Below are 115343 nucleotides of genomic sequence, written 5' to 3' on the forward strand. Positions count from 1 at the left end.
GCCACACCCAGCACATCGCCCTTTTTGGCCGTGCCGCTGGCGATCAGTGCCAGGGTGTCGGGCTGCATGCGGATCTCGCCCGCCGCCACCGCCACACGATGGGTCTCGGCCTTGGCCGACACGTCCACCATATGGGCCTGGCCCTGGGCGTCGAAGTGGGTCAGCGCGGTTGTCATGGCAGTAGCGCCCGTCCGCCCTTAGCTGCTGACGCGGCCCCGCGGGTGGCAGTTCGCAGCGCGAGCGTGGGGGTTGTCATTTCAGGAAACAAATACGAAACCGAGTTGCAGGCATCATAGACAGCCGGCTATCGCCGGCCGGAGTTCCTGTTCGATGAAGAAGTCTCTCGCCTCCCGCACCCTGCTGACCCTGGTCGCGGCCGCCTGTCTCATCACCACCGCCCCCATCCAGGCCCAGGTCAATCTGCCGGCGTTGGGCGACTCGGTCTCGCAAGATCTCGACGTCGGCGCCGAGCGCCGCCTGGGCGACCAGGTCATGCGCCAGATCCGCATCGACCCCGACTACGTCCAGGATCCGCTGCTGCAGGAGTACCTGGAAAGCATCTGGGACCCGCTCGTGAAAGCCGCGCGCAAGCTGGGCCAGATCGGCGACGAGACGCAGGCCCGCTTCGCCTGGGAGCCCTTCCTGGTGCGCGACCGCAGCGTCAACGCCTTCGCGCTGCCGGGTGGCTTCGTCGGCACGCACCTCGGCCTGATCCAGATGACGGTGTCGCGCGACGAACTCGCCTCCGTGCTCGCCCACGAGCTGTCCCACATCACCCAGCGCCACATCGCCCGCCGCATCGCCGGCGACTCCAAGAACAGCATGGTCGCCATCGCCGGTCTGCTGCTCGGCGTGCTGGCCGCCTCGCGCGGCAATATCGACATGGCCCAGGCCGGCATCGTCGGCGGCCAGGCCGCGGCGACGCAGCTGTCGCTGAACTTCTCGCGCGACATGGAACGCGAGGCCGACCGCGTCGGCTTCAACGTGATGACCGAGGCCGGCTTCGCGCCCAGCGGCATGGTCAGCATGTTCGAGCGCATGGAGCAGGCCTACCACCTGATGGACAACGGCGCCTACCCGTATCTGCGCTCCCACCCGCTGACGAGCGAGCGCATCGGCGACGCCCGCACCAAGCTCGCGCTGCTGCCGTTCGAGCGCCCGCGCGGCCTGGCCGAGCACGCGCTGATGGCGGCTCGCTCGCGCGTGCTGATGGACCCGCGCGTGGACGCCTGGAAGGTGCTGGAGAACTACGACGCCGGCGCGCGCAACATCAAGGAAAGCGGCGGATACGAACAGCTCGGTGCCCGCTATGCGGCGGCGCTCGCGTCCATCAAGCTGCGCAACTTCGACCGCGCCGAGGCCACGCTGCGCAGCGCCGAGGTGACGCTGCACCTGATCAAGCCCAGTCCCACCGAGACCGCGGCCGCCACCCGGCAGCTGACCTATCTGCGCGCGGAACTGGCCGAGGCGCGCGGCCGGCCACTGGACGGTATTGCCGCGCTGGACTCGCTGCAGGGCGAGCGGTCACGCCCGATGCTGATGCAGCGCGTGGCCCTGGCCCTCGCTTCCGGTCCGGCGTCCACGTCGGCACCCGCCTTGCGCGAGGCCGCCGATGCGCTGCAAACCCACGTCAGCCTGGAGCCCCACGACGCGCTGGCCTGGCATGAACTCTCCCTGGTCTGGGAAAAGCTCGGCCAGCCCCTGCGCGCCGTGCGCGCCCAGGCCGAAACCCGGGCAGCCGCGGGCGACCTCAACGGCGCCATCGACCGCCTGCGCTCCGGCCTGCGCCAGTCGCGCGGCCCCGACGCCGACCAGGTCGAGGCCTCGGTCATCGACGCCCGCCTGCGCACTCTGGTCTACGAGCGCCAGTCCATCCTGGGCGAGATGTTCCGCGGCCGCTACATCCCGCCCGACGTCGAGCTGCCCAACTGAGTCAGGCGGCGCGCAGGCGCTGCTCCTCCTGGTACAGCGCAAACTCCTCGCGCAACGCACGCGCCACGGCCTCGCGCTGGTTGATGCGGCGGTGATAGGCCTTGACCGCAGGCCAGGCTTCCAGGTCCACGCCCGCATAGGGCGCCCAGTTCAGCACGACGGCGAGGTAGATGTCGGCGATGCCATAGCTGCCTTCGAGGTGCTCATGCCGCTGCAGATGCGCCTCCAGCGTGCCCAGGCGCAACGCGGCCTTGTCCATCGAATAGGCCTTCACATCGGCACTGGCCTTGGGATCCAGCAGCGGCACGAAAACGGCCTTGTGCAGTTCGGTGCCGATGAAGCCCAGCCACTGGCGCACGCGGGCGCGCGCCTGGGCGTCGGCAGGCAACAGGCCCGCTTCGGGCCAGGCCTCGGCCAGGTACTGCAGCACGGCCGGGTTCTCGGTCAGCACCCAGCCATCGTTCGTGCGCAGCGCCGGCACTTGCCCCATGGGGTTGATCTGCCAGTAGTCGCGGCCATCCAGCGTGCGCTTGGCCTTGCCGTCGACTTGCGTGAAGCGCGCCTCGGCGCCGACTTCGTACAGCACGCTGCGGCTCGCCAGCGAACAGGCCATGGGGGAAAAGAACAACTCCATCTCGGTCTCCAACAGTGTTTTTGTACTGTATTGAATAGAATTCACTGTCGTCAATGAATTTCATTCATCGTGGTACAAAAATCTGAAGACAAAGCCAAACCCGCTCCGCGCCCCCGCGGTCGGCCGCGCAGCTTCGATACCGAGGCGACGCTGGCCCAGGCGACACTGGCCTTCTGGCGCCAGGGCTATGCGCCGACGTCGATGGACGATCTCAGCGCCGCCACCGGCCTGAACCGGCCCAGCCTGTATGGCGCCTTCGGCGACAAGCACGCCCTGTATCTGCAGGCGCTGCGCCTGTACACCGAGCAGTCCGACGCCGGCATCGCCGCGGCGTTTGCGGACTGCTCGCTGCGCGACGGCCTGCTGCGCGTCTACGACTTGGCCCTGCAGCTCTACTACCCGGCCGGCGAAGCCGCACGCGGCTGCCTACTGATCGGCACCGCGGCCACCGAGGCACCGCGCGATGAGGCGATCCGAAAGCAGCTCGGTGATTCCCTGCGCGGTTTCAACGCCGCCTTCGAGCAACGCCTGAGAGAGGCCGTGAAGACAGGCGAATTGCCGGCCCGCACCGACGTCGCGATCCGTGCCCAGCTGGCCTCGGCGGTGCTGCATTCGATCGCGCTGCGCGCCCGCGCGGGCGACGCGCGCCAGGAACTGGCCGCCCTGGCAAGGGCCGGCGTCGAGATGGTCTGCGCCTAGTCGGCCGGGAATACGCGTTCCATGACGACGTCGATGACCATGCCGCACAGGCTGTAGATCAGCGAACCGATCAGCGCGGCGGCGAAGCCGGTCACGGCCAGACCGTCCAGCACGGTGGCGGCCATCCAGAACATCAGCGCATTGATGATGAAAAGGAAAAGGCCCAGGCTGAGGACCGTCACCGGCAGCGTCAGCAGCACCAAGATGGGACGCAGCAGCGTGTTCAGCAGGCCCAGCACGAAGGCCGCGATCAGCGCCGACGTGAAGCTCTTGACGATGACGCCGGGATAAAGGTGGGCCACCAGCAGCAGAGCACCGGCAAGCAGCAGCCAACGAACGAGGACCTTGGTCATGGCCGCCAGCATATCGGCCGTGAGCCGCGACGGTGTCGCATCACTGCCTCATCGCGGCCACTCCGCAAATAGGAATTGTTCGCATTCGTGTTAACATTTTTCAATCGAATCTGGCACTGACCTGTCTGTGAAGCCCGCCCTCGCCTTTGTTGCTCCCAATTCGGCCGCTGCCGCGCCCGCCGCCGTGCCCTCGCGCCCGGCCGTGGTGGTGCCGCCGCAGCTGAAGGAGCCGCGGCCGAGCTTTGCCGAACTGTCGCGTCCGTCCGGCACGCGCCGCCTGGTGATGGTGGGCATCGTCGGGCTGCATCTGCTAGGCCTGTGGGGCCTGAGCCAGGTGCAGGACCTGCGCGCCAAGGTCGCCCGCGTGGTCCCCATCGTCGTGCGTCTGGTGGCGCCGGCCGAGCCGCCCAAGCCGCTGCCGCCCCCGCCCATCGCGATGCCGCAGCTGAAGGTGCCGGCGCTGACCATGGTGGACCCGCCGCTGATCGCCGTGGCCACCGCGCCCGCGCCGTCGCCCGTCTTTGCCGCCATTCCCACGCCGCCGCCGGCCCCCGTCCCGGCGCAGACCTCGCCGACGCCCGTGCTCCCGGTCGTCCAGCCGCCCGCGCCGCAGATCAAGCAGATCCCGGCCAGCGCCGTGCGCTATCTGAAAGAGCCGCGTATGACGGTGCCGCTGATGTCCAAGCGGCTGCGCGAGTCCGGCGTCGTGCATCTGCGCGTCATCGTCGATGTGCACGGCCAGCCGCGCGAGATCACGCTGGCCAAGACTTCGGGCTTCGCCCGCCTGGACGAGCAGGCACTGCTGGACATGCGCAGCGCCCGCTTCGCGCCGTACACAGAAAACGGTCAGCCCGTCGAGTGGGAGGTCATCGCACCGATGTCCTACGAAGTCGACCGCTGATCCCTTCCCCCTCCCCCTGAGTAGCCATGCCGTGGGCGGCGCTTTGCGCCGTCGTGGGCAAAGCCATGCCCATTCACCACGATCCCCCGGAGAAATCCATGTCCCGCAAGAACAAATCGAACAAGGCCCCGGCACTGCTGCCCCTGGGCGCACTCGCCGCCGGCTTCGGCCTGGCCACGGCTGCCCTGGCCCAGACCGCCGCCCCCACGCCCAAGACGCCCGCCAAGGAAGAAAGCGTGCTGCCGACGGTGCGCGCCAAGGCCAGCGCCGAGCCGCAGGGCAAGGACGGCTACCAGGCCACCGAGACCCGCATCGGCAAGGGCAAGCAGGACCTCCGCGACATTCCCCAATCGCTGACCATCGTCACCGAGAAGCTCATCGACGACCGCAACCTCGACAACGTCAAGGAAGTGCTGAAGAACACCGCCGGCATCACCTTCCAGGCCGCCGAGGGTGGCGAGGAAGACATCAAGATCCACGGCATCTCGCTGCAGAGCACCGGTGACATCTTCATCGACGGCATGCGCGACCCGGCCTTCTACGACCGCGACACCTTCTTCCTCGACAAGATCGAGCTGCTGCGCGGCTCCGGCGCGCTGATGTTCGGCCGCGGCTCCAGCGGCGGTGCCGTCAACCAGGTCACCAAGCAGGCCCTGCTGGCCGACCAGAACGAGATCAACATCACCGCCGGCAGCCACTCGCAGCTGCGCGCCGTGGGCGACTTCAACCGCCGCACCGGCGAGACGACGGCCTGGCGCGTCGGCACCATGGTCAACCGCGGCGACAACGACGGCGCCGGCAACATGATCAACAAGGTCGGCCTGGCGGGCTCGGTGCGCACCGGCATCGGCGAGGACGACGAGTTCGCCGTCACCCTCTATGCACTGGAGAACGAGAACGGCATGAACTACGGCATGCCGTGGATCAAGCCCTCGCTGACCGCCCCGACGAGCGCGACGACGCTGCTGCCGATCGACCCCACCGCCTACTACGGCATGGACAGCGATCGCAACAAGGGCACGGCCCGCTATGTGATGGGCCAGCACACCCATCGCTTCACGCCCGACATCGAGCTGGTCACCAAGGCCCGCTACGCCAGCTACACGCGTGACCAGCGCGCCGGCACGGTGCGCTTTGCCGCCGCGGCCCAGCAGCCCACCAAGGTCGGCGTGGCCCTGGACACCTTCGGCCCCAACACCGTCATCAACCGCGGCACCCAGCTCAAGGTGCAGGACATGCAGACCGTCACCGTGCAGAGCGACCTGAGCGCCAAGTTCAAGGCCGCCGGCATGGACCACAACCTGCAGACCGGCCTGGACTTCTCGCAGGAGAAGAAACAGGTCTACGCCGCCTACTCAGCCGCCCAGGGTGGCGTGGTGCCCACCAAGCCGACGACGACCATCGGCCGCCCCGATGACGGCGCCACCATCAACGAAGACCTGCGCAGCTTCCGCACCAACAACGACTACGTCTCCAAGGGCTACGGCGCCTATCTGCAGGACATGGTGACCATCGCCCCGATGTGGAAGGTGCTGGCCGGCCTGCGCTACGACAAGCTCGACGGCGACTACAACGTCTACAGCATTCCCAACAATGCCCAGTCGCCGACGACGACCCAGCCCTATGCGATGCGCATCTCCGAATGGAGCAAGCGCGCCGCCGTGCTGTTCCAGCCGAGCGCCCAGCTGTCCTTCCACCTGATGGGCGCGACGTCGTTCAACACCTCGGGCGACACCTACTCGCTGAGCGCCGCCAACGCGGACGTCCCGCCCGAGAAGTCCGTCAACATCGAACTCGGCGGCCAGTACGACAGCGCCGACGGCAAGCTGACGACGCGCTTCGGCATCTTCCGCGCCACCAAGCTGCACGAGCGCAACACCGACCCGCTGAGCAACCTGACCGTGCTGTCCGGCAAGCGCCACGCCCAGGGCATCGACGTCGACATCACCGGCCGCATCACGCCCGAGTGGGAAATCTTCGGCACCTTCACCTGGATGCCGACGGCCAACATCGACATCGGCGCCGAAGGCGCGGAAGGCCAGGGCACGCGTCCGTCACTGACGCCGCGCTACTCCGGCAGCCTGTGGACGACCTACAAGATCACGCCGCAATGGCGTGTCGGCGGCGGCTTCAACGCCCGCAGCGGCCAGCAGCCCAACCGCAACCCGGGCTTCTACGCGCCCAAGTTCATCGTCGGCAACCTGATGGCCGAATACACGGTCATCGAAGACGAGCTGCTGTTCCGCCTCAACGTCGACAATGTGACCAACAAGCTCTACGCCGACACCCTCTACACGGGCCACTACGTGCCGGGCAAGGGCCGCATCGTCGCGCTGACGGGCACCTACAAGTTCTGACCGAGAAAGGCCCGCGCCACGCCATGCTGCTGAAGATCCCCCAGATCCTCGATGCTGCCGGCGTGGCCCGGGCCCGCGAACTGCTGGCCATCGCCCCCTGGGCCGACGGCCGCTCGACCGCCGGCCGCCAGGCTGCGCAGGTCAAGAACAACGAACAACTGCAACCCGGCAGCGAACAGCACCGCGAGCTGCAGGCCCTGGTGCTGCAGGCGCTGGAGAAGCACCCGCCGTTCTTCTCGGCGACGCTCCCGAAGCGCGTGCTGCCGCCGCTGTTCAACCGTTACAGCGGCGCCGCCAACGCCTACGGCAGCCATGTCGACCAGGCCGTGCGCTACCTGCCCGGCGGCGTGCAGCGCGTGCGCACCGACATCTCCTGCACCCTTTTCCTGAGCGAGCCGGCCGACTATGACGGCGGCGACCTCGTCATCGCCGACACCTTCGGCGAGCAGCGCGTCAAGCTCGCGGCCGGCGACCTCGTCGTCTACCCCGGCAGCAGCGTGCACCGCGTCGAGCCCGTCATCCGCGGCACCCGCCTGGCCAGCTTCTTCTGGATCGAGAGCATGGTGCGCTCGGACGAGCAACGCCGTCTGCTGTACGAGATGGACATGAGCCTGATGCAGCTGCGCGGCGAACTCGGCGAAACGCCCGAACTCGTTCAGCTGACGGGCACGTATCACAACCTCCTGCGCATGTGGGCCGACACGTGAGCGCGCCGGCCATCGAGGCCCTTCCCGACGGCCTGGCCAATCTGGCCGACTTCGAAGCGCCCGCCAAGGCGCGCGTGACCGAAGCCGCCTGGGCCTACCTGAATGGCGGTGCCGCCGACGAATTGACGCTGCGCGCCAACCGCGAGGCCTGGGATGCCATCCGGCTGCAGCCCCGCGTGCTGCGCGACCTCGCCGGCGGCCATACCCGCGTGACCCTGATCGGCCGCGAGCTGCGCCACCCCATCCTGCTGGCTCCCATCGCCTACCAGCGTCTCTTCCATGCCGACGGCGAGCTGGCCATCGCCCACGCCGCGGCGGCCCAGGAGGCCGGCCTCGTCCTCAGCGCGCAGGCCAGCGTCGACATGGAAGCCGTTGCAGCGCCCATGCTCACCGACGCCGCGGCCGGCCCGCTGTGGTTCCAACTCTACTGGCGCGACGACCGCGATTTCATGCGTGCGCTGCTGAAGCGCATAGCGGCCGCCGGCTACCAGGCCCTGGTGCTGACCGTCGACGCGCCCGTGCATGGCGCGCGGGATCGCGAGCGCCGCATCGGCTTCAAGCTGCCCGACGACATCCGCGCGGTCAACCTCGGCGGCGTCAAGAAGCCGCTGGACCTGCAGCCCGGCCAGAGCGCCCTCTTCGACGGCCTGATGCCGCGCGCCGCCACCTGGCGCGAGATCGACTGGCTGCGTTCTGAGAGCAAGCTGCCGCTGCTGCTCAAGGGCGTCACCCATGCCGACGACGCGCGTGAGGCTCTGGCCCGCGGCGTCAGCGGCTTCATCGTCACCAACCATGGTGGCCGCGCGCTGGACACGCTGCCCGCCACCGCCGAGCTGCTGCCACCGCTGCGCGCCGCGCTCGGCCCCGATGTGCCCCTGCTCGTCGATGGCGGCATCCGCCGCGGCACCGACGTGCTCAAGGCCATGGCCCTGGGCGCCAACGCCGTGCTGCTCGGCCGCCCCTACGTGCACGCCCTCGCCGCCAGCGGCGCCCTGGGCGTAGCCCACGCGCTGCGCCTGCTGCGCGACGAACTCGAGATCGCGATGGCGCTTTCGGGCTGCAAGACCCTCGCCGACGCCGGCCCGGCGCTGCTCTGGCCCGGCACCTCTTCTTTCGCCCCCCGTTGAAGGACTCATCATGAAATTCCTCGCCCCCCTCCTCCTCGCTTTCACCGCCTCCGCCGCCTTCGCCCACGGCAACGTCTCCTGCCCCGTGGTGCCCAAGGAAGAGAAGAAGCCGCAGATGGAGCTGCAGAAGAAGCTCGAAGGCGAAGGCTGGAAGGTCCGCAAGGTCCAGAACTACAACGGCTGCTACGAGGTCTACGGCTTCGACGACAAGGGTGCCAAGGCCGAGGCCTTCTTCCACCCCAAGACCTTCGAGCGCGTCTACCCCGAAGGCGAGCAGCCGGCCGACAAGAAGTAAGCCGGCATGCGCATCCGCGTCTGGGACGGCCTCGTCCGCCTGCTGCACTGGACGCTGGCCGCCGCGGTCGCCACCTGCTGGATCAGCGGCCACTGGCCGCCCAGCCACTTCGATGCCTGGCACCACACCGCGGGCTATGTGGCCGGCGCCGCGGTGGTGCTGCGACTGATCTGGGGCGTCGCCGGCGGCCGCTATGCGCGCCTCGCGCAGTTCGTGCGCGGCCCGCGTGCCGTGCTCGCCTACGCCCGCACCATGCGCGCCGGCCATGAGCCTCGCTACATCGGCCATAACCCGCTGGGCGGTTGGATGGTGCTGGCGCTGTGGTCCACGGCCGCGGCGCTGTCGCTGACCGGATGGCTCTACACCACCGATTGGCTGTGGGGCTACGAGTGGCTGTCCGACCTGCATGCCTGGCTGGCCTGGGGCATCGCGACCCTTGTCATCGGCCATCTCGGCGGCGTTGTCGTGACGAGTTGGCGGCATCGCGAGAACCTCGTCGGCGCGATGCTCAGCGGCATGAAGCGCGCTCCCGAAGGCGACGATGTGGGCTGAGCGCAGTGCCGGGCCGCCCCAAACAAGCTCGCTCCCGCCTGGCGGGACAGGCCGCAGGCCGAAGGGTGCACCAGCGATTGCAAGCCTCGCGAAGGCCCAAGTGATGCGGCCTCGCGACAAGCAGGGCCTCAAAGGCCCGATTTCATGGGCCTCTGCGGGTCATCCCCTCTATGAAAAGCTTCTCTTCCCCTGGGGAGCGCAGTACCATCGCCGCCGCAGGGTGCTAGAGAGTATTGAAGGCTTACGCGGCCTTCACCCGGACCCGGCACATCAACAACCTTTGATGGAGTGAATCGACATGGCAACTGCGAAGAAGGCCGCGCCCGCGAAGAAGGCGGCGGCACCGGCAAAGAAGGCTGCACCGGCGAAGAAGGCAGCGCCCGCGAAGGCGCCTGCTGCAAAGAAGGCAGCTCCGGCCAAGAAGGCCGCTGCTCCTGCGAAGAAGGCAGCTCCGGCCAAGAAGGCCGCGGCACCCGCCAAGAAGCGCACGCCGAACGCCGCCTTCATGAAGGCACTGACCCCCAGCGCGGCTCTGGCCGCCATCGTCGGCGCAGCCCCGCTGCCCCGCACCGACGTGACCAAGAAGGTCTGGGAATACATCAAGAAGAACAAGCTGCAGGATGAGCTGCAGAAGCGCGTCATCAACGCCGACGCCAAGCTGAAGGAAATCTTCGGCAAGGCCAAGGCCGACATGTTCGAGATGACCAAGCTGATCAACAGCCACCTGAAGTGAAGCGACGCCGCGCTTGCCGCGGCCTCGTCAACGCAAGCCCGGTTCTGCCGGGCTTTTTTTCGTCCGTAGCTCAGAGTCGCGAACCGAGCGCCGGGCCGCTCCCTAGCCGACCCGCGTTCAGCAGGCCGGAATGGGCGAGGGGCTCACAGCTCAGCCGAGCAGCTTGCGCAGCCCGGCCTCCAGCACCGGCACGTCGATGGGCTTGAGCCAGTAGTCGTCAAAGCCCGCGGCGCGAGCGGCGCGCACGACGGCGCCCGGGTTGTCGGCCGACAGCGCGACCCAGCGCGTGTCCGAAAGCGCGGCAGCCAGGCCGGCATCGGCGGCCACGCGCTCGCGCAGTTCCAGGCCCGTCATGTCGGGCAGATGCATGTCCACCAGCACCAGGGCCGGTGGCCGCTCCGCCAGGGCCTGCAGCGCCTCGGCCCCCGTTTCGGCCATGCGCAGCTCCCAACCCGACAGCAGCCGGAACACCTCCTCCATCAGGATCAGGTGGATGCGGTCGTCTTCGACGTAAAGCACCAGCGGCGCGGCGCGGTCAGTCATGGCGGATGGGGGCTGCAGGAAGCGGTGGGCACGATAGCAGCAATGGCGCCTCTGGCCGGCCAAGCGTCGTTGGCAATCGTTTTCACCGTTTTGCGTGACTTATCGCACTGGGCTCACACCTCATCTCCGGGGGTCTTCAACGCGGAAAAACCCTTGGAATCCCTAGTATGTAGGTCATGCGCCCTGATTCGGGCGCGACCCTTTTCTGGGCCCTGAAATGTCCCTGATCGCTACCCTCGCACTCGCCGTTTCCGCCGGCTCCACGCTGCCCCAGTGCAGTTGGGACCGCCCCGGCGTCAACCCGTTCATGGGTGACGTGGTCGCGGCCGTCGACCGCTATCAGGACATCCCGGCGGCCACACGCGAAAAGCTCAAGGCCCGCATGAAGGCTCGCAGCTATGACGACATCGCCGTCATCGAGCGCGACGGCATCACCGGCAAGGCGACCTACGCCCCCGAGATCCGCGACATGCACTTCGGTCCCGGCGCCGTCTGCCGCACCGTCACGCGCACCAAGTGGACGGCCACGACGCAGGAGCGTGGCCTGGTCTATTGCGAGGACGGCCAGTGCATCCTGGTGCCCACCGTCTGCCGCAACGTCAGCCGCATCCGCCGCCTGGACAAGCCGACGGCCGTGGCGCCGGCCCGCGCCGCCAACGTCGCCTCGTCGACCCGCGAGGGCGAGGAAGCCATGCCGCTGGAATTCGAAGCCCCGGCCGCCGGCCCGACCGCTGCTGCAGCGGCGCCCGACAGCTTTGCCAGCACATCCGGCGTGCCGACGCTGGCCAGCCTGCCCAGCCCGAGCGGCGGCAGCCGCGGCCCCAGCCTCATCGGGGGCGGCCTGCCCAACCTGCCGCCCGGCACGGTGCCCAGGCCCGGCGGCGGCCCTTCGGGCGATCTGCCCGGCCCCACGCCGGCCGTTCCCGAACCCGGCACCTGGGCCATGATCGCCCTGGGCCTGCTCGTGGTGATCTTCCGCGCCCGTCAAAAACGCTGAGCCCCTCGCCCATTCCTGCGCCGGCTGAACGCCGGCAAGCCTGGTCGGTCCCCCGAGGGGACGGCGATGCTTGCCGGTTCGACCGGCAAGCACATCGCCATGGGCGGGCCGGCTAGGGAGCGGCCCGGCGCTCGGCCCGCAGATACCTCAAGCCCATCAGCGCTTGCGCAGCAAGGGCGCCAGATAGCGCCCCGTGTGGCTGGCCTCGCAGGCCGCCACGTCCTCGGGCGTGCCAGCCACCAGCAGGGTGCCGCCGCCCGCGCCGCCTTCCGGCCCCATGTCGATGAGCCAGTCGGCCGTCTTGATGACGTCCAGGTTGTGCTCGATGACGACGATGGTGTTGCCGGCGTCGCGCAGCTGGTGCAGCACCTTCATCAACAGGGCGATGTCGGCGAAGTGCAGGCCGGTGGTCGGCTCATCCAGGATGTAGAGCGTCCGGCCGGTGTCGCGCTTGGATAGCTCCAGCGCCAGCTTGACGCGCTGGGCCTCGCCGCCAGACAGCGTCGTTGCGCTCTGGCCCAGCTTCACATAGCCCAGGCCCACGTCCAGCAGCGTCTGCAGCTTGCGGGCCAGCGTCGGCACGGCGTTGAACAGCTCGAAGGCGTCCTCCACCGTCATGTTCAGCACCTGGGTGATGTTCTTGCCCTTGTAGAGCACCTCCAGCGTCTCGCGGTTGTAGCGCCGGCCCTGGCAGACGTCGCAGGGCACATAGACGTCGGGCAGGAAGTGCATCTCCACCTTCAGCACGCCGTCGCCCTGGCAGGCCTCGCAGCGGCCACCGGCGACGTTGAAGCTGAAGCGGCCGGCACCGTAGCCGCGCTCGCGAGCCGTCGGCATTTCGGCGAACAGCTCGCGGATGGGCGTGAACAGGCCGGTGTAGGTGGCCGGGTTGGAGCGCGGCGTGCGCCCGATGGGCGACTGGTCGACGTTGATGACCTTGTCGAAGGCGTCCAGGCCCTCGATGGTGTCGTGCTCCGCCGGGTCGGCATGGCTCTGGTAGAGCTTCTTGGCGACGGCCGTGTACAGCGTGTCGTTGACCAGGGTGCTCTTGCCCGAGCCGGACACGCCGGTCACGCAGGTGAAGAGGCCCACCGGGATCTCGACCGTCACGCCCTTGAGGTTGTTGCCGCGCGCATTGACGATGCGCATGGGCTCGGCCGTCGGCTTGTGACGCTCGGCGGGCACCTCGATGCGGGCCGCGCCGCTGAGGTACTGGCCCGTCAATGAATTCGGATTGGCCGCCACCTCGTCGGGCGTGCCCTGCGCCATGACCTGGCCGCCATGCGCGCCGGCGCCGGGGCCGAGGTCCAGCACCCAATCGGCGGCACGGATGGCGTCCTCGTCGTGCTCCACCACCAACACCGAATTGCCGAGGTCGCGCAGCCGGCGCAGCGTCGCGATCAGGCGGTCGTTGTCGCGCTGGTGCAGGCCGATGCTGGGCTCGTCCAGCACATACATGACGCCGGTCAGGCCGGAGCCGATCTGGGAAGCCAGCCGGATGCGCTGGGCCTCGCCGCCGGACAGGGTCTCGGCACTGCGGTCCAGGCTCAGGTAGTTCAGGCCGACGTCGTTCAGGAAGCGCAGCCGCGAGGCGATCTCGCGGATGACCTTGTCGCCGATCTCGGCCTTGTTGCCCTTGAGCTTCAGCCCTTCGAAATAGTCCAGGCACTCGCGCAGCGTCGAATGCTCGACCTCGAAGATGGGCCGCCCGCGCACGCCCGCGGGCGCATCGGCCGGCTGCAGCACCACGTTGCGGGCCTCGCGCCGCAGCCGTGAGCCCTCGCAGCTGGGGCAGGGCTTGGCCGCCATGTAGCGGGCCAGGTCCTCACGCACCGCGGCCGAATCGGTCTCCTTGTAGCGCCGCTGCAGATTGGGCAGGATGCCCTCGAAGGGATGCTGGCGCTTCACCGAGCGTTTCTTGCCCGAAGCCGTCTCGGCCTGGTAGACGAAGCTGATGTCCTCGGCGCCTGAGCCGCGCAGCAGCACCTCCTGCGCCGTCGGCGGCAGGTTCTCCCACGGGGTCTCAACGTCGAATTTGTAGTGGGCCGCCACCGACTCCAGCAGCGAGAAGGTGTAGGGGTTGCGGCGGTCCCAGCCCTTCACCGCGCCGCTGGCCAGCGACAGCGTCGGGAAGGCGACGACACGGTCGGCGTCAAACACCGTCACCTGGCCCAGGCCCTCGCAGCTGGGGCAGGCGCCCACCGGCGAGTTGAAGGAGAACAGCCGCGGCTCCAGCTCGGGCAGCGAGTAGGAGCAGACCGGGCAGGCGAACTTGCTGGAGAAGAGCGTGGTCTCGTTCGAGTCCATGTTCATCACCAGCGCCCGCCCGTCGGCCAGGCGCAGCGCCGCCTCGAAGCTCTCGGCCAGGCGCTGGCGCAGGCTGTCGGCAGCGTCGTGGCGCAGCTTGATGCGGTCGATGACGACGTCGATGTCGTGCTTCTCGGCCTTCTTCAGCGCCGGGACGTCGGGCGCCTCCACCGTCGCGCCGTCGACACGGAAGCGCACATAGCCCTGGGCCTGCAGGTCCTGGAAGAGCTCGACGAACTCGCCCTTGCGGTCGCGCACGACCGGCGCCAGCAGCATCAGCTTGGATTCGTCGGCCATGGCCAGCACCGCGTCCACCATCTGGCTGACCGACTGCGCCTCCAGCGGCAGGTCATGGTCGGGGCAGAAGGGCGTGCCGGCGCGGGCGTAGAGCAGGCGCAGATAGTCATGGATCTCGGTGACGGTGCCGACCGTGGAGCGCGGGTTGTGCGACGTTGCCTTCTGTTCGATGGAAATCGCGGGCGACAGGCCCTCGATGATGTCCACATCGGGCTTGTCCATCAGCTGCAGGAACTGCCGCGCGTAGCTGGACAGGCTCTCCACATAACGCCGCTGGCCCTCGGCGTACAGGGTGTCGAAGGCGAGCGACGACTTGCCCGAGCCGGACAGCCCCGTGATGACGACCAGCGCGTGCCGCGGCAGGTCGACGTCGATGTTCTTCAGGTTGTGGGTGCGCGCGCCGCGCACGCGGATGAATTTCGACTCAGGGGACGACATGGGGAGTTTTCACGAGCGAACCGGCCATGATAGGTCGCCACAATGCGACGCGTCCAAACACCGACAGGGAGGTCCCGATGAGGACATTGATCGGAACGTTCGCCATCGCCCTCGGCGTCGTCCTGGCTGCCATGCCGGCGGCGGCCGAACCGCCGCCCATCTCGGCTTTCTTCAAGCGCCCGGCGGCCCGGGCGCCCAAGCTCAGCCCCAGCGGCCGCTATCTCGCCATTCAGGCCGCTGGCAAGGACGACCGCATCTGGCTGGCGGTGCTGGACCTGCAGAACCTGCAGGCGCCGAAGTTCATCGCGGGTTTCAACGATGCCGACATCTCGACGCACCACTGGATCGGCGAAGACCGCCTGGTGTTCGACATTTCCGACTCGCCAGACGGCACCACGCGCGTCTATGGGCAGGGGCTGTGGGGCGTGGACCGGGACGGCAGCAATCTGCGCCCGCTGATCAGGACCGGCAGCCGCCTCCTCACCAATGCCACGCTGATCAACGACCGCCGGCTGGACGCTAACTGGGTGCTGCACAGCGTACCGCCGACGCTGGACGGCACCGAGGTGATCGTGCTGCGCCGGCGCCGATACGGGGAGCGCGAGGCCACGGGCGTACAGCTGGCGCGCCTGGACACCAAGACCGGCCTCAGCCGCACGCTCAGCGAAGGCATTCCCGACCACACGATCCACTGGCTGCTCGACTGGCGCGGCCAGCCGCGCATCCTCGAAACCCAGAACCAGGGCCGCAGCCGGCTGTTCCGCCGCGATGAGGCCGGTCGCTGGCAGTTCTGGTACGACGACGACCCCGAGGCCCGCAAGCGTCCCTTTCCGACCTGGCTCGGCCCGGACGGCCTGATGCTGGGGGAGCAGGGCTACGGCGGCTACGACACCGTCTTCCGCCTCGACCCCGATAGCGGTCGCGCCGATGGCGAACCGCTGATCTCCACACCGGGCTACGACTTCACCGGTCGTGTCATTACCGAACCCGGCAGTGGGCGCCTGCTGGGCGTACGTTTCGAGACCGACGCGCCCGGCACGGTATGGCTGGACAAGACCATGCAGGCCCGCCAGGCTGACATCGACGCCCGCCTGCCCGGCAGCGTCAACCTCATCGAGTGCCTGCGTTGCCTGGAGGCCAGCCATCTGGTCGTCACCGCGCTGTCCGACAAGCGTCCGCCGCTGTACTACCTGTACAAGCCGGCCGACAAGGAATTGCAGCCCCTGGCCGGCACGCGTGCCGATCTGCCGCCCGCCGCCATGGGCCAGCGCGACTACCACCGCATCCGGGCCCGCGACGGGCTGGAACTGCCCGTGCTCGTCACCCAGCCTGCCGGCGGCGTGAAGGCGGCCACGCCCACCGTCGTGCTCGTGCATGGGGGGCCCTATGTGCGCGGCACTCACTGGGCATGGTCTTCCCATGCACAGTTCCTCGCCAGCCGCGGCTACCTGGTGCTGGAACCGGAGTTCCGCGGCAGCACCGGCTATGGTTTCAAGCATTTCCAGGCCGGCTGGAAGCAATGGGGTCTGGCGATGCAGGACGACATCGCCGATACCCTGGCCTGGGCCGTCAAGCAAGGCTGGGCCGACCCCAAGCGCGCCTGCATCATGGGCGCCAGCTATGGTGGCTACGCGGCCCTGATGGGCGCCGTCACGCAGGGCGACCTGTTCAAGTGCGCCATCAACTGGGTCGGCGTAACCGACATCGGCCTGTTGAGCAGCATCAACTGGAGCGACATGTCCGACGAGTGGAAGGACTACGGGATGAAGCGCCTGGTGGCCGACCCCGACACCGACGCCGCCCAGATGCGCAAGACCTCGCCCCTGGCCCGCGCCAGCGAGATCCGAATCCCGCTGCTGATGGCATACGGCGGCGAGGACTACCGCGTACCCCTGAAGCACGGCACCGACATGAAGGCCGCGCTGCGCGCCGACCAGCCCCTGGAATGGGTCGTCTACGCGGACGAAGGCCACGGCTGGTTCAACCTCAAGACCAACGAAGACTTCTGGGGCCGCGTCGAGCGCTTCCTGGGGCGCCACATCGGCAACGCCAAACCCTGAGGACGCCACGGGCGGAGGACGGCGAGGGACGCGAGCCGCTGCTTGTCGACCCGGGTAACCCATGAGCGGCCCTGGCAGTTTTCACGGGCGGGCGGGCCGCGACCCGCCACCACAATCCGGCCGCCGTCACCGGCATCAGGGAGAAACAATGATCCAGTACCTCCGAGCCGCTCTCGCGGCCGTCCTGCTGTGCGCGGCCTCGGCGCAGGCTGCGCTGCCGCCCATCGCGGCCTTCTTCAAGACGCCGGCCCTCACGGCGCCCAAGCTCAGCCCCAGCGGCCGCTATCTGGCGGTCCAGGTGGTGGGCAAGGAGGACCGGTTGTGGCTGGCCGTCATCGACCTGCAGAACCTGAGCTCGCACAAGGTCGTGGCCGGCTTCGGCAATGCCGACATCTACAGCCACGCCTGGATCAATGACGACCGCCTGGTCTTCCAGGTCTCCACCTCCCAGGACGGCAACACCCGCGTAGCGGCACCGGGTCTGTGGGCCGTGGACCGCGACGGCAGCAACCAGCGCCAGCTGATCCAGGCCGCCTGGGACTCCAACAACACCGCCAGCCGCATCACGGACCGGCGCCTGGAGCTGAACTGGCGCTTCGCCGGCACGTTCGACGACCAAGGCGATGACGTGCTGGTGGCCCGCCTGCCGTGGTCCGAAGAGAAGGAATCCACCGGCATCCAGTTCGCCCGCGTGAATTCGCGCACCGGTGAGAAGCGCAGCCTCAGCTACGGCCAACCGGATGGCGTGAAGAACTGGCGCCTCGATGCCCGCGGCGAACTGCGCAGCGTCGAGACCTGGCTGCAAGGGCGCCACAAGACCTGGCTGCGCGAAGGCGAGAACTGGCGCCTCTGGCAGGACCAGCCCGCCTACGGCGACGACCAGACCATAGAGCCCGAATGGTTCGGGCCCGACGGGCAGATCCTCGTCGTGGACAGCCTGCGGGGCTTCCGGGCCGTGTTCAAGCTCGATCCGGTCACGCTGAAACGGGAAGACAAGCCTTTGGTCAGCTTCGCCGGCTTCGATTTCAACGGCCACGTCGAGTACGACTCGGCCACCCGCCGCCTGCTGGGCATCCACTACCAGACCGACGCGCCCGGCACGGTGTGGTTCGACTCCGCGATGAAAGCCCACCAGGCCGACATCGACGCCAAGCTGCCGGGCTCGGTCAATCGCATCTCCTGCGGCCGCTGCTCCACCTCGCAATACCTGCTGGTCACGGCCTACTCCGACCAGCGCCCGCCGGTCTACCTGATCTACAAGCCCGCCGACAAGCAGCTGCAGATGCTGTCCGCGCAGCGCCCCGAGATCAAACCCGCGGAGATGGGGCAGCGCGACTACCACCGCGTCAAGATGCGCGACGGCCTGGAGATCCCGGTCCTCGTCACCCAACCCGCGGGCGGCAATGTCGCCCAACGCGCCACCGTCGTGCTGGTGCATGGCGGCCCCTTTGTGCGCGGCACGCATTGGCAATGGGAAGCCAATGCCCAGTTCCTGGCCAGCCGCGGCTATCTGGTGCTGGAACCGGAATACCGCGGCAGCACCGGCTACGGCTTCGCCCTCTTCAAGGCCGGCTGGAAGCAATGGGGTCTGTCCATGCAGGACGACCTCGCCGACACCCTGGCCTGGGCGGCCAAGCAGGGCTGGGCCGATCCCAAGCGCGCCTGCATCGCCGGCGCCAGCTACGGCGGCTACGCGGCACTGATGGCCGCCATGAAGCAGGCCAGCAGCTTCAAGTGCGCGATCGACTGGGTGGGCGTGACCGATATCGGCCTGATGTCCAGCATCCACTGGAGCGACTTCTCCGAGGAGTGGAAGCGCTATGGCATGGCCCAGCTCGTCGCCGACCCTGCCACAGATGCCGAGCAGATGGCTGCGACGTCGCCGCTGGCACGGGCCAAAGAGATCAAGCTGCCGCTGCTGATGGCCTATGGCACCGACGACGTCCGCGTGCCGCTCAAGCATGGCCGTGACCTGAAGGCGGCGCTGCGCGATGACCAGCCCGTCGAATGGGTCGTCTATGCCGACGAGGGCCATGGCTGGCACCTGCTCAAGACCAACGAAGACTTCTGGGGCCGGGTCGAGCGCTTCCTGGCCACGCATCTGGCGCCCAAGGACTGACCGTCCATCGCGGCCGCATGCAGCTCGCGGCCCGCGTCTGGCGATTCATCGCAGCGGCGTGGCGGCGCGGCGGTCCGATGACGAAACTGCTTCCATCGACACAGCAATCCCGCTGTGCAGAACCCGAAAGGAAGCATCATGAAGACCACCGCCACCGTCCTGATCCAAGCCGCCGCCGTTGCCGCCTTCGCCTTCACCGCCTTCGCCGCCAGCGCCGCTCCCCAAGAAATCCAGAAGCTGCCCCGCGTCGTCATCACCGGCAAGGCCACGCAGGAAGTCGCCCCTCAAGTTGCTCAATTGCCGCGCGTCGTCGTCACCGGTTACGCCGTCCGTGAAGTCGCCCAAGTGCAACAACTGCCCCGCGTGACCGTCACCGCCCGTCGCGCCTGAGGTCTTCGCATGACGATGGGAATGACCACAAACACCCGAGCCGAGTCGCCGGCGCAGCAGGCCGGCGGCCTGTGCTGCGCCGACGAGTCGGCTTGGCGTCAACATTTATTCGCACTCTGAAAGACAATCCGGGCTTCTGACTGGAGCCCGCTTTGAAAGAAGAGCTGCGCAAACGCCGGTCCTGGCTGGATGGCTTCATGGCTTATCCGGCGCCGGCCGGCCTGAGCGAAACCGCACTGCGCGAGAACATCATCCTGCTCGACCAGGCCCTCTACACGCTGTGGAGCCTGGGCGACAACCTCATCTACGCCTGGACGCCCGAGCCGCGCGGCCTGCGCGTGCTGGTCGCGCCGCACCAGATGCTGACCGAGTACACCCTGGGCGACGGCACCTCGCCGCCGACCGAGGTGACGCGGCGCACGCGGCTGCTGGACAAGCTGCTGTCCAACCCGGAGCACCTGGACAAAGAGGCCTTCGACAGCGTGTCGGCCGCCCTCGGCGTCACGCCCAAGGTCATCGACCTGCCCTTCAACCCGGACCGGGGCCTGGGCCTGCCGCTGATCGCCGCCATCGCGGCGCGCTACGGCATCCGCCTCGTCGAGGACCGTGCCGTCATCCTGTTCGATGCGGTCGGCTTCTCGCTGCTGACGCCGCTGCAGCAGGTCGTGCAGCTCAACAGCCTGTCCTGCTCGGTCAACGCGGCCTATGCCAAGCTGCTGGACCAGGAAATCAACATCAACTTCGCCCGCACGACGACGGGCGACGGCTTCTACATCTGGAACCGCATGCGCGGCGTCGAGGCCAATGTCGAGCTGTACCAGCTGATGCAGTTCATCCTGGCCGACAACGCCCTGGCCCGCGAGCGCGCCACGCGGCCCGAGTCGGTGCCCAAGCTGCGCGCCTGCTTCCACGTCGGTTCGCACTACGAGTTCTACCAATCCGAGGGCCTGAACCCGACGTCGTTCAGCTATTTGGTCGGCCAGGTCACCATCGAGCTGGCGCGCATGATCGAGCGTGCCGAACCGGGCCAGATCCTGGTGGGCAAGTTCAACACGCTGATGCACGACGAGGCCAGCGGCGAGGACGTGCGCATCGACAGCCTGGACTTCGTCGAGCGCACGCGCGCGCCGCTGCGCAGCTTGAACGGCCTCAAGCTGGCCGGCTCCGAGGTCGACGAGATCGCCTGCTACCTGACCGGCCGCCGCGACAACACCGGCCTGTGGGGCATCAGCGAGTACCAGATGGCCGACAAGCACGGCCTGATCCACCGCGTCTACAACGCCAAGATCAACATCCACCGTCGCAACGGCGAGCCCATCTACCTCGGCCTGCGCGAGGAAGACCTGCCGCAGGACGCGCCGCGCACCGTGGCGGACACCGATTTCGTACCGCTGCAAGGTTGACGACGGTTCAGAGGTTACAAAAGCACTAGAGGCCTGACCCCAAAACGGGCTCTCCATGCGGTTTCGCCCAGGGTGCAGCGGCTAGGATCGACGCCGCCGTGACCGAGTCCACCGCTCCCATCGCTGCAAAACCTGCCCCCGTCGGCCAGCGCAGGCTGCTGACCCTGCTCTTCGTCGACCTCAGCGGCTCGACCGCCATGGCCGAGTGGATGGAGGCCGAGCATTACGCGGCCATGCTGGCCGGCCTGCGCGCGCTGTACGAGCGCGTCGTGCCCCACCATGGCGGCACTATCGCCCGCATCCAGGGCGACGGCATGCTGGCCGTCTTCGGCCACCCCGAGGTGCGCGAGGACGACGGCCGCCGCGCGACCGAGGCCGCGCTGGAACTGCACACCGCCGTGCGCGAGCTGCAGCCGCCCGGCCCCCGTCCCGCCGACTTCCCTGGTCTGGCCCTGCACAGCGGCATCCACGCAGGCATCGTCCTCGTCAACGAGGGCGACCAGATGCGTGGCCGCTTCGAACTGCTGGGCAACGCGCCCAACATCGCCGCGCGCCTGTCCGAGGCCGCCAAGCGCGACGAGATCATCGCCAGCGAGGAGAGCCTGGGCTTGCAGAGCCAGTTCTTCGACACCGGCCCGCGTTTCTCGCTGCAGCTGCGCGGCCGCGCCACGCCGCTGGCCGCCTACCGCGTGTTCGGCCGCGCCCCCGTGAGCCGGCGCTTCGAGGCGAGCATGCGCCGCGGCTTGGCCCCCTTCGTCGGCCGCGGCAGCGAGCTGGCCTCGCTGGACACCGCGCTCGCGCGCACCCTGCACGATCGCAGCACGCTGTGGCTGGGCATACGCGCCGGCGCCGGCGTGGGCAAGACCCGGCTCACCGAGGAATTCCTGCGCCGGGCGGCCGATCAGCATTGCCAGATCCACCGCGGCTACTGCGAGAGCTATCTCAGCGCCGAGCCCTTGCAGCCCTTCCTGCAGATGTTGCGCGGCCTGGACGGCCTGCACGACGCCCCGCCCGAGCTCTTCGCCGCCCAGCACAGCCAGGCAGGCCAGCGCGCGGACGCCCTGCTGACGTTGCTGTTGGCTCTGGCGCGGCGCACGCCCCAGCTCGTCTTCATCGACGACCTGCAATGGGCCGACGATGCCTCGCTGCGCCTGCTGCACCGCCTGCGCGCCGGCGCCGAGCGCGAGGGCCTGCCGCTGATGCTGCTGACGGCCAGCCGGCCGCTGCCCAGCACGGCCGCCCTGCCCGCCGCCAACGACGGCGATGCCGACCTCATCGAGTTGCCGCCGCTGACCGAGACCGAGGCCGCCCGCGCCGTGCAGCAGCTGCTGCCGCAGATCGACCCTTTCATCGCCGCCGAGGTGCAGCGCCACGCCGGCGGCAACCCCCTCTTCATCGAGGAGCTCTGCCACGCCGCGGCCGACACCGGCGAAGGCCTGGTGGCCGGCCAGAGCAGCTCGGCCTGGCTGGCGGCCCTGGTCGAGTCCCGCGTCGGCCGCCTGCCGCCCGAGCAGGCCCAGCTGGTGCGTCTGGCCGCCGTCATCGGCAACGTCATCCCGGTCTGGCTGCTGCAGGCCCTGGCGGGCCGCGGCGAGCAGCACCCCGATGTGCAGGCGCTGGCAGCGCAGGACTTCATCTTCCCGGACCAGCGCCCCGGCCATCTGCGCTTCAAGCACGGCATCACGCGCGACGTCGTCTACGAAGCCACCGGCCTGCATGAGCGCCAGGCCCTGCACCGACGCATCAGCATCGAGCTGGCGGCCCACGGCGGCAACGAGCTGCACGAGCAGCTGGCCTATCACGGCGCGGCCGCCAACGACTGGCCCGCCGCCGCCGCCCACGCCGAGGCCGCCGGCGACCAGGCCCTGGCCGCCTCGGCCCTGGACCGCGCCAAGAAGCAGTTCCGCGCCGCCTTGGCGGCCCTCGAATTCCTGCCCGATGACGCCGAGCGCCGCCGCCGCTGGGTGGCCATCGCCCAGCGCCTGGGCATGGCCTGCGTGTTCGATGCCTCCCAGGACGACCTGCGCGTGCTGCGGCACGCCGCCGCCCTCGCCAGGGCCGAGCGCGAACCCACGCTCATCGCCCGCACCGAGTACTGGCTCTCCTATGTGGGCTATGCGCTGGGCGAGACGCGCGACAGCCTGCGCCACGCCCGCGCTGCCGTCGAGATGGCCCAGGACTGTGGCGACAACGCCCTGCTGGCCCAGCTGCCCGGCACCGTCGGCCAGCTGCAGGCCGCCGCGGCCGACTACGCCAACGCCCTGCCCATGCTGGACCTGGCCATCGCCCGCCAGCGCGCCCGCGCCAGCAAAAGCGCGGTGAACCAGATCGGCCTGTCCTTCTCGCTGTGCTGCCGCGCCTATGTGCTGGGCGACCAGGGCCATTTCGACCAGGCCCACGCGATCTTTGCCGAGGCCCTGGCCCCCTTCAGCGGCAGCGGCCATGCTGTCGAAGCCAGCATGCAGGGCTGGCGCGCCGCCGTGCTGCTGTGGCAGGGCCGCTGGGCCGAGGCGCGCGAGGCCGCCCTCGTGGCCCACCGTGTCGGCGCCCAGGTGCGCAGCATGTTCACCTGCGCCATGGGCCACGCCGCCGGGGCCTACGGCGCCTGGATGCAGGAGGCCGACCCGACCGCCCGCCAGCACATCCTGGACGCCACCGCCTGGCTGGCACCGCGCGGCGGCGGCCTGTACAGCAGCTTCCAGCATGGCTGGCTGGCCGACATCCTGTCCACCCAGGGCGATGCCGGCGCGGCCCGCCACCACGTCGCCCTGGCCCTGAAGCGCGGCCGACAGCATGACTGGATCGGCGGCGCCATGGCCTACCGCGCGGCGGCCCGGCTGGCGGCAAGGCTGGGCGATACCGAACGGGCCAAGCGCTACCTCGGCCTGGCCCGCGGCGCCGGCGAGCAGCGCAACTCCCTGCACGAGGCCGCCGTCACGGCCCTGCTGGAAGCCGAACTGCGCCTGGACGACCACTGGCAGGCCGCCCGCGACCGCGCCGGCCGCGAGTTCGAGCGCCTGGGCATGACGGGCTTTCTGGAACGGGCTTTGCAACTCTGAGGGCAGGGTGTAACCGCGGTGCTCTCGTAACTCCCGCGCCGCTACGATGGAGCGCAATGCCGCCGTCGCCCGCCACCTCATCACCCGCCCTCGCTGCCCTGCGCGCAGCCACGGCCGCCCAGCACGCCCAGCTGGATGCCGGCCTGCCGCTGTCGCGTGAAGGCGCCACGGCGGCCGACTACCGCGAGCATCTGCAGGTGTTGCGTTGCTGGCTGCAGGCCTGCCGGCCGGCGTTGGAGGCCACCTGCCCCGGCGATGCGGCCCTGCTGCTGGGCTGGATGGCGGCCGACATCGGCCCCGACGACGCCCCCGCCGCGACCGGCCGCGCCGACTGGGCCCAGCCGCCCGCCGCCTGGGGCGTGGCCTATGTGGTGCAGGGCTCGCAGCTGGGCGGCCAGGTGCTGGCGCGGCGGCTGACCCCGTCGCTGGCACCGCAGTCCACCCACTATCTGCAAGGCCGTGGCCGGGAGACCGGCGCCCATTGGCAGGGCTTTCTGCGCGAGCTGCACGCCGCGCTCGGCGATGACGCGGCCGCCATCGCGATCGCCTGCCGCGCCGCCGCGCAGGCCTTCGAGCAGTTGCAACAGGCCTTCGACGCCCGCCTCAGCGAGGCCGCATCGTGACGATGCCGAGCGAGCCCACCGTCACGCTGGACAACTGCGACCGCGAGCCCATCCACACGCCCGGGGCCATCCAGTCCCACGGCGTGCTGCTGGCTTTCGACGCCACCGGCGTGCTGCGCCAGGCCAGCGCCAATGCGGCAGCGCTGCTGGCGCCGTGCACCTTGCCGGCTCTCGGTGCGGCCCTCGAGAGCGGGCACTTCGGCTCCGATGAAGCCCTGCAAGCGCTGCTCGCCGAGTCGCTGGCCACGCTGGCACAGCCCGATGCCCTGATGCCGCTGGCCCAGGAGCTGCGCGTGGGCGAGCAGCTCTTCGACGTCGTGCCGCATCGCAGCGCCGAAGGCCTGCTCATCGTCGAATTCGAGCTGCAGCCCATGTCGGCCGGCCAGCTCACCAGCTTCTCGCTGATGGCCCACCGGGCCATGGACAAGCTCAAGCGCCTGAACAGCATCGACGGGTTGCTGGCCGCCACCGTCACCGAGGTGCGCCAGCTGACCGGCTTCGATCGCGTCATGGGCTATCGCTTCCGGCATGACGACTCCGGCGACGTCGTCGCCGAGGCGCGCACCGAGGCACTGGAGCCCTTCCTGGGCCGCCGCTACCCGGCCAGCGACATCCCCGCCCAGGCGCGCCGTCTCTATGTCGTCAACACCCTGCGCCTGATTGCCGACGTGACGACGACGCCCGTGCCGGTGCAGGCCCTGTCGCCGGACCTGCTGGACATGAGCGGCGCCATCCTGCGCGCGGTCTCGCCCATCCACATCGAATACCTGCGCAACATGGGCGTGGCGGCGTCCATGAGCATCTCCATCGTCGTCGACGGGCGGCTGTGGGGCCTGCTGGCCTGCCACCACTACACGCCACGCCGCGTGCCCTATGCGCTGCGCATGGCCTGCGACGTCATTGGCCAGCTGCTGGCCTCGCGGGTGCAGTCGCTGCTCGCCGGCCAGCGCGCCGACGAGCTGCGCACCGCGTCCGTGCTGTCCACCCGCATCGCCGAGCAGGTGCTGCAGGCCGATGACACCTTGAGCGCCCTGGCCGCCGAGGCGCCGGCCCTGTGCCAGCTGCTGCACGCCGGTGCCGTCGTCATCGGCGAGAGCGGCAAGCTGCGCGCGCATGGCGTGGACGGCGCCGCCGCCGAAGCCCTGCTGCGCTGGTTGTCGGACCGCAGCACCACCGCGTCGCTGCAGGCCGCCCGCGGCGACGTGCTGCACGGCCACGACGCGGCCCAGATGCCCGCGGCCCTGCGGGCACGGCTCGCCCCCCTGTGCGGTGTGCTGGCCCTGCGCTTCGACGCCGCGGCCGATGGCTGGGTGGTGCTGCTGCGGCCCGAGCAGATCGAGACCATCCACTGGGGCGGCAAGCCGATCAAGGAATACACGCCCGGCCCGCTGGGCCCGCGCCTGACGCCGCGCGGCTCCTTCGAGCTCTGGAAGGAGACGGTGCGCGGCCAGGCCGTGCCCTGGACCCTGCTGGAGCTGGACCTGGCCACCCAATTGCTGGACGGCCTGGTGCGCGCCCACGCCGCCAAGCTGGCCGAGAGCATCCGCCTGCGCACCGAGCTGCTGGCCATGCTGGGCCACGACCTGCGCGACCCGCTGCAAAGCATCACCATGGCCGCCCATGTGCTGCAGCGGTCACCGTCGGGCGACGGCCGTGGCGGCGAGCTGGGCACGCGCATCCGCAACAGCAGCGGCCGCATGCAGCGCCTCATCACCCAGGTGCTGGACCTGTCGCGGGTGAAAAGCGGCTCGGGCCTGCAGCTGGATCGCCGACCGACCGACCTCGTCGCGCTGGCGCGTGACCTCATCGCCGAGATGCGCCTGGCCCACCCGGCCCGCATCGTCGACTTCGATGCGCCGCCCCTGCTGATGGCCGACGTCGATGCCGACCGCCTGGCCCAGGTCATCAGCAACCTGCTCAGCAACGCCCGCCACCATGGCGACCAGGCCCAGCCCATCGCCGTGCGGCTGTACAACGACAGCGATGCGCTGCGACTGCGCGTCGCCAACGCCGCCCAGCCCATCGATCCGGCCTTCGTGCCCATGCTGTTCGACCCCTTCAAGCGCGCCGCCAACCGCGAGCGCAACCGTTCCGGCCTGGGCCTGGGCCTCTACCTCGCCCAGCAGATGACCCAGGGCCATGGCGGCACGCTGGCCTATGCCTACGAAGACGGCTTGGTGGTGTTCACGGTGGTGCTGCCCAAGCCCAAGGGATGAGCCCGCGCGGCCGGCCGGCAGGCGCCGTGCCCGGCGCCGCGCCTTTGCGTCACTGCCGCCGGCTTCGTGAAACCACGTATCCAAATTATCGGAACAACGTTCCATAGTTGATTCTCGATGTGCGGCGCTGCCGCACCGACCTGCAGTCGCCACGCCGATGCGCGTGGATCGACCGGTAGCGACCTGACGTCGGCGCCGGTTGTTTTCTCCCATGCCCTGACAGCCTTCGCGGCGGCCACTCCCGGCCGGCGTGACGGTCCGCTGCGCGCATCCGGACGGACACCGCGCTGCCCACACAACGACCCCGGAGACAAAGCCATGATCACCAAGAAGCTGACACCCCCGCCCCTGCCCGTCGTCCGCACCGCCGGCACAGCCCTCACTCTCGTGCTGGCCGCCTCGGCCGCACAAGCCGTCGACTGGCCCTCGGGCTATTCCAAATGCGCCGACGAAGGCGAGACCTGCAAGGTCGGCACCAGCACCCGTTCGGTGTCCTACGGCATCAAGGACAAATGGGTCGTCAAGAGCCTCAAGGGCGACATCGCCTGCACGACAGCCACCTTCGGCTCCGACCCCAACCCCGGCATCACCAAGAAATGCGCCGTTGGCCCGGCGGCATCACCGGCGCCTACGCCGGCACCCACACCTGCGCCGACCCCAGCACCCACACCGGCCCCCACACCCGCACCTTCCCCCGCCCCAACGCCCGCGCCCGCCCCGGCCGGCGCCAGCGGCGGCTATGCGGGCACGGTGACGGGCGGCGGCAGCAAGACCGCCGTGACGGTCAGCACCGCCGCGGCCATGCAGGCCGCCATCAACGCCTATGACGGCAGCTCGGGCCTGGTGCTGCGCTACACCGGCACCTTCGACTTCGGCACCATCCCCGACGCCTGCACGCAGTGGCAAAAGCCCGCCGGCGCCATCGTCGAGATCAAGAACAAGGACAACATCACCATCGAAGGCGCCAACGGCTCCGCAGCCAACTTCGGCCTGGCCGTCAAGGCCGATTCGCAGAACGTCATCATCCGCAACATGACCATCGGCCTGCTGCCCGGCAGCATCGACGCCATCGGCATCGAGGGCCAGAGCGGCAAGTATCCCGGCTACATCTGGGTCGACCACAACACCCTGTTCAGCAGCCTGAAGGAGTGCAGCGGCGCGGGTGACCTGGAGTTCGACGGCCTGGTCGACAACAAGGCCGGCGCCCACCACATCACCTACTCGTACAACTACATCCACGACCACCACAAGGTCGGCCTGATCGGCTCCAGCGACAGCGACGCCAGCGACCGCTTCATCACCTTCCACCACAACCACTACAAGAACGTCGGCTCCCGCCTGCCGCTGCAGCGCGCTGGCTACACCCATCTGTACAACAACCTGTACACGGGCGTGCTGACCTCGGGCGCCAACATCCGCATGGGCGGCTACTCGCTCATCGAGGGCAACTGGTTCGAGAACTCGCAGAACCCGGTGACCTCGCGCGACAGCTCGGCCATCGGCTACTGGCAGCTGCGCAACAACAACATCACCAGCCCGGCCGACTTTGCGACCTATGGCATCACCTGGGTCGCCAGCGGCTCTTCACCGTCGCGGGATGCGACGGACTGGGTGACGACGGCCAACTTCCCGCTGGGGATTCCCTACAGCTACTCGCTGCAGGCGCCGTCGTGTGTGAAGCAGAAGTTGCCGGCGGCGGCGGGAGCGGGGACGGGGCTGGCGAAGGTCAGTTGCTGACGAGATAGCGCATGCCGCCGGCACTGCTCGAGCGCGCCGCCGGCGGCATGGTTGAACGCCCTAGTTGGTTTGCCAAAAACCTGCGCTAGCCCTCGCAAGCTGAGATTCCAGACTCTCCCATGCAAATCCAGCATTCCGAATCAGCATGCCCAACTCTTCCACAAGCGACTGCATCAGGTCGACGATCCGCTTCAAATCAGCCCACTTGATGCCAAGCTGGCCAATGTCGACGAATTGGTACTTGTCAGCGACTAGATGGACCTCTGTGTGAGCAGAGACCCTGTCTCTGATAGTTAAGAAGCCCAGCAGCGCGGCGTCGGATTCGAGCGCTAAAAATTTCGCATTGGCACTGGCAAGAATCTCGTCAAACTGAGCTCGACGCTCGGCTTGCTCGCGCAGCTCCATCCGCCGGAGAGCTTCGCGGATCTCTGGATCGGCCTCTTCTTCGACAGAAGGGACTACCCAAATTGCAAACCGCTCTCGTAGTTCCGCTTGCAAATGTTCATCCTGCAAAGCGCCTACGAGCCTTCTGATACTCGGCGTCCTATCGTCCTTGTCGAGGGAAAGCTTTGCAATGTCCTGAGCGCAAGAAAGAAAAAGCGAGTGCCGTAGGGTCTTGAATCCTCGTGCTCGTTTCTCTGAACCATGATGCTTCACTACATCGGCATCAAACAGCATCGGGTGCAGCAACGCGTAGCGCTCTTTGAGACCGAGAAAAGCATCGAGAAGGTGGCTAGTATGGGCTTCCAGCTTTTCAATCTGAGTTGGCATACCGACTCCAGCTAACGCCGACACAGGCGCTGCCCAAAGACATCAACCCTCGGCAAAGGCCAATGCGTCGCAACTAAACCCCCATCGCCACCACCGTCTGCGCCCCCGTGTAGCGCAGTACCCCCGCATCCAGCACGGCCGCGATGACGCCCAGCATGACGCCCATGCCCATGCCGTAGCCCGAGCAGGCATGGGGCGGCGGGCCCTTGGGGTCGGCGCGGTCGCCGCCGAAAGCAACGTGATGGCGCAAGGGGTCCTGCTGGGTGGCCGAGCCCAGGCCGACGACGACGACGCGGCCCGGTGCGATGTCCACCTGACCGAGCTTGTGCGCCACCTTGGCCTTGCGCCAGATCTGGAAGGGCGTGGGGCGCTGGGTCAGCGTGGCGACCAGCGTCGGGCGCAGGCAGGCGACGGCCTCGGCATAAGGAGGCGGGGCGTTCTGGGTCTCGGGCGGGACCGCGTTCCATTGCGGCTGCAGCTCCCAGAGCTTGCGCGTCTGCGTCCAGGCGGCCAGCACGGTGACCAAGTTGGCATGCGTGGTGGGCGGGAAGCCCAGCATGATGCCGGCCAGCGTGCGCGCGGGCAGGTCGGGCGTGGCGTCGGGCAGGGCCTTGGCCGCATCGATGATCTTTGCGGCCAGCGGCGGCAGCACCGTGCCGGGCTCGGCCAGCCAGTCTTCGACGGCAGCGGTGAAGCGGCGGCCGGCGGCGCGGCCCTCGGCCTTGACCGCGTCGGTCGGGTGCGGGCCGAAGACATGGCGCGAGACCTTGAAGAGGTCACGCGGGCAGCGCGCGGCCACGCCTTGCGCCGGCGCTTCCGCGTGGAACTCCGTGCCCCAGATGTGGCGGCCGTCGGGCTGGCCGAACCAGGCCTTGCACAGCGCGGCCAGCACGCCTTCGCTGAGGCGCTCGAAGTCCAGCGGCGTGTCGGTGGGCAGGTCCTGGGGTTTCTGCGAAGCAGGAAAAGCGTCCAGCAGCGCACGGGCTTCCTTCTTCAGCTGCAACAGGCCGGCCTTGGCGACCGAGTACGCCGTGGCATAGCAGTACTCCTCGCTGTAGGCCTCGATGGCGGCGTTGATGACGGGGGCCAGGTCGAGGTGGCCGCTGTCGTCGTCCTGGCCCAGGTAGCCCACGCCGATGGAGTCATGCATGCGTTCGCCATAGCCGCTGTTGGAGTAGCGGTCGGGGACATTCCTCAGCACCTCGCAGACGCGTTCGGCCGCGCCCACCAACACCCCATAAGCCGTGTCCACCACGCCGCCAGGCTGGGCGCGAACCCAGGCCCAGGCGCCGTCGCGGCTGGTGGTGTCTTCCAGCCACAGCTGCACGGCGGCCAGGTTCTGCAGATCGGGGATGCGCTCGGGCAGCGGCGTGGGAGCAGGCAGCGGCAGGGGCAGCTCGACCAAGCCCGGCAGGCCCTTCAGCGTGGCGATGGAGGGCACGAAGAAATAGGCGCCCCATTGCAGGGTGACGAAAGGCTCGGGGCCGAGGTCGACTTCGTAGGGCTTGCCGCCATGCTCGAAGGGAAAGAGGCGGGGCCCGCCGCTGCCGTCCACCACGCCCAGCAGCGGGTCGCTCTGGGCCGAATAGCCGCCGCTGGCGTTGCCGCCGGCCACCCAGCGCTGCACCACTTCGAACTGTTCGGCCAGGTGGGCGTTGTAGGCCATGAACACCAGGCCGCGGTCCTCGTCATCCGGCGCGTCGGCATGCACCGGTGCGCCATAGCTCATGCCGCGGCGCAGGATGCGCGGCATGCGGCTCTTCGAGAACGCCGTGCCGCCCAGATCACGCGGGTTGGTGCGGCGGATGTGGGCGTGGAAGGGGCAGGCCGAGCCTTCCTTGTCCTTGGCGAAGTTGAAGTCGTTGCCGGCGGTCCCGGGCGCGGCCAGCGAACGGCCGTCCTGCCAGCGGCCCATCAGCTTGGCCATGACCAGCTCATGGTCCAGGCCGATCTTCTTGGCTTCGGAATAGGTGCGCCTGGCAAATCGACCGGTGTACTGGCGCAACTTGCGCACGACCAGGAAGCTGCCGCGGTCCAGCAGCGCGTCAGGCTGCTCGGGCACGGCGTAACCCTTGTCGCGCTCGGTCGGGAAGCCCTGCAGCACCTCGCCGGTCTTGACGCGGTCGTCCCAGGACTGGCCCGTCGCGTCGCCGCCCAGCACCGGCTGGCTGATGCCGTCCTTGAAGCCGAAGTGCTCCTTGTCGGCGGCATTGCTGCGCATGGGCTCGATGGCCATCAGGGCCAGGCCGGTGTTGACGGTCAGCGCCTCGGCGAGTTCGTGCAGGCGCTTGTCGTCGGCTTCGGTGAAGTTCTCGCCCGGCCCGGCGGCTGCGAAGCGCAGCTGAATGAGAACGTGGGCGTTGGCCGGATCGATGCGGTCGATCTTGTTGACATGAGGCGCCAGCACCCAGTGCGACGGGTGGTTGTGGCGCACGTCGCCCAGCAGGCCGGCGCGGGCGGCCATACCCTCCTTGAAGGCCTGCGGGAAGCGGTCCAGCCGCGACGCCGGGATGCCCAGGGCCTTGAGGCCGCTCAGCGTCAGCGCCACCTGACGCCAGACGGGCAGCGACTCGCCATCCTGGTTGTCGCGCTGCACGGGCGCGGTGCTGAGCCAGGCCACCGCCTGGGTCGGCTGGGCCACGCGCAGCAGCACCAGGCCGCCGCGGTTGCCGGGCGGCTTGCTCAGCACGCAGCACTGCAGGTCGCCGGGATTCAGTGACAGCTCGCGAGCGGTCACCTGCGGTTCGTCCAGCGGCTGCTCGAACCAGGCCAGCATCTCGTGGTGGCGCAGGCGCAGCTGGCCGCCGGCCGTCTTGCCGCCGTCCTTGGGAAACTGCTCGGCGGTGCCCAGCTCGCGCAGCTCGAACAGCACGTCGTGCGTCGCACGCAGCAGGCAGTCGCGGTCGGGCGCCGCGTCGCCGAAGAAGCGCTGCAGGGTGTACAGGCCCGCCAGCGGCAGCAGGCCACGCGCCGCCATGGCGAAGCGCTCCTTGTCGCCGGTCGGCAGGGGCGGCGTCTCGCCCGAGGCCGGCGCGCGCAGGCGGTTGAACTCCAGCTCGTTGGCGCGGCCGCGTTGGGCGGCTTCCAGCCGGGCCAGGTATTCGGCGTCGCCGACGCTGCGGCCGGACTCGATGAAGAGGAAGTCGGCCGACACCTCGTGCTCGCGCACCCAGCGCGCATAGCGCTCGAAGCTGCAGGCGCGCGACAGGGTATAGCCCTCGGTGTGGCAGAGCATCAGGTCCAGCGTCGAGCCGAGCTGGTCCCAGATGACGCGCATATACGGCTCCCAGCCGCCGTCGAAGTTGACGCTCAGCAGCAGCCGGTCGGGGGCGCCATCCTTGCCGTCGACGATGCTCCAGCGGAAGGAATGGACGATGCGCCAGCGGGCAACGATGTCGGTATAGGGCGATGCGGGGGAGCTGGACTCGCGCGAGCCCAGGCGCAGGCCGTTCAGCGTCTTCAGCACCTTGCGCAGGCGGTCGACGTAGGTGACCACCTCCAGCGCATCGACAAAGCCGCGCTTGATGTCGGCCAGCAGGTTGAGATCGGTGATGCCGCCGAGCTGGACGTCGTTTCCCCGTGCCATAAGTTTTCCCCCTAGCTTTTAGGGCAGGAGTATCCCGGCGCCGCATGACCGCGGCGTCAGGGCGCGCCCTCAGGCTTGAGGAACTGCCGATCCGCGCCGGACGCATTTCATCCGCGAAAAGCCGCAACCTATCGCAAACCCTTAGATCGGAGGCCCCCTCGAGAACACACTGGCGGCACACCAGAGAGAAAGAAGTAAGCCATGAACCGCATCAGCACCACCACCGCCGCCGCCCGCACCCGCCTGCAAGCCGTCAGCGCCGCCATCCTCGTCGCCCTGGTCGCCCTGACCGGCGCCACCTGGATGACCATCACGACGCCCGCCGAAGCGCCCGAAATCGTCAAGCTGGACCGCGTGGTCATCAGCGGCGTGCACACGCCCGACACCGTGGCCAGCATCGAGCAGCTGCCGCGCGTCGTCATCGAAGGCCGCCGCAGCGCCGACACGACCCAGGTCGCGAGCGCCGACTTGACGTCGGCTGTCCGCTGAGCCGCCTGGTTTCAGCAAACGCTGGGCACGCTCCCCCCGGAATGCGTGTCCAGCGCGGGGTCTAGGGATTCAGACCCCCTCCCGCCAGGCGTACGGTCCACCTCGTCACTCAACGAAGGTAGTCCGAGATGATGTTCCGACATCTGCCATGGCTCCTCGCCGCGCCCCTGATGGCGCAAGCGGCGGACAACCTGGTCACCAACGGCTCGATGAACTTCTCGGGCGCCGGCGCTCCCACCGGCTGGACGCTGGTCGTGCCCACCGGCGAGTCGTGGCAGACCTTCGAGAACCACACCAGCCCGGAAGGCGGTTCCTACTTCGGCATCCAGGACCTCGACAGCTTCGCGCCGCGCTTCAACGCGGTCGGCATCACGCAGACCCTGTCGGGGCTTCAGGTGGGCGCCAGCTACGAGCTGAGCTTCTACTCGATGTCCAACCACACCTCGCTCGCGCCCACGGCCATGCAGCAATGGCGCGTCAGCTTCGGGTCGCAGACCCAGACCGGCCAGCAGACGTCGGCCAGCGTGCAGACCTGGGTGCAGTCCAAGATGACGTTCACCGCGACGTCCACGGTGCAGGCCCTGACCTTCGCGGCCGAGTTCCTGCCAGGCTCCTATCCCGAGATCCTCAACGTCGACGGCGTCACGCTGACCGCCGCGGCGGTGCCTGAAGTCTCACCACAGCTCCTGCTCGCGGCGGGCCTGCTGGCACTCGGTGGACTGAAGCTGCGGCGCCGTCAGGCCCCGTAGGCCTGCCTTGAGCCAGGTCTGGCAGCAGTGGCAGGTGCTCGCGGCCTCGCTGCCGCACAAAGCCCTGGGGCTGGCCGTCTGGCTGGGGGCCATGGCCGTCGTCTTCGGCCTGCTGGAGCGACGCTTCGCCCTCCGCCCCCAGCGCTTCCTGCGCCACAACCTGGCGCAGGACGTCGGCTACTACTTCCTGGGCGGGCTGTTGCCGCCCTTCATGACGGTGGTGGCGACGGCCGCCCTGGCCTGGTTCGCCAGCGGCCTCATCCCGGCGGGCTTTTATGCCTGGGTCGCCAGCCTGCCCTTCGCGGTCCGCGTCACGGCGCTGGTGGTGCTGGGCGACCTGGCCTTCTACTGGGCACACCGCTGGTCGCACGAGAACGAATGGCTGTGGCGGCTGCACGCCGTACATCACAGCCCCACCGAGCTGGACTGGCTGGTCAACACCCGCGCCCACCCGGTGGACCTGGTGTTCGCGCGCGTGGTGTCGGCCGTGCCCATCGTCGTGCTCGGCATCCGCCAGGGCAACGACGGGCTGGATGCGGCCGTGGCGGTCTACCTGGCTATCACCACGCTGTGGGCCTTCTTCATCCACACCAACCTGAAATGGCGGCTGGGCTGGCTGGAGCAGATCGTCGTGACGCCCGCCTTCCACCACTGGCACCACGCCAACACGCCGGGCGCGCTGAACAAGAACTACGCGGCGTTGTTTCCGTGGATGGACCGGCTGTTCGGCACCTATCACCTGCCGGCCGAGCAGTTCCCCGCGTCCTACGGCGCCGACCGCGAACTGCCCGAGACGCTAGGCGGCCAGCTGGTCAGTCCGTTCATTCAGCGGGCCGAGCGCCGGGCCGCTCCCTAGCCGGCCCGCCTTGGGCGATGTGCTTGCGGCTCGAAGCCGAAAGCATCGCCGTCCCCTCGGGGGACCGGTCAGGCTTGCCTGCGTTCAGCGGAGCAAGCCTGGACGAGGGGCTGCTTATCTTCCGAGCACGCGCAAGATCTCGCGCCCGTAGGCCTCGAGCTTCTTGGCCCCGACGCCGCTGATCTCGCCCAGCTCCGCGAGGTCGCCCGGCAGCACACGCGCCATCTCGGCCAGCGTCGTGTTCTGGAAGATCACATAGGCCGGCAGGCCATGCTCCTTGGCGACCTCGGAGCGCCAGGCCTTCAGAGCCTCGAAACGCTCCTGGCCCTCGGCGTCCAGGCCCAGGGCCGGATCGGCCTTGGGCTTGGCCCCACCGCGCGCCGTCTTGGACCGCGTCCTGGCCTTTTTCTCCTCGGCCTCGCGCAGCTGGATGTCGACCTCGCCCTTGAGCACCGCCCGTGCGCTGTCCTGCAGAGCCAGGGTGCTGAAATCGCCTTCGGCGGCCACATGGCCCAGCGCGATCAGCTGGCGCAGCACGGCCCGCCATTGCTGCTCGGACAGGTCGGCGCCACAGCCCCAGGTCGACAGCGACTCATGGTGGTACTGGCGCGTCTTGTCGGTCGCCTTGCCGCGCAGCACGTCGATGAGGTGGCCGGCGCCGAAGCGCTCACCGCGCTGGTGGAAACGGTAGATGCAGCTCAGCAGCTTGCGCGCCGCCTCGGTGCCGTTCCAGGTCTGCGGCGGGTTCAGGCAGTTGTCGCAGTTGCCGCAGGGCTGGGCCTCCTCGCCGAAGTAGTTCAGCAGGCGCACGCGGCGGCAGTCGGTCGCCTCGGCCAAGGCCAGCAGCGCGTCCAGCTTGCCGCGCTGACCCTGCTTGAAGGTCTCCTCGGCCGGGCTCTCGTCGATCATGCGGCGCTGGTTGACGACGTCGGCCAGGCCATAGGTCATCCAGGCCTCGGCCGGCGCGCCGTCGCGGCCGGCGCGGCCGGTCTCCTGGTAGTAGGCCTCGATGTTCTTGGGCAGGTCCAGGTGGGCGACGAAGCGCACATCGGGCTTGTCGATGCCCATGCCGAAGGCGATGGTGGCCACCATGATCAAACCGTCTTCGCGCAGAAAGCGGTCCTGGTGGCGGCGGCGCACGTCGGCGTCCAGGCCGGCGTGATACGGCAGAGCGTTCATGCCCTCGCTCTTCAGCCACTCGGCCGTCTCTTCGACCTTCTTGCGGCTCTGGCAGTAGACGACGCCGGCCTCGCCCTCGTGGTCGTCGCTGATGAAGCGCAGCAGCTGCTCGCGCGGCGAGCCGTTCTTCTCGACGATGAGGTAGCGGATGTTGGGGCGGTCGAAGCTGCTGATGAAGACGCGGGCGTCCTGCAGCTGCAGCCTCTGGATGATGTCGGCCCGCGTCAGCTCGTCGGCCGTGGCCGTCAGCGCGATGCGCGGCACGTCCGGGAAGCGCTCGTGCAGCAGGCTCAGCTGCAGATACTCCGAGCGGAAGTCGTGCCCCCATTGGCTGACGCAATGGGCCTCGTCGATGGCGAACATCGACAGCAGGCCGCGCTCGTGCAGCGACGCCAGCTGAGCCAGGAAGCGCGGCGTCGTCAGGCGCTCGGGCGCAGCGTAGAGCAGCGTCAGCCGCCCGCTCATCATCTCGCGCTCGATGCGGCTGGACTCCTCGCCGGTCTGGCTGGAATTCAGGAAGGCGGCGTGCACGCCCGCCTCCTCCAGCGCGCCGACCTGGTCGTGCATCAGCGCAATCAGCGGGCTCACCACCACCGCCACGCCCTGCTGGCGGGTGTGGCGCAGGATGGCCGGCACCTGGTAGCACAGGCTCTTGCCGCCACCCGTGGGCATCAGCACCAGGGCGTCGCCGCCGTCCGCCACATGCTCGACGATGTCGGCCTGCTGGCCGCGGAAGGCGGTGTAGCCGAAGACTGCTGACAGGACCTGGTGAGCTGCGGATTGCAGGTCGTCGGTGGGGCTTGGAAGATGCACGGGCGGATTCATTCAGCCGCCATTGTCCCAGGAGCCCCCGATGCCCCCTTCCGAGAAAGCCGCCGAGTTGCGCCAGACCCTGATCCGCAACTTCAATGAAGCGCCGCGCGAGCGCTTCCTGCGCGAGCCGCGCTACGACAGCGAGACCGCCTCGATGACGCAGGGCACGGCCGCCCGGCAGATGGGCGCCAGCTTCGACATCGTCGCGCCCGGCCAGCAGAGCTGCCCCTATCACTACCACTATGCCGAGGAGGAAATGTTCATCGTCATCCGAGGCGAGGGCACATTGCGCGTGGCCGGCGAACATGTGCCGATCAGGGCTGGCGACGTCATCACCATCCCGGCGGGGCCGGAATACCCCCATCACATCATCAACACCTCGGACGCGCCGCTGCACTACATCAGCATCAGCACGATGCAGAAGCCCGAGATCTGCGTCTACCCAGACTCGGGCAAGGTCGGCGCCTTCGCGCCGGGGCTGCGCCTGCTGCAGAAGCAGGATGCCGGGCTGGACTACTGGGTCGACGAGCCTTGAACTTCGCGGGCCGGCTCCGGCATCACCAGGCGGTCATCAGTACTTGTCCAGGTGGGCAGCGATCGCGGCTTCCATCACCAGGGGAAGCTCTTTGGCAAATGCGCTTCCCGTCGGCGCGGGCATCAGCGTCCGGGTGAAGCGGCGCTGGCCGTCGATTTCGGCATCGATATAGACGATGAATACCGGCACGGCCGACGGATTTTCCGCAGAGCTGAACTGTCCGCGCTGGTATTCCTTGCCGTTCAAGGCCTCGAATGCGGCCCGCTCGAACAGCGTCGTGGAGACCTTCGGTTTCACAGGCTCGGCACCGCCGACCACGACGCCGCCCAACACGCCACCCACGACTGCGCCCTGGGCCACGCCCCTGCCGAAAGCCGCGTGGTTGGCATAGGTCACCAGCGTGTGCACGACGATCTTGGCGTCGGAGGTACTGCCTTTGCGCCGCTGGTTGGCGCGGGCCTGCAACAGCCGAACCGGCGACGGCTCATACCAATCATCACCAATGCGCCGGATGCCGTAGTCTTCACTGGTGACCAGCAGGCTGAGTATCTTGCTGGTTTTCTCGAGTGCCGGGCGCAGGTCCTGCGTTGACGCGGCAGCCGATGAGGACGTCTCCGGTGTGTCCAGCCTTGCTGTCGTTGAGCAACCGACCAGCAGCGCGGATGCTGCGATCAAGAAGCCCGCGGAAAAACCGATCTTCATCATTCACTCCCTTGGAAAGTGGCGGCCGCTTCGTTCCCATGCAGCTCCTTGCCCACGGTCAGTAGTGTGGCGGCAACTCGTCGCGCAGGCTGCGCACGCCCTCCGGCTCGGCCGCTGTGGCGCGGTTGCGTAGTTCGACGAGCTCACGAATCAATCGGTCGATCTGCTCCTGCTGGCGCACGATGACCTGATTCAGCTGCTCGACCGTGTCCTCGGCAAAGCTGGCCTTGATTTCGAGATCGGTGATGCGTTGTTCGAGGGCTTGCAGGGTGTCCATGCCGCTATGGTGCCGCAAGCTGGAACTCCACCCGCGCCCAGCGCCCAAGGCCGTCCATGACCGTGAGGCGATGCGGGCCGGCGCGGTCGACGCGCAGGGTCTGGGCGGCCGCGGCCTTGGGGCTGTCGGCCATCCATTGCCCATCGAGCAACCAGGTCGTGCCCTGCTGCCCGCCGATGGCCTGCAGCTTGAGCACCACATCGCGCTGCCCCGGCGCCGGACGCAGCACCGTGCCCGGTTCCAGGCCCACGACGCGCAGCCGGTTGGCCACCGGCTGGCTGCCGCCGCAGTCGGGCCGCCAGGGCAGGCGCTCCATCGGATGGCGCTGCTCGGCATCGAGGAAGGGGCCGAGCAGGGCCGGCCAGCGCACCGCTTCGAAGCGCTCGGCCGTCGGCGCGCAGCCCGGTTGCACACGCTGGCCCGCGGCCACCCAGACGGGCTCGGCCAGCGGACCCGGGCGCAGGCGGTCGGGCAGCGTCGGCGGCACAGCGCCGTCCAGCGTCCAGGCGGTGCGGCGCTGCAGGCACAGCGCCGGGTCGGTGGCCGACTCGGACAGGCCCAGCGGCCAGCAGATGGGCACGGAGACGACGTTGTCGGGCCGGCGCCGCGGCGCGAGTTGCTGGCGGGCTTCGTCCGGCCCCAGGGCGGCGGCCAGGTCGCGCAGCAGCGGCGCCGCCGAGTTGGCGCCGAAGTGACCGGGGTTGGGCGTGCCGTCGGGCCGGCCTATCCAGACGCCGAAGGTGTAGCGGTCGGTCACGCCCAGAGCCCAGGCGTCGCGGAAGCCGAAAGACGTGCCCGTCTTCCAGGCCACGCGCTGGCCGCTCTCGCGAAACGGGCTGCCGGGACGGCCGCCGTTCTCCAAGATCTCGCGCACGATGAAGGCGGCGCCCTCGCTCATCAGGCGGGCCTCCTTCAAGGGCTCCTCGGGCGTCAAGCGCGGCCGGGCCGCGATGCCGCCTCGCGCCAGCGCCGTGTAGGCGCCGACCAGCTCCTCCAATGTCGTGCTGCCGCCGCCGAGGATGAGACTCAGATTGGGCGCTGCATTGGCCGGCATGCGCAGCCTCAGGCCCGCATGGCGCAGGCGGCCGGCAAAGCGCTCGGGGCCGAGGCGGTCCAACAGGTCCACCGCCGGCACGTTCAGCGAGCGCTGCAGGGCCTCGCTGACGCTGACCGGCCCCGAGAAATCGGCCTGGAAGTTGCCCGGCGCATAGCCACCGAAGTTCTGCGGCGCATCGATGAGCAGGCTCTCGGAATGGATCAGCCCCTCGTCCAGCGCCATGCCGTAGAGGAAGGGCTTGAGCGTGGAGCCCGGCGAGCGCTTGGCCCGCACCATGTCCACATGGGCGCCGCGGCGCGCATCCGTGAAGTCGGCCGAGCCGACATAGCCGCGCACTTCCAGGGTGCGGTTGTCGACGACGAGAGCGGCCAGGGACACGGCATCGGGCAGGCTGTTGAGCCGGTCGGTCAGCAGTTGCTCCAGGCGGCTCTGCAGGCCGGCGTCCAGCGTCGACTGGATGATGGCCGGCGCGGCCCCGCGGTGCCTGGCCTCCTGGCGCAGGCGCTCGGCCGCCAGCGGCGCCAGCCAACGCGCACGCAGCGGCGGCGCGAAGACGCGCTCCAGCTTGGCGTCGGCCACGTCGGCAGCGCTCCACACGCCCAGGGTCTGCATGCGCGTCAGCACCTTGTCGCGCGCCGTCTGCGCGGCCACGACGGCGCGGTCCGGCCGCAGCCGCGTGGGCGACTGGGGCAGCGCGACCAGCAGGGCCGCCTCGGCTTTGGACAGGTCGGCCGCGCCCTTGCCGAGATAGGCGCGACTGGCCGTCTCCACGCCCTCCAGCGGCCCGCCCATGGGCGCGAGGTTGAGATACAGCGACAGGATCTCGTGCTTGCTGCAATGCAGCTCCAGCTGCAAAGCGCGCGCGATCTGCCGCAGCTTGGCTGGCACGCTCCGGCCGGCCGCCTTCTCGTCGACAAGGCGCGCCACCTGCATGGTCAGCGTCGAGCCGCCCGACACGATGCGGCCATGCCGCGCCCACTGCCAGGCTGCGCGCACCAGCGCCACCGGGTTCACGCCCGGATGCCAGCGGAACCAGCGGTCTTCGTAGTGCAGCAGCGCCTCGGTATAGTTGGCCGACACGGCCTCGGGCGTCGTCGGATGGCGCTGCGCGCCGTCGTCACCCGGCCAGGCGCGCAGCGGTGTGCCGTCGGCGGCAAGGACGGTCAGCGTCGGCGACTGTGCCGCCGGCTGGGGCAGTGGGCAGGCGAAGTCCAGCACCAGAACGGCCATGAGCAGGCCGGCAAGCGTGAGTTCGAGGTGGCGGCGAGTGATGCGCATCGGCATGCCGAAGACGATAGCCGACAAGCCCCCCTAGCTTGCTTGCATCCAAGCGGCGCGCGCTGCGTATGAGTTGAGCCGCAGCGCTGATTGTTTCCATCTGTTTGCGGCCCACCCACAAACAGGAGCCTTCATGAAACTCGCATCACGCGCGCCCACCCTAGCGCTCATCACCACCGCTGTGTTGGCAAGCCTGGCCGCCTTGCCGGCCCAGGCCTCCAGCCACCGCGAGGCCCCGTCCATCGGCGGCATGCCGCGCGTCGACGGCACCGACTTCTACATGTTCAACAGCTACGAAGGCGTGGCCGCCAACGGCAGCGGCGGGCGCGCCGGCTATGTGACGCTGATCGCCAACTACCTGCCGCTGCAGGATGCCTACGGCGGCCCCAACTACTTCAAGCTGGACCCGAACGCCATCTACGAGATCCACATCGACAACAACGGCGACGCGAAGGAAGACCTGACCTTCCAGTTCAAGTTCATGAACACGCTCAAGGGCATCACCCTGCCCATCGGCAACCAGGTCGTGCCCATCCCGTTGACCCAGGCCGGCACCGTCAGCGCGCCCAATGCGGCGGCCCTCAACGTCAATGAAAAGTTCGCCTTGACGCTGATCCGCGGCGACCGCCGCACCGGCACGGCCACGGCCATCAACAACCCGGCTGGCGGCACCTGGTTCGACAAGCCGGTGGACAACATCGGCACCAAGACCATCGCCGACTACCCGGCTTACGCGGCCCAGCACATCTACAGCGTCAGCCTGCCCGGCTGCGCCATGCCGGCCAAGGTCTTCGTCGGCCAGCGCCAGGAGGCCTTCGCGGTCAACCTCGGTCCCATCTTCGACCTGGTGAATGCCGACGTCGGCGTCATCACCGACCGCAGCAAGATCAACGCGGCGGCGGCCAACTCCATCCAGGACAAGAACGTCACCTCGCTGGCACTGGAGGTGCACAAGAGCTGCCTCACGCAGGGCAACGAGACCGTCATCGGCGGCTGGACGACGGCCAGCGTGCGCCAGAGCCAGATCGTCAACGCCACGCCGCCCAGCGGCTACGACACCGCGGTGAAGACCGGCGGTGGCTGGGTGCAGGTCTCGCGCCTGGGCAACCCGCTGGTCAACGAGGTCGTCATCGGCCTGCCCGACAAGGACAAGTTCAACGCCTCGGTGCCCACGGGCGATGGGCAGTTCGCCACCTACGTGACCAACCCGACGCTGCCGGCCCTGCTGTCGGCCGTGCTGCCCATCGGCAACGCCGCGCCCACCAACCTGCCGCGCCTGGACCTGGTGACCACATTCCTGACCGGCATCCCTGGCGTCAACCAGCCGGCCAATGTCGTAGGTTCGGAGATGCTGCGGCTCAACACTGCCGTCCCCGCGCGGCCCTTCGCGATGCAGAACCGCCTGGGAATCGTCGGCACGCTGCGCGATGGCGAGAGCCCGCCCGACCTGGCCGGCTTTCCCAACGGCCGCCGGCCCAAGGACGATGTCGTCGACGTGTCCCTCGCCGCCGTCATGGGAGGCCTGTGCTGGCTGAACAACGGCGGTGCCCTGTTCGGCCCAGCCTGCACCCGCGCCGCGGTGCCGCTGGGCGCGACGTCGCTGGAGCTGCACGACGGCGTCGACCAGGCAGTCGTACCGCTGCTGCCCGGCTTCCCCTACCTCAACACACCCCTCCCGGGTGCGGGCGGTGCGCCGGCCTCCACCACCGCCACCACGGCCATTCGCCGTTCGCGTTGAACCCCCTCCCCAGGAGCATCACCATGAATCGTTTCCTCAGCGCCCTAACCCTCGCGGCCGCCCTTGGCAGCAGCGCAGCGGCACAGGCCGGCTTCGTCAACTTCGACAACCCCGGTGTCATCGACATCGACAACAACACCGGCATCGCCACCTACAACGAAGCGGGCTATGTCATCAGCGGCCCGGCCGCCAGCTTCCTGCCTCTGGATGGCGCGATGGTCGGCGGCTTCGACACCACGCCCTTCACGTTGAGCCTGCTGGGTGGCGGCATGTTCGGCCTGCAATCCATCGACGTCGCCGGCTACGACCTGGGCTTCGGTCCCGGCACGCTGGCCCTGGTCGGCGTGCTGGGCGGCACGCAGGTGGCTTCGTTGAGCATCGACCTGGCCCATGCGGGATCGGTGCTGTTCGACAGCAGCTGGGCGCAGCTGACCTCGGTCAGCTTCTCGGCAACCAGCGGCTTCGCCCTCGACAACATCGCCACCGTGCCCGAGCCAGGCAGCTTTGCGCTGGCGGGGGCGGCGCTGCTGATCGCGGCCACGCGTCGCAGGCGCTGAGCGACGCGTCGGGTATCAGGGGGCGGCCACGGCCGCCTGTTTGCGTTGCTGATCCAGGGCCTGGAAGGCCTGCGTTAGCTGATGCCAGGTCTGCGGTGAAAAGCCTTCGCCACCGATGACCAGGCTGCGGCGTTTCTGGCCGTCCTGCCACACGACCCCCACGCAATCGGCCTTGTTGAGCAGGGCAGTGATGGCGCTGCTCGCGATGGCCAGCACGCTGCCGTCACGGCGCGTGACCTGGATGTCGCCAGCGTGGATGGCGATGGTCTTGCCCCACGATCTGCGGCCCCAGATCAGCGGCAGCGTGACTGCAAGCCCCACCACCAGCATCGTCAGCGCATTGCCGACCGTTGCGCCCAAGAAGCCGTATGCCAGCGGCGGCAACACCAGGGCCGCACCCAAGGGCTTCAGCGCGTACTTGAGCCGGTCACGAACGCTGCCATCGGCGGTGAATTGCTGTGTTGTCATGGTCGCTCTCGTCGCGGGACGCCGGCTTCAGCGCGGGCTGGACGCGGCACGCACCGCCCGCAGCTGCTGCAATTCCGCCTTCAGCCACTGCCCGCTCTCCACCGACGCCTTGCCCGCGCAGCGCACCAGATAGGCCTTGCCGCTCGCGCTGCTGGTGGAGGCGCCCTTCTCGATGAACTGCTCGGCCGTCTTCACCAGGTCCTTGCCTTCCAGATAGTCCAGCTTCTTCAGCAGATGCGCCTTGGCCTCGGCGCCGGAATACCAGCTGCCATTGCGGTTGAACTCACAGCCCGAGGACTGCAGGCGGGTCATCAGCGCATCAACCTCGGCGCGCGCAGCGGGCGGCAGCGGCGCGGCGTTGGCGCTGATCGTGACGAGAGAAAAGAGAAGGGTGAAAAAAGCAGTGCGCATGAGATCGATGCTACGAGGACAAACACGCGCCCGGCGGCGCGGAGTGCGGGGGTAAAAGTGCTGCATGAACGACATCGCTTCCCGCTGGCAGGTCAACCCCGAGGTCGCGCGCGCCGAGACCCTGGACAAGGCCTTCTACCTCGACCCCGCCGTGCAGCGCCTGCAGTACGAGCGCGTGCTGGCGCGCAGTTGGCAATGGCTGGGTGACCTGCATGGCGTGGCGGCGCCGGGCAGCCTGCAGCCCGAGACCCTCTTGCCGGGCAGCCTGGACGAGCCCCTGCTGCTGTCGCGCGACGCGGCCGGCACGCTGCGCTGCCTCAGCAATGTCTGCACCCACCGCGGCAACCTCCTCATCCACCAGCCTTGCCAGGACGCGGCGCAGATCCGCTGCGGCTACCACTCGCGGCGCTTCGATCTGGACGGACGCATGGTCTTCATGCCCGAGTTCCAGCAGGCCCTGGACTTTCCCCGGCCCTGCGACCATCTGCCGCGCATCCCGCTGCAGGACTGGGGCGCCCAGGGCTTTGTGGCGCTGGAAGACCCGCTCGACAGCTTCGAAGCCTTCTTCGGCCCGTCCATGCAGCGCCTGCACTGGCTGCCGCTGCAGGACTTCCGCCTCGACGCCAGCCGCAGCCGCGACTACGAGTTCGACGCCCACTGGGCGCTCTACGTCGAGAACTACCTCGAAGGCCTGCACATCCCCTTCGTGCACCCGGGCCTGACGCAGACCCTGGACCTCAGCCAGTACCGCTACGAGCTGCACGACTGGAGCAACCTGCAGCTCGCCACGGCGCGTGCCCACGAGGCGGCCTTCGAGCTGCCGCCCGAAGCCGCCGAGTTCGGTCAGCGAATCGCAGCCTACTACTGGTGGGTGTTCCCCAACCTGATGCTGAACTTCTACCCCTGGGGCCTGTCGCTGAACCAGGTCATGCCCATCGGCCCCGCGAGGACGCGGGTGCGCTTCCGCTCCTACGTCTGGAAGCCCGAACTGCTGGGCAGCGGCGCCGGCGGTGCGCTGGACGAGGTCGAGATGGAAGACGAGGCCGTCGTCATGACGATGCAGCAGGGGTTGAGATCGCGCTTTTATCAACATGGGCGCTACTCGCCGACGAGGGAGCAGGGGGTGCATCACTTTCATCGGTTGATTGGGCGGGCGATGGGGGCTTGAGTGCGCAGCCGCCATCAGCAGTTGATGGGCAACGGAAAGATCGAGATGACGTTGTCGTAAGGGATCGTCGGCCCCTTGAATTCGACCCCATTGATCCTCATCGCCGGCAGTTCGATCACCCCGGAATCGAGGCGCTTGACATTGGCAGAAACCGTGAAGCGATACCACTTGGCGCCCAAGTTCTGCGCTTCGATCGAGTTGAACCGAGGCGGCGTTCTCGCCGCACCGACCAGCACGCCGAAATAGTCTTCGCGGTCGAAAGGGTCGGTCGTGTGGAAACCCGGCGGCCAAGTAAATCCGCTGTAGCGCAGATAGGACGCCGGCTCCAACGGCAGGCTCATCGGGAGCTTGTCGGCGCCGGTCTTTGGGCGGATGGTCACGCTTCGCTGCAGGATCTGGGCGGTGATACCCGACGGCACATGCACGCCGATGCCGATCTCCTCGCCCCGTTCGTCGATCAGGGCCGAAATGAAGACCCCGTTGAAGGGGAAGAAGGCCAGCGTGGGCCTGCCCATGGAGCCATTGCAGTACGGGCCGAAATACTTCGCGTTATCCACCTCCACGCGGACATACCTGGATGCCCCAGGCGCACACCCGGACAGGGGCGTGGTCAGCGCGAGCATCAGCGTCACAAGTCCTGCAGCGATCGGCCGGCCATGGGAACCGCTTGCCGTTTGCACGAGACGCCTCACTTCTTGTCCACCACCGTAATCTCCCCCTCCGCCTTCCCAATCCCCCGCACCTCCGGCCGGTACATGTCCTCCGCAAACGTCGCCGGCACCACGTACTTGCCCGGCGTCACCACGCGCACCAGGTAAAACATGTCCAGCTGCTGACCCAGGGACGCGGCGGCGACGAAGCGGTCGTCGCGGTACTCGGTGTGCACGATGCGCTCGTTGGCATTGGCCTGGGCGATGTTGACGCCGTCGACGGTGAACTCGCCGGCCTTGGGGCCCTGGCTGAGGTTGAGGTTCTCGATCTCGAAGCCGGCCGGGATGCGGTCCACCACCAGGCCGTCCTTGATGGTCTGGCTGGCCTTGACGCGCAGGCGCACGATGAACATTTCACCGGTCGTGAACTGGCGCGCTGTCACGGGCTTGCCGTCGGTCGTGAACATGGCGCGCTCGACCGCGATGCGGTCGCTCACCGGCGTCAGCGGCTTGGTGGGATAGCCCTGGCCCGTCACGTCGACGTAAAGCGGCGTGCTGCCCTCGTTCTTCAGCGCAATGCCGGACTTCAGCTGGGCCACCTCGAAGCTCTGCTGGCCCACGCTGCTGCCGTTCCAGGCGTCGGCCTTGGCACCGACCGTCAGCGAGGTCTTCCAGGCATCGTCCTTGCCCGCGCCATTGGTGGCGGCCTGCACGGCGAGGAAGAGGGCGAGGCGTTCCTGCGTCGAGTAGTAGTTGCGGCGGCTGAAGTCGTCGGACAGGTCGAACAGCAGGTTCTCGCGCCGCTCGTGCGTGACCTTGTGGCGCAGCAGCAGCGCATAGGCCAGCGAGCGGTCGCGCACGCGTGAGCCGTAATCGCCCAGCCATTGGCTCCACCAGTAGTTGCTGGTGTCGTCCGGCTGGTAGCCGTAGCCGCGCTGCAGGGCCTCGTCCAGCGCCACCTTGGCGCGAGCCTCGTCGCCCATCAGCTTCAGCGCCAGGCTCAGGTGCACCAGCGGCAGCGGCGACAGCGCATGGCTGCGGTACTGGTCGTGCAGGGTGCGCAGCGTGGCCAGCGGCGCCTTCTGCTCGCGGGCCAGGATGTAGCCGGCGTGGACGGCCTCGGCGAAGTGCGAGTGGGCGATGCGCATCAGCTCGACGTCGCGGTAGTCGACGATGCGGCCCTTGTCGTCACGCTTGGGGTCCTTGGCCGGCGCCGTCTGCTGGGCCGGGGCGCGCTGGAACTGCTCCAGCAGATTGTCCAGCGAGCGCTTGAGCTGGGCCTCGGGCACGGCGAAGCCGTTGTCGCGCGCGTCCTGCAGGAAGCCCGTCACATAGGCCGACAGCCAGGCCTCGTAGGGGCTGCTGGCCGCCCACAGGCCATAGCCGCCCTTGGGCTGCTGCATGCCTGCCAGGCGTGCAAAGGCGCCGTCCAGCCGCCTCGCGCGCTCCTCGCGCGGCACCGGCGTCATGCCCCAGCGCTTGGCGGCCTCGTCGTCGATGAAGACCAGCGGGTAGGCGCTGGACGTCGTCTGCTCCAGGCAGCCATAGGGGTACATCAGCAGGCCCTTGACCTGGTCCTTGATGTCGATGGGCGGCGTGTTGGAGACGCTCAGCGCCACCGTCGCCGAACCGGCCCAGTAGGCGTCCAGCAGGGCCTTGTCCACCACCTGCGTGGCGCCCGGCTCCAGCCGGATGCGGCGGCTGTCGCGCACCAGCGGCGTGATGGGCTGCACCTGCAGCGCGGCCTCACGCGTGATGTTCAGCGCCCCGGCCGTGACCTTGATCTGGATGGGGGCCAGGCCCGACGCGTCCAGCGCCTCGGCCTGGAACTTGAGGATCTGGCGCTGCTTGTCGGCCAGCTTCAGCGTCTCGGCCCCGCCACTGATCTTCAGCGGTCCGCTGGACGACACGGCCACCTTGACCTCCTGCGGCGCGCCGCTGAGGTTGGTCACATCCAGCGCGATGGTTGCCTTGTCGCCGGGCGACACGAAGCGCGGCATGTTGAGCTCGGCCACCAGCGGCGCGGCGACCACCGTCTCGGCCTGGGCCGACGCATAGCTGTCGGCACTCGACACGACAGCCATCACGCGCAGCGTGCCGTTGAAGTCGGGCAGCTTCAGGTTGATGGTCGCCTCGCCCTTGGCGTCGAGCTGCACCGGGCCGCTGAACAGGTCCACCAGCAGCACCTTGCGCGGCATGCTCTGCGAGTCACGCTTGCCGGCGTCACCGCCGAAGCGCTGCTTGGCCATATTGCCTTCCATCTTCTCGATGAGGCGGCCGTAGAGGTCCAGCATGTCGGCGCCGTAGCGGTGCTTGCCGAAGAAAAAGTCCTGCGGGTCGGGCGTCTTGTAGTTGGTGATGTTGAGGATGCCCACGTCCACCGCCGACACGGTGACGATGGCCGGCTTGCCGGCGAGCGCCGGCACCTTGACGCTGACGGGCAGCGTCACCGAGGGCTGGGTCTTGGCCGGCACGCTCAGGGCCAGCTTGGGCTTGCGGTCCTCGCGGTTCAGCGGCAGGTGCACCAGGCCCAGGGCCCGGGCCGGCGTCACCTTGTCGCCCTGGCTGCCAGGGCGGAAGGCGGCGACGGTGATGTAGAGGTCGTGGCGGGCCCAGCTCGCGTCGACCGGGATCTCGATGTCCGTGCCGCTGGCCTTCACGGCCATGCGCTTGGTCCACAGCACGCGGTCGCCTTCCACGGTGACGATGGCCTCGCCGTCATGCGGCGGCTTGATGGCCAGCTTGGCGATGTCGCCCGGCTTGAAGGGGGCGCCCTGCAGCTTGAGCTGCACGCGGTCGGGCCGGTTACCGATGTCGTCGGCGTCCTGGGCGCCGTAGCCGGCATAGAAGCCATAGCGCAGCGTCAGGCCGGTGTCGGGGTCCATGACCTCCAGGCGGTAGCGGCCCCAGCGCACCGGGAGGGCAATCTTGGTGCGCTCCTTCAGTGCGACGCTGCGCGCCTCGACCAGCTCCTCGTTGACGTTGAAGCCCGAGTTCCAGCCGCGGCCGTCGTCATAACGCCAATACCACTGGCGCTCTTCGTAGATGAGCTTGAGCTGGACTTCCTTGGTCGGCTTGAAGTTACCGGACGCATCCACGCGGGCCAGCTCGAACTCGGCCAGGCCGTTCTCGGGCGACACATTGCGGTCGAACAGGGGCCGCGCACCGACCAGCACGGGCGCCGGCCACCAGGTGCGCTCGATGGCGCGCACGACCGGACGGCCGCCAGACTCCAGCAGGCTGAAGGCGGCGCGCACGCGCATCGGCGACTTGCGCTCGCCAAAGGCCGTCGCGATGTCCATGCTGGCCTTGCCTTCGGCGTCCAGCTCCTGCTCCTCCAGGTCCTGGCGGTTCTTGGCCTTGTCGTCGGCGAGGTCGCCGAAGATGAAGCCGGGCAGCTTGGCCGGCAGTGGCATCAGCAGCCGCTCGGAATAGGCGCTGGCCTGCAGGCGGTTGCCGGCGGCCGGTGCGCCGTAGAGGTAGTCGCCCTGGGCCTGCACGCTCAATCCGCCGGTTCCGGTCAGCACGCCCTCGGGCGCCGTCAGCGTGAGCTTCATGCGCTCGGGCAGGAACTCCTCGACCTTGAATGCCCATTGCGTGTCCGGCGTCTTGGCCCCGGGGTCGACGCGGGCCTGGATGGTCCAGCCGCCGGTGGGCGCATCGGCGGGCAGGGTGATGCCCTGCTGGTAGTAGCCGGTGCCGGCCTTGTTCGGCTGCACCAGCTGCTCGACGAGCTTGCTGCCGTCGGGCTTCTTGACCGTCAGCGTGATGGGCAGCGGCTTGGGCAGGGGCTTGCCGTCGGCATCGCGGGCCAGCACCGAGACCTGGAAGTTCTCACCCGGCCGGTAGAGGTCGCGGCCCGAGTAGACGAAGAGCTTGTTGCTGCGCGAGGGGTGGCCGGTGGCGTCGAACTCGCTCAGGTCCAGGGCCGCGTCGCGCAGCGACAGCACCGACATCTCCTTGCCCTTGCGCGCCAGCACGGCGCGGGCCTTGTCGCTGCTGCCGGTGAAGACGGCATGGCCGTCACCATCGGTCTGGGCCTGGGCCAGCGCCTTGCCGCCCTCGTCGACGAGGCTGAGCTCCACCCCCGACAGCGCGCCGCCGCTCTTCAGCGAGGTGGCGAACACGTCCAGCTGCGCGGCATGCCGGCGCAGGTGCAGGCCGACATCGGTGACGTAGTAATGCGTGACCTGGTAGTCCCAGCCGAAGCGGCCGGGCTGGTTCATGATCGCCACGTAGATGCCGGGCTCCTGCAGCTCCTTGATGCCCTCGACGGGCAGGAAGCTGACATTGCGGCGGTTCGGCCGTGCGTCCGTCGTGAAGCGGCCGATGTAGACGCTCTCGCTCATCGCGCGCAGCTCGTCCAGCACCCAGCCGCCCACGGTGCCCTTCAGGCGGCGCTGGTTGTCGCTGTAGCCGTCGTAGTAGTAGCCGCCCTCGCCATCCTCCTCGCCGGAGTTGACGTTGCGCTCACGCCGGCCGCTGACCTGCTCCAGGAAGGCCGGCAGCGAGGCGGGCTTGATGCGCAGGAACTGCACGTCCACCTCGGGCGTGTTGATGGTGACGACGGGCAGGCCGCCGTTCTGGCCCGCCGGCAGCACCAGGCCGCGGCTGGCGAAGTAGTAGGCGTCGGGCATGGCCTCGCTGACGGCCTCGCAGTTCTGCGCCGTGGCGAGCTTGGCGCCGCCACGGGCCGCCAGCTGGGCGTTGAAGACGAAGCGGAAGCTGCGGTCCGGCGTCACGAAGGGCAGGTAGAGGACGCGCGGGTTGTCGCCCAGCACCCAGCGGGCGGCCAGCGGCTTGAAGCTGGCGTCGGGAGCCGGCACCTTCTTGTCGTCCTTGACCGTCGGCGCGGCGCCTTCCTGGGCCGTGACGAGGGCGCCGAAGTCCTGCTTGGCATCCAGCGGCTGGGTGAAGCTCAGCGCGATCGCCGGTGAGCCGTCGAAGAGACGCGCCTTGCAGTCCAGCAGCGCGAAGGCGGCCTGCTCGCCGCCGATCTCGGCACTGCTGGGCAGGGCGGGCCCGGATTGCCGCTGCGCCACCCACCAACCGCCACCCAACACGGCGCCCGCGCCGACCAGGGCCATGACGGCCTTCTTCCACGTGACCATGGAAATCCTCTCTGCGATGTTGGCGCGGAGTTTAGGCAGGGCTCAGCGGCTGTCCACGGAAGGTTTCTTCTCGCCGCGGGCGCTGATGCGAGTCCCGGTTTCCTCAAGGTTGATGAAGCCGGCGATCGTCATGCGTTGCCCGCCCTCCCCCAGTGGCAGGAGAGCCGGGGATCCCGGCATTGCACCCCACCGGGTCGGCGCCCCATGATCGACCCTCCTTCTGCAACTTCAGGAACGGCCATGAACCCATCGAGCGTGAAGCGTCTGAGTGCCTTCACACTGCCGCTGCTGCTGGCAGCGGGCGTGCAGGCCGACGTGGTCACCGACTGGAACCAGAAGGCCAGCGAAATCGCGGTGGCCCACCAGGCCGGGCCTTGGGGCCAGGCACCGATGGTGCTGATCCAGGCGGCCGTGTTCGAGTCGGTCAACGCCATCACCCGGCGCTATCCGCAGTCGGGTTATCTGAAGCTGGAGGCACCGGCCGGCGCCTCGGTGGAAGCCGCGGTGGCTGCAGCCAATCGCGCCGTGCTGAACCGCATGGCCACGACGCAGGGGGCGGCGGTCGAGGCGGCCTACCAGGCGGCCCTGGCCACCATTGCCGAAGGACCTGCCAAGGCCGACGGCATCGCCCTGGGCGAGAAAGCCGTCGCCGGCATCCTGGCGCTGCGGGCGCCGACGGGAGCGCCCACGGTCTTCTACCGGCCCGTCACGAGCCCCGGCAACTATGTGCCGACGGTGGTGCCAGCCAATGCCGACTTGCCAGCGGCGCGCTGCTGGGTGCTGGACCGGATCGATCAGTTCCGGCCCGGTCCGCCCCCTGACCTGAAGAGCGCGGTCTGGGCCCGCGACTACAACGAAGTCAAGGCTTTTGGCGCACGCACGGGCAGCCAGCGCAGTGCGGAGCAGACCGAGATCGCCCGCTTCTGGACCGCCACGACGCCGACGGTCTACTACCCCATCGCGCGCTCGGTGGCGCTGCAGCCCGGGCGCGACGTCACGCAGAACGCGCGCTTCCTGGCGGCCAGCGCGCAGGCGATGGTCGACGCCATCGAGGCCGTCTTCGAGGCCAAGTACCACTACCACTTCTGGCGTCCGTTCACGGCGATCCGCAACGGCGACCAGGACGGCAACGACGCCACCGAGCGCGATGCCGGCTGGCTGCCCTTCATCGAGACGCCGATGCACCCCGAATACCCTTGTGCCCACTGCACCATCGCCGGCGCGCTGGGGGCGGTCCTGAAAGCCGAGATCGGCAACGGGCCGACGCCGCGCCTGTCCAGCACCAGCCCGACCTTGCCCGGCGTCACCCGCTCATGGAGCAGCGTGGACGCCTTCACGCAGGAGGTGATCAACGCCCGGATCTATGACGGCGTGCATTACCGCAATTCGGGCGAAGTCGGGCGGGCACTGGGCGCCAAGGTCGGCGAGGTGTCCGCGGCCAAGCTGTTGCGCTGACGAGGCCTGGTTGAAGCGCTTCAGCGCTTCAGCGCTTCTCGCCGCGGGCGCTGATCGAGCCCATGCCCGACACCGAACGCTGCACCGAGGGGCTGCCGAAGTAATCGACCGAACCGACGCCGGAGATGTGGGCGGCCAGGTCGTCGGTGACCCAAAGCACCACATTGCCCAGGCCGCTGACGTTGACGCGGGCGCGCTGGGCCTGCATGCGCTCGGCCATCACCCGGCCCTTGCCGGAGATCTGCAGGGCCAGATCGTCGACGTGGCCGCCCAGCTGGCCGTCGCCGGCGCCGGAGATGGTGAAGACGAGTTGCTTGACCTGCAGCTGGTCCAGCCTCACATTGCCCGAGCCGCTGATGCTGAGCTTGAGCTGGTCGGAGCGCAGCGGCCCGGGCGCCTGCACGTCGCTGGCGCCGGAGACGGACAGCTGGCGCACCTCCCGCATCTCGACCTGCACAAAGAGCTTGCCGCTGCGCCAGATCTTCCAACCGCCGCTCGGGCGGATGACGAGCTGGCGGTCGGCCAGCTCGACCTCGACGTTTTTCTGCACGTCGTCGTCGCCGGCGATGAAGGCCTGGTCGCGGTCGCCCTGCACGACGATGACGCGGGCGGCGCCGGCCAGCTCCAGCTTGTCGAAGGCGCCGGGGGCGTAGACGCGGCCGGGTTCGGGCGGCAGCGGCGGCACGGGGCGCACCATGGGCATGGGCTGCGGCAGGGGCCGCGGTGCCATCGCGGGTGCGGGGGCCGGGCTGGCCGGCGGCGCGGGCTGAGCGGGCGGCGCTGTCTGGGCCTGGGCCAGGCCGGCGGCCATCAGCAGGGTCAGCAACAGGGTTCTCATAGCGACTGCTCCCTCAACATCTTGGAGACCTCGCGGTTGGCCGTGATGCGCGTGCCGTCACGCAGCTGCACGACGAGCTGCGAGTTCTCGTCCGGGGTCATGCTCTCGACGAAATCCAGGTTCACGATGCAGCCGCGCTGCACGCGCAGGAAGCGCGCCGGATCCAGCCGCGTCTCGAAGTCGGCAATGGGCAGGCGCACGAGGAAGCTGCGGCCCTTGCTGGTGATGGCGGTGTACTTGTTGTCGGAGCGCAGGCACTCGATGGCGTCCACCTGCAGCGGGAAGATCTTGCCCTGGTCGCGCACCAGCAGGCGGGTCAGCGGCGCGTCGGCCGGCGCGCCCAGAGCCTGGGCCACGTCGGCGGGGCTGGGCACGGCGTCGCGCAGCACATGGCTGATGGCCTCGTCGAAGCGCTCGCGCGAGAAGGGCTTGAGCAGATAGTCCACCGCATGCAGCTCGAAGGCCGTCAGCGCATGCTGGTCATAGGCCGTGGTGAAGATGATGCGCGGCTGGTGGGTCTCGCCCTGCAGGGCCTGCACCACCTGCAAACCCGTCAGGCCGGGCATCTGGATGTCGGTCAGCACCAGGGCGGGCTTGAGCGCGCGGATCTGGGCCAGCGCCTCGTCGCCGTCTTCGCAGACCGCCACCAGCTGCAGGCCCGGCGTGGCCTTGACCCAGTCGGCCAGGGCTTCGGCGGCCAGGTGTTCGTCTTCGGCAATCAGGACGGTGGTGGTGCTCATGGTCAGGTCTGCGGAATGAAGAGGTCGACGCGGAAGCCGGCGCCGGGGGCGGTGTGAATGCGCAGGCGCGCGTTGCCGTCGTAGTCCAGGGCAAAACGCTTCTTCAGCGCCGCCAGGCCCACGCCGCGGCGCTGGCCGGGCTTGGGTTCCAGGGCCTCGGGCTCGCAGCCCGGGCCGTCGTCGGCCACGGCCAGGTCCAGGCCATGGTTGAGGGCATTGCGGCGCGCGCTGATGGTCACCTTGCCGCCGCCCTTGCGGTTGGCCACGGCATGCAGGATGGAGTTCTCGACCAGGGGCTGCAGCGTCAGCGGCGGCAGCTCGTCGGCCATCACGCGCTCCTCCAGGTCCCAGTCCACCCGCAGGCGCGGGCCCAGGCGCAGGGCCTCCAGGGCCAGGTAGTCGCGCAGGAAGTCGATCTCGTCGGAGAGCATGACGCGGTCCTCGGCGCCGCGCTTGGTGTCCAGCACATAGCGCAGCATGGAGGAGAACTTCAGCAGCGAGGCTTCGGCAGCGGCCGGGTCCTTGCGCGTCAGGGCGATCAGCGAGTTCAGCGTGTTGAACAGGAAATGTGGGTTCAGCTTGCCGCTGATGGCCGACAGCTCGGCCTTGGCCAGGGCGCTTTCGGCCTGGGCGGCATGAACGGCCGCCGAGCGCGCCGAGCGCGACTGCAGCACGGCGTTGAAGGCGGTGGCGATGGCCGCGTAGACCACGAAACCCCAGACCGAGCGCCACAGGATGCCGGCCAGCAGCACGGCGCCGGCATGGTCGGTACCGAACAGGGCCGCGTTGACGCCGAACTCGCCGGCCTGCCACAGCGCAGAGAACGACAGCGCCGCCATCGCGTGCGCCAGGCCGGTCGCCGCGGCGCCGGCGTCGTTGTCGTGCAGGCGGCGGGCCGCCGGCCAGACGGCGATACCCAGCAGCATGGGCGCCCACAGCATGGTGGTGGCCTGGTAGACGGCCAGCCAGAAGGGGTCCAGGCCGCGGTCGAACTCGCTGCCGGCCAGCACGAACAGGCACCAGGCCAGGGCGCAGGCGCCGGCGTACGCCAACCACAAGCGCCGATTGCTGTGGCGGTTGGCGTGGCGGTGACCCGAAGTGTTCATGGCTTCATCTTAGGGAGGGCCGGCGGGCGGCCGGCGGGTGGGGAGACGAAGTGCAGGCCCCGGGGTGCGGGATGCGGTCTCCGGGGTGTTGCTGACGGGGTTTGGCGGGGGTGGCCGGCATAATTCATCCCCTTTCCCATCGAATTCAGGCGAGCGTCATGGCCAGCGTCAACAAAGTCATCATCATCGGCAACGTCGGCAAAGACCCCGAAGTTCGCTACAACCCCAGCGGCGGCGCCTGGGTCACCCTGAGCCTCGCCACCACCCGCAACTGGAAGAACCGCGAGACCGGCGAGCGCCAGGAAGAGACCGAATGGCACCGCGTCGTCTTCAACGACCGCCTGGCCGAGATCGTCGGCGAGTACGTCAAGAAGGGCCGCCCCCTCTATGTCGAAGGCCGCCTGAAGACCCGCAAGTGGCAGGACAAGGAAGGCCGCGACACCTACACGACCGAAATCATCGCCAGCGAAATGCAGCTGCTCGGCGGCCGTGAAGGCGGCGGCGGTGACGAAGGCGGCGGTGGCGGCTACAGCCGTGGCGCTGGCGGCGGCGGCGGTTACAGCCGCGGTGGCGGCGACGACATGGAAGGCGGCGGTGGCCGTCCGGCGGCCCGCCCGGCCGCGGCCCAGCGCCCGGCGCCCCAGCGCGCTCCGGCCCCGGCGCCCAAGGCGTCGACCGGCTTTGACGACATGGACGACGATATTCCGTTCTGAGTGTCAATAGACTCACTTTCTGTGGGTAGTGGCCCGCTTCTCGCAGGGAGCGGGCCCTTTTTTTTGTACCCACACGCAAATCGAGCTCTTGTGGCCGAGAAGCTCCTCGATTACTTAGGTGAGTTTGTGGGTAGCGAAAAGGCTCGAATTGGGAGTTGAGAGAGCTTCTCAATTTGTCGGTGGGCAACGCAGCGCGTTGTCCACGGACCTGCCGGGCGCGTAGCGCCCGGCCCCGCGCACTGTCGTTTCGCCCGACTACTGGAGTTCAGGGAACTCCAGCTTCGCTATAACACTTCTCATGCGCATACGCCGCTGGCGATGCACTGCTGCCTGCGTATTCCAGCACCGCTGACCGCTAGTGCCGGCTTTCACTGACCGGATTGGCCTCTCAGTTCTTGTCCTGACCAGAAATCTGCCTGTGGACAACTAAGCCGAGGGTCGTCGTTTTCCGTCTTTGATCTCGTCGGCGGACCCACATGGATAGCTCACACTCTCCAAGCCCACCCAGGGATCAAGGAATACTGCGGACCAACGCTCACACGAAGTGATGCCGCTGGGAAGGTACCGGGCCTCAGGAAAGTGCCGATCCACTCCACGAGCCCATTGCCTCCAGGGATCGTCGCCAGGCCGCCGTTCCATCAAGGCCTCGATCAGGGTACGAGTCACCGCTAAGGCCTCTCCCCACGCCAATGCCTGACTGGCTTCAGTGCCGCGCAGTCTGTGATGGATGGCCTGATCGTCCGGATAGCGCTGCAACGCGCCCGCTGCAAGATCTCGCAATGCCGGAGACAAGGCATCAGCGCTGACTAGGGCCGCAAGTAGCAAGCGGCCGTCGCGCAGTGATCTGAGGCGTTCTTCCAGCGTCGACATTCGCGCAGCATGGCGTGCGCCGACGCGTATTCAAACTTCGAATGTGGCGGCACGGACATCTATGGCCCCATCGTGCAGCACACGACGATCTCCTTCGAGATCGACCCGCGCCCGATGCAACCGAAATGCGCGCGCGCATCCAGAAGACGCTGACCACGCTGCCCTGGTTGGTCGCTGAAGACACGGCTGGCACCGTCAGCGGCTACGTCTACGCCAGCAAGCACAAGGAACGCGCCGCCTATCAATGGTCGGTCGACACCACCATCTACGTGCGCGACGACATGCGCAGCCACGGCGTGGGTCGGGCGCTTTATGGTCGCCTGCTGCCACTACTGGCTGAGTTGGGTTACTGCCAGGCCTTCGCCGGCGTGGCACTGCCCAACGCGGGTAGCTTGGGCCTACACGAGGCGCTCGGTTTCCAACCCATCGGCGTCTACCGCAGCGTGGGCTTCAAGCACGGCGCGTGGCGTGATGTGGGGTGGTGGCAGAAGTTGCTACGCGAATTGGATATGCCGCCTGGGGAGCTGAGGACCTTTGATGGCTCTCCATTTTGAAAAGCAGAGCAGCCGTTCCTTAGGTGCGTCCGACGGTAAGAACAAAGCCACCCTGGTCTTTCGCGATCTCGAGAATCTTGACGGGCTTGAGGAAGTCGGCCGTCGAACTTGGCGAGAGAATCAGCCCGGCACGTTCTGGTGTTGCACTAAGTGCCAGAAGCTTTCTGTTGTAGAAGCTTGCAGCTTCACTGCCTGAACGCTCCGCCAACTGAATCGCCTCTTCGAGTTGGGCGTCGGCATCAGGAGCGCCAGCGAGGATCGCCTCGCGAGCAGCGAAGGTGGCTGCCATGGCAGCACTCTCGATGCCGTCGTTCTTGCGCGCGAGATCAATTGCCAAGCGGTAAAGGTCCTTGCCCACTTCCGCGTTGCCACTGCGATATGCGAGCAGAGCGAGATTCGCAGTGGCGTGAACCGCAAGCGAGCCCCCAAGTTCTTGAAACGCCTTCAAGCGGTTCAGAATTTTTTGTGAGACGGCTGGATCGCGCAGATCGAGTTTTCCTGAACTAAGTTGGGAGAACAGCTGGTTCAGCTCAAGCACATTGGGAAGCCGGCCATCGATCCTCAGCGCCTCCTTGGCGGTTCTGATGACCAGGTCGTGATCATCGAGAAGGGAGGCGACGAAGCTCGTCTCGATCTTTGGCCTAGAGGCAAACGGCTCATCCCGCACCCACAGCTGGCACGCTTTGATGGCATCCTGAATGTCACCGCGCTTCAACCGGATCTTGTAGGCCGCTTCATAGGCGTCACGGCGTGCACCGATCAACTTGTCAAGCCCTTCTATTCCATCGCCGAGATGTCTGGACTCCTTTGCCCACAGCACCTGCGCTAGGGTGTTTTCGGTCGGAGCAATGAGGGCTCGCTGCACCAGTTTTCTGGCCTGCTTCCGCTTCCCACTTTCCAACTCCATCATGCTGATGGCCGTGGCCAGTTCGGAAATATGGCCAGCTGCGAAATGATCGAATCGCAGAGCGTCGTTGGCAGTCTTCCAAAACTTTGGGGCCTTCCCCGCAATATGCGCGCAAGCCAACTCGGCAGCCATCAGCCACGGATCCGTCTTGGTGCGCGGATGGTTGGCCAGCAGCTTGTGCGCCGCTGCAGCTTCATCCTGATGAACCAAAAAGCGTGAGGCAGTTCGAAGCATCCAGCGATGGTCGGGCGCAAGTTGCAGCGCCGTCTTCATGCACTTCATCGCTTTTCTTCGGTCGCCTTGACTCGAATAGTGCCGAGCCATGTCTGCCCACACTGCCGCGTTTCTTGGGGATAGACGCAAGATTGCCCGCCAACGAGCGACATCCAACTCCCCAAGCGCCGGCAGCTGACCCGGCACCGACGCATCTTTGCCCAGCGTATCGTTGGCCAATCGAACTAGCGGCGCTGGCGCGTCTATGCTGTTCTGGATGACGAATGTGGCGGCACTCTTGGCGGATTCAGTGTTGCGCTCAAGAAGGGCCTCAGCGAGGGCGTCCGACGCTGTCCCAAGGCTGCGCTCTTCAGTGAATGCCTGGAAGGCTGTACCCCTTGAGTCCGCAGCGCGCGCGAGCCGTGCGCCCGACTTCTTCAATGCTCCGAAGTCGGCAGACGCTGCCGCCAGCCCCGAGGCACGCCACCGAGGGACGATTCGGCGGGCCTGAGTTTTGTCGCGAAGCACGCTAGTTCCTCGTCTTCACTGCTGCGTTCTTGGCCAGGCGGTCAAAGCGCGAAACGTAGGCATCAATGCCGACGTTGTTGGCGAGACTCTGGCGAGCTTTCGAGTCCCCGCGAACGCGCCAGTCCGGGTCGCATGCGGTCAGGATGATCTGGCTCAACTCCTCAGCGGCCCAAACCGGCAGGGAGGTTTGGCTATCGGCGACGAACTCGGCCAAGGCTCTCTTCAGGATGGGCAGTGCCGTGTCGTAGTCACAGCCCGACTGGCCTCCCCATAGATACGGACGCATGTCGACGGGGAGAGCTTGGGAAAGCCTCGCGGACAGAACCACACCGGTGAATAGGAAAGCGGCCATCGCTCCCAGGTGATACACGTCGCAGCCCTCGCGCCGGTCTTCCCATCGCTCGGGCCTGATACCGAAAACCTGTTCAGGAGGCGCATAGGCGACCGCGCCAGGGACGTCGCAGTCATCATGCTCGGCGACGAGTCCTCGTCGGGACGAGCGCCCCATGTCGCCGATCTTGGCAACTACGGACTTCTTCCCGAACAGCAGTACGTTCGACGGCTTGAGGTCTTGATGGGAAATGTCGTGCCGATGAAGCTGCTGGATGCCCACCGCGACGTGGTGCAGCACTTTGAGCTTCCAGGCGGTGTCAATCTTTTCGCTGGCGTCGATCGCCTTGCGAATATCGCCTTCTGCCAGTTCGAACATGATGAACGGAACCGGTATGCCGTGAGGCGCACTCGGCACCTCGATGTCATCGCTGGCGATGACCTCCACGATGCGATCAAGCTTCGCCTTCTTGCAGACCTCGAGGATGGTGCTTTCGAAGGTATGGCTGTCCGTCATGCGCTTCAGGCGCGGCACCAATTTCAAGCCGCTGTGCCGATCCTCGATCACGCCCTGCACATCAATGGCCTTTACGAAGGCCTTCTTGCCACCCTTGGTTGCGATGTAGCCGATCGAGAAGTTGCCGCCAGTCTGGTGCTCACCGCCGGGCTCGTTCTTGCGGGGGAGCCTCGTCGTGACCAACCAGCCGTCGGCGATGGTCTGCCCCACGAGGTCAAAAGCGGGGTTCTCGCTTGGAACTGCACTCATGTTCTTCTCCTCCTCTAACCGCAAGACTGCGATGATTATTTGCTGGACTTCTCTTTCTGTGCGCGCCTGAACTGGAGGTACTCCAGCAGTTCCACTTCCTCTTCCGGCGTCAGATTCAGCTCAGCCAACATGCTGGGTTTCGAGGCGTTGCTGCCTCGCTTCTTGCCGTAGATGTAGCCCGCCATCTCCATCAACTGCTCGTAGTTGATCTTGTAGGCCGCCGCGAGTGCATGAAGGATGTTTGGGGACGGCTGCTGAATCTTGCCGCTCTCCACCTGGCTCAGGTAGGCGTTAGAGACGGCCTTCTTGGTCAGGTCCTCAACGTGCCGAAGGGAGTACCCCCGATCCTTGCGGACCGCCGCAAGATGGGTACCCAAGAGGCTCGACGCGCGAGCGATGCTGTCTTTCGATTCGGCCATGCCGCAAGTATGGGGCAGGCTGCTAAGTTTATCAAGCGGTATGGCAAAGTGCTAAGCGACGTTGACGTCAACATCATGGGAAAACGCCACGCAAGATGACCGTCAGACATCAGATCGTGTTCGGTCTTCAAGAGCTTCCTATTGGTGGGAAAGGTCGCCAGGAAGTTTTTTTGGCAGCGGACACGCAGCATGCTTGACATTCTTAGCACTTGATCCTACATTGAAGTTGCCGGCCGCTGACGACCGGCTTGGGCAGTTGGGCCGCAGGGCGATGGATCGGGCGAAAGAGGTAGCACATGCAACACGAGTTTGAAGAAGGTATTGAGGATGTCGCGGCCGCGATCGCTAGTGGCCGTGGGATCAAGAGCGATGGCCCCTACGGCATCCTGATCGGCGATGAGACGCTCAACTACAGAGCTGCGGTCGTACGGTCAGCCACCGTGACGGGCGCCCAGATCCTGGCGGCGGCCGGTGTCGGGAATCCTGTCGAGCATGTTGCCTTCCAGGTCTTGCAAGGAGGGCAACTGGAAAGTCTCCGTCCGGATGAAAGCGTCGATCTCCGATCGGCAGGTGCTGAGCGCTTCGTGATCTTTCGCAGCGACAGAATCTTCCGCATCTTGGTTGACGACAGGACTCTCGATTGGGGTGCCAGCCGGATCACCGGGGGAACAATCAAACGGCTCATCGGCGCCAAGGCATTCACGCACGACGTCTGGCAAGTATTGCCATCCGGCGGCGACCACGTCGTGGGCGACGAGGACTTCGTTGATCTCACTGCGCCGGGGGTTGAGCGGTTCGTGATCAAGCCGATCTCGATTCGCGTGATCGTCAACGCGCGACCGCGCGAAGTGCACAAGCGAGTCCTGACCTATTGGGACGTAGTGAAGCTGGCGTTCCCGGAGGCGGTCGCAGCGCCGAACACCGTGTATTCGATCACCTACGCCCGCGGCCCACACCGGAACCCGGAGGGCTCGATGGTCGACGGGCAGCAAGTCTGGATCAAAGATGGGATGACGTTCTATGTCACGGTTACTGATAAGTCGTAGTCCGGATCTCAAGCGGCTACGTGACGCTGGGTACGAGGTTGAAGTTCGATCAAGCTACCTGCTTGTTCATGCGGTGCCCTACCTGGACGCTGAAGGAAATCTGAACCTGGGCACTTTGGCGAGCGAGTTGACCCTCGCATCGCCGACCCAAACCGCCGCACCAGGGACTCACGTCGCCTATTTCATCGGCTCCTATCCGCACAACGCAGATGGGAGCAGGATCACCGCGCTGGAGCACGGTGTTGGCCCATACCAATGGGCCGAAGGTCTGGCCCCCAACTTCTCGTTCTCTAACAAACCTCGATCTGGTGGGTTTGCAGACTACTTCGAGAAGATGACCAGCTACATCAACGTCATGTGGCACCAAGCACGCGCCCGGCACCCGGACTGCGACCCGAGGACGTTCAAGCTGGTGGACTCTATCGAGACGGAATCGGTCTTCGAGTACGAGGACACCGCATCGAGCCGAGCCGGTATTCAGTTGATCGCGCAGCAACTGCGGTCCCAAAAGATTGCCATCGTGGGTCTTGGGGGCACCGGCGCGTACATCCTGGATCTCGTCGCCAAAACCCATGTCGCGGAGATTCACCTTTTTGACGGCGACAAGTTCCGGCAGCACAACGCATTCCGCGCGCCAGGCGCCGCGTCGCGCTCGGATCTTGAGCGAGGCTTGTCGAAGGTCGAGTACCTAGCAGAACGGTACGCGCCGTTGCGCCGAGGGATCGTCGGGCACGATGTGTATGTCACGGAGACAAACGTTGCAGAACTGGCTCAGTTCAGCTTTGTGTTTGTCTGCGTTGATAGCGGGGCCGCAAGAAAAACCATCCTTGAGTACCTCAGCTCAACAGATGTGCCTTTCATCGACGTCGGCATGGATATCCAGGTCGTCGAAGGTTCCGGCCAGCTATGGGGCACTTGCCGAGTGACGGCCAGCACGCCGGGCATGCGCGGTCACCTTGCGGCACGGGTTTCCATGGCGGATCGCGAAGGCGATGACCTCTATCGCAGCAACATTCAGGTTGCTGAACTGAACGCCATGAATGCGGTGCTTGCCGTGCTTCGCTGGAAGCGGTTCTCCGGCTACTACCTGGACGATAGCGGCGACCACGATTGCACCTTCACGAGTAGCCTGAACATGATGGTCAACAGCGAGACTGGGCGATGAAGCAGCGCCAGTTCTCGCCTCAGTTCGTGGAGTACCTGCCTGACAACCTAGAAGAAGGCGTCCTCTACGTCTCCATGCCGTATGCAGTAGCCGCCCACCGATGTGCATGCGGATGCAAGAAGGAGGTGGTGACGCCACTGTCACCGACGGACTGGAAGCTGATTTTTGATGGTGAGAACGTGTCTTTGGATCCATCCATCGGCAACTGGTCGTTCCCCTGCCGATCGCACTACTTCATTCGAGGCGGCAGGGTCCAGTGGGCCGCCGATATGTCCGATGCGGCGGTCCAGCGCGGCAGGCTACGTGATCGCGCTTCCAAAGACGCACACTACGCTACGAAAACCGGCGCACAGCGCAATGCCGACGAGACGGAAAGCGACTTGCCACCCCAGGGAGTCGGTTCTACTGGAACGTCTGCGTCTAGGTGGAGTTGGCTCAAGGGGCTGTTTCGATAAGCAACCTGGAGGCCTGGTGCGTAGAGCGTTGCCTTTTGCGTCGAGCGTTGGCGGGCAATCATGAGCCATCGGGCCCAGGAACCTTGGATCAATGCGCAACGGACCTACGTCGCGGCGGCCGTCTGGGCCATGATCGTGGGTGGATTGATGGCAGGCGCTGCCGGGCATGGACGCCGACGAGGTCGCGCCCACTGGGCTGCTCGTCGGGTTTGGCGCAGCAGGCTCCGTCATCTGGTTCCGCACCAGGCGGTCCAAAGTGGCGGACCGTGACGGCTAGCGACGACGCTTGAAGACTTTTTCCACTGGACCGAGCAGTTCCCATGACTCGCACCCGAGGCCCTTGGCCAGCTTGAGCAGCGCAAGCAGCGTTGGCTGGCTCAATCCCCGCTCAAGCCGGCTGATATAGGAGCGCTCGATGCCGGTTTCCAGGGCCAGCGCTTCTTGGGACATACCGGCGTTCAGTCGCCACGCCTTTGCCGTCTTCCCGAAGACCTTGGCAATGCCCTCGTCGAGACTGCTGTAGCCCTTGGGGCGACCGGGTTTGGGAGCATTCTTGGGGCGGATAGGCATCCGCCCAAGGCTCCAAGAATGGAGCTATCTAAGCCACGTTATACATAACTCAAATTCATCGGTAAATGCATCAGGACGGCGGGCTGTCGGAAGTCTTTCCGCGCAGCACGCGCAGCTGGGACATGCCATGTGGCCCCAGCTCGGCGTGCAGCTCACTGAGAAATTTGATGAAGTCGATTTCCAGTGCGAGCAGCCAATCGCGAAGCTCGATGACGTCGAGCCTGCGTTCGCCGCTCTCCACCTTGCTGACCAGCGCCTGATCTCGACCCAACCGGTCGGCCAGGTCGGCTTGGCGGAGGCGCTTTCCGAGGCGCGCAAGCTGAAGCTTCTCCAGGAATATCTCGTTGTGACGGGTGTGAAGAGTCTTGGCCATGGTGATTTCAGCACCGGACCCTAGCTCATGTCGTGCCGTATTCGGTAAGCGCATTTTTTCCCCGGCGATGGACTCGCCCATGGGCCCCATTGCTTGGCGCAGATGCTTCAGCCACGCAAAATAACGCTGAGTTATTTAAACCTCAGACGGTAGCCGTATGCCCGTCGCCACCGCACCGCAACCAATGTTCGTATCGCATCCGCAGTACCAGTTCCCTATCCCGGCAGCGCTTGAAGACCCAGGTGTTCAGCACTGGCGTATGGTGGAGCTGACCCTCCATGCACCCTGGTTCCTACTTTCAGTGGAGATCGTGGACCAGAATGAGCCCGACCTCAGCATCACGCGCACGCTGTGTATCGCCTGGGAGTACGACCTGACAGACGTGCTGCGCGGCCTTGATCCCGCGCGCGTGAAGGGCATCGTCTGCATGATGCCGGCGTGGCAGTCACCCACCGGCCAGTGGTGGTCGCGCGAGATTCGCGAGGTCTGGCTCTATAGCTCGTCCAGTGGCAAGCACGTCGTGCTGGCCGACACCGCCGGCGAGAAGTTCGACTGCGGGTTGATCCCGGAGCACGTCGACGCCGTCGAGATGGAATTGCTGCTGCGGGTCAACCCAAAGGCACCTGGCCGGAGCCGCGATGCGGCCCGGCGCTCACGTCGCACGGCACGTACCGGAAAGAAGACCACATGAGCAGCACGAAAGTGGGCGCCGTGGGGGTTGTGCTGGCCAATGAGCGCGACGCGCCGCCGGTCGACGAGCAGCCTCGCATGGAAGTGAACTGCTGGCGCCTGGTGCAGTTGCCTGCCTAGGTCAGCTCAGGTCTCGCGCGCTCGGCACATTTCGACCTGGATGGATGCAATCAACACCTAATGGGCTATTTACAACCACTACTCATGCAATGTGGCTTTTTCCCGGCAAATACCTACCATGGGCACGCGCATCGACGGCAAGCGAGCGCGTAGGTGAACTGCAAATAGTTCCTTATGGATTGGCAGTGCACTTCAGCAAAGTGATGCCACTGACTCGAACCACGCGTCCAGCATGGGAACTACCGCGCCGCATTCTTCGAAGACTGAAAGGTACGTAGCCAAGCGCATCCGCTTCCGCAACGGCGAGCGCTTGTCCGTACTCCTGCGCGCTGGAATGCCGGTGCACATCGCCGTCCTGTTCCTGAATCGTTATCGAACGCGCGGCTTGGCTGCGAACACCATCCACGATGTCTGTGATGTCCTGGCCGGCCTACACAACCACATGCAGCGGCGCGAGGTGGACATCTGGGAGAGGCTCAGCGCCGGCCACTTCCTATCGCTGCCCGATCTGAATGCGTTCGCAGAGGCGGCGCAGTACAAGAAGCGGCAACTGGACGAAGTTGACGAAGCCAAGGCAAAGCGCGTCGTGAACATTGAGAAGCTTCGGTTCCGCGCGACGGTGAAAGCTAAACCTCGTACGCCCGTCAGCGGCGGCACGCATGCCTTTCGCCTTCGGACCGCACGCGACTACCTCAAGTTCGTTTCGGACTACGCGCAAGCCTGCCTGCCAGAGGAGCAGGCTGCGATCCTCGACGCTGAAACCCGGCGAGGCCTGAACGTCCTTCAGGCGCAGGTGCCACGAGTCAGTGGCCGGTCCAAGGTTGGCGCGCGCAAGGGTCTCACCGAGGATCAGGAAGCCTTGCTGCTGAAGGTGATCGACCCCAGCTCGCCCATGAACCCCTGGTCGACGCCTTTTGTCCGCGCCAGGAACCAGATGATCGTGATCACCCTGCTCGCCGGTGGAATGCGCAAAGGGGAAATGCTCGGCCTGAAGGTCCAGGACTTGTTGGCGCACAACGCGAAGCTGCAGGTCTTGCGACGGGCCGATGACCCTGAGGACTCCCGCAGGTACCAGCCGAACACGAAGACGGCAGATCGGGAGGTTCCGCTCGGGCCCAACATCTGCCGCGCCCTGGAGGAATTCATCCGTACCGAACGGCGAAGCATCAAGGCTGCCCGGCGCATTCCCCAGATCTTCACGTCCGACGAGGGTGACGCCCTCTCGTTATCAAGCGCAAACCAGATCTTCGTGGCCATACGCCGGGCTTGCCCTGAGCTACCGCGTGACCTCACGGCTCACGTGCTGCGCCACACCTGGAACGACCGCTTCACCGAGTACGCCGACAAGACTGGTATGGCCCCTGTCGAGGAGGAACGGGCGCGGGCCGAACACCAGGGCTGGGTCGACGGATCGCTCATGGTGGCGACCTACACGCGCCGGCACACCGAGCGAAAGGGTCGGGCCGTGGCGCTGAGCATTCAAGAAAAGCTGGACAAAACCCTTGATGGCCGGTCCTGATCAAAAGAGCGCGTACGAGCTTCTACTGTCGGGGCTTCCCAAGGAAGCGATAACGAAAAGCGGGCGGACCTACGACCCTCGCTTGCCAGTTTGGGACTGGGTCGACGGGCCGTTCCACCTGCTGATTGACTTTGGCGCCCTGCCTGCCAACTTCGCTCAGTTCGTCTATGCGCTGAAATCCACCCTGATGGTGTACGCCAAGGGCTACTCGCCAGGCACCATCTCGGCCCTGTTCTGGTCGTTCATGCATTTTGCTAGAGCGAACCCGGCCTTGCCGGCTGTCGGCGCCACCATCACTCCCATTGAGATGGGCATGTACGTCGCATCGCTCAGAGGGACTTCATCGACCTGGCGTGTCTCAGGCCTGAACCCTCTGCTTCAAAAGTGGAGGGCGCTGGACCTGCCAGGCGTTGACCAAGCTTGCGCTGACTACTTGCGTCACCTGCGCAAGCCAGGGAGCGTTAAGGGAGTCGCCGTAAGGACTCGCGACCCTGATCAAGGCCCGTTCACCGACAGTGAATTCCGGGCCATCTTCCGGGCAGTGACCGCCGCCTATGAGGTGGGCGACATTCCCCTCTGGGTCAACGTCATGGTCCGCCTTCTTGCAGCCTGTGGTGGGCGCCCATCGCAGCTGGCGTCGCTGAAGATCTGTGACTTCACGCCAGCCTACTCGTCCCCTGAACGGTTGATTCCTGCCAAGATTGCGCTGCCCCAGATCAAGAAAGGCCGCGTGCACGCGCGCTCAGAATTCTTGGAATTCGACCTCTCGGGTCGAGCAGCGGAGTTGCTGGCCGATCACATCAAAGCCCTAATCGAAGACCTGGGCTGTACGCCGGACTCGGCCCTGTTCCCTCTCAGCGAGGTCCGGCTTGATGGGGAAGAAGATACTCGGAGACCCGTCGGTGACCTGTTCTTCAACCATCCCACGGGGCGTGGCTTGAGCAGCTTCTTCGTGGCACGCATCCGAAACTTTGCACCCACATCCGACCGTACGGGCTTCGCGCCAATCTCGATATACCCGAGGCGCTTCAGGTACACCTTCGGCACACGAATGGCCGAAGAAGGCTCGAGCAAGGCGGTCATCGCCGACCGACTGGGCCATGCTGACCTCCAGAACGTCGATGTGTACTTTGAGGCGTCGCCGGCGATCGTAGAGAACATCGACCGCGCCATGGCGGCGGGCCTTGCTCCCATCGCCCAGGCTTTCTGCGGCCGCACCATAGGGGGGGAACATCAGGCGTCGCAAGGAGGGGCGCCAGGGTCGCGGATCATCGATTTCCGCATCTCTGCCGATCCACTTGGAAGCTGCGGCAAGGGCTCCGGTTGCGGATTGGCTAAGCCCGTTGCCTGCTATACGTGCTTCCGGTTCGAGCCCTGGGTGGACGGACCCCATCAGGAATCGCTAGATCGCCTTCTGGCTGAGCGGGACCGCTGCGCCGACGAACGGATGGCCGGTGTGAACGACGACGCCATTACGGCCGTCAGGGAGGTCATCGCCGAGTGTGAGCAGGCCCGTCAGCAGCGGCATGGCGGGATGACGGCATGACAACCCCGGTTCTCCACTTCACGCCTCGCGGCGAGCTCTCAGCTCACGACAACATGATGTCGTTCGTCGAGACTTGCCGCAGGTCCGCCATCCTGGCGGCGACAAATCAATTCGACCGAAACATTTGGGAGAGTGCCTACCGAAAGGGGAAAGGCAACAAAACGCGCATCGTCTTCAGCACCCATGAGGCCGCCTGCGAGGCGAAGCCAAGCCCCACGCCGGCTTTGCCAGAGCCCTTCTTGTCGTTTGCCAAAGCAATCCTGACCTACCTCCAGGATCGTCGCCCTGTCGTCTCTCAGCAGGTCCGGTTGTCGGCGCTACGGTACCTGGAAGCAGCCTTGCGGCGCAAAGGGCAGGATGCACGGCCCACGGGGACGGACGCGCTGGTACTTGACACTGCCGTGCAGATCGCCCGGGAATCCGTGTCCCCCAGCGTTGCATATCGAGCTGCTGGCCAGTTGGAGCTGTTGGCAGAGACCATGCAAGAGCTCGGCGTCATCAAGCTCCGCGGCCGCTGGGAGCACGGGCTCAAGAAGCCTGCGGAAACCAACTCCCGCATCTCGGAGGAGGCCCTGACCGCGCGCCAGGAAAAACTGCCGTCGGCAGCCGTCATTCGAGCGGTCGCGGGGATCTTCAACGACGCTCAGGGCGTCGCCGACGACCTCGTCTCCTCCTACTGCGCCCTGATGCTGTGTGCACCAGAACGTGTCAACGAGGTGATGCGGCTCGAGGTTCGGTGCCTGGTTGATGGGGAGGGCAGGTACCAAGGCAAGCTCGGCATTCGGTGGCCGGGCTCCAAGCTCTCCGATGACACGACCAAGTGGCTGCCATCGCACATGGCACCCCTCGCCAGGGAGGTGATCGCTCGCCTGGAGAAGACCTCCGCGCCGGCCCGCGCGATCGCAGACTGGTACATGAAGAATCCACGGCGTTTGTTCCTGAACGAGGATGCAGCTCACCTGAGGGGCGTGGAGCTGGTCTCTGCCGAGGAGGTCGGTCTGATCCTTTGGGGGCCGTCGGGCAGCCGAACCAGCGCGACGGTATGGATCAAGGGGCATGGGTTAAGCCCTGCCCGCACGGTAGGGAGGAAGTTCCTGTACCGGTTTGCTGACGTTGAGTCAGCCGTTCTCAGCCTGCTTCCAGAGACGTTCCCAGAGGTGCCTGGCGCCCCTGGCCTCGAGTGCCGCGCGTCGCTTGCGCTTTGCCTGATGACGGAGCTCCATGCTGGCAAGTCGCCCTACACCTGCATGTTCCAGCTGGTCACCCAGGACGATCTGTACGTACGGCTCGGCTCACAGGAGCATCGGTCCTCGATCTTCGATCGGTACGGGTACACGGAGGATGACGGGTCGCCAATGCGCGTCACCAGCCACGCGTTCAGGCACTACTTGAACACGTTGGCCCAATTGGGCGGGCTGTCCGACACCGAAATCGCCATCTTCTCTGGCCGCAAGGACGTGCGCCAGAACCGGGCGTACGACCACCTGACCTCTGACCAAGTCTTGGCGCCGATCATTAAGGCCACCGCAGGTGGGTACCGCGCCGAGCTGGTCCTCTCGAAGGGCCGGGAGCTGTATACCCGGTCGGAACTGCTGGCGCTGGGCAAGCCTGCCTCCCATACGACTGAGTTCGGATACTGCATGCTCGACTTCGCGGCAGAGCCTTGCCAGATGCATCGCGACTGCGTGAACTGCGACGAGCAGGAGTGCGTGAAGGGCGAGCAGCACAAGGAGGAAAACCTGCGCAGATCGCGTTCTGAGGCCGAGCAGGCCCTTGCGCGCGCCAGGGCGGCCCTGACCGACGAGGAATACGGCGCAGACAAGTGGGTCACGCACTACGTCAAGACGCTGGGCCGAATTGGGGAGCTCCTGTCGGTCCTTGAGAACCCGGCCGTCCCCGTTGGCGCTCGCATTCGCCTGGCCAAGGGATCGCCGCCACAGGTTCGTCTTGCCGATGGCGTTCACCCCATCAAGCTCCTGCCGCGATGAGGAAGCAGCGCGCGCCAGATTTGACGGAGGCCACCATCTCCATCGTGGTCGACCTGTTGGACGGTTGGACAGGAAAGCTCACATGGGACCTTCTGATCGCCGAGGTACTCCGGCTCACTGGCTTCGAGTACTCGCGGTTCACGTTCGCTGACTACCCAGGAATCGCCAACTCCTTCGCGCTCAAGAAGAAGAAGCTCAGCGGCACGCTAGCCAGAGGGCCTCGAACGCCGCGAGACGGGCAGATCCTGGCTGCGCTGGACAAGGCAGAGCGTTTCAAGGCGAAGGCGGACCGGCTGGAGCGCGAGAACGAGTTGCTTCTGGAGCAGTTCAAGACATGGGCAGTGAACGCCGAGCGGCATGGCGTCACAGTCGCCAAGCTCAATGCTCCCCTCGCCCTGCCCAATCGAGAGCGGTCCAAAAAGGCCCGCTGAACCCGGCCGCAAATTGGACCTCCTACGTACTCCAGTGGACGCGAGCGTGCTGTTCATTGCCGCGAACGAGCGATCCAGTGCCCATGAGCACCGGCTTCTGCGAGGGCGTGCGAACGGATCGGTAGTCAGGTCTGCAGCGTAAGCAAAGGTCCGCGACGGCGAGCCGCCTCGAACTCCCAAGCGGTCGAGCGACAACAAATCGGTCGCCAAACAACCGATTCGGCAGACAACTCCTGCACGGACATTTCAACTTAGCAGTGGCGAATCGCCCCTGTCGGACGCGCGCACCAATCGTCACGTGGCAGAGGCACCAGCTGCGAGCGTGGCCGTCTACAACCTCTCCACCTAATAGCGACGCTGCTCGTCCAAGGATCGCCGCCGGGTGCTGGCGCAGGACGAACACATAACAAGGTCGACTTCGACGGCGACCGCTTCGCCTGATGTTCAAGCCGGCCGCAGCGCCGTGAAGGTCGAGCCGCCGGGCGGGCCCTCGGTGGCCATCACCAGCCGGCCGCGGCCTTCGGCCTTCGCGCGGTAGAGGGCCGTATCGGCTCGCTTGACCAACTCATCGAGCTCCACGGGCGGACCGGGCGGCAGCGACACCGCGCCAGCGCTGAAATCGATCTTGAATGGATAGCCGGGGTTCTTGGAAACCAGGCCTTCGCGCAGGCGCTTGTCGACCAGTGAGGCCGCATGCGCATCTCCCGCAATCAGCAGCAGAAACTCCTCGCCGCCGTACCGCCCCACAAAATCCCCGGGCCGCAACCGGTCGTGCAGCACCTCGCCAATCAGGCGCAGCACGTTGTCACCCATGGGGTGACCGTGTTGATCGTTGATTTGCTTGAAATGGTCGAGGTCCAACAGCATCAGCGTCAACGGGCTCCATTGGCGCTTGATTTCGCGGAGTTTCTGATGCGCCGCCTCGAAGATGGCATGCCGGTTCAACAAACCCGTCAAGATATCGCGCGTGGCCAGCCGTTTCAATTCCTGTTCTGCCTCGTCGCGATGCGCCAGCAAAATGGCCACGGTGCCGATGATGGTCAGCACATTCCAGCCTTGGAATGCCAGCGTCATTGAGAAAGGCCGGTCGGTCAGCACCAACACCGCGGGAATGAGCAGAAAGACACCGGTCGTTGCGAAGGCCAAGCTCCCCAGCCAACGCCACCTGCGTCCCGACAAGACCGCCGTGCGCGGCAACAGGCGCATGGCGATCCAAAGTGCCTGCAGGCCGAACACCAGATGGGCGGCGGCGAGCCGCTCCAGCACGTCGGTGAACAGCATGAAAGCAGGCAATACCGCCGCCGCAAACGGAAAGTACAGCGCCAGCCGGCTGGTTTTTTCCTTCAGGTAATGGTCAATCGTCAGGACCATTGACCGCGCACTCAAGGCAATCAGCACAATGCTCGGCAGCGTCAGCAACGCGAGTAATTGCGGGTCCTTGATGACGAACAAGAACGGCCAAGCCGCGACCTGCCAAAGGATGGCGCGATTCCAAAAGACCATTCCCCCTGCGGCGAAACCCACGCCCACAGACAAACAGCACGCCATCACCAGTGGGCACAGCCATATGGAGAGAAAAGCTTCCTGAATCTCGGTAAGCATGGCTGGCCCTCGGACGCGATTGCATGATATCCAGAGGCCAGTAGAAACAGTGAGGCCGGCAGGTCGGTCGCCGCGGTTCAACCGCTTTTGTCACGGCCGGCGGGAAGGCCCTCAACGCGATTGTTGAATCCTTCACGCGTGGCCATCTCACCTCCGGCAGTTGACCGAAGCGGGGCTCGCTGCGAGCCCCGGAAGGGTTCAGGTATTCAGGCCGAACTTGCCAACGCGAACCCACACCGTCGCCTTGGCGGCCGGCGCGATGAAGGTGGCATAGCCACTGGCGTCTGCGCACACCTGCGTCGTGGTGGCGTTGGTGACGTCGTAGAAGCACTGGTTGGCGTGCGCAGTGCCCACGAACATTCTCTTGGAGCCCTGCGTGGTCTGGTTGTCATTCATGAGGACGGCCACACCGTAGCGGTGTTCGCTGTCGCCGACGCGCGTCCAGCCCACGACATCGGCGTTGTCGAAGTAGTCGTACTGCGTGCCGTAGGCGTGGAACTTGCGCGCCTTCAGCATCTGATCGATGACCCAGGCGTGGCTGACCACCTTGCCAGACACGCCTTCGTAGTCACCGATGAACACCGCAGGGTAACCGCCGCTGCGGAGCAGGATGAACGAGTAGGCCTGGGGCTTGAACCAGTCCGCCACCTGCGACGCGTAGCCGCGGCCCGTCAAGGTGTCATGGTTGTCGACAAAGGTCACCGACCGCAGCGGTTGCAGAGCCGTCAAGGTGCTCGGCAGGAGGTTGCGCATGTCATAGCTGCCTTTGCCGCTGGCAGCGTCGTAGAACTTGAAGTGCAGCGGCACGTCGAACGCCGACATCTTGTTGTTGGCGTTGTCGTTCACCGCGTTCACGAAGTTGTTCAGTTCGGTGACGTCCCAGGTCAGGTATTCGGCCACGGCAAAGGCATTGGGCTTGGCCGTCATGCTGCGGACGTGGTACAGCCACTCGTTAAAGAAGTCGGAGCTGATGTGCTTGGCCGCGTCGATGCGAAAGCCGTCCAGTTTGGCCGTGTTGGTGTACCAGACACCCCAATCCTTCAGGTGGGATCTCACTGTCGTGTTGGCAAAGTCGATGTTCGCGCCCAGCAGATAGTCGTAGTTACCGTATTCGGTCGAGACGTTGCTGTTCCAGCCGTTGGTTCCGCGGAATTTGTAGATCCGGCAATTCACGCCGCTGGCGCAGCCATCGGGCGCGAGGTTCTGCGCGTAGTCAATGCCGTTGAAGTGATTCCAGTGCCATTGAAAGTTGTTGTACTTCAGGGTGCCGTCGGCTTGCTTGCGCCCGGCAAAGGCGAAGCTCGTCCAGGCGGTGATGCTCACATCTGGAGGGAGCTCTGTATTGCGGTTGGCTGGATCGACGCGCACCGCCTTGATCGACTCGGTGGCGTCGCCGCCCATTTTGTGGTTCAACACGATGTCGGCGTAGGCCTGCGCACCTGCCGCATGGATGGCGTCGATGGCAGCGATGTACTCGGCCCTCGTTCCGTACTTGGTTCGAACGCTGCCCTTCTGGTTGAACTCCCCGAGATCGAACAGGTCGTACACGCCGTAGCCGACGTCGGTGCTGCCGTATGCGCCCTTGTAGGCGGGGGGCAGCCAGAAGGCGGTGATGCCTTTGCTCGCCAACGTGGGTGCAGCCGCCTTGATGCGGTTCCACTGCTGGCCATCGGACGAGGTGTCCCAGTCGAAGTACTGCAGCATCGTGCCGTTGGTGTAGGCCTTTGCGCTCGCGCACAAAAGAACCAGACCCATCGCTAGCGTGAGCCGGGTTCTGCGGGGAAATGCGCGCGGAGCGCTGCTGAAAGTCGTGCTGGGCATCGTTTGTCTCGCTGGTGCTGTTTGACGTTTTCTGGACGATGAGGTCGGTGGCATCACGACCGAATCCAGAGCCGTCGATGCCATCGACGCGCCAAGTTTGGTGCGTTGCTTCAGCTTGCGGAGTCACACCAAGGTCACTGTTACAGCACGAGTGAACCGGGAAGGTGCCTCGCGCTCGGCCTTTCCCCGAGGGGGTACGTCGCGCGCGGCCTCCGGGCCTGGCCACGTCACATCCAGTCGTGACCCTGTCGTGACTCGCGCAGAGAGAAACTGGTCGCCGAGGATCGACGGCACTTGCGCGAGTGCCCGTGGATCCCTGTCCTCCGAGAGGTACGCATGAGCCTCTTTGCGCCGGCCCATTCGCTCGAAACAGCGAGGCCGGTTTTTTTTGACCGCGTCTGGCGGCCGCACCGGCTAGCGCTTGGGCACGGACGTGCCGAGCAAGGCTTTGCCCAGCTGACGCGCCGCCTCGCGGTCGGCCACGTCCAGCTTGCGAAAGATCGTGGTGACCGTGTTTTTCACCGTGCCGACCGCCAGGTGCAGGCGGTTCGAAATCTCTTCATTCGATGCACCGGTCAGCAGTTGCTTGAACACCCGCCAGTCGCGGGTCGTCAAGCCGCGCGCAAGCAGCGGGGCGGGAACCTCGGTGTCCTGGGTCTGGGGATCTTCCCGCCCGCTGCGGCTCAACTCGCGCAAGCGCCGGTTCAGGCGCGCCTCGGTGGGCCCTGGGGCCACGGCCGGTTTCAGCAGAGGCTCTGCACAGGGCGCGGCCATGAGGAGGCTGCCGACGAGCTGGCGCTGCCCGGCAAACGTCAGGCATTCCCGCCACACCATCTTCGCCGCGGCGCCCTGGCCGAGCCTCTGCAGGCAGACCGCCAGCCAGATGTCGTTCCGCCATTGCTCAGTCAGCAATCCGTCGCTGCTCTCCTCGTTCATGCGCTCGAGCAGGTGGGCGGCGCTGCGGATGCGGCCGGTGCCGATCTGGCAGAGGGCCATCGCGCGGCCCTGCCGATGAGCGATCTCATGATCGAAGCGCGTCGGCAGTTTCAGTCGGGCTTCCAGTTGCGCCAGCATCGCCGGCTTGCCGAATCGCAGCGCGTGTTCAGCCAGCACCAGGTCCTGGTAGGAGGTGACATGGCTGTGCTGGCCATAGGCACACAGCAGCTGCTGTGCTTTTGCAAGCCGCTCTTCCGCCGCAGCGGGCCGCCCCAACAACAGCGCCGTCCGTGCAAGCAGGATCATGACCGGAACGCCGCCCTCGTAGTCGCAATAGCTGTACGCGGTCCGCGCTTCTTCGGCGAAGCGCGTCACGTCTTCCAGATTGAAGTGCTCCCAGGCGGCTTCGGCACGCGCGCGGTAGAGGCACCACATCGAGTGTCCCGTGCGATCGCCGTGTTTCGTTGCATGCAGGATGGCGGAGTCCTGCAGGACAACGGCCTTTGCAAAGTTGCCCATGCTCATCGCCAGGGCCGCCTGTTGATGGCGGGACCAGATGACCTGGGACGGGGACCCGGCTCGTAAGGACAGTTCTTCGGCATGGGCCCAATGCGCGAGCGACGCCTGCGTCGCACCACTGAGGGCCTTGGCCTCGGCGAGCAGCAGATGAGCCTCGCAGCGCCCTTGGAGATCGCTTCCCGGGAGGGCTTGCAAGGCGAACTCCGCGCAGGCAATGCCTTCCGAGATGCCTTGTTCGCGCCCGAATGCGACCTTGGCGCGGTACAGGGCCAGGATGGCGTCGACAGGCTGCGCAGGAGTCCCTGCCGAGGCGCTGTGTTGCCCCGAGAGGGACGTTCGATCGAGCAGCGCCAGCAGCTTGTCGCTATCCTTCGACAGCCAATAGCGGCAGGCGTGGACCAGCAGGGTGCGGTGCGAGCAGATGGTGTCGTCGTCCAGCTGCGCGACCACCCGGCCCAGCGATTCCCAGAGCATGCTGTAGCCCGAGCGCTCATCAAGGCGCTCCACGGACCTGATCATGAGATCCTTGTCGCCGGCTCGTACGGCATGGTCCATCGCCATGGCCAGTTCGTGATGGGACAGCCAGTGCTGCGCTGCCCTGCGGTGCAGCTCGATCAACTCCCCTGCGCATTCCCGTTCGGCGATCCGGCGCAGGCATGCCTCGAAGAACCGGCGATAGCGGTAGTGGGTCGGCCGCTGCTCATGGGGCACGAGGAACAACTGCCTCTGCAAGGCCTCGTTCAGCAAGGCGGTGGCGTCGAATCCTCCCGCAAGGGCTTTGCAGGTCTCCAAGTCGAAGCTCGACAGCAGCGAGGTCCGCAGCAGGAAGCGGCGCAATTGTTCAGGCAGCGAGTCGACCACCTGTTCGCGAAGGTAGGCATCCAAGGTCTCGTCCCAGGCTGGCAGGTCAGCGGCCGGGTCGGGCGAGCGATCAGCGGCAGCCTTCAGCAACATGGCGAGGCGTTCAGTCGCAAGCGGCCAGCCGTCAATGCCTTGCGCCAACGCGCCGGCCTTGTCGTGGGCGAGCCGCGGGTGCGCCCGAGTGAGGCGGCGCACGCACTCCTGCTGGCTCAGGGCAAGGTCTTCCGCCTGAAGCATCAGCACATCGCCCTTGAGTTGCAGCGATGCCAGCGGCATGGGCCATCGAGACCGAGACAGGATCAGCAGGCGCAGGTTCCGCGGAGCGCGAAGCAGGAGCTGCGCCATGGCCTGATGGAGGGCGCCTTGCCCGATCGTGTGGCAGTCGTCGAGCACCAGCAGCATCTCCACGCGCACCAGGGTGGCTTCGTTGACGATGGCGGTGACCGCGTCGCCAAGGGAACGGGTCGGATGGGCAGTGAAGGCGCTTTCGATCCACGCTGCGCTTGCAGGATGGGCGCTGGCGAATGCGGCAGCCAGTGCCAGGCTGAAGCGGTCCTCCGAGTCGTCGCCGGCTTCCAGCGACAGCCAGCCGTGCCGGACGTGTCCCGGTATTCCCGAAATAAGGGCTGCAGCCAATGCGGTCTTGCCGTAGCCAGTCGGCGCCTGCACCAGGCAGTGACCGCGATGCGCCTTCAAGCGTTCCAGCACCTCGGCATGCTGCAGATCACGCGCAAGGTGCAGGGGTGGGATCAGCTTCGTCAGGGGCAATCGCCAGGCCCGCATGCCTTCCAGCAAACGCGACGTGTTCGCCACCGATTCCGGCAAGGTCGATGCGGCCATGGACGGTATGTCCCGGTGAATGACGAGCCCGGGATCATGCACCGGCGACCGCCCGACGCGGATTCACGGAGATGGCGTTGCTGCTGTATCTAACGGCCAGATGGGGCGTTGCAGGTGACGGAACGGAAGTTTCTGGAGGTCGCCATGAAGCGACCCGGGCGCGTCGCAATAGACGACCGTCGAGGCGATGGGATCGAAGCCCATCCGGAAGTGCTGCGTCGACTTCACCACCACCAGGCTCTTCGTTGACAGATCGACGCCCATCTCGGTGAAGCAATCCGGCGAGAAGACTTGCTGGCGAATCGAGTTGATGACGATGTCGATGCCAAGTGTACGGACCGTCACCGACAGGCCCAGCGGCTCTTTCCCACCGGACAGGCCGCGCTGCGCGGCGTCGTTTCTCACGCAGATCACCTCCACGTCGAGGTCGACCGGATCGCCCGACAGCGGGCCCACCTTGCCGCCAATGCGCAGCGCCAGCCTGGTACCGACGCCCGCATCGGCCGCGACGAGCGCCGCCTGCGGATCCCAGATCATGCCCAGGGCGGCATGGCTCACGCCCTGCCGCAGCAGTTCGCGCAGCACGAAGGTGCTGTCACTGGCGGCGCCGCCACCCGGGTTGTCAGAGCCGTCGGCGAGCACGACGGGTCGGCCGCTGTTCGGCGAGACCTGGGACAGTGCCCGCGCCACCGCTTCCTGCAGTGGCAATCGCATCCCTTGCGTTTGAATGCCGATCGCGTACATCCGGCGAGCCAGCGTTGCGACAGTCGACCGCGCGGCTTCCTCGGCACTCTCCTCGCGTGGGTCGTACCAGGCCAGGAGCGCCGCCCGCGAGTGCGGCGTGTCGGACCATGGGAAGCCATGCATGGCCGAGACGGAGTCCAATCCCGGCGTGCCTTCGCTCCGCTTCAATTGCAGGACGAAGTCCTTCATGGGTTCTTCGGTGGTGCCCATCAGCGCGAGCATCGGGACAGGCTGCATCACGGGCCGAGGCATGGGGCGCCCGCCGCGCGCCACTTGGGCGAGCAGCCCGCGCAGTTCGTGCGCGCGATCGCGGAAGTCGGTGTGCGGGTACTCCTTGCAGGCGATGAGCAGCGCGCCGCTTTCTGTCATGTCTTCGGTCAGGTTGCCGTGCAGGTCGAGCAGGGCGCCGACCGGCGTGTCGCCCACGCGTTCGCGCAGCCGCAGCAGGAGGTCACCTTCGCAGTCCCAGCATTCGCTGGAGACCATCGCCCCGTGCAGGACGAGCACGATGAAGTCCAGCGGACCGGCCCGCTCAATCTCTTCCAGCAGCTCGTCGCGCAGGCGCTCGTACTCATGGTGGGGCAGCGGCCCGCCGGGTTGCGCCCAGGCACACAGTCCGGCGGTGGCGTGGTCGCCTGCCTGCGCGCAGAGTTCGAGCATCTCCCCATAGCCCGGCAGGGTCGTCGCTTTCGAAAGCGTCGCTTCGTCGCCGCCTCGATGAAAGATGGCCTCGGAGAAGCTGCGCCTGCTGGTCGGTAGCGGCGAGAACGTGTTGGTCTCGTGCGCCAGCGCGCCGACGAAGACGCGCAGGGGTGAGCTGGCCGGCATGGAGCGCATCAGATCAACCGTTCAGATACTGGTGGAGGTCGGGCAAGGGCATGGCACCGAAGGCCAGGACGCGGGCGTGGAAGTCGCGCAGGTCGAAGCGATCGCCCAGCCTGGCGCGCGCCGTTTCCCGTGCGCGCATCAGCTCTGTGTCGCCCAGCTTGTAGGCCAGCGCCTGCGCAGGGATGTCACATGAGTACCGCAAGGTCTCGCTGCAGATCTCTGCCTCCGACATGAAGCTGTTCTCACGCATGAACTGCCGGGCCCGGTCGAGCGACCAGCCCAGGGCATTCATCCCGGTATCGACGACCAGCCGGCAGGTCAGGAAGGCGTCGAGGACGCATCGCCCATATTGCTCTTCGGGTGTGGCATAGAGCCCGAGCTCGCCCGCGAGGTTGGCCGCATATTCGGCCCACCCCTCGTTGTAGGCGTTGCAGAAGGCGTTGCGGCTGATCGGCAGAAGCGCCTCGTTGCCGTACTGCGAAGCGATGTGGAGGTGATGCCCCGGCACCAGCTCGTGATAGGTCAACGCCGCCAAGGTATGCAAGGGGACCTGGGTCAGGTGGCCGCCGTTGAACAGGTATTGCCCCATCGGCTGCCCGGGCCTGGCGGGCGAGTAGTAGCCGAAGGTCATGCTGCTTTCGAGCGACTTCGGCAGGCGGCTCGCACCGTATCCCGCTCCGAGCGGCGTGCTGAACGCAGATGGATAGGCGCTGTTGACGCGGTTGATGTAGCGCTGGAAGACTTCGCCGACAGCCTCCGGGGTCGACGCGTTGAAGCGGGCGTCCTTGCGCAGCAGCTCGATGTAGTCCTTGTGGTTCGCCAGGCCGGATTCGGACCGGATCTCCGTCATCCTCTGCTGGATCTGCGCGAGGCGCTCCAGGCCTGTTTCGTGGATCTCCCTAGGGTCGAGATCCAGGGTGGTGTGGAGCCGGACGAGCTCGCGATAGATCTCCGCGCCGCCCTCGTATTGGGACATCCCGACGCCCTCGGGGGCCTTGTCCTCATAAGCCGGGTCGAGGATGGCCGCCCATCGATCGAAGGCGGGTTCGAGCGTGTCCGCCACCCGCTGGCGCGCGGCGGCTCGAAAGGACGCCTCATGGCTCGAGAGCAGGCTCGCGAACCGTTCCCCGCCATCGGGAACCAGCGTCATCAGCCGCCCCTTGAAGCCCGCGATGATGGCGCGCGCCGCAGGCAGCTGAGGCTTGGGAATGCGCATGCCAGCGGCCTCCTGCGCGGCCGTGCGCTCGGCCATGCGCTCCACGCAGGCCGTCAGGTCATGCAGGGCCGCCAGGTAGCGGTCGAGATCGCCACGGTCTGCAAACTGCTGGCGTGACAGGCCGTCGAAGAGGAACTGCAGCGCGAATCCGCCGCAGTAGGCGCTGGGGGCGAACAGCCCGAAGAAGCCGACACCGCTGGGGTCGAAGACCGTGGGGTACCAGGCGCCGGCATGCCGGCGCACCTCCATCGCATACCGCGCCTGGCGCAGCGGCACGCCGACGGCATGCGGCAGCGCCCAGGCGTCGATGGCATCGATCTGAGCGGTGATGGCTTGCGCCCTTGCGGATACTGCGCGGGCCGCCTCTTCCGACAGGTCGGGCAGCTGCTGGAGCCGCCCGCCTTGCTGCATTTGCACGAAGGCGCAGTCCCGGAAGATGTCCCACGCTTCCGAAACGAGGCGGACGGCGGCACCGAGGGCGAGCTCTTCAGACATCATTGCTGGAAGCGCAGGCGCCGCATTCAGAAGGACGAACTCACCGTGAACCCGATGGTCCGGGGCCTCGCGATCGCCAGGCCGGCCGGGCCGCCCTTGGACGCCGGGCTGGTGTCGGCGCCGAGCTGGGCGCGCTTGTCGAAGAGGTTGCGCACATAGGCCGTCAACTGGAACTGGCCCAGTGCGATGCCGGCCTGGACATCGGTCAGGGAGTAAGCAGGCAACTTGTAGTTCGGGACCACAAGGCCGCCCTCGAAGTTGGAGTCGCGCTCACCCACATACCGGTGGGCCAGGCCTACCGACGTCGCGTTTCCGCCGAAGTTGAACTTGTAGGTGACACCCACGGACCCGGAGAAGCGCGCGGAATTCGGCAGTCGAGGGAGCGGCACGCCCGGCTTGAGCAAGCCGGCCTCGACGGCGGTCAGCTTGCCGTTGTTGTAGGAAAGCGATGTGCTCAGCTCCAGCGAGTTGTCGGGCCGGTAGTTGGCGGACAGCTCCGCGCCCTTGATGTTGGCCTTGCCGGCGTTGCAGATATAGCTGATGCCGAGCGTCATGTCGACGCAGAACTGCTGAATGTCGTTCCAGCGGATGTTGTACAGCGCCGTTTGGAGGGACAGGCGCTTGTCGAGGAGGTCTGCCTTGTAGCCCGCCTCGTAGCTCACCAGCGTATCGTGCGAGAACGTGTCGGGCACGCCCGGCAGCGCGACGTTCGGCCCGCCGGGCCGATAGCCGCTGGCGGCGCGGAAGTAGACATTGCTCCTCGGGTCGAGTGCATAGCTCACCGTCGCCAGATAGGTCCGGCTCGTTTCCTCGGAGTCGTTCGTGCGGGACGTCGTGCCGCCGGCGAGCAGGCCGCTGGTGTTCTGGGTGAAGGTCTGGTTGTTGCGGGACAACCGGGCGCCGACGGTGGCCGACAGTGTCGGCAGGATCCGCCAGGTGACGTCACCATAGACGGCCTTCTCGGTGTACTTGCTCGGAATCGACGAGGTGAACAGTGGGAACGGAGCACCACCGGGCAAGGTGGCGACAACCTCTTGACCGTTGTCTGCCGTCTCGTCGGTGTAGAACACACCGGCGAGCCACAGGAAATCGCCCTTGCTTTGGGAGGTCAGGCGAAACTCCTGCGTCTTCTTTCGCACGTCCACGAAGGTGTCCAGGGGCACCGCTTCAACCGTCAGCCCCGCCGCGGCAGCCAGCAGCGGACCGTAGGTCAGCGTGGCGTCGAATCGCTGGTCCAGGCTGGATTTCTGGGAAGAAGTGATCGAGGCGAATTTTGCCCAGCGCAAGTCGTACTCGATCTCGGCCGCAAGCAGTTCGACCTTGGTCTTGCTGGGCTCGCGCACGGCGAGCGACCCCGTGACATCGTCGAACTTGAACTTCTTGGTGCTCAAGTCCAACTGGGTCAGAGGCTTGCCAGCGACGTCCGTGTCCTGCTTGGTGGCGCTCAGCTTCACGCTCAAGTCGGCGATTGGCGTCAGAAGCAATGACACGCGCCCGCCGCGTGCGGTGCGCTTGTCCACATCCTTGGCGAGGAGGGGGCCCGCGCTGTCGACAAAGCCGCCAGTCTCGTCCCTGAAGAGCGAGACGCGCAGGCCCGCGACGCCTGCCGACAGCGGGACGTTGACGACGCCGCCCACGGTGTTGCTCTGGCTTCCCTTCCGGGTGAAGCTGACGCCAGCGCGGACGTTGCCGCTGAACTCCTCGGTGTCCGGCTGGTTGGTGATGTACTTCAGCATGCCGCCCATCGCGCCGGCGCCATACAAGGTGCCCTGCGGGCCGCGCAGGACCTCGATGTGCTTCAGATCCATGAGCGCCATGTCCAGGCTCATCACGCCGCCAGCGCCGTAGGAGCTGCTGGAGCCGAAGGACACGTCGTCGATGTAGGTGCCGACGGTGGGCGAAGTCTCGGGCCCGGTCCCGACGCCGCGAATGGAGACCGTCGCGTTGCCGATCACCAGGCCGGTGTTCACGTTGACGCCGGCCTGGTTGGCCATGTAGTCGGGCAGGGCGGTCGCTCCCGAATCTTCCAGCCTGCGCGCAGAGAGCACGTCGACCTGGATCGGTACCTCGCGGATCACCTCGCGGCGACGCGTGACCGAGACGACCACGGTCTCCAAGGTTTCCGTCTTGTCTGCAGCAGCCGCCGCCGCGCTGGCAGCGCGCCCCGGTGCTGGCGCCGCACTCGATTCGCCCGCGTTGGCAGGCGCGTTCTGCGCTCGAGCGCCGATGGCAACCGCACCGCATGCGGCGGCGATCAGCAACGGCAGCAGCCGCATCCTGGGCGCTTGATCGCCCGTCGAACGAAACTTCAGGGAGCGGCGCGAGTCGACATCGATCATGAGAGGATCTCCGTGGGTGGTGGACGATTCGGAAGGGTCAAAAGCGACCTTGTCTGAGCTCGCTCACCACTGAATGAGCGCGCCGGGCCTCCGGCTGACGCCAGTTACAGACACTTCGCTTCTCGAAGAAGCTTGCAGCGATCGTAGGGAGGGCGAGGCGCGGCGTTTTGGGCCAAATCCCTGACTCTTTAGGCGATCGTGATCACTTGACCCGCGCCGCCTGGTCAGACAGCGTTGATGCGGCGCGCCCCTTCCTCAGCGTGAGACGAATTTCACGCCGCGGGTCCTCAGGCTCGAATAGCTGAACCCGGTGACCTTGCCGCCGCTGCGTTCCACGGTGAGGGTCGCCCGCATCGGGAAGGCGATGGCGTATTCACAGACGAATGTGTCGCTGCTGATCGCCTGCAGGAAGTAGGCGGCGTGACCGTAGCGCCCTTGCACCACGAGCTGCAGCCGGCCGTCGACATCGCTGATCTCTGCAGTGGCGCCCAGCTCGGGGACGGTGTAGTGTCCGACGATGTCCTCCGGCCATTGCGAAGGGGGCTCGCCGAGCCGCGACAGGGTTTCGGTAACGCAACCCTCGCTCACGGTGATTTCGTCCGGCGCCTCTGTCTCGAGCCCTTTAAGTCTTGCCGTATGAAACACGAACGGGCCGGTGGCGGCCTTCTCGAAAGGCACGGCGAGATCGCCGTCCACAACCACCGTGGGCAGCGGCGTGTTGTAGACGGTGGCATACACGCCGCCTGCAATCTCATCGAAGCGCACGACCAGATCGGAGGTGCGGGAGCGATACGTGTTGCCCAATAGCGCTTTGAACGGCTCCGGCCCGCCACTGGCAGCGCGGGGCGTGACCCCTTCGTCATCGAGCACGCAGTCGATCACCATCTCGGCAAGGTCGCTGGGATTGACGAGGGCGCCGTTGGTGATGATGACGACATCAAGCTCACGCGAGGGCACGGTGATCATCTGGCAAGCGCCGCCGATGACACCACCGCCGTGGTGGATGACATCCACCCCGCGGTAGGTCTGCGGGAACAACCCGAACGCATAGGGAACCTGAGCGCCGGACACCAAGCGCGCCGGCGTCGTCATCTGCTGCCAGGTGGCGGTGGAACCCACCACCTTCGCCTCGGCGCGCAGGTGGGCCAGCCAGCGCAGCATGTCGTCCACGGTCGACACCATGCCGCCCTCGGCACGCATGTCCTCAAAGGGGAACAGTCCCTTTCGCCAGCCGCCCTCTGCCCGGGGAGTGTGCAGCGTTGCCATGCCGGGGACGATGTCGATGTCACTGCTGGCCCAAGAGGTGTCCTTCATGCCAACCGGCTCGAAGATCCTTGTGGCGACAAACTCCTCCATCGGGACGCCGGCGGCCCGGTCGACCACCAGCGACAGCAGCTGGTAGCCCCCGTTGTTGTAGATGGCCTTCTCACCTGGGGCGAAGTTCAATTGGCGTAGTTGCATCTGCTGCTTCAGCGCGTAGCCGCGCGGCTTCACGCCGAAGCCATCCACCAGGAAGCTCACATCCAGGAAGTCGCGCAGTCCGCTCGTGTGCGTCATGAACTGGCGCAGCGTCGGTTCTCCCGCTTCCGCCGGCAGTTCGGGGATGAATTGGCGCACGCTGGCGTCGATGTCGAGCTTGCCTTCCTCGGCGAGCAGCATCACGGCCAGACAGGCGAAGTGCTTGCTGGTGGAGCCGATGCGAAAGCGTGTCGACGGCTGGTTGGCCACACCGAGCTCGACGCTCGCCAGGCCGAAGGCTTGGCGGTACTCGGTCTTGCCGCGCCACGCCACGCCAACCACCAGTCCAGGCTCATCGGAGCGGTTGAATCTGGCGACCGCAGCGTCGATGCGCTCCTGCATGGAGGCCTTCTGGTCGACCGCTTCATGGGATGGGTTCACGGGCATCACTCCAGTTGATCAAGGAACGTTGGGATGAACAGGAAACTTCAACGGTACAGCGCCGCCGTCGGATAGGTGCCCGGCAGCAGCACGCTTCGATCGACCTGACAGATGTCCGTACGGCCGCAGAAGGCCATCGTGAGGTCGAGTTCGCGTTGGATGATTCGCAGCGCGGTGCGCACGCCTTCCTCACCCATCGCGCCCAGGCCGTAGAGGAAGGCACGGCCGATCAGCGTGCCCTTGGCGCCGAGCGCGACGGCCTTCAGCACGTCCTGGCCCGAGCGGACGCCGCCGTCCAGTAAGACCTCGATGCGATCGCCCACCGCATCCACGATGCCCGGCAGCGCATGGATGGACGACGGCGCGCCGTCGAGCTGGCGGCCGCCGTGGTTGCTGACGACGATGGCGTCGGCGCCGGTGTCGGCCGCCAGGCGCGCGTCCTCCTCATCGAGGATGCCCTTCAAGATCAGCCTGCCGCCCCAGCGCTGCTTGATCCACTCGACGTCGGCCCAGGTCAGCCGCGGGTCGAACTGCTGCGCGATCCATCCGGACAACGACGACATGTCGGCCACGCCCTTCACATGGCCGACGATGTTGCCAAACTGGCGCCGCTGGGTGTGCAGCATGTGCCAGCACCAGCGTGGCTTGCTGCCGAGGTTCAGCAGGTTGGCCAGCGTGGGTTTGGGTGGTGCGGACAAGCCGTTCTTCAGATCCTTGTGGCGCTGGCCGAGTATCTGCAGGTCCAGGGTCAGCATCAGGGCCGAGCAGCGTGCCGCCTTGGCGCGCTCGATGAGGCTCTCCATGAAGGCGCGGTCGCGCATCATGTAGAGCTGGAACCAGAACGGCGACTGGGTGCGCGCGGCGACGTCCTCGATCGAGCAGATGCTCATGGTCGACAGCGTGAAGGGCACGCCCATGGAGGCGGCGGCACGCGCTGCGAGGATCTCTCCATCGGCGTGCTGCATGCCCGTCAGGCCCGTGGGCGCCAGCGCCACCGGCATCGCGACGTCCTGGCCAGCCATCCGCGTGTGCAGGCTGCGGCCTTCCATGTTCACCGCCACGCGCTGGCGCAGCTTGATGGCCTGGAAGTCGGCCTCGTTAGCGCGGTAGGTCGCCTCGGTCCAGGAGCCGGAGTCGGCATAGTCGAAGAACATGCGGGGCACGCGCCGCCGTGCCAATGAACGAAGGTCCTCGATGGTGGTGATGACGGGCATCGGGCGCGCCTACTGAAACACGACGGTGCGGGATCCATTGAGCATGACGCGGTGCTCCGCATGCCAACGAACGGCCCTAGCCAGGACCAGGTTCTCCATGTCTTTGCCGTTGCGCACGAAGGCCTCGGCATCGAGCGAATGGGAGACGCGGTGCGTCTCCTGCTCGATGATGGGACCTTCGTCCAGGTCGCTGGTGACGTAGTGGGACGTGGCGCCGACCACCTTGACGCCGCGGGCATGTGCCTGGTGATAGGGCTTGGCGCCCTTGAAGCTGGGCAGGAAGCTGTGGTGGATGTTGATGCAGCGGCCTTCCAGGTGCCGACACATCTCGTTGGAGAGCACCTGCATGTAGCGGGCCAGCACCGTCAGCTCGGCGCCGCTCGACGCGATCGCATCCCGGAAGCGGCTCTCCTGCTTTTCCTTGCCATCCAGCATCGGCAGGTAGTGATACGGCAGGCCGTACCACTCCACCAGGCGGCGCATGTCCTCGTGGTTGCTGACGACGCCCACCATGTCGACGGGCAGCTCGCCGCTGTGCCACTGGTGAAGCAGGTGGTTGAGACAGTGCCCGTGCTTGCTTACGGCGACCAACACCTTGGTCTTTCGATCGGCGGCATGCAGTGCCAGCTCCATGTCGAAGCGCCTGGCCACGGGCGCCAGCACCGCCTGGAAGTCTTCCAAGGTGTGCGACGGCCCGTCCGTCGGCCTGAACACCGTGCGCATGAAGAACAACTGAGTCTCGGGATCGCCGAAGTGCGAACTCTCGGTGATGAAGGCCCGTGACCCGGACAGTGCGGTGGAGACGGCCGCCACGATGCCGACGGTGTCGCGGCAGCGGATGGTGAGGATGAAATGGGGCGAAGTCATGACTCGGGAAATGCGGCTTCGTGGGAGAAGGTCAGCCAATCGGCGAGATAGGGGAACAGGGACCGGTCGGCGAGCAGGAAGACACGCTCGGCTGCGGGTCGCGCCAGCAGCACAGGCACGTCAATGAAGCGGCACCGGCTGGCGCGGCCTTCGGCAGGAATCGCCGAGCAGTCCACCAGACGGGCCAGCCATTCGTCCAGATGAGGGCCGTGGAGTTCAATGACGCCTAGGCCGTGCGTCAGCTCGATCGCCAGGGCCTCCGGGTGGCGCCCTGGGGCCAAGGCGTCCAGCAGCTGCTGCAGCTCGTTGAGCGCGCCCTCGCCCATCACGATGACTTCCTCCGGGTGCCGCCGGGCGGCCAGTAGCCCTTGGTATGACACGAGGTCCAGGGTGCGCGCGGGCCAGGCCAGCCCGGATTGCACGAAGGCGGTTTCCGCCGCCGGCGACGCCTGGAAATGGCGCACCGACAGGACGCGCATCGCTTCCACGCGCCGCGCACCCGGCCGATGGGCCAGCGCGGTGATCCACGGCACGAGGTCCTGCATGAACGAATCGTCGGACCGCGACAAGGGTTCAACCATGCAGGCGCTCCCCGGCCGGATCGAAGAACGGCGTCTTGACGACCTGGGCCTCGATCTCGGTTTCGAGGTGATGGATGCGCAGCCTTTCGCCCAGGCGTGCCGATCCATGCCGCAGCATGGCCAGCGCCACGGGCTGCTGCAGCATCAGGCTGTAGCCGCTGCTCGTGACGAAGCCGTCGATGGGCGCCGGAGGCCGGTGAGCAACGATGTGCGCACCGACAGGCAGGCGCGAGCTGCCGTCCGTGGGCACGAGGCCCACCAGCTGCATGCGGTCCGGGTCGGTGCCGGCAGCGCGCAGCAGGGAGCGGCGGCCGACGAAGTGGGCCGACTTCTTGTCCAGGCCGCGGGCCATGCCGATGTCCTGCGGCAGCGTGGTCCCGTCGGTGTCCACGCCGACGTGGATGAAGCCCTTCTCGAGGCGCATCAACATCAAGGCTTCGACGCCGTACAGGCCGACGTCAAGCCCGGCACTCCGGCCGGTCTGCCACAGCCGCTCGATCAGCGCTTTGGTGTGCAGGGCGGGCACATTGATCTCGTAGCCCAGCTCGCCGCTGAAGCTCGCGCGCATCACGCGCATCGCGACGCCGGCATAGCTGACCTGGCGCATCGTCATGTGCTTCATCAATGCCGGCGCCAGCGCAGTGTCGAAGCCCACGGCCTCCAGCAACTGCCAGGCTTTGGGACCCGCGACGGTCACGTTGCCCCATTGGCTCGCGACGGGCTGCACGATGACACGCAGGGTGACGAATTCGCACTGCAGCCATTCCTCGAATGCGAGCGCCGCACGCTCGGCACCGCTGCTGGTCGTGTTCAGCCAGAAGTGCTCGGCCCCGATGCGCGCGACGATGCCGTCGTCAATGACGATGCCGTTCTCGTTCAACAGCAGGCCGTAGCGCGCGCTTCCCACCGCCAGCGTGCTCATCGTGCCGACGTACATCAGGTCCAGAAACGCGGCGGCATCCGGCCCGTAGATCTCGATCTTGCCGAGTGGCGATCCCTCGAACAGGCTCACGTGGGCACGCGTGTGCGCCGCCTCCCGTTGGGCAGCGGCTTCCAGGCTTTCGCCCGCCCTCGGATAGGCGGCGGGACGCAGCCAGCCGCTGAACTCCTCGAACGATGCACCGCAGGATTCGTGGAAGGCGTGCGCCGGCATGCGCTTGAGCGGGCGATAGCGCTCGCCGCTTCGGCCTGCGACGATGGCGCCCAGGGTCACAGGCTTGTAGGGCGGACGGAACTTCGTCGTGCCCACTTCGCCGGGCGAGCGGTTCGTGAGCGTTCCCATCGTGACGAGTGCGTTCACGTTGCTGGTCTTGCCCTGGTCGGTGGCCATGCCCGTCGTGGTGTAGCGCTTGAGATGCTCCACGGAGCGGTAGTTCTCGCGCGCGGCCAACGCGATGTCGGTGTCGCACACGTCGTTCTGCAGATCGACGAAGGTCTTGCCTGTACGTTTGCGTCGGAGTTGCGGAGGCGGCGCGTTGACCGAAGGAATGGCCCCTGCGCCACCCACCGGTGCCGAGCCCGCACGGCCCAGGCCGGCCAGATGCGCATGCTCGAGCGAGGCGTCCAGGTCGAAGACACCCGCGCAGGCGCCGACGACCTCGACGTCGCGCGCAAGACGCGACGGGACGAACATCGACGATTCATCGTGCCAGCGCAGTCCACCGCCGGCCTGCGAATGCAGGCCGACGTTGGGCGTGAAGCCGCCCGTATGCAGCAGCGTGTCGGCCTCGATCTCCCAAGGCTTGGCGTTGCGCGTGCTCGCCACCAGGACGCCCGTCACTTGGTTGCGGCCACGCACACCGACGACGTGCTCGCCCCTGCGCAGGTCCAGGGTCGCCGCGACGGCGACGCCCAGGCTCCGCAAGCGCTGCGCCAGCTCCAGCCCCGCATCGCAAGCGCTTGCTACTACCACGCGCCGCCCCACCGCCACGCCATAGTGAGCCGCATAGCGCTCGGCGCCGTGAGCGAACATCACGCCGGGCCGGTCGTTGTCGGGGAAAAGCAGCGGTCGGTCGAAGGCGCCGGTCGCGAGGATGATGCGGCCTGCCCGTATGCGGAGCGTTCGTTCGCGCAGGTCGCCTTCGCCGCTTTCGGCCGCGACCGCGAGCCCATGGTCATAGAGGCCGAACACCGTGGCGCCGAGCCGCAACCGCACGCCAGCCCTTGCCGCGCGGTCGAGCAGGGACACCACACGCCGGCGCATCTCCAACGCGGGCCGGCTGGTGCCTGCCCCCACCGTCGCGGCCCATCCGCCCGCCCAGGCGTCGGACTCGATCACCGTGACGTGGGCCCCGTGCTCCGCCGCGGACACGCCGGCTTCCAGCCCCGCGAGCCCCGCACCGACGACGAGCACCTCGGTACTGATGGACAGTTCGTCGTAGCGGTCCGGATCCGGGCCTTCGCCCGCATGCCCAAGTCCCGCCGCCCTGCGGATGGCTGGCTCGAACAAATGCCAGCTCGGCCACATGAAGGTCTTGTAATAGAAGCCCGCCGTGAGCACGGACGCGAACAGGCAGCTCGTCGCGCCGACGTCGAAGCGGACTGTGGGCCAGGCATTCCCGGTGCGCGCCACCAGGCCCGGCGACAGCGCGACGTCAGTCGCGCGGGTGTTCGGGACGCGTGCGGCGCCGTCGCTGATGTCGACCAGCCCCGTGGGCTCCTCCACGCCGCATGACACGATGCCGCGCGGCCGGTGGTACTTGAAGCTGCGGCCGATGAGGCGCTGACCATTCGCGAGCAAGGCCGACGCCAGGGTGTCGCCGGCAAAGCCTTTCAGCGCCCTTCCATTGAACTTGAAGGCGATCTCGCGCTGTCGATCGATCGCGTTGCCCGCGGGGGCTTCCAGTCGAAAGGCGGTCATCAGCAGTCCTCCTTCGGACGTGGGTCCGTCATGGCGTAGATCGCCTTCACTTCATGCGTCACGGTGCTCCGGACCATGTTGAACCAGCGGCCGCAACCGAAGGTGTGACGCCAGCGTTCCGCGTGGTCGCCCTTCGGGTTGTCGCGGTAGAACAGGTACTCGCCCCAGGTTTCGTCGCTGCACGCGAGGGCGGGGCGCTGGATGTGGCTCTGGCCGCCGCAGTGGAATTCGTTCTCCGGGCGGTTTCCGCAGTGCGGGCAATCGATTTGCATCATGGCCTGCGCTTCCTGCTCAATGCGCGATGCCGGCAGCCGCGGCTTCGTCGATCAGGCGGCCGGTGGAGAACCGCTCGAGCTGGAAGGGCTCGGCAAGCTCATGGTTGCGGCCCGTCGCAAGCACATGGGCGAGCGTCCAGCCGCCGACGGGAATCGCCTTGAATCCGCCGGTGCCCCAGCCGCAGTTGAGGTAGAGGCCCGGCACCGGGGACGGGCCGATGATGGGGCTCGAGTCCTGCACCACGTCGACGATGCCGGCCCATTGGCGAAGCATGCGAAGCCGTGAAAACGAGGGGAACATTTCGAGCGTCGCGGCGAGGACCTGCTGCGTCACCGCATAGCTGCCCCGTTGAGCATACGAAGGAAAGAGATCGAGCGCGCCACCGATCACCACTTCGCCCTTGTCGCTCTGGTTCCAGTAGGCACCGACGGCCGGCGAAAGCAGCACCGTGTCGAGCACGGGTTTGACCGGCTCGCTCACCATGGCTTGCAGGGCATAGCTGGTGATGGGCAAGCGGAAGCCCGCCATGCCGGCGAGCACCGTGGAATGGCCCGCCACGGCCATCGCGACCTTGCCGGCGCGGATGTCGCCTCGCGGCGTCTTGACGCCCGTGACGCGACCGCTGTGCATGATGAAGCCCGTGACCGGGCAGGACTGGATGATGTCCACGCCCAGGGCCGACGCGCCGCGCGCATAGCCCCAGGCCACGGCGTCATGGCGTGCCGGCCCGGCTCGCTGCTGGATGAAGCCGCCGAGGATCGGGAATCGAGCGTTCTTGCCGAAGTTCAGCCGGGGGATGAGTTGGCGCATCTGCTCGACGTCGAGCAATTCCGCGTCGATGCCGTTGCACCGCATCGCATTGGCCCAGCGGCTCTGGGCGTCGAGGTCGTGGCGGCTGTGCGCGACGGTGACGATGCCGCGCTGGCTGAACATGATGTTGTAGTTCAGCTCCTTCGACAGGCCCTCATAGAGGCGCAGGGAATGCTCGTAGAGCCGCGCGCTCTCCGGGTAGAGGTAGTTCGAGCGAATGATGGTCGTGTTGCGGCCGGTGTTGCCGCCACCGATCCAGCCGGCCTCGACGATCGCCACATTGCGGACGCCGTGGTTCTTCGCGAGGTAGTAGGCCGTGGCCAGACCATGGCCGCCGCCGCCGATGATCACGACGTCGTACCGGGGCTTCGGGTCGGCATCCCGCCAGGCCGGCGCCCAATCGTCGTGATGGGGCGAAGCAGCGATCAGGTTCCAGGCGGAATAGCGGGTGCGCATAGTCGCGTCGAGCGTACCGGGGCACCCCTTTTCGCACTTCGGCTTGCGCCACCGAAACTTAGGCGCTAAGCCCCCGGCGCCTTTGGGTTGCCTGCATTTCGGACGCGCGTGAGATGTTCTCGGCGCCGCAAATGATGTCGACGTAGATCTTGGCGCGCTCCCGTCGGCCCGATGCGGGTTCGGCGACGCCGATCGCGTAGTAGCCGATCTGATGGAAATAGAAGACGCGCGCCCGCACATCGGCCTCCTGCTTGCTGCAGCCGAGCGCGAGGAACACCTTGTACAGGGCGGCGATGCGCTCCGCATCGACGCCAGCAACGACCACGGCGACTGCCGCATCCGACCGAGCCCACGCGCGCACGGCGAGATCGAAGTGAGGGTCGTAGCTGTCCTCGCGAATCAGGTGATCCACGATCGCATCGATGGCCCGCAATGCGTCCGCCGGCTTCCTCGGGGCGAGGCCGGCGGGCACGAACAAGACCGTCTCCTGCCAGAGGGTGAGCAGCCGCGAGAGCAGGTCGGCCCGGTCCGCGAAGTGGTGATAGAAGCCGCCACGGCTCACGCCTATCCGTTGCGCGAGACGGTCGACCTTGACCGCCTCGATGCCTTCCTCCACCAGCGCCCGGCGGGCCTCGTCGACCCATCGCTCCGCTGGAACTTTCACCGAATTCACCATAGCACCAAAGCATACACGGCTGTCTTTAATGGGCGCAACGGCTGAAAACCTGTGCGCACGGCCCAGCAGCAAGCCGCGGCTCGATATGCGCTTGTGAACTATGTCGCAATGGGGGCGAACGCCCTGTCTTTTCCAGGATCCTGGGTGGGTAATCCCGTACCCATGCCGAGCTTGCCTCGCTCAAATAATACAAACATGCATGTTTAGAGGGGCCTCGCATGAACCCACGATTCTTCGAGCGCTTTGCCGGCCATGGTCAACCGCCTCTGGTCGACTGGGCTGGCGGCGTGGAATTCGACTTGAGGGGGATCGGTGAAGGTTCCGTTCGCGCGTATTGCAGTGACGATGCCCAGATCACTGTCGGCGATGTTCAGTTCCATCGTGACATCCGATACCGCGCCGTGCTGTCGACCGACGTCCTCATCATTCGCGCCTCTCTCGCCAACAGCTGCTCGTATGTGCAGAACGGAGAGACCTGGTCATTCCAGCGCCCGGTGGTGACGGTGTCGGCGCTGCCCCGCGGGACGGTGCTGGAAGTCGACATCGCCGGCGGCCTGCGGCAGCGCGCGGTGACGGTGCTGCTCGAGCCACAGTCGCTGCTGGCCCAGCATCGGCTCGAGCCGGGCGACCTGCCGGTGCCGCTGCAGCGGCTGGCAAACGGCGAACTCGATCGTCCCTGTAACGCCCTGACGATGCCGATCCAGGCCGACATTGCCAGCCTCGTGCAGGACCTCGTGCAAAGCCGTCTCAGCGGCGGGCTGCTGCGCATTCAGGTGCAGGCCCGCGCCAGTGAACTGCTCGCCTTGGTCGCAGGGGCATGGAAAGAGCGGCTCGAATCGACGTCGATGGCCGGTGTCCGTGGCCGCCGCGATGCCGAAATTGTGACGGCCGCGCGGCGCATCCTCACCGAACGCTTTGCAGACCCGCCCACGCTGCAGCAGCTTGCCAGCGACCTGGGCACCAACAAGAACAAGCTGAACCAGTTGTTCCAGCGGACCCTGGGCACGACGCCGCAGGCCTTCAGCCTGCAGCAGCGCATCGCGCGGGCGCAGGCTCTGCTCGTTGAAGGGCGGCTGAACATCGGGCAGGTCGCCGATGCGGTGGGCTACCAGCACCAGAGCAGCTTCGCGGTCGCGTTCCGCGATGTGGTGGGCGAATCGCCGCGCGAGTTCGCCCGGCGCAGCCGCCGGGAGCCGGCGCTGGCGGTGCACTGACCGCATGCCGTGAATCCGTCCTAAATGTTCATGCAGCCCCCTGAACACGCGGGGCTCTGTGCCCGATAGGCTAGCCGGATGAAGACTCGCTATCCCGCGACGCGAACCTCACCCGAGACGGTGACGTATGGGCCCGTCACCTATGTGGATGCGTACCGCTGGCTCGCGGAAAACACGGCGGAAACGCTGGAGTGGCAGGCATTGCAGGACGACGACGCGCGCGCCGCCTGCGCTGCAGTGCCCGCCCTTGCCAAGCTGCGTGCGCTGCTGGCGGACGGCTATGTCGACATGTTCAGCTTTCACGCACCGCGCCCGCTCGGCGGGCGGTGGTTCCGGCGCGATGTGCCGGCTGGCGCCCGGTCGCCGTGCGTCACAGTGTCGGACTCCATCGACGGTGAGCAGCGCCTGCTGTTCGACGTGGCCTCGTGCGGCCCGCATGCCGTGCTCTACGACATGAAGCCGTCACCCGATGCGTCCTTGCTGCTGGTGACGGTGATCGAAGGCAGCGGCACCGTCGTGCGCGTCATCGACGTGGAGACCGCCGAAGTTCGCCATGTGCTGCCGTTCGCCACCACCACCGTTCCTGCTGCTTGGCTGCCCGGCAACGCAGGTTTCATGTACACCGGCGTGGCCGACCCGGCGCTGGCCCACCTGCCCGCCGCGCCCGGCCTGAGGGTGTTCGAGCAGCTGCTGGATGGCGAGCTGACGAAGCGGCTGATCCCCCTTGCACATGCCCACCCGGCCGTGATGCCGACGGTCACCGCCGATGGCCGCTACGCCATCATCCGAGAAAGCCAGACCTCGGTGCATCCGACCTACATCAAGAGGCTGTTGCCGGATGCGCAGTGGGAGCCCTTCCTCGATGCCAGCTATGGCCTCGTGAAAGGCAGCATCGTCGGCGACCAGTACGTCGCCATCACGATGGACACTGGGCCGAACGGACGACTCGTGGCCATCCCGCTGAGCTCGCCGCGCGACCGCTCGACATGGCGCGAAGTCTTGCCGGTCGGCGAGGCGACGCTCGCCAGCATCACGGAGTGCGCGGACCGGCTGGTCGTCACCGACATGCCGAAGGGCATCTCGCGATTGCGCGTCGTGGCGCTGGACGGCACGGTGGAACGTGAGATCGGCCTGCCAAGCGCGGGTGCGGTCGGCAAGTTCGCGCTCGGCTTCAGCCTGTCCATCGTCGACGAGCTCGTGTGGTCCGATGGGCGGCGCGTTTCCTTCGTTCATTCGTCGCTGCTCGAAGGCCCGCGCGCGTATTGCCACGACGTCGTGACGGGCAAGACCGAAGCGCTGACTGCGCCCGGGCGGCAACTCGATGGGGCCAGCCTGCAAACGCGCACGACATCCGCGGCTGACGGGCACGAGGTCACCTACCACGTGTTACGCGGGCCCGGGCCGCAGGCGGCACCGCGGCCGACAATCGTTACCGGCTATGGCGGCTTCAACCTGCCGTGGTTGCCCTGCTGGAGCGAAATGGCCAAGGCCTGGGTGCGGGCGGGCGGGGCGTGGGTCCATGTGCACCTGCGCGGCGGCGGCGAGTTCGGGCTCGACTTTTGGCGCGGTGGCCGCATGGCCGAGAAGCCGAACACCTTCGCCGATCTCTTTGCAGTCCTCGAAGACTTGCCGCGATCAGGCATCGCGCGCCCTGAACAGATCGGCATCACCGGCACGTCCAATGGCGGGCTGGCCGTGTGCGCGGCCATCGCCTTCCGGCCCGAGCTCTTCGGCGCTGCGGTCCCGCAGGTGCCCCTATGCGACGTGCTTGACTGCGTACGCGACCCTTTCACGGCCCGCGCCGCGGCGGCTGACTATGGCAACGCCCTTGTGGCCGAAGAGGCGCAGTGGCTGTACCGCTGGTCGCCGTACCAGAACCTGCAGGCGGGGAAGAAGTACCCAGCGGTCCTGATCGACTGCGGCGCCGACGACTTCGCCTGCCCGCCCTGGCACGGCCGCAAGCTCGCCGCCTGGTTGCAGAACCAGGCAGCGCCCGGCTCCGGGCCGGTGCTGCTGCGTGTACGCCAGCATGTGGGCCACAACACGATGACGCGGGATAAGCATGTTGAACGCGATTCGGAGGAACTCGCCTTCCTGGCTGAACACCTCGGATTGCTGGTGTGAGGGCGTGACCGTGGAGGACGATCTGCGCCGGTGTGGCGAGCTGTGGCGTTACCCCTTGCGGCCGACCGCGTAGCCCCCGGGGAACCGACGCGCCGAGAGTAGCCATGGAGACTTCCGAAACCTGGGATGACAGAGTTCGGCTCCTGGACTTGGCGGCTCAGGAAGCCGGCGCTGCAACACTGCCAAGCATCGAATCTGCCCTCAAGGCGCTGGAAGAGCAGGGTCGCAAGGACCAGATGTTCTGGCTGCTCCCTGCACTCGCACGCGCCCTGGCGCTCTCCGGGCAGCTCGACCGTGCAGAAGAGGTGGGTGCAGACGCCTATTCATACTTCCGCCAGGCCGGTTCTGCGCGTGGCCAGACGTTGGCGCTGATCGCTGGCGCGACCGTGGCCTTCGCGAAAGGGCGATACGAAGCGGCCCTGGCGCACGCGACCAAGGCGGCCAACCTCGCAGCCCTCGTGGCGGATCCGGCGCTTCACGTTCGAGTCGCTTCCGCCCGAGGCGCGCTCCTGATCGAGGTGGGACGGATCGCAGAGTCGATCGAGGCACTCGAGCTCGGGCTGCAGGCCTCTCAAGAAACCCCCGAGGAACCGGCGAGTCTTCGTCTCAGGGCCTACTTGGCGCTTGCGATCGCGACGCAAGCCGTGCAGGCACGCGACAAGGGGCAGTTCAATGAAGTCTGGCGCCGCCGAGCCGAGCGGGCCGTGGAACTCATCGAGCCTGTCCTGTCAGAACGCCTTGCTCGCGGTCGTCAGGGGCAGTTCGCTGGGCTCTATGGCATCGTCGCATTGGCCAAGCTTGCGCTGGGCCATGTTTCCGACGCACACAAGGCGCTCGATTCGGCAATGGCCGCTTTGCCAGTCTCTGACACCCTGGCGCGTTCGTCGGCCATGCTCCCTGCCTTTCGGGCCCGCGCCTACTTGCAGACTGCCGACCTGCCTTCGGCCTTGAAGTCGATAAATCAAGCTCTGCGCGCTTGCGATCCTCTTCAGCCGTCTCCGGGGCATGACGAGATCTATCGCCTCAAGTCCTTGATTCACGAGCGGCTCGGCCAGACCGAGGAGGCATTCGCCGCCTACAAGCAATTCCACGAACTTCATGAACAGTTCGTGCTCGACCGCGTCGAGCGCATCAACAGCGAGTCACGGCACGATGCCCTGACAGGATTGGCGAACCGCCGTCACTTCGACGAGTATCTGGCCAGGGCGCTGAGGCGAGCGAGCGCTGATCAGCCCTTGAGTCTGATGCTCATCGATCTGGACCACTTCAAGTCCATCAACGACAGCTACAGCCACATGGCTGGAGATGCGGCGCTACGCTGGGTGTCGATGCACCTCCAGGCGGCATGTAGGCAGAACGACTTTGCGGCGCGATTGGGCGGCGATGAGTTCGCCCTGGTGATGGCTGCCCCCACAGACGTCGCCATGCAGGTGTTCGCCCGCGTGCGATGCGCCATCGCGGCCCATTGCCAGGAGCTGCCACCGGGCGTTCGCATCACGCTGAGCGCGGGAATCGCGCAGGCCAGCCGGCACTGCAGGCTCAGCGATCTCATCGCGCGGGCTGATCAAGCGCTCTACGCGGCGAAAGCAGCGGGACGAGACGGCGTCCAAGTCAACGCCGGATTGCCCGCGTAGTTCACGCTTCTACGCCACTTGCCAGAGCAGGCACGGAGTCGGCTGCCGCATCCGTGATCGGTGCGTGGATCGGCGGTTCCACGTAATGCCTGCCCCTGGCGAGCAGAACTTCGTTGTGCGAGGCACCCGCCGGGATCATCGGGAAGCAGTTCTCCGCAGCCGTGACCCTGACGTCCAGGAAGAAGGGACCGTCGTGTTCCAACGCTTCACGCAGAGCGGCTGCCAGGCCGCTGCGCCGGGTGACGATGTCACTCGCCCACCCGAAGGCCCTGGCGAGGGCGACAAAGTCGGGCATGGCGTCGTTGTAGCTGTGGCTGTAGCGCTCCCCGTGGATCAGTTCCTGCCACTGCCTCACCATGCCCATGTGCCCGTTGTTGCACAGGATGACCTTGATCGGCGTGCGGTGCTGCCTCGCGGTCGCCAGCTCCTGGATGTTCATGAGTACGGATGCATCTCCGGTCACGCAAACAACAAGCTTCTCGGGGTTGCCGATCTGCGCGCCGATGGCCGCAGGAAGGCCGTAGCCCATTGTTCCCGCGCCTCCCGAGGTCAGCCACCTGTTCGGTCTTTCAAAGCGCAAATGCTGCGCGGCCCACATCTGGTGTTGGCCCACGTCGGTGGTGACGATCGCATCCTTTGAGTTCAGTTGGCGCTGCAGTTCCTGAAGCAAAGCCTGGGGCGCAATGGCAGGGGCAGTGTCTTCAAACGCCAGCGACCGGGCCGCCTTCCACGTTTCAATGCGGGCCCACCAAACGGCAAGGCGCTTGGCCGGCAGTTGAAAGCTTTCGAGGCTTTCATTGAGCAGTCGCAAGACGGTTTCGGCATCTCCGACGTAGGCCCAGTCGGCGCGGACAAGCTTGTTGATGGAGGACGGGTCGACGTCGATGTGGATCACCTTGGCCCGCGGCGCGAAGCCGTCGAGCCGCCCCGTGACACGGTCATCGAACCGTGCGCCGACACAGACGATGAGATCGGCATCGTGGAGCGCAAGATTGGCTTCCAGCGTGCCATGCATGCCTGGCATGCCCAGCCACAAGGGGTTGCTGGCGGGGAAGGCGCCGAGACCCATCAGCGTTGTGGTGCAAGGAGCCTGCGTTGCGCGGACCAACTTGGAGAACTCGGCGCAGGCGCCGGGGCCGGAGTTGATCAGGCCTCCGCCACCGTAGAAGACAGGGCGGCTGGCAGCACGTATGGCCTCTGCTCCAGCGGACACATGTTGGGGGCGGATGGGGCGACACCGGTTGGGTCGCGGCGCCAGGTCGCGCTGCCTCGAACCGGAAGTCGTGGTGGCCTGGATGTCCTTTGGAAAATCCACAAGGACTGGGCCAGGACGGCCGCTTTTCGCTACCTGCAGCGCCTTGCGCGCCGTGGCTGCGATCAGATCGACGGCACGGATCTGCACGTTCCACTTGGTCACCGACCGCGAGATCCCGATGGCGTCGCATTCCTGGAAGGCGTCGGTGCCGATGAGCGACGTGGCGACCTGGCCGCTGATGCAGACGATGGGAATGGAGTCGCTGAGTGCGTCGAGCAGTCCCGTGGTGGTGTTGCTCATCCCAGGCCCCGAAGTCACCAGCACCACGCCTAGCTTGCCGGTGCTTCTCGCATAGCCTTGCGCCGCATGCACCGCGGCCTGCTCGTGCCGCACAAGGATGTGCCGAATGCGCGTGTCTGCATAGAGCGCGTCGTACAAGGGCAGCACCGCGCCCCCAGGGTAGCCAAAGATCGTGTCGACCCCGTTTTCCGCGAGTACGTCGAGCAGGAGCTGGGCGCCGGTCCGAGAGCGTTCGGGCGCTTCGGAAAGGCATGTGTCGGCCGGGCTTGGGAGTCGCGCATTCATGCCGAAATTGTCCGTAGCCTCTGCAAAAAATGTTGCTGTTCTTCCCCGCATCGATACGCTATGCGGCAAATCCTTCTGTGGAGTTGCTATGGATCAGGAAATTTCGCTCGACAAGTTCGACATCGCCATCTTGCGTGCCCTGCAGAAGAACGCGCGCGCCAGCTTGCAAGAGGTCAGCGACGCGGTGGGACTGACGACGTCACCTTGCTGGGCCCGCATCAAGCGCATGGAGGAGAACGGGGTCATCGAGGGCTACACGGTCAAGGTGAATGCCGAGAAGGTAGGGCGCCCAGAGCAGCTGATCGTCCAACTGACGCTGAACAAGCACACCGACGCTGCAATCACGGAATTCACGAAACACCTCGAGGCCATTCCCGAGGTTGTCGAGGCCTATCTGGTCTCTGGCGACTACGACTATGTGCTGCGGCTGTCCGTCCGAGACACACGAGACTACGAACGGCTGCTGCGGCAGAAGCTCTACAAGATTCCGGGCCTGCGGCACAGCAAGTCCAGCTTTGTTCTCCGGAGTCTGAAAGCGACATCGCTGCCGTTGTGAATCTGATTGACAAGGGGCATCGCGCGCGCACATCACATCGTCCCGATGAGTGCAGGTGCCGGCTTTAGTCCTGACCGGGTCGGCAATGTCGACAACCGAAATTTCCCTGCCGAACGACTAAGCGTGCCGCCGTCGTCGTCGATACGGTCGAGCCCTCAAACAAAGGAGGCTCAGCCATGTCGATGCCAAAAGCAACGCACATCGCCCTTGCATGCACGGCGCTCTTGGTCGTGCATGCCGATGTCCGGGCGCAGTCAGAAGCGGCGCCGAGTGAGACGAACACCGAAGTCCTTCCCATCGTCGAAGTGACGGTCAGCAAGCGGCGCCAGAAAGCCATCGATGTCCCCAGCGCGCTGACGACGGTGACCCAGCAGCAGATCGAGAACCTGGGCATCGAGCGGTTTGCGGACTACGCATCACTGGTGCCCAACCTCGTGCAGGTCTACGGCAACTCGGCCGGCTCTGGCGTGGTCGTGATGCGCGGCATGTACACCGGTCCGCAGCAGACGACCAACACCACGGCGACCTACTTCGGCGAAACGCCCATCTCCTCCAGTGGTACCTTGGCGGTGGGCGCCTTTTTCACACCCGACGCTGACCTGTTCGAGATCCAACGCATCGAAGTGTTGAAAGGGCCGCAGGGCACGCTGTATGGCGCGACAGCGCTGGGCGGACTCATGCGTATCGTGCCCCAGCAGCCGGACACGCGGAACTTTGACGCCAGAGTGCGGCTGGGCGTGAGCAAGGTGCAGGACGGCGGGGCGGGCTTTGGCGGCAAGCTCTCGTTCAATGCACCCCTATCCGACGGTGTGGCCGGTTTGCAGGTCAGCGCATTCGGGCGCCGCGATGGCGGGTTCACGAAGAACGTCGTGACAGGCGAAGCCGATCTCGGCCGGGTCGATTCCAAGGGCGCCTCCATTGCCCTGCTGCTGACGCCCAACAAGGAAACGCAGATCTCGCTGCGCTTGCTCTCCCAGGACGCCGACACCAACGGCCCCCTGTACCAGGAGAACATGCCCGGTACGGGCACTCCGGCCGACGGCGAGCGCGGGTTCAGCAGCGTCTTCACCCCGCGCTACAAGAGCCACCTTGACCTTGCCGAAGCCACGGTGCAATACGAGAGTTCTCTCGGAACCATCACGGGCAGCGCGGGCCGAGCGAAGCCCCACGTCACTTTGCAGGGCGACTATTTGACCTACGCGCTCGCGCTGCCTGCCTTGGGGGCGGCCACCGCGAAAGGCGAGCAGGACGTGCGGCTGACGAAGGACACGGCGGAAGTGCGCCTGGCCACGCGGAGATTCGGTGCCTTCGAGGGCTTGGCAGGGCTCTTCTACACGAAAGAGGACTCGTCGTTCAGAACCACGATCGCCGGTCTGAACAATGCCGGCAACCCCGTGGCGGGCCCGGGCGCCAACATCATCACTTCCACACCCGCCGGTACGTACAAGGAAACGGCGCTGTACGGCAGCGGCACCTACTACTTTGCCGACAACTTCGACATCGGCGCCGGCGTGCGATACGCCAAGAACAAGCAGGACTACACGATCACACGCAGCGGGCTGTTGGGCAATCCGCCGTTGGTCGCGCTGGCGTCGGAAGACAGCGCCACAACCTACCACCTGGTGGGCCGCTATCGACCGGCCCAGGACTGGAGCCTGTTCGCCCGCTACGCGACCGGCTATCGCCCCGGCGGCCCGCAGACCAATCCGGCGGCGCCCAACCGCACTTTCGATCCGGACACCGTCAAGAGCTATGAGTTCGGCACCAAGGCCTATCTCATGGACCGACGCCTGGGCCTCGATGTCACCGTCTATCACATCGATTGGAGCAAGGTGCAGTTGAATGCGCTGCTCGGCGGGCTCAGCGTCATGGGCAATGCCGGCCGCTCAGAGGTGGACGGTGCCGAGGCGCAGCTGAGCTGGCGTGACCGCGCGCTGATGCTGGGGGCCTCCTTCGGCTACAACGACGCGCGCCTGACCGAACTGGGCAGCACCACGGCGCCCCTCCTCGGCGCGGCGGTGGGCGACTCGCTGCCCGGCTCGCCGAAAATGACGGCATCGCTCTTTGGCGACTATGCGTTCGCCAGCACCGGCCCGGCGAGCTGGACGATGGGAGCGACCGTGAGGTATCGCACCTCTGCCAACGCGGCGTACAGCGTCTTGCCAGCGGCGAATCCGAATTACGTGATGCCGGGCTTTGCGACGCTGGATGTGCGCGCCAAAGTGGAATGGGATCGCTATTCCTTGCGTGCGGGCATCGACAACGTCACCGACAAGAACGCCGTCGTCGCCTACAGCACGACGAGGATTTCCGCCGCGCAACCGATCAACTCCGTGGCCACCTTGTCGCGGCCCAGGACCTTCACGCTGACCTTGGGAGCCTCGTTTTGAACGGGTCCACGCCGGCGCACACGCTGTACAGCGAAGGCCAGCGCTGGCGCTTGCTGGCCGTGCTGTTTCTCGTCTCGATGTCCAACTACATCGATCGCAGCATCATCTCGGTGCTACTGGAGCCGATCAAGAAGGAGTTCGGCGCGAGCGACACGCAGATGGGCCTGCTCACGGGCATCGCCTTCGCCTTCTTCTACGCCACGCTGGGCATCCCGATGGCGCGCTGGGCCGACCGCGGCAACCGCCGCCACATCGTGACCTTGTCGCTGACGGTGTGGAGCGTGATGACGGCGCTGTGCGGTGCGGTGCAGAGCTTCTGGCAGCTGATGCTGGCGCGGTTCGGCGTGGGAATGGGCGAGTCGGGAGCGCTGCCGCCGGCTCAGTCGCTGATCGTCGACTACTTTCCGCCCGAGCGGCGCGCGTTGGCGCTCGCGCTTTTCACCAGTTCGTCGACCGCCGGCTATCTGGTGGCCTTTGCCGGTGGTGCCTGGCTGGTCATCCACCATGGTTGGCGCATGGCGTTCGCCGTGGTCGGCTTGCCGGGGCTGGCGCTGGCGCTGCTGACACACCTGATGCTGAAGGAGCCGCGCGAGCTGCAGGGGTATGCCAAGCCTGCGGCGTCGGGCGAGGCCCGTTTTGCCGACACGGTGCGCAAGCTGATGCAAAAGCGCAGCTATGTGGGCCTGATCGTGGGTGGCACCTTGTACGCCTTCATGGCCTTCGGCGTGGTGATGTTCTTCCCCTCCTACATGGTTCGTTCGTTGGGCGCCTCAATGACCCAGGTCGGCACGGTGTACGGCAGCGTCGGGGCGGCGGCGGCGCTGCTCGGAACCCTCGGTGGCGGTTGGCTCGCGGACCGTTTGGGCAGGTCGAACGTGGCCTGGTACGCCCGGTTGCCGGGCCTTGGCATCGTCCTGGCAGGGCCGGCCTACTGGCTGGGCTTTTCGCTCGATTTCCACGGCTTTCTGGCCTGCAGCTTCGTCGCCAGCGTACTGATCACCGCCGGCATGCCCTCGCTCTTCGCGGCGCTCCACGCGGTGTGTGGCTCGTCGCGGCGCGCAGTGGCCGTCGCATTGCTGATGTTTTGCATGAGCCTGCTTGGCGGCGGACTGGGTCCGCTCGCGACGGGCGTACTTTCGGACTTCTATGCAGCCGCCTTCGGTGCCGACGCGTTGCGCATGGCGCTGATGACCTGCACGTCGATGCTTGTGCCCAGCGCCATCGCGTTCTTCTACGCCGCACGGCACCTGCAGGCCGAGGTTCAGGCCTGAGATTGCCATCTTCTCCTTCTTCCCAACAGCTGAGGCCGCCGGTCGCACCCGCGCGCCAGCTCACGCGGGCCGTTGACGACGGTCTCGGCTCACAGATGTCCAAAGTTGACATGCTTCTTCTAGAACGAACCCCTGACTCGGCGCCCGGTGCGAGTGGCCCGGCCGACGATTTCGCGCCCGACCTCCGGATCGAGGAGGACATCCATTCGGCCTTTCAGGCCTCGCTTGAACACCAGTCGACAGACGAGGGAGCCGACTCTCAAGGTGGGCCCCTCACCGCCTACCCGGTTCCTGCCAGGCTGCGGAATGCGATCGAAGCAGGGCGCGCCATCTGCTACCTCGACCACATGGTTGGCGAGTTGATCGATGCCATCCCTCCGAGCAAGCCCTGGCAGCGACGCCTCCTGACGCAGCTTGCGACCGCGGAGCGCGAGATTCAGGTGCTGCGAATGACGATTGCCTTGAATCGAAATGCCCAAGAGATCCATGCCGCCGGACTCTTGGTTCACGCCACGCTCGCAAGCGCCCACATGGCATCCATCAAGGGTCGCGCGCCGCTGCTGATGAAGGGAGAAATGCGCTTCGCGCACGAAATCAGCAAGCGCATCAAGTCGGCCCTCGAGGTGATCTGCGACGTCCCAAGAAGCCGTCGAGACGCGCCATGAGAGTCCTCCTGAAATTGCTCCGGGCTCGGCTTGCCCTCAGCAAGCGACACACGGTGTTTGCCGCGCAGGGGCCAAAGCGATGAAGCACGAGATCGTCGTCGTTGGCGCCGGCATGGTCGGCACATGCACCGCTCTTGAACTCACGCTGCGCGGCCACCGGGTGATCCTTGTCGACCGTCGCGCCCCGGGGTCGGAAACTTCGTACGGCAATGCCGGCGTGATCCAGCGGGAGGCGGTCGAGCCGTATGCATTTCCCCGTGATTGGCCGACCTTGGCGACTGCAATGCTCGGCCGGCGCATGGACATTCGGTACCACCTGTCGGGAGTCTTGGCCGCATGGCCAGCGCTGCTCCGCTACTGGTGGCACTCTGCGCCGCATCGACATCGCGTCATCAGCCGCGACTACGAGACGCTGATCCGCCACTCGGTTGACGAGCATCGCCGCTTCATCGATCAAGCAAAGGCGGAGCCCCTGGTCCGCCGGGACGGGCTGAGGCTCGTGTACAGAAGCGAGCAAGCACTGAACGAGTCACTCGTCAAAGCGCATGGGCTGAAGTCGGAGTACGGCGTCAACTTTGACAGCCTCGACGCCGCTGCACTTGCGGTCGTTGAGCCCGACTTTGTGGGTGCGCTCGCAGGGGCCATCCATTGGACCGATGCCTGGAGCATCTCCCAACCCGGGGAACTGGTGCGTCGGTATGGCGACCTGTTTGTGCGCCTCGGCGGCAGCTTCCTGAATTCAGATGTCTCCCGGCTCTTGCCGACGGCGACGGGATGGAAAATCGAGACCGCAGACGGCATGGTGCATGCGGAGCATGCGGTGATCGCCTTGGGGCCCTGGGCTTGCGAGACCACGCGCACCTTGGGCTACCGCTTGCCGCTATTTGTCAAACGCGGATACCACCTGCACTACCGAGGCGGCGGCACGGTTGCTGTCCCCACCGTTGATGCGGAACGTGGCTATGTGCTGTCGCCGCAGGAACTGGGTCTGCGTCTCACGACAGGCGCTGAACTGGCAGCCATCGACGCCAAACCCACGCCCGTCCAGATTGCACTAGCAGAGGCTGAGGCTCGGACGCTGCTCGATTTAGGCACCGCTGTCGAGGCCGCTCCATGGATGGGAAGCCGCCCCTGTTGCGCTGACATGAAGCCGGTCGTCGGCCCTGCCTACCGGCATCGGCGCCTTTGGTTCAATTTTGGACATGGGCACCAGGGCTTCACGTTGGGCCCTGCGTGTGCCCGACTGCTGGCTGATCAGATCGAAGGCAAGACACCGTACGTCAGCGCCAAGCCCTTTCTTCCCGAGAGGTTCATGCCGTGAGCTTCTGACAGCCTCCAAGGCACCTTTGCGCGGCCCAGAACGTACGCAAGCACTGCCCGTCTCTGAAGCGCCCCGGCTCTGCGTCCGCTTACAGCCGATTCTGTTGAAAAACTCGGCGCCCCGACCATGACGCACTTTCCCAGGGGTCCCTCGACCATTGCCGACGGTGCGATCGTCGATCCTGGATCGATCTGAGCGGTCGATTTTTCTGTTGGAACGTGTACGCGCTCGCAGATCGAGTTTTTCAACAGAATCAGCCTGAAGCGGTCCACTGACCCGCCCTGCGCAACATGTTTGGGCGCGCTGATCGACTGCCGCCGGATTCGTTGCTCAACAGACGCTGGACGGGGCTGCTCAGGGGACGTCGGAATATGCACCTCCTAACACAACCCACATTTCGGCCATCCGAGGCTCTTTTCGGGCAACATTGGAAGCGTCTGACTACTGAACCCACACTTGCGACCAGCGACACCTTAGCGGCGCCCGTAGACATTGAGCAAATCAGCGTATCAACAGTTCCTTGTGCTTAGAACCGTTCTGAATCGCGACCATGAAGCAAAAGGCCCGCTGCTCGCAGCGGGCCTTTTTTCTGGAGAAATGCCAAAGATAGCAAAACAGCTGGTTTTCGTCGACGGCGTGGGCGGCAAGCGCTATATGCGCGGCAAGCTGATCCGCCATTTCGAGCAGCGGGGATATTCGGTGCGCTGTTTCGACTATTCGGCCTCGTCGCAATCGCTGACGGATATCAAGGCCCGGCTGGCAGCGCTGCTGAGGGAAGTGGCGGCCCAAGGCGACTACGCCGCCATGGGCTATTCCTTTGGCGGCGTGCTGCTGCGCCTGGTTTTGCAGGAATCAGCTGCCGCGCTGCCGCCCCCTCGTCGAATGGTTTTATTGGCCTCGCCGCTCACGTCCATGCGGCTGGCCAGCCGATTGAAGAATTGGCGAATCTACAAACTCATGACCGGCGAATGCGGGCAGCTGGCTGCCAATACAGCGGAGATGGCAAAAATCTCCTTTCCCGCTGTGCCGACCGCCTGCATTTACGGCACCTGGCCCTGGCTGGGTGCCTTGGGGTTGTTCGCGGGATTCAAATTGCCGCATGACGGCATGGTGGCCGCGGACGAGGCAGCACCGGGCAGGTTCGCTCTGGCAGCGCCCATCCGCGCCAGCCACGCCTTCATCCCGGCCCATCCCGCAGCGCTTGCGGCGGCCTCCGGCTGGTTCGAGGCCGCCTAGGCCTCTGCGCCCAACGCCACGCGCTTGCGATAGCGCAGCGCCAACGTGATCAGCGGGCTGGTCATGGCCGTCGTGGCCAGGGCCATGATGAGCAGGATGGTGAACATGTCGGGCCCGATGAGGCCGACGTCCAGGCCCACCTTCATGACAATGAGCTCCATCAGGCCGCGGGCGTTCATCAGCGCGCCGGTGGCCATGCTTTCGGGGCCGTTCAGGCCGGCCATGCGGGCGCCCAGCCAGCCGCCCACCAGCTTGCCCACCGTCGCCACGCCCACCACCAGCAGCATGGCGCCCAAGGCGCCGCCGGCAAAGGCCGAGCGCGTCGTCGACAGCCCGGCCAGCGCGAAGAACAGCGGCATCAGCAGCACGATGGACAGGGGCTCGATGCGCTGCATGAGCGACTGCAGCAGGCGGTCATCGCGCGGCAGGGTGGCGCCGAACAGGAAGGCGCCGAACACCGCATGCAGATGCAGCCATTCCGCCGCGGCGGCGCAGGCCAGCAGACCCAGCATCAGGGCCGCCAGCACGCCCAGCGACGGCGTGCCGTCGGGCGCCCGGGCGGCCAGCAGCCGCGCATACAGGGGCCGCGCCACGAAGTAGAGGACAGCCACGATGCCCACGGTGCCGCCCAGGATGCGCACCAGGCCGGCATAGCCTTCACCGGCACCGGCCAGGGCGACGACAAAGGCCAGCAGCACCCAGGCGAAGACGTCGACGACAGCGGCACCGGACAGGGCCAGCTGGCCGAAGCGCGTCTGCGTCATGCCGCGGTCCTTCAGGATGCGCGCCATGACCGGGAAGGCCGTGATGGACATGGCCGCCGTCATGAAGAGGGCGAAGGGCCAGAAGCCGACACCCGCCGGTGCCAGGCCGGGATGCAGGGCCGGCGTGATGGCCAGGGCCAGCACGGCAGGCACCAGCACGCTGAGCAGGCCGACGCTGCCGGCCGAACGCAGCTGCGAGCGCAGGCCGCCGGGCGCGCGGATCTCCAGGCCGACGACGAACATGAACAGCACCAGGCCCAGCGTGGCCAGCGCGTTCAGGCCGCCCAGCAGCGGCTTGGCGAACAGCTGGGCATGGACGTCGGGCAGGTAGAAGCCCATCACGGCCGGGCCGAGGATGAGGCCGGCGGCCATCTCGCCCACCACCTGGGGCTGGCCCAGATGGCGCAGCAGCCAGCCGCAACCACGGGCCACGCCGAGGATGACGATGAGCTGGAGCAGCAGGGTGGTGGTGGACATCGGGACGCAGGGCGGCGCGGAAGAGGCGGAAGTTTAGGTGCCACCCCGCGCCGCGCTCGGCGCGTGCCCGATGACGCGCTTGAAGGCGCGGCTGAACGAGGCCTCCGACTCATAGCCCAGCCGGTCGGCGGCCGTCGCGACGCGCATGCCGTCCTGGGCGATCCAGCGCCGCGCCTGGAACATCTTGACCTTGGCGACGTATTTGGCCGGGCTCTCGCCCAGCGTCCGGGTGAAGGCCTCGGCGAAGCTGGAGCGCGAGGCGCCCATCAGCGCGGCCATCTCGGGCACGTTCCAGTCGCGCTCGGGGTCGGCATGGATGGCGGCGATGACCTTGCCGATCTTGGGGCAGCGCACCGCAGCCACCCAGCCGGTGGAGTCGCTGCAGCCGCATTCCACCCAGGCGCGGATGATGCTCGCCGCCAGCGCATCGGCCAGGCGGGCCAGGATGCCGCAGGCGCCGATGCGGTCCAGGGCCACTTCGCGCTCCATGGCGTCGAGCAGGGCCGGCACGGTGGCGTCCTTGGCCGCGAGGTCGCCGGCCAGCATGACGGTGGGCATCATCGCGATCAGCGGGTGCAGGGGGTCGAGGTTGAAGCGCAGTGCGCCGCAGAACATCACGTCGGGCGGCGCCTCCCCCGGCTGAGGCGGGCCGAGCTGCTCGCCGCCGACGAGGTAGATGTTGTCGGCCACGGCGACGCGCGAGAGGGTGGCGATGTCCACGGTCGGCACGTCGGGCGAACTGGCCAGGATGTGGAAGCTGCCATGGGGCAGCAGCACGGCGTCGCCGGGGTTCAGGCGCTGCCAGTCGGTCGCCGCCGTGCGCAGCCAGGCGCCGCCGCTGGCGACGAAGTGAAAGCGCGCCGCCGCCTGGGCCGGGAAGGCCACGGCCCAGGGGCCGCGCATCAGGCAGCGGCCGTATTCCACGCCATCCAGGCGCAGGCCCAGCAGCACCTGGGTCAAGGTGTCGGGCACGCCGGGTTCCGCCTCCAGGCTCTTGGACGAAAAGTCAAACATCTCGGCTCTTTCGACATTCAAACGCCAGGATCCTATGCCTAGCATGAAGGCGTTAGTCACTCAGGGTCTTTGCCGTGTCGTCCTCCCCCTGCTCCACCTGCCTCGACGCGGGCGCCAATGCCGCTCCCGTCCCGGCGCCCGCCCCCACCCACCACTGGCCCGCCATTGGCTCGCTGACGCTGGGCGTCTTCGGCCTGGTCATGGCCGAGTTCCTGCCAGCCAGCCTGCTGACGGCCATGGCCACCGACCTGGGCGTCAGCGACGGCGCGGCCGGCCAGGCCGTCACGGCCACGGCCCTGGTCGGCGCCATCGCCGCGCCCTCGCTGCCGCTGCTGACGCGCCGCCTGGACCGCCGCCTCGTCATGCTGGCCTTCACCGTGCTGCTGCTGGTGTCCAACGCCATCGCCGCGACGGCCAGCAGCTTGGGGCCGCTGCTGGTGGCGCGCGTGCTGCTGGGCATCGCCCTGGGCGGGTTCTGGTCGATGTCGGCCGCCCTGGCCCTGCGCCTGGTGCCGCCGGAGCAGTTCGCCAAGGCCATGTCCGTCATCCTGACCGGCGTGTCGGTGGCCACCGTCTGCGCGGCGCCTCTGGGCGCGTGGATGGGCGACGTCTGGGGCTGGCGCAGCGCCTTCATCGCGGCCGGCGCGGTCAGCCTCGTCACGCTGGCCGTGCAGGCGCTGACGCTGCCGGCCCTGCCGCCGCGCGACAAGCCCGACCTGCGCGTGCTGGCCGAGCTGCTGCGCCGCCCGCCGGTGCGCGTGGCCCTGCTGGCGGTGCTGCTGGTCGTCTCCGGCCATTTCGCCGGCTTCACCTACATCCGGCCGCTGATGGAGCAGGTCACCCACCTGTCCGTCGGCGCCATCTCGGCCGTGCTGCTGGGCTATGGCATCGGCGGCTTCTTCGGCAACTTCGCCGGCGGCTGGCTGGCCGGGCGCAGCGAGCGCCATGCCATCGTCGCGGGCGGCGTGTTGATCGCGGCGCTGGCGGCCAGCCTGCTCGTTGCCGGCAGCTCAACCTGGGTGACGGCCATCGCCATCACGCTGTGGGGCTTTGCCTTCGGCGCCTTTCCGGTGGGCTTCCAGACCTGGATCGTGCGCGCCGCGCCCGACCAGGCCGAGGGCGCCGGCGGGCTGCTGGTGGCGGCCTTCCAGATTGCCATCGCCAGCGGCGCCATCGGTGGCGGCCTGCTGGTGGACCACATCGGCGCCCTCGGCGGCCCGAGCTTCGCCGTCGTCGCGCTGACGCTGGGCACGCTGCTGACGCTGCGCCATGGCCCCCGTCCTGCTGCGGGAGGCGCGCAATGAACCGCCGCCTGACGCTCGCCGCCTATCCGCAAGGCCTGCCGGGGCCAGAGCACTTCGAGATCAACACCCAGCCCACTCCCGAGCCCGCCGACGGCCAGGTGCTGCTGCGCACGCTGTATTTGTCCGTCGACCCCTACCAGCGCAACCTGATGGCGCCCGTCGGTCCGGGCTACGCGCCACCGGTGCCGCTGGGCGGCGTCATGGTGGGCGGCACGGTCAGTCGGGTTGTGGCGTCACGCCATGCCGGCTTCAAGGAAGGCGAGCTGGTGCTGGGCCATGCGGGCTGGCAGGACTATGCGCTGTCTGACGGCAGCGACCTGCTCGCTCTCGGCAATGTGAAGCAGGCTTCGCATGCGCTCGGGGGCCTGGGCATGCCTGGCTTCACGGCCTATGTCGGCCTGCTCGACATAGGCCAGCCCAAGCCGGGCGAGACCGTTGTCGTCGCGGCCGCAACCGGCGCGGTGGGCAGCGTCGTCGGCCAGCTCGCCAAGCTGAAGGGCGCCCGTGTCGTCGGCATCGCCAGCGGCGCCGACAAGTGCCGCCATGCCGTGGAGGTGCTGGGCTTCGACGCCTGCCTGGACCGCCGCGAGCCCGACCTCGCCGGGCGGCTCTCTGCGGCCTGCCCCCAAGGCATCGACATCTACTTCGAAAACGTCGGCGGCGAAGTGCTGGCCGCCGTCCTGCCGCTGCTCAACGTCAACGCACGCATGCCGGTCTGCGGCTTCATCTCGCACTACAACGAGGCGGCGCCGGCAGCAGGTCCCGACCTGGCGACCCTCCTCGCCAAGCGCGTCCGCGTGCAGGGCTTCATCATCCTGGACCACTATGGCGAGCGCTTCGACGCCTTCCGCCGCGACATGGGCGCGTGGCTGGCGGAAGGCCGCATCACGCTGCGCGAGGACATCGTCGACGGCCTGGAACAGGCGCCCGCGGCGCTCGCCCGGTTGCTGCAGGGCGGCAACTTCGGCAAGACCGTGGTGCGCGTCGCCGAAGAATGAGGTTCAGGGCTTGGCCGGCGCGTCCAGGGCCTTCAGCGCGCGCTCCAGCCCGCCCTTCTTCATCGGGTGCTTCTCGGCCGGCAGCAGCTGCTCCAGGGCCATGCGCTGGGCCAGCGTGAACGCCTCGGCCGCGGGAACCGCGTGGTCGGGCGTCACGCCCTTGCCTTCCCAGTTGCCGCCGTCCACAAAGTCCACCGAACGGCCGGTCGGGATGAAGACCATCAGCTCGGGGCTGATGCGAAAGCCGTCACCCGGGTGGGCGCCGCCTGCCGTGGTCTCGCCGATGACGGTTGCGCGGTGGCGGGCCTTCATGCCATAGGAAAAGTCTTCGGCGGCCGAGAAGGTCTCGTGCTCGGTCAGCACATAGACGGGGCGGCGCTGGCCGTAGCGCGGACCGGCCACCTTGGCCGAGGTCCAATGCTGCTCCAGGCGGTTGCCGGCGCGCCAGCGGATGTCGATGAGGCGCGTGGGCTTGTCGAACAGATAGCTGGCCAGCAGGGCCACCGTCTCGGGGTCGCCGCCACCGTTGCGGCGCAGGTCGATGATGAGGGCGTCGGTGTTGGCCAGCAGCGTCATGGCCGCCGCGATGACCGGGCCGGCCTGGCGCACCGGGGCGAACTGGCGCAGCTCCAGCAGGCCGATATTGCCGCGCAGCCGCTCCACGCGGGTCACGCCGTAGTTGCCATACCGAAAGCTCTCCGCCATCTCGGCCGCCTCGGCCTTGGCGCGGCCGGGCATCTCGGGCATCACGTCCACGCGCAGATGCTTGTCGTGCGTGGTCTCGGCAAGCACGGCACTCAGCTTCTCGGCCAGGGACGGCGCATCCGTGGCGTCGGCCGCCGCGGCCTGCAGCTGGGGCTCCAGGTCCTTGACGCGCTCCGGAAAGATGTAGCGGTCGCGCAGCTGGCGCGCCAGCTCGCGGGCCGCCTGGGTGCGCGCCGCGGCGTCCAGCGGCGGCATGGCCGGGCCTTCAGGAGCGGGCTGGCTCCAGGCGGTCAGGCTGGTGGCGAGCAGGGCGGCGAGAACCAGTGTCTTCATGCTTGTTAGGCTTTCTTGGAGCGAGAGGAAAGAGCGACAGCCGCATCGCGGCGGCGTTGGGGAAAGGAGCGGTTGCGCAGCGCGGCGATGGCCTCATCCAGCAGCGCGGACAGCGGCGTGGACAGTTCGGCGTCCAGGCCGCGGGCCGCGCCGCCGGTGGCGGCCCAGATGGCCTGCAGCCGGGGCAGGGCCTCGAGCGCCTTGGCGCTGGGCGCATAGAGGCGCCGCCGCGCGTCCGCCGGGTCGGCCTGCGGTTCGACCCAATCGCGCGCCAGCATCAGGTTCAGCGTCTGCGTGGCGGCGGGCTGGCTGATGCCGGTCTTGGCCGCGATCTGGCCGACGGTCAGCGGCGATTCGTCCAGCAGCGCGCGCAGCACCGGCGTGAAGCGCGGCCGGTAGTCCAGGCCCTCTTCCGTATAGATGGATTCGAGTTCGCCGTCGAGCAGTTCGAGCAGCGTGCGCAGCTGGGTGCCAAGGCCGGGGCGTGTCATGGTCCGCATTTAATAAGCGCTTATATAAATTGCCGAAAGTCATGGGCGCGAAGGTCCGCGCCCTGGAGCTCAAGCGGCTTTCTTGCGGCTGGCAGCCTTCTTCGCCGGCGCCTTGGCCGGCTTGCCCTTCAGGCTCTGCCTCAGCAGTTCGCTCAGGTCGACGACATTGCTGGAGCTCGTGTCCGGCGCCTCCTCGAAAGGCTTCACCGTCGCCTTCTTGCCGGCCTTGGCCTTGGCGGCGACCAACTTGTGGATGGCGGTGGTGAAGTCGTCCTTGAACTGGGCTGGCTTCCAGGCCGAGGTCATCTGCGCGATGAGCTGCTGGGCCATCTTCAGTTCGGCCGCCTTGACGCCAGCGGCGCCGGCCTTGGGCAGGTCCAGGCCTTCGGGCGAGCGGATCTCCTCGGCCCAGCGCAGCACGCCCAGCATCAGCGCCGGCCCGGCCGGGATCAGCGCGGCCAGGTGTTCCTTGTTGTGTAGCACGAAGCGCGCGATGCCGATGACGCCAGACTTCTCCAGCGCCTCGCGCAGCAGCGCATAGACGCGCCCCGAGCGGCCGTCGGGTGCCAGGTAGTAGGGCTTCTCGATGTAGACGAAGGACACCTCGTCCGCCTTCACGAAGCTCTCGATCTGCAGGGTCTGGGTGCGCTTGGGATAGGCCGCCTTGATCTCGTCGTCGGACAGCACGACATAGTCGTCGCTGCCCGCAAGCCTGACGCCCTTGACGATGTGCTCCTTGGCGATCTCTTTGCCGGTGCGCTTGTTGACGCGCTTGTAGCCCACCGGGTCCATGCTGCGCTTGTCCAGCCAGTCGAAGTCGATCTCCTGTTCCTGGGTGGCCGTGTGCAGGGACACCGGCACGTGGACCAGGCCAAAGGAGATGGCGCCTTTCCAGATGGCGCGCGCGCTGGCCTTGGAAGCCATGTGCTGCTTCAGTGACCCAACCGCACGTCAGCGGTAGGCAGGGCGTAGGCCGATGCATTCGCCTTGGGCTTGGGCAACTCTTGCGGACCCGGGGGCGGCGGCACCTCCTTGCGGCAGGCGGTCAGTGCCACGACGGCAACCAGGGCGGCCACGGTCAACAGCTGGATTTTCTGGCGGGGCGGCATGCTCGATCGTCAAACTTCAACCCCAGGACTTTCGGCGGCCACAGCCCGCGCCGCAGTCGGCGCCCTCGCCGTCGCCTTGTAGGCCCAGGCCGACGATCAGAGCGCTCGTGCTGCCGCGAACACCGCCAGCAGGGCTTCGTGCAGCGCGTCCGGGTCCAATGGCTTGGTCAGGAAAGCGACCATGCCCAGGCGCTCGCTCTGGGCGCGCTCCAGCGGCATGGCACTGGCCGTCAGCGCCAGCACGGGCGACTTCATGCCGGCGTCCTGCAGGCGACGCGTGACCTCGAAGCCGTCCATGTCGGGCAGGTGCAGGTCCATCAGCACGGCGTCGAAGGCGTGGTAGGCCGCGTACTCGCGCAAGGCGCTTTCGCCATCGGGCGCGACGCAGACCTCCAGAGCGCCCTGGGCCAGCACGGCCAGCGCGATCTCCTGATTGACCGGATTGTCCTCGACCAGCAGCACACGCTTGCCATGGTGGCGCAGGCGCAGCCGCTCGGCGGCCGACAGGCGCAGCGACTGGCCTTCCTCGAAGCCGCGCGGCCGCTGGTCGCGCAGCAGACGGGCCGTGAACCAGAAGCGTGCGCCCTGGCCCGGCTGGCTGGACAGGCCCACCTTGCCGCCCATCATCTCGGCGATGCGCCGCGTGATGGCCAGGCCCAAGCCGGTGCCGCCGTGGCGGCGCGCGATGGAAGCATCGCCCTGCTCGAAGGCGCTGAACAGGCGACCCGCGACCTCGGCGCCGAAGCCCGGGCCGGTATCGCTGACCTCGAAGCGCAGCCGCACCGCATCGTCGCCCTCTTCGGGCAGCTGGGTCACGCTGAGCACGACCTCGCCGTGGTCGGTGAACTTGACCGCATTGGCAACGAGATTGAGCAACGCCTGGCGCAGGCGCGTGGGGTCGCCCAGCAGGCGCTCGGGCAGGCCGGCGGCACACAGCCGCAGCGCAATGCCCTTGGCCTGGGCCTGCGGGCCGAACAGGCCCAGCGACTGACGCAGCAGCTCGGGCAGGGCCAGCGGCAACTGTTCCAGCTCCATGTGGCCGGCCTCGATCTTGGACAGGTCCAGCACGTCGCCGATCAGCGTCATCAGATGGGCCGCGGCGCTCTCGATGGTGGCGATGCGTGCCCCCTGCTCGGTGTCGGTGGCCGAACGCGCCAGCAGGCGTGACATGCCGACGATGGCATTCATGGGCGTGCGGATCTCGTGGCTGATATTGGCCAGGAAGGCCGACTTGGCTGCGCTGGCCGCCTGCGCCTCGGCAGACGCCTGCGCCAGCGCGCGGGTGCGTTCCTGCACGCGCACCTCCAACTCGCGGCGCGAGCGCTCCAGCGCGTCGATGGCGCCGCGGCGGTCGGTCACGTCCAGATGGATGCCCAGGGCACGCAGCGCGCGGCCCTCGGCATCGCGTTCGACCACCTGGCCGGCGTCCAACACCCAGATCCAATGGCCGTCGCGGTGGCGCAGGCGGTGCTCGCAGCGGTAGCTGTCGGTGTCGCCGCGCAGATGCGGCAGCAGCGAGGCGTCGATGGCGGCCCAGTCGTCGGGGTGGACGAGGGCGCGCCAGCTGTCCAGGTGAGGCTCGATCTCCTCGACGCGGTAGCCCAGCATCTCGGCCCAGCGCTCGTTGACGTGAACCTCGCCGCTGACCACCTGCCAGTCCCACAGGCCCAGGGCCGCACCGCGCATGGCCAGCGACAGCTGCTGCTCGTTGCGCACCAGGCGCTCGGCGGCGTGGCGCTGCTCGGTCACGTCGCGGGCGACGAGATAGTGCGGCTCGCCCTCTCCCGGCACATGGGCGGGCAGGCGGCCCCGGTTGACGCGAAACAGCCGCGGGCCGGCCG

General features: G+C 66.9%; 93 protein-coding genes (2 of these 93 only partly in view). 48 read left to right on the forward strand and 45 right to left on the reverse strand.

What is annotated here, in order from left to right:
• Positions 1–176 carry the 5' end (the start) of a cyclic pyranopterin monophosphate synthase MoaC gene (gene moaC, locus ACS5PN_RS12200; RefSeq protein WP_439464223.1) on the reverse strand. 316 nt of this gene lie to the left of the window's left edge, so 176 of the gene's 492 nt are visible here — the first part of the coding sequence; its start codon is at positions 174–176; the stop codon falls past the left edge of the window.
• Positions 177–330: 154 nt separating this feature from the next.
• Between moaC and ACS5PN_RS12205 the strand changes: the two genes are divergently transcribed.
• Entirely contained in the window at positions 331–1932 is a 1602-nt protein-coding gene (locus tag ACS5PN_RS12205) for a M48 family metalloprotease (RefSeq protein WP_439464224.1), read from the forward strand.
• Position 1933: 1 nt separating this feature from the next.
• Here the strand turns inward: ACS5PN_RS12205 and ACS5PN_RS12210 are convergent, their stop codons facing one another.
• The gene (locus ACS5PN_RS12210; protein ID WP_439464225.1) at positions 1934–2566 is read right to left on the reverse strand and encodes a glutathione binding-like protein; all 633 of its coding nucleotides are present in this window, start codon (positions 2564–2566) and stop codon (positions 1934–1936) included.
• Between the two features lie 69 nt (positions 2567–2635).
• On the opposite strand from ACS5PN_RS12210, the gene ACS5PN_RS12215 reads away from it, so the two are divergent.
• A complete protein-coding gene (locus tag ACS5PN_RS12215; protein ID WP_439464226.1) occupies positions 2636–3265 on the forward strand; it encodes a TetR/AcrR family transcriptional regulator in 630 nt (209 codons plus the stop codon).
• On the opposite strand, the gene ACS5PN_RS12220 is transcribed toward ACS5PN_RS12215, so the two are convergent.
• The gene (locus ACS5PN_RS12220; protein ID WP_439464227.1) at positions 3262–3618 is read right to left on the reverse strand and encodes a phage holin family protein; all 357 of its coding nucleotides are present in this window, start codon (positions 3616–3618) and stop codon (positions 3262–3264) included. The two genes, ACS5PN_RS12215 and ACS5PN_RS12220, sit on opposite strands and share 4 nt — an antisense overlap.
• 127 nt (positions 3619–3745) lie before the next feature.
• Between ACS5PN_RS12220 and ACS5PN_RS12225 the strand changes: the two genes are divergently transcribed.
• From ACS5PN_RS12225 to ACS5PN_RS12255, 7 genes are all read left to right on the forward strand, one after another.
• Entirely contained in the window at positions 3746–4519 is a 774-nt protein-coding gene (locus ACS5PN_RS12225; protein ID WP_439464228.1) for an energy transducer TonB, read from the forward strand.
• A gap of 98 nt (positions 4520–4617) precedes the next feature.
• A complete protein-coding gene (locus ACS5PN_RS12230) occupies positions 4618–6876 on the forward strand; it encodes a TonB-dependent receptor (protein ID WP_439464229.1) in 2259 nt (752 codons plus the stop codon).
• 23 nt (positions 6877–6899) lie between these two features.
• Positions 6900–7583 (forward strand): Fe2+-dependent dioxygenase, encoded by a 684-nt coding sequence (locus tag ACS5PN_RS12235; protein ID WP_439464230.1) that lies wholly within the window; start codon positions 6900–6902, stop codon positions 7581–7583.
• Complete coding sequence (locus tag ACS5PN_RS12240) at positions 7568–8710, forward strand: alpha-hydroxy acid oxidase (RefSeq protein ID WP_439464231.1); 1143 nt, start codon at positions 7568–7570, stop codon at positions 8708–8710. The genes ACS5PN_RS12235 and ACS5PN_RS12240 overlap by 16 nt, the downstream gene beginning before the upstream one ends.
• Positions 8711–8720: 10 nt before the next feature.
• Complete coding sequence (locus ACS5PN_RS12245; protein ID WP_439464232.1) at positions 8721–9005, forward strand: PepSY domain-containing protein; 285 nt, start codon at positions 8721–8723, stop codon at positions 9003–9005.
• Positions 9006–9011: 6 nt separating this feature from the next.
• Complete coding sequence (locus ACS5PN_RS12250; RefSeq protein ID WP_439464233.1) at positions 9012–9557, forward strand: cytochrome b/b6 domain-containing protein; 546 nt, start codon at positions 9012–9014, stop codon at positions 9555–9557.
• 298 nt (positions 9558–9855) lie between these two features.
• Positions 9856–10290 (forward strand): SWIB/MDM2 domain-containing protein, encoded by a 435-nt coding sequence (locus tag ACS5PN_RS12255; protein WP_439464234.1) that lies wholly within the window; start codon positions 9856–9858, stop codon positions 10288–10290.
• A gap of 150 nt (positions 10291–10440) precedes the next feature.
• Here the strand turns inward: ACS5PN_RS12255 and ACS5PN_RS12260 are convergent, their stop codons facing one another.
• On the reverse strand, positions 10441–10833 hold the full coding sequence (locus ACS5PN_RS12260; protein ID WP_439464235.1) for a response regulator: 393 nt from the start codon (positions 10831–10833) through the stop codon (positions 10441–10443).
• Positions 10834–11050: 217 nt separating this feature from the next.
• On the opposite strand from ACS5PN_RS12260, the gene ACS5PN_RS12265 reads away from it, so the two are divergent.
• Entirely contained in the window at positions 11051–11830 is a 780-nt protein-coding gene (locus ACS5PN_RS12265; protein WP_439464236.1) for an MHFG family PEP-CTERM protein, read from the forward strand.
• 156 nt (positions 11831–11986) lie between these two features.
• Here ACS5PN_RS12265 and uvrA read toward each other — a convergent pair whose 3' ends face one another.
• Positions 11987–14872, reverse strand: coding sequence for an excinuclease ABC subunit UvrA (uvrA, locus tag ACS5PN_RS12270; RefSeq protein ID WP_439464237.1), 2886 nt, complete (start codon positions 14870–14872; stop codon positions 11987–11989).
• A gap of 77 nt (positions 14873–14949) precedes the next feature.
• Between uvrA and ACS5PN_RS12275 the strand changes: the two genes are divergently transcribed.
• From ACS5PN_RS12275 to ACS5PN_RS12310, 8 genes are all read left to right on the forward strand, one after another.
• Positions 14950–16932 (forward strand): alpha/beta hydrolase family protein, encoded by a 1983-nt coding sequence (locus tag ACS5PN_RS12275; RefSeq protein WP_439464238.1) that lies wholly within the window; start codon positions 14950–14952, stop codon positions 16930–16932.
• Between the two features lie 148 nt (positions 16933–17080).
• Positions 17081–19051, forward strand: a complete 1971-nt coding sequence (locus tag ACS5PN_RS12280) for an alpha/beta hydrolase family protein (RefSeq protein ID WP_439464239.1) — start codon at positions 17081–17083, stop codon at positions 19049–19051.
• Between the two features lie 138 nt (positions 19052–19189).
• A complete protein-coding gene (locus ACS5PN_RS12285) occupies positions 19190–19441 on the forward strand; it encodes a hypothetical protein (RefSeq protein WP_439464240.1) in 252 nt (83 codons plus the stop codon).
• Positions 19442–19593: 152 nt separating this feature from the next.
• Positions 19594–20844, forward strand: a complete 1251-nt coding sequence (locus ACS5PN_RS12290) for a hypothetical protein (protein ID WP_439464241.1) — start codon at positions 19594–19596, stop codon at positions 20842–20844.
• Positions 20845–20942: 98 nt separating this feature from the next.
• On the forward strand, positions 20943–23903 hold the full coding sequence (locus ACS5PN_RS12295) for an ATP-binding protein (RefSeq protein WP_439464242.1): 2961 nt from the start codon (positions 20943–20945) through the stop codon (positions 23901–23903).
• Between the two features lie 56 nt (positions 23904–23959).
• Positions 23960–24526 (forward strand): biliverdin-producing heme oxygenase, encoded by a 567-nt coding sequence (locus ACS5PN_RS12300; RefSeq protein WP_439464243.1) that lies wholly within the window; start codon positions 23960–23962, stop codon positions 24524–24526.
• A gap of 2 nt (positions 24527–24528) precedes the next feature.
• On the forward strand, positions 24529–26742 hold the full coding sequence (locus ACS5PN_RS12305; RefSeq protein ID WP_439465562.1) for an ATP-binding protein: 2214 nt from the start codon (positions 24529–24531) through the stop codon (positions 26740–26742).
• A gap of 318 nt (positions 26743–27060) precedes the next feature.
• Positions 27061–28479, forward strand: a complete 1419-nt coding sequence (locus tag ACS5PN_RS12310) for a pectate lyase family protein (RefSeq protein ID WP_439464244.1) — start codon at positions 27061–27063, stop codon at positions 28477–28479.
• Between the two features lie 60 nt (positions 28480–28539).
• On the opposite strand, the gene ACS5PN_RS12315 is transcribed toward ACS5PN_RS12310, so the two are convergent.
• Together ACS5PN_RS12315 and ACS5PN_RS12320 are read right to left on the reverse strand one after the other, a co-directional pair.
• Complete coding sequence (locus ACS5PN_RS12315; protein WP_439464245.1) at positions 28540–29250, reverse strand: hypothetical protein; 711 nt, start codon at positions 29248–29250, stop codon at positions 28540–28542.
• 73 nt (positions 29251–29323) lie between these two features.
• Positions 29324–32836 (reverse strand): Dyp-type peroxidase, encoded by a 3513-nt coding sequence (locus tag ACS5PN_RS12320; protein ID WP_439464246.1) that lies wholly within the window; start codon positions 32834–32836, stop codon positions 29324–29326.
• 201 nt (positions 32837–33037) lie between these two features.
• Between ACS5PN_RS12320 and ACS5PN_RS12325 the strand changes: the two genes are divergently transcribed.
• The 3 genes from ACS5PN_RS12325 (at position 33038) to ACS5PN_RS12335 (ending at position 34930) form a co-directional block, all read left to right on the forward strand.
• Positions 33038–33325 carry a hypothetical protein gene (locus ACS5PN_RS12325; RefSeq protein ID WP_439464247.1) on the forward strand — a complete coding sequence of 96 codons (288 nt, stop codon included), beginning with the start codon at positions 33038–33040 and terminating at the stop codon, positions 33323–33325.
• Positions 33326–33453: 128 nt separating this feature from the next.
• Positions 33454–34074: a hypothetical protein gene (locus ACS5PN_RS12330; protein ID WP_439464248.1), complete on the forward strand. Its 621-nt coding sequence runs from the start codon at positions 33454–33456 to the stop codon at positions 34072–34074.
• A gap of 7 nt (positions 34075–34081) precedes the next feature.
• On the forward strand, positions 34082–34930 hold the full coding sequence (locus ACS5PN_RS12335) for a sterol desaturase family protein (RefSeq protein ID WP_439464249.1): 849 nt from the start codon (positions 34082–34084) through the stop codon (positions 34928–34930).
• Positions 34931–35044: 114 nt separating this feature from the next.
• Here ACS5PN_RS12335 and recQ read toward each other — a convergent pair whose 3' ends face one another.
• Positions 35045–36934: a DNA helicase RecQ gene (gene recQ, locus ACS5PN_RS12340; RefSeq protein WP_439464250.1), complete on the reverse strand. Its 1890-nt coding sequence runs from the start codon at positions 36932–36934 to the stop codon at positions 35045–35047.
• Between the two features lie 28 nt (positions 36935–36962).
• Here recQ and ACS5PN_RS12345 point away from each other — a divergent pair, with 28 nt between their 5' ends.
• A complete protein-coding gene (locus tag ACS5PN_RS12345; RefSeq protein WP_439464251.1) occupies positions 36963–37457 on the forward strand; it encodes a cupin domain-containing protein in 495 nt (164 codons plus the stop codon).
• Positions 37458–37493: 36 nt separating this feature from the next.
• On the opposite strand, the gene ACS5PN_RS12350 is transcribed toward ACS5PN_RS12345, so the two are convergent.
• Genes ACS5PN_RS12350 through pbpC form a run of 3 tightly spaced genes read right to left on the reverse strand, consistent with a single transcriptional unit; the run spans position 37494 to position 40771 of the window.
• Positions 37494–38159, reverse strand: coding sequence for a hypothetical protein (locus ACS5PN_RS12350; RefSeq protein ID WP_439464252.1), 666 nt, complete (start codon positions 38157–38159; stop codon positions 37494–37496).
• A gap of 58 nt (positions 38160–38217) precedes the next feature.
• Positions 38218–38436, reverse strand: a complete 219-nt coding sequence (locus tag ACS5PN_RS12355) for a SlyX family protein (protein WP_439464253.1) — start codon at positions 38434–38436, stop codon at positions 38218–38220.
• 4 nt (positions 38437–38440) lie between these two features.
• Positions 38441–40771: a penicillin-binding protein 1C gene (pbpC, locus tag ACS5PN_RS12360; RefSeq protein WP_439465563.1), complete on the reverse strand. Its 2331-nt coding sequence runs from the start codon at positions 40769–40771 to the stop codon at positions 38441–38443.
• Between the two features lie 133 nt (positions 40772–40904).
• On the opposite strand from pbpC, the gene ACS5PN_RS12365 reads away from it, so the two are divergent.
• Together ACS5PN_RS12365 and ACS5PN_RS12370 are read left to right on the forward strand one after the other, a co-directional pair.
• A complete protein-coding gene (locus ACS5PN_RS12365; RefSeq protein WP_439464254.1) occupies positions 40905–42509 on the forward strand; it encodes a DUF4331 domain-containing protein in 1605 nt (534 codons plus the stop codon).
• A gap of 23 nt (positions 42510–42532) precedes the next feature.
• Entirely contained in the window at positions 42533–43066 is a 534-nt protein-coding gene (locus ACS5PN_RS12370; RefSeq protein ID WP_439464255.1) for a PEP-CTERM sorting domain-containing protein, read from the forward strand.
• A gap of 15 nt (positions 43067–43081) precedes the next feature.
• Here ACS5PN_RS12370 and ACS5PN_RS12375 read toward each other — a convergent pair whose 3' ends face one another.
• Both ACS5PN_RS12375 and ACS5PN_RS12380 read right to left on the reverse strand, forming a co-directional pair.
• Positions 43082–43534, reverse strand: coding sequence for a hypothetical protein (locus tag ACS5PN_RS12375; protein ID WP_439464256.1), 453 nt, complete (start codon positions 43532–43534; stop codon positions 43082–43084).
• Positions 43535–43561: 27 nt separating this feature from the next.
• Positions 43562–43945, reverse strand: coding sequence for a DUF5329 domain-containing protein (locus ACS5PN_RS12380; protein ID WP_439464257.1), 384 nt, complete (start codon positions 43943–43945; stop codon positions 43562–43564).
• Positions 43946–44009: 64 nt separating this feature from the next.
• On the opposite strand from ACS5PN_RS12380, the gene ACS5PN_RS12385 reads away from it, so the two are divergent.
• Positions 44010–45113: an aromatic ring-hydroxylating oxygenase subunit alpha gene (locus ACS5PN_RS12385; protein ID WP_439464258.1), complete on the forward strand. Its 1104-nt coding sequence runs from the start codon at positions 44010–44012 to the stop codon at positions 45111–45113.
• Positions 45114–45127: 14 nt separating this feature from the next.
• Here ACS5PN_RS12385 and ACS5PN_RS12390 read toward each other — a convergent pair whose 3' ends face one another.
• Both ACS5PN_RS12390 and ACS5PN_RS12395 read right to left on the reverse strand, forming a co-directional pair.
• On the reverse strand, positions 45128–45745 hold the full coding sequence (locus ACS5PN_RS12390; protein ID WP_439464259.1) for a hypothetical protein: 618 nt from the start codon (positions 45743–45745) through the stop codon (positions 45128–45130).
• Between the two features lie 56 nt (positions 45746–45801).
• Entirely contained in the window at positions 45802–50874 is a 5073-nt protein-coding gene (locus tag ACS5PN_RS12395; RefSeq protein WP_439464260.1) for an alpha-2-macroglobulin family protein, read from the reverse strand.
• A gap of 240 nt (positions 50875–51114) precedes the next feature.
• Between ACS5PN_RS12395 and ACS5PN_RS12400 the strand changes: the two genes are divergently transcribed.
• On the forward strand, positions 51115–52329 hold the full coding sequence (locus ACS5PN_RS12400; protein ID WP_439464261.1) for a vanadium-dependent haloperoxidase: 1215 nt from the start codon (positions 51115–51117) through the stop codon (positions 52327–52329).
• Positions 52330–52357: 28 nt separating this feature from the next.
• On the opposite strand, the gene ACS5PN_RS12405 is transcribed toward ACS5PN_RS12400, so the two are convergent.
• From ACS5PN_RS12405 to ACS5PN_RS12415, 3 genes are read right to left on the reverse strand one after another with little or no spacing between them, the layout of a single operon-like run.
• The gene (locus tag ACS5PN_RS12405) at positions 52358–53167 is read right to left on the reverse strand and encodes a head GIN domain-containing protein (protein WP_439464262.1); all 810 of its coding nucleotides are present in this window, start codon (positions 53165–53167) and stop codon (positions 52358–52360) included.
• Positions 53164–53907, reverse strand: a complete 744-nt coding sequence (locus ACS5PN_RS12410; RefSeq protein ID WP_439464263.1) for a LytR/AlgR family response regulator transcription factor — start codon at positions 53905–53907, stop codon at positions 53164–53166. The genes ACS5PN_RS12405 and ACS5PN_RS12410 overlap by 4 nt, the downstream gene beginning before the upstream one ends.
• A gap of 2 nt (positions 53908–53909) precedes the next feature.
• Complete coding sequence (locus ACS5PN_RS12415) at positions 53910–55013, reverse strand: sensor histidine kinase (protein ID WP_439464264.1); 1104 nt, start codon at positions 55011–55013, stop codon at positions 53910–53912.
• A 158-nt stretch (positions 55014–55171) separates the two neighbouring features.
• Here ACS5PN_RS12415 and ssb point away from each other — a divergent pair, with 158 nt between their 5' ends.
• Positions 55172–55726, forward strand: coding sequence for a single-stranded DNA-binding protein (ssb, locus tag ACS5PN_RS12420; protein WP_439464265.1), 555 nt, complete (start codon positions 55172–55174; stop codon positions 55724–55726).
• Positions 55727–56152: 426 nt separating this feature from the next.
• Here the strand turns inward: ssb and ACS5PN_RS12425 are convergent, their stop codons facing one another.
• Positions 56153–56596, reverse strand: a complete 444-nt coding sequence (locus ACS5PN_RS12425; protein WP_439464266.1) for a BPSL0761 family protein — start codon at positions 56594–56596, stop codon at positions 56153–56155.
• Between the two features lie 125 nt (positions 56597–56721).
• Between ACS5PN_RS12425 and ACS5PN_RS12430 the strand changes: the two genes are divergently transcribed.
• Positions 56722–57150 carry a GNAT family N-acetyltransferase gene (locus ACS5PN_RS12430; RefSeq protein WP_439464267.1) on the forward strand — a complete coding sequence of 143 codons (429 nt, stop codon included), beginning with the start codon at positions 56722–56724 and terminating at the stop codon, positions 57148–57150.
• Between the two features lie 19 nt (positions 57151–57169).
• On the opposite strand, the gene ACS5PN_RS12435 is transcribed toward ACS5PN_RS12430, so the two are convergent.
• The 3 genes from ACS5PN_RS12435 to ACS5PN_RS12445 are packed head-to-tail and all read right to left on the reverse strand — an operon-like array spanning position 57170 to position 60313.
• The gene (locus ACS5PN_RS12435; protein ID WP_439464268.1) at positions 57170–58798 is read right to left on the reverse strand and encodes a hypothetical protein; all 1629 of its coding nucleotides are present in this window, start codon (positions 58796–58798) and stop codon (positions 57170–57172) included.
• A 1-nt stretch (position 58799) separates the two neighbouring features.
• Entirely contained in the window at positions 58800–59894 is a 1095-nt protein-coding gene (locus ACS5PN_RS12440) for a protein kinase domain-containing protein (RefSeq protein WP_439464269.1), read from the reverse strand.
• Between the two features lie 35 nt (positions 59895–59929).
• Positions 59930–60313: a helix-turn-helix domain-containing protein gene (locus ACS5PN_RS12445; RefSeq protein WP_439464270.1), complete on the reverse strand. Its 384-nt coding sequence runs from the start codon at positions 60311–60313 to the stop codon at positions 59930–59932.
• A 296-nt stretch (positions 60314–60609) separates the two neighbouring features.
• Here ACS5PN_RS12445 and ACS5PN_RS12450 point away from each other — a divergent pair, with 296 nt between their 5' ends.
• Genes ACS5PN_RS12450 through ACS5PN_RS12460 form a run of 3 tightly spaced genes read left to right on the forward strand, consistent with a single transcriptional unit; the run spans position 60610 to position 62979 of the window.
• Positions 60610–61359 (forward strand): multiubiquitin domain-containing protein, encoded by a 750-nt coding sequence (locus ACS5PN_RS12450; protein ID WP_439464271.1) that lies wholly within the window; start codon positions 60610–60612, stop codon positions 61357–61359.
• Positions 61334–62524, forward strand: coding sequence for a ThiF family adenylyltransferase (locus ACS5PN_RS12455; RefSeq protein ID WP_439464272.1), 1191 nt, complete (start codon positions 61334–61336; stop codon positions 62522–62524). The genes ACS5PN_RS12450 and ACS5PN_RS12455 overlap by 26 nt, the downstream gene beginning before the upstream one ends.
• Entirely contained in the window at positions 62521–62979 is a 459-nt protein-coding gene (locus ACS5PN_RS12460) for a DUF6527 family protein (RefSeq protein WP_439464273.1), read from the forward strand. The genes ACS5PN_RS12455 and ACS5PN_RS12460 overlap by 4 nt, the downstream gene beginning before the upstream one ends.
• A 273-nt stretch (positions 62980–63252) precedes the next feature.
• Here the strand turns inward: ACS5PN_RS12460 and ACS5PN_RS12465 are convergent, their stop codons facing one another.
• Both ACS5PN_RS12465 and ACS5PN_RS12470 read right to left on the reverse strand, forming a co-directional pair.
• The gene (locus tag ACS5PN_RS12465) at positions 63253–63549 is read right to left on the reverse strand and encodes a helix-turn-helix domain-containing protein (RefSeq protein ID WP_439464274.1); all 297 of its coding nucleotides are present in this window, start codon (positions 63547–63549) and stop codon (positions 63253–63255) included.
• Positions 63550–63619: 70 nt separating this feature from the next.
• Positions 63620–64003: a helix-turn-helix domain-containing protein gene (locus tag ACS5PN_RS12470; protein ID WP_439464275.1), complete on the reverse strand. Its 384-nt coding sequence runs from the start codon at positions 64001–64003 to the stop codon at positions 63620–63622.
• 76 nt (positions 64004–64079) lie between these two features.
• Here ACS5PN_RS12470 and ACS5PN_RS12475 point away from each other — a divergent pair, with 76 nt between their 5' ends.
• The 6 genes from ACS5PN_RS12475 to ACS5PN_RS12500 all read left to right on the forward strand — a co-directional run bounded on the left by ACS5PN_RS12475 (position 64080) and on the right by ACS5PN_RS12500 (position 70216).
• Positions 64080–64613, forward strand: a complete 534-nt coding sequence (locus ACS5PN_RS12475) for a hypothetical protein (protein WP_439464276.1) — start codon at positions 64080–64082, stop codon at positions 64611–64613.
• Positions 64610–64732: a hypothetical protein gene (locus tag ACS5PN_RS12480; RefSeq protein WP_439464277.1), complete on the forward strand. Its 123-nt coding sequence runs from the start codon at positions 64610–64612 to the stop codon at positions 64730–64732. Before ACS5PN_RS12475 ends, ACS5PN_RS12480 begins: the two co-directional genes overlap by 4 nt.
• Positions 64733–64964: 232 nt before the next feature.
• Positions 64965–66251: a tyrosine-type recombinase/integrase gene (locus tag ACS5PN_RS12485; protein WP_439464278.1), complete on the forward strand. Its 1287-nt coding sequence runs from the start codon at positions 64965–64967 to the stop codon at positions 66249–66251.
• Complete coding sequence (locus ACS5PN_RS12490) at positions 66238–67797, forward strand: site-specific integrase (RefSeq protein ID WP_439464279.1); 1560 nt, start codon at positions 66238–66240, stop codon at positions 67795–67797. Before ACS5PN_RS12485 ends, ACS5PN_RS12490 begins: the two co-directional genes overlap by 14 nt.
• Positions 67798–67853: 56 nt before the next feature.
• A complete protein-coding gene (locus ACS5PN_RS12495) occupies positions 67854–69785 on the forward strand; it encodes an integrase (protein ID WP_439464280.1) in 1932 nt (643 codons plus the stop codon).
• Positions 69782–70216: a hypothetical protein gene (locus ACS5PN_RS12500; protein WP_439464281.1), complete on the forward strand. Its 435-nt coding sequence runs from the start codon at positions 69782–69784 to the stop codon at positions 70214–70216. Before ACS5PN_RS12495 ends, ACS5PN_RS12500 begins: the two co-directional genes overlap by 4 nt.
• Positions 70217–70660: 444 nt before the next feature.
• On the opposite strand, the gene ACS5PN_RS12505 is transcribed toward ACS5PN_RS12500, so the two are convergent.
• The 14 genes from ACS5PN_RS12505 to ACS5PN_RS12570 form a co-directional block, all read right to left on the reverse strand.
• Positions 70661–71818: a GGDEF domain-containing protein gene (locus ACS5PN_RS12505; RefSeq protein ID WP_439464282.1), complete on the reverse strand. Its 1158-nt coding sequence runs from the start codon at positions 71816–71818 to the stop codon at positions 70661–70663.
• 198 nt (positions 71819–72016) lie between these two features.
• Complete coding sequence (locus ACS5PN_RS12510) at positions 72017–73639, reverse strand: alpha-amylase (protein ID WP_439464283.1); 1623 nt, start codon at positions 73637–73639, stop codon at positions 72017–72019.
• A 414-nt stretch (positions 73640–74053) separates the two neighbouring features.
• Complete coding sequence (locus ACS5PN_RS12515; RefSeq protein ID WP_439464284.1) at positions 74054–76795, reverse strand: LuxR C-terminal-related transcriptional regulator; 2742 nt, start codon at positions 76793–76795, stop codon at positions 74054–74056.
• Between the two features lie 63 nt (positions 76796–76858).
• Entirely contained in the window at positions 76859–78376 is a 1518-nt protein-coding gene (locus tag ACS5PN_RS12520) for a M81 family metallopeptidase (protein ID WP_439464285.1), read from the reverse strand.
• Between the two features lie 4 nt (positions 78377–78380).
• Positions 78381–80078, reverse strand: coding sequence for a DUF885 domain-containing protein (locus ACS5PN_RS12525; RefSeq protein WP_439464286.1), 1698 nt, complete (start codon positions 80076–80078; stop codon positions 78381–78383).
• A 26-nt stretch (positions 80079–80104) separates the two neighbouring features.
• On the reverse strand, positions 80105–82417 hold the full coding sequence (locus ACS5PN_RS12530) for a TonB-dependent receptor (RefSeq protein ID WP_439464287.1): 2313 nt from the start codon (positions 82415–82417) through the stop codon (positions 80105–80107).
• 255 nt (positions 82418–82672) lie between these two features.
• Positions 82673–84316, reverse strand: coding sequence for a serine hydrolase domain-containing protein (locus ACS5PN_RS12535; protein ID WP_439464288.1), 1644 nt, complete (start codon positions 84314–84316; stop codon positions 82673–82675).
• 47 nt (positions 84317–84363) lie between these two features.
• Positions 84364–85530, reverse strand: coding sequence for an alpha-hydroxy acid oxidase (locus tag ACS5PN_RS12540; RefSeq protein WP_439464289.1), 1167 nt, complete (start codon positions 85528–85530; stop codon positions 84364–84366).
• A 9-nt stretch (positions 85531–85539) separates the two neighbouring features.
• Positions 85540–86397: a formyltetrahydrofolate deformylase gene (purU, locus tag ACS5PN_RS12545; RefSeq protein ID WP_439464290.1), complete on the reverse strand. Its 858-nt coding sequence runs from the start codon at positions 86395–86397 to the stop codon at positions 85540–85542.
• A complete protein-coding gene (locus tag ACS5PN_RS12550) occupies positions 86394–86978 on the reverse strand; it encodes a hypothetical protein (RefSeq protein WP_439464291.1) in 585 nt (194 codons plus the stop codon). Before ACS5PN_RS12550 ends, purU begins: the two co-directional genes overlap by 4 nt.
• Entirely contained in the window at positions 86971–89838 is a 2868-nt protein-coding gene (locus ACS5PN_RS12555) for a 2Fe-2S iron-sulfur cluster-binding protein (RefSeq protein ID WP_439464292.1), read from the reverse strand. Before ACS5PN_RS12555 ends, ACS5PN_RS12550 begins: the two co-directional genes overlap by 8 nt.
• Positions 89838–90113 (reverse strand): sarcosine oxidase subunit delta, encoded by a 276-nt coding sequence (locus ACS5PN_RS12560; protein ID WP_439464293.1) that lies wholly within the window; start codon positions 90111–90113, stop codon positions 89838–89840. The genes ACS5PN_RS12555 and ACS5PN_RS12560 overlap by 1 nt, the downstream gene beginning before the upstream one ends.
• A 16-nt stretch (positions 90114–90129) precedes the next feature.
• On the reverse strand, positions 90130–91380 hold the full coding sequence (locus tag ACS5PN_RS12565; RefSeq protein WP_439464294.1) for a sarcosine oxidase subunit beta family protein: 1251 nt from the start codon (positions 91378–91380) through the stop codon (positions 90130–90132).
• A gap of 58 nt (positions 91381–91438) precedes the next feature.
• A complete protein-coding gene (locus tag ACS5PN_RS12570; RefSeq protein ID WP_439464295.1) occupies positions 91439–92053 on the reverse strand; it encodes a TetR/AcrR family transcriptional regulator in 615 nt (204 codons plus the stop codon).
• Between the two features lie 221 nt (positions 92054–92274).
• Here ACS5PN_RS12570 and ACS5PN_RS12575 point away from each other — a divergent pair, with 221 nt between their 5' ends.
• From ACS5PN_RS12575 to ACS5PN_RS12585, 3 genes are all read left to right on the forward strand, one after another.
• Positions 92275–93270, forward strand: a complete 996-nt coding sequence (locus ACS5PN_RS12575; RefSeq protein WP_439464296.1) for a helix-turn-helix transcriptional regulator — start codon at positions 92275–92277, stop codon at positions 93268–93270.
• 78 nt (positions 93271–93348) lie between these two features.
• Positions 93349–95394: a prolyl oligopeptidase family serine peptidase gene (locus tag ACS5PN_RS12580; protein WP_439464297.1), complete on the forward strand. Its 2046-nt coding sequence runs from the start codon at positions 93349–93351 to the stop codon at positions 95392–95394.
• Between the two features lie 104 nt (positions 95395–95498).
• Positions 95499–97028, forward strand: coding sequence for a diguanylate cyclase (locus tag ACS5PN_RS12585; RefSeq protein WP_439464298.1), 1530 nt, complete (start codon positions 95499–95501; stop codon positions 97026–97028).
• 1 nt (position 97029) lies between these two features.
• Here ACS5PN_RS12585 and ilvB read toward each other — a convergent pair whose 3' ends face one another.
• Entirely contained in the window at positions 97030–98868 is a 1839-nt protein-coding gene (ilvB, locus tag ACS5PN_RS12590; RefSeq protein ID WP_439464299.1) for a biosynthetic-type acetolactate synthase large subunit, read from the reverse strand.
• 100 nt (positions 98869–98968) lie between these two features.
• On the opposite strand from ilvB, the gene ACS5PN_RS12595 reads away from it, so the two are divergent.
• The 6 genes from ACS5PN_RS12595 (at position 98969) to ACS5PN_RS12620 (ending at position 106307) form a co-directional block, all read left to right on the forward strand.
• A complete protein-coding gene (locus tag ACS5PN_RS12595) occupies positions 98969–99424 on the forward strand; it encodes an Lrp/AsnC family transcriptional regulator (protein ID WP_439465564.1) in 456 nt (151 codons plus the stop codon).
• 176 nt (positions 99425–99600) lie between these two features.
• On the forward strand, positions 99601–101814 hold the full coding sequence (locus tag ACS5PN_RS12600) for a TonB-dependent receptor (protein ID WP_439464300.1): 2214 nt from the start codon (positions 99601–99603) through the stop codon (positions 101812–101814).
• A complete protein-coding gene (locus ACS5PN_RS12605; RefSeq protein ID WP_439464301.1) occupies positions 101811–103085 on the forward strand; it encodes a spinster family MFS transporter in 1275 nt (424 codons plus the stop codon). The genes ACS5PN_RS12600 and ACS5PN_RS12605 overlap by 4 nt, the downstream gene beginning before the upstream one ends.
• A gap of 95 nt (positions 103086–103180) precedes the next feature.
• Positions 103181–103750, forward strand: a complete 570-nt coding sequence (locus ACS5PN_RS12610) for a hypothetical protein (RefSeq protein WP_439464302.1) — start codon at positions 103181–103183, stop codon at positions 103748–103750.
• 79 nt (positions 103751–103829) lie between these two features.
• Positions 103830–105071, forward strand: a complete 1242-nt coding sequence (locus tag ACS5PN_RS12615; protein WP_439464303.1) for an NAD(P)/FAD-dependent oxidoreductase — start codon at positions 103830–103832, stop codon at positions 105069–105071.
• Positions 105072–105593: 522 nt separating this feature from the next.
• Positions 105594–106307 (forward strand): esterase/lipase family protein, encoded by a 714-nt coding sequence (locus ACS5PN_RS12620; protein WP_439464304.1) that lies wholly within the window; start codon positions 105594–105596, stop codon positions 106305–106307.
• On the opposite strand, the gene ACS5PN_RS12625 is transcribed toward ACS5PN_RS12620, so the two are convergent.
• Together ACS5PN_RS12625 and ACS5PN_RS12630 are read right to left on the reverse strand one after the other, a co-directional pair.
• The gene (locus ACS5PN_RS12625; protein WP_439464305.1) at positions 106304–107548 is read right to left on the reverse strand and encodes a cation:proton antiporter; all 1245 of its coding nucleotides are present in this window, start codon (positions 107546–107548) and stop codon (positions 106304–106306) included. The genes ACS5PN_RS12620 and ACS5PN_RS12625 overlap by 4 nt on opposite strands.
• 33 nt (positions 107549–107581) lie before the next feature.
• Positions 107582–108562: an AraC family transcriptional regulator gene (locus ACS5PN_RS12630; protein WP_439464306.1), complete on the reverse strand. Its 981-nt coding sequence runs from the start codon at positions 108560–108562 to the stop codon at positions 107582–107584.
• Positions 108563–108636: 74 nt separating this feature from the next.
• Here ACS5PN_RS12630 and ACS5PN_RS12635 point away from each other — a divergent pair, with 74 nt between their 5' ends.
• Together ACS5PN_RS12635 and ACS5PN_RS12640 are read left to right on the forward strand one after the other, a co-directional pair.
• Positions 108637–109866 carry an MFS transporter gene (locus tag ACS5PN_RS12635; RefSeq protein WP_439464307.1) on the forward strand — a complete coding sequence of 410 codons (1230 nt, stop codon included), beginning with the start codon at positions 108637–108639 and terminating at the stop codon, positions 109864–109866.
• A complete protein-coding gene (locus ACS5PN_RS12640) occupies positions 109863–110864 on the forward strand; it encodes an NADP-dependent oxidoreductase (protein ID WP_439464308.1) in 1002 nt (333 codons plus the stop codon). The genes ACS5PN_RS12635 and ACS5PN_RS12640 overlap by 4 nt, the downstream gene beginning before the upstream one ends.
• A gap of 3 nt (positions 110865–110867) precedes the next feature.
• On the opposite strand, the gene ACS5PN_RS12645 is transcribed toward ACS5PN_RS12640, so the two are convergent.
• The 4 genes from ACS5PN_RS12645 to ACS5PN_RS12660 form a co-directional block, all read right to left on the reverse strand.
• Positions 110868–111902, reverse strand: a complete 1035-nt coding sequence (locus ACS5PN_RS12645; protein ID WP_439464309.1) for a S41 family peptidase — start codon at positions 111900–111902, stop codon at positions 110868–110870.
• Between the two features lie 5 nt (positions 111903–111907).
• A complete protein-coding gene (locus ACS5PN_RS12650; protein ID WP_439464310.1) occupies positions 111908–112393 on the reverse strand; it encodes a MarR family winged helix-turn-helix transcriptional regulator in 486 nt (161 codons plus the stop codon).
• Between the two features lie 69 nt (positions 112394–112462).
• Positions 112463–113317 (reverse strand): Ku protein, encoded by an 855-nt coding sequence (locus ACS5PN_RS12655; RefSeq protein ID WP_439464311.1) that lies wholly within the window; start codon positions 113315–113317, stop codon positions 112463–112465.
• A 281-nt stretch (positions 113318–113598) separates the two neighbouring features.
• Positions 113599–115343, reverse strand: partial view of an ATP-binding protein gene (locus tag ACS5PN_RS12660; protein WP_439464312.1) — the 3' portion only. Its footprint extends 325 nt past the window's final position; only the last 1745 of its 2070 coding nucleotides appear in the window; its start codon lies off the right edge, out of view; its stop codon occupies positions 113599–113601.

It is taken from the genome of Roseateles sp. NT4 (assembly GCF_051857475.1).
Lineage (GTDB): Bacteria > Pseudomonadota > Gammaproteobacteria > Burkholderiales > Burkholderiaceae_C > Pelomonas.

Bases quoted from the DNA above. Each gene is read 5' to 3' on its own strand.
- ACS5PN_RS12205 (WP_439464224.1), top strand. From the start codon at position 331: ATGAAGAAGTCTCTCGCCTCCCGCACCCTGCTGACCCTGGTCGCGGCC.
- ACS5PN_RS12210 (WP_439464225.1), bottom strand. From the start codon at position 2,566: ATGGAGTTGTTCTTTTCCCCCATGGCCTGTTCGCTGGCGAGCCGCAGC.
- ACS5PN_RS12220 (WP_439464227.1), bottom strand. From the start codon at position 3,618: ATGACCAAGGTCCTCGTTCGTTGGCTGCTGCTTGCCGGTGCTCTGCTG.
- ACS5PN_RS12230 (WP_439464229.1), top strand. From the start codon at position 4,618: ATGTCCCGCAAGAACAAATCGAACAAGGCCCCGGCACTGCTGCCCCTG.
- ACS5PN_RS12235 (WP_439464230.1), top strand. From the start codon at position 6,900: ATGCTGCTGAAGATCCCCCAGATCCTCGATGCTGCCGGCGTGGCCCGG.
- ACS5PN_RS12245 (WP_439464232.1), top strand. From the start codon at position 8,721: ATGAAATTCCTCGCCCCCCTCCTCCTCGCTTTCACCGCCTCCGCCGCC.
- ACS5PN_RS12250 (WP_439464233.1), top strand. From the start codon at position 9,012: ATGCGCATCCGCGTCTGGGACGGCCTCGTCCGCCTGCTGCACTGGACG.
- ACS5PN_RS12255 (WP_439464234.1), top strand. From the start codon at position 9,856: ATGGCAACTGCGAAGAAGGCCGCGCCCGCGAAGAAGGCGGCGGCACCG.
- ACS5PN_RS12260 (WP_439464235.1), bottom strand. From the start codon at position 10,833: ATGACTGACCGCGCCGCGCCGCTGGTGCTTTACGTCGAAGACGACCGC.
- ACS5PN_RS12265 (WP_439464236.1), top strand. From the start codon at position 11,051: ATGTCCCTGATCGCTACCCTCGCACTCGCCGTTTCCGCCGGCTCCACG.
- uvrA (WP_439464237.1), bottom strand. From the start codon at position 14,872: ATGTCGTCCCCTGAGTCGAAATTCATCCGCGTGCGCGGCGCGCGCACC.
- ACS5PN_RS12275 (WP_439464238.1), top strand. From the start codon at position 14,950: ATGAGGACATTGATCGGAACGTTCGCCATCGCCCTCGGCGTCGTCCTG.
- ACS5PN_RS12280 (WP_439464239.1), top strand. From the start codon at position 17,081: ATGATCCAGTACCTCCGAGCCGCTCTCGCGGCCGTCCTGCTGTGCGCG.
- ACS5PN_RS12285 (WP_439464240.1), top strand. From the start codon at position 19,190: ATGAAGACCACCGCCACCGTCCTGATCCAAGCCGCCGCCGTTGCCGCC.
- ACS5PN_RS12300 (WP_439464243.1), top strand. From the start codon at position 23,960: ATGCCGCCGTCGCCCGCCACCTCATCACCCGCCCTCGCTGCCCTGCGC.
- ACS5PN_RS12305 (WP_439465562.1), top strand. From the start codon at position 24,529: ATGCCGAGCGAGCCCACCGTCACGCTGGACAACTGCGACCGCGAGCCC.
- ACS5PN_RS12310 (WP_439464244.1), top strand. From the start codon at position 27,061: ATGATCACCAAGAAGCTGACACCCCCGCCCCTGCCCGTCGTCCGCACC.
- ACS5PN_RS12315 (WP_439464245.1), bottom strand. From the start codon at position 29,250: ATGCCAACTCAGATTGAAAAGCTGGAAGCCCATACTAGCCACCTTCTC.
- ACS5PN_RS12320 (WP_439464246.1), bottom strand. From the start codon at position 32,836: ATGGCACGGGGAAACGACGTCCAGCTCGGCGGCATCACCGATCTCAAC.
- ACS5PN_RS12325 (WP_439464247.1), top strand. From the start codon at position 33,038: ATGAACCGCATCAGCACCACCACCGCCGCCGCCCGCACCCGCCTGCAA.
- ACS5PN_RS12330 (WP_439464248.1), top strand. From the start codon at position 33,454: ATGATGTTCCGACATCTGCCATGGCTCCTCGCCGCGCCCCTGATGGCG.
- recQ (WP_439464250.1), bottom strand. From the start codon at position 36,934: ATGAATCCGCCCGTGCATCTTCCAAGCCCCACCGACGACCTGCAATCC.
- ACS5PN_RS12345 (WP_439464251.1), top strand. From the start codon at position 36,963: ATGCCCCCTTCCGAGAAAGCCGCCGAGTTGCGCCAGACCCTGATCCGC.
- ACS5PN_RS12350 (WP_439464252.1), bottom strand. From the start codon at position 38,159: ATGAAGATCGGTTTTTCCGCGGGCTTCTTGATCGCAGCATCCGCGCTG.
- ACS5PN_RS12355 (WP_439464253.1), bottom strand. From the start codon at position 38,436: ATGGACACCCTGCAAGCCCTCGAACAACGCATCACCGATCTCGAAATC.
- pbpC (WP_439465563.1), bottom strand. From the start codon at position 40,771: ATGCGCATCACTCGCCGCCACCTCGAACTCACGCTTGCCGGCCTGCTC.
- ACS5PN_RS12365 (WP_439464254.1), top strand. From the start codon at position 40,905: ATGAAACTCGCATCACGCGCGCCCACCCTAGCGCTCATCACCACCGCT.
- ACS5PN_RS12370 (WP_439464255.1), top strand. From the start codon at position 42,533: ATGAATCGTTTCCTCAGCGCCCTAACCCTCGCGGCCGCCCTTGGCAGC.
- ACS5PN_RS12375 (WP_439464256.1), bottom strand. From the start codon at position 43,534: ATGACAACACAGCAATTCACCGCCGATGGCAGCGTTCGTGACCGGCTC.
- ACS5PN_RS12380 (WP_439464257.1), bottom strand. From the start codon at position 43,945: ATGCGCACTGCTTTTTTCACCCTTCTCTTTTCTCTCGTCACGATCAGC.
- ACS5PN_RS12385 (WP_439464258.1), top strand. From the start codon at position 44,010: ATGAACGACATCGCTTCCCGCTGGCAGGTCAACCCCGAGGTCGCGCGC.
- ACS5PN_RS12395 (WP_439464260.1), bottom strand. From the start codon at position 50,874: ATGGTCACGTGGAAGAAGGCCGTCATGGCCCTGGTCGGCGCGGGCGCC.
- ACS5PN_RS12400 (WP_439464261.1), top strand. From the start codon at position 51,115: ATGAACCCATCGAGCGTGAAGCGTCTGAGTGCCTTCACACTGCCGCTG.
- ACS5PN_RS12405 (WP_439464262.1), bottom strand. From the start codon at position 53,167: ATGAGAACCCTGTTGCTGACCCTGCTGATGGCCGCCGGCCTGGCCCAG.
- ACS5PN_RS12410 (WP_439464263.1), bottom strand. From the start codon at position 53,907: ATGAGCACCACCACCGTCCTGATTGCCGAAGACGAACACCTGGCCGCC.
- ACS5PN_RS12415 (WP_439464264.1), bottom strand. From the start codon at position 55,013: ATGAACACTTCGGGTCACCGCCACGCCAACCGCCACAGCAATCGGCGC.
- ssb (WP_439464265.1), top strand. From the start codon at position 55,172: ATGGCCAGCGTCAACAAAGTCATCATCATCGGCAACGTCGGCAAAGAC.
- ACS5PN_RS12425 (WP_439464266.1), bottom strand. From the start codon at position 56,596: ATGTCGACGCTGGAAGAACGCCTCAGATCACTGCGCGACGGCCGCTTG.
- ACS5PN_RS12430 (WP_439464267.1), top strand. From the start codon at position 56,722: ATGCGCGCGCGCATCCAGAAGACGCTGACCACGCTGCCCTGGTTGGTC.
- ACS5PN_RS12440 (WP_439464269.1), bottom strand. From the start codon at position 59,894: ATGAGTGCAGTTCCAAGCGAGAACCCCGCTTTTGACCTCGTGGGGCAG.
- ACS5PN_RS12445 (WP_439464270.1), bottom strand. From the start codon at position 60,313: ATGGCCGAATCGAAAGACAGCATCGCTCGCGCGTCGAGCCTCTTGGGT.
- ACS5PN_RS12450 (WP_439464271.1), top strand. From the start codon at position 60,610: ATGCAACACGAGTTTGAAGAAGGTATTGAGGATGTCGCGGCCGCGATC.
- ACS5PN_RS12455 (WP_439464272.1), top strand. From the start codon at position 61,334: ATGTCACGGTTACTGATAAGTCGTAGTCCGGATCTCAAGCGGCTACGT.
- ACS5PN_RS12460 (WP_439464273.1), top strand. From the start codon at position 62,521: ATGAAGCAGCGCCAGTTCTCGCCTCAGTTCGTGGAGTACCTGCCTGAC.
- ACS5PN_RS12465 (WP_439464274.1), bottom strand. From the start codon at position 63,549: ATGCCTATCCGCCCCAAGAATGCTCCCAAACCCGGTCGCCCCAAGGGC.
- ACS5PN_RS12470 (WP_439464275.1), bottom strand. From the start codon at position 64,003: ATGGGCGAGTCCATCGCCGGGGAAAAAATGCGCTTACCGAATACGGCA.
- ACS5PN_RS12475 (WP_439464276.1), top strand. From the start codon at position 64,080: ATGCCCGTCGCCACCGCACCGCAACCAATGTTCGTATCGCATCCGCAG.
- ACS5PN_RS12480 (WP_439464277.1), top strand. From the start codon at position 64,610: ATGAGCAGCACGAAAGTGGGCGCCGTGGGGGTTGTGCTGGCCAATGAG.
- ACS5PN_RS12485 (WP_439464278.1), top strand. From the start codon at position 64,965: ATGGGAACTACCGCGCCGCATTCTTCGAAGACTGAAAGGTACGTAGCC.
- ACS5PN_RS12490 (WP_439464279.1), top strand. From the start codon at position 66,238: ATGGCCGGTCCTGATCAAAAGAGCGCGTACGAGCTTCTACTGTCGGGG.
- ACS5PN_RS12495 (WP_439464280.1), top strand. From the start codon at position 67,854: ATGTCGTTCGTCGAGACTTGCCGCAGGTCCGCCATCCTGGCGGCGACA.
- ACS5PN_RS12500 (WP_439464281.1), top strand. From the start codon at position 69,782: ATGAGGAAGCAGCGCGCGCCAGATTTGACGGAGGCCACCATCTCCATC.
- ACS5PN_RS12505 (WP_439464282.1), bottom strand. From the start codon at position 71,818: ATGCTTACCGAGATTCAGGAAGCTTTTCTCTCCATATGGCTGTGCCCA.
- ACS5PN_RS12510 (WP_439464283.1), bottom strand. From the start codon at position 73,639: ATGCCCAGCACGACTTTCAGCAGCGCTCCGCGCGCATTTCCCCGCAGA.
- ACS5PN_RS12515 (WP_439464284.1), bottom strand. From the start codon at position 76,795: ATGGCCGCATCGACCTTGCCGGAATCGGTGGCGAACACGTCGCGTTTG.
- ACS5PN_RS12520 (WP_439464285.1), bottom strand. From the start codon at position 78,376: ATGCGCTCCATGCCGGCCAGCTCACCCCTGCGCGTCTTCGTCGGCGCG.
- ACS5PN_RS12525 (WP_439464286.1), bottom strand. From the start codon at position 80,078: ATGTCTGAAGAGCTCGCCCTCGGTGCCGCCGTCCGCCTCGTTTCGGAA.
- ACS5PN_RS12530 (WP_439464287.1), bottom strand. From the start codon at position 82,417: ATGATCGATGTCGACTCGCGCCGCTCCCTGAAGTTTCGTTCGACGGGC.
- ACS5PN_RS12540 (WP_439464289.1), bottom strand. From the start codon at position 85,530: ATGCCCGTCATCACCACCATCGAGGACCTTCGTTCATTGGCACGGCGG.
- purU (WP_439464290.1), bottom strand. From the start codon at position 86,397: ATGACTTCGCCCCATTTCATCCTCACCATCCGCTGCCGCGACACCGTC.
- ACS5PN_RS12550 (WP_439464291.1), bottom strand. From the start codon at position 86,978: ATGGTTGAACCCTTGTCGCGGTCCGACGATTCGTTCATGCAGGACCTC.
- ACS5PN_RS12555 (WP_439464292.1), bottom strand. From the start codon at position 89,838: ATGACCGCCTTTCGACTGGAAGCCCCCGCGGGCAACGCGATCGATCGA.
- ACS5PN_RS12560 (WP_439464293.1), bottom strand. From the start codon at position 90,113: ATGATGCAAATCGATTGCCCGCACTGCGGAAACCGCCCGGAGAACGAA.
- ACS5PN_RS12565 (WP_439464294.1), bottom strand. From the start codon at position 91,380: ATGCGCACCCGCTATTCCGCCTGGAACCTGATCGCTGCTTCGCCCCAT.
- ACS5PN_RS12575 (WP_439464296.1), top strand. From the start codon at position 92,275: ATGAACCCACGATTCTTCGAGCGCTTTGCCGGCCATGGTCAACCGCCT.
- ACS5PN_RS12580 (WP_439464297.1), top strand. From the start codon at position 93,349: ATGAAGACTCGCTATCCCGCGACGCGAACCTCACCCGAGACGGTGACG.
- ACS5PN_RS12585 (WP_439464298.1), top strand. From the start codon at position 95,499: ATGGAGACTTCCGAAACCTGGGATGACAGAGTTCGGCTCCTGGACTTG.
- ilvB (WP_439464299.1), bottom strand. From the start codon at position 98,868: ATGAATGCGCGACTCCCAAGCCCGGCCGACACATGCCTTTCCGAAGCG.
- ACS5PN_RS12600 (WP_439464300.1), top strand. From the start codon at position 99,601: ATGTCGATGCCAAAAGCAACGCACATCGCCCTTGCATGCACGGCGCTC.
- ACS5PN_RS12610 (WP_439464302.1), top strand. From the start codon at position 103,181: ATGTCCAAAGTTGACATGCTTCTTCTAGAACGAACCCCTGACTCGGCG.
- ACS5PN_RS12615 (WP_439464303.1), top strand. From the start codon at position 103,830: ATGAAGCACGAGATCGTCGTCGTTGGCGCCGGCATGGTCGGCACATGC.
- ACS5PN_RS12625 (WP_439464305.1), bottom strand. From the start codon at position 107,548: ATGTCCACCACCACCCTGCTGCTCCAGCTCATCGTCATCCTCGGCGTG.
- ACS5PN_RS12630 (WP_439464306.1), bottom strand. From the start codon at position 108,562: ATGTTTGACTTTTCGTCCAAGAGCCTGGAGGCGGAACCCGGCGTGCCC.
- ACS5PN_RS12640 (WP_439464308.1), top strand. From the start codon at position 109,863: ATGAACCGCCGCCTGACGCTCGCCGCCTATCCGCAAGGCCTGCCGGGG.
- ACS5PN_RS12645 (WP_439464309.1), bottom strand. From the start codon at position 111,902: ATGAAGACACTGGTTCTCGCCGCCCTGCTCGCCACCAGCCTGACCGCC.
- ACS5PN_RS12650 (WP_439464310.1), bottom strand. From the start codon at position 112,393: ATGACACGCCCCGGCCTTGGCACCCAGCTGCGCACGCTGCTCGAACTG.
- ACS5PN_RS12655 (WP_439464311.1), bottom strand. From the start codon at position 113,317: ATGGCTTCCAAGGCCAGCGCGCGCGCCATCTGGAAAGGCGCCATCTCC.